Raw genomic sequence first — 115,343 nt, forward strand, 5'->3', positions numbered from 1 at the left:
GCATGTGCGGGCGGTCGCGGTCGTTGCCGACCCCCGTGTCCACCACGACCGTGAGCCCGTCAACCTCGATGACCCAGCTCTGGACAGCGATATGCCACTGGTCGGTGCGCGGGTCGAAGAAATCCGGCACCAGCAGGTCGGCGTTGTCGTGCCACCCCGACGGCGGCGTGTCCGGGAAAGTGCGGGTGGGCAGGTCGAAGCGCAGTTCCACCACCCGGGTGACCGTGGCGCGGCCCAGACCGATCCGATCCGTCAAACTCCTCAGCACTCCTCGCTGTGAATGTGCATCGTGCGACGCGCTGTTGGCGTGTCGTGTCGCAGGATTCGCAGTCGGCGAATGGGACTGGCCACGGCGGGTCAGGGTGACTAAGTGTTGGCCCGCAAGTAGCTGTAGACCCCGGCGAAGTTGCGGTTCACTTCCTCTGGAACAGCTACCGGTCCACCCAGAGCCCTTGCCCCCCAAGCAATTTGGGCAGTACGTTCGACCAGGGCAGTGATGTGCAGCACCTTGTCGGGCCGCGGTCCCACGGCCACCAGACCGTGGTTGGCAACCAGCGCAGCCCCACGACCCTCCAGCGCCCTGACCGCGTTGGTGCCGACATCGGGTGTGCCGGAGGCGGCGTAGTCGGCGCAGCGCACGTCGCCGCCGCAGTACACGGCAAACTCGTCAATACAGGCGGGGATCGGCTGATGCGCCACGGCGAACATGGTTGCCCACACCGGATGGCTGTGGATGACGCTGCCGATGTCGTCGAAGGCCTGGAAACATGCCAGATGCAATGCCATCTCGGTGGACGGCATGCGGCCGTCCTTGGCTTGCAGCACAGCACCTTCCGGGTCGACCAGCACCAGGTCGTCGAGGTCCATGTCGGCATAGTCGACCGACGACGGCGTGATTACCAGGTTGCCGTCCGGACGGCGGGCCGAGATGTTGCCGGCCGTGCCTTCGACCAAACCGCGGCGCAACATGTCCTTGGCGGCCGCCAGCACAGCCCGTTCGGCGTTCTCAACAGATTTCATGAGCCCAGCACCTCCGGGTTGACGATATGTGCGGGTGTGGCACCGGACAGTAGCGCCTCCAGATCATCGGCAACCATCTGCGCCTGCCTGGCCTCAGTGTCCCAGGTGGCTCCGCCGATATGCGGGGTCAGTACCACGTTCGGCATGGTCGTCAGCGGATGGTCGGTCGGCAGCCACTCGCCGGCGAAGTGGTCCAGCCCGGCCGCGGCAACCTTGCCGCTGCGCAGGGCGTCAACCAGTGCATCGGTGTCATGCAGCTGGGCGCGTGCGCTGTTGAGGAAGACGACGCCGTCGCGCATCGCGGCGAACTGCGCGGCGCCGATCATCCCGGCGGTGTCGTCGGTGACCGGTGCATGCAGCGAGACCACCTCGGCCTCGGCCAGCAACTCCTCGAGGCTGTGGTTTGCCTCGTCGCTGTACGGGTCATAAGCGATGACCTGTAGCCCCAGCCCCTCCAGCCGCCACCGGGTGGCCCGGCCGACCGCGCCCAGACCCACCAGCCCGGCCGTACGCCCGGCGATCTCCCAGCCGCGGAACCGTTGATAGGGGATGGTGCCGTCACGAAACATGTTGCCGCTGCGTACATCCGCGTCCGCGGTCAACAGGTGCCGGGTGGCGGCCAGCAGCAACGCCACCGTCATCTCGGCGACCGCGTCGGCGTTGCGGGCGGGAGCGTTGAGCACCGGAATGCCGGCCGCGGTGGCGCCGGAGATGTCGACATTGTTGGGATCGCCGCGGGTGGAAGCGATTGCGCGCAGACCCAGGCGCAACACCGGACCTTCCACCGAATCACTCTCCACCACAACGACGTCAGCCGCTTCGGCCGTGATCCGCTCGGCCAGCTGCTCGGCGCTGTAGATCCGCAGCGGGGTTGCCTCGATCCAGGGGTCGTACACCACGTCGGCAAGTTGACGGAGTTTGTCGAACCCAGGTCCGCGCAGTGGGGCGGTCACCAAGGCACGTGGTCGAGAGGTCACGTCTGCCTATGCTGGCGTACCGTGGCGCCCGTGTCACGCTTCGATGCGCAGGGCCTCACGATCGGCATCGACATCGGCACGACGGCGGCCAAGGCGGTCGCGGTCGGCGAGAGTGGACGCGTGCACGCTCGGGCGCGCATTCCGCATCGGTTGCGGGTGCCCTCGCCCGATCAGTTCGAACACGATGCCGAGGAGGCATGGCGGCGGGGTCCGGTCGCAGCCCTCGAGCAGCTCAATACTCCGGACGCGAAGGCGGTGGCCGTTTCGTCGATGGTGCCGTCGATGACCGCCGTCGACGCCGTCGGCCGACCGATCACGCCGGGGCTGCTTTACGGCGACAGCCGGGGCCGGGTGCCGGGTGCCGCCGAGCCGCCCTTGCCGGCGTTGGGTGAGGCGGCGGAGTTTCTGCGCTGGACGGCCGCGCAGGCACCCGACGCGGCCGGGTACTGGCCTGCGCCGGCGGTCGCCAACCACGCGCTGGCCGGTGAAGCGGTGATCGACTTCGCAACCGCCGTCACCAGCCTGCCGCTGTTCGACGGCGCCGGATGGAATGCGGCGGCGTGCGCCGAGCGTGGCGCCAGGGTCGATCAGATGCCCAGGGTCGAAACGTTTGGCACCGCCGCCGGGGAGGTGCGCGGAAGCTCCGGGGTGCTGGCGGTGGGTGCCATCGACGCCCTGTGCGAACAGATCGTGGCCGGCGCCGACCACGATGGCGACGTGCTGGTGTTGTGCGGCACCACCCTGATCGTGTGGACCACCGTCTCCGAGGCGCGACAGGTGCCCGGATTGTGGACCATTCCGCACACCACCGCCGGCAAGAGTCAGATAGGTGGCGCCAGCAATGCCGGTGGATTATTTCTCAACTGGGTGGATCGTGTTGTGGCACAAGCCGATCCGGATGCCGCCGATCCGCGGCTGGTGCCAGTGTGGCTGCCCTACATCCGCGGCGAGCGCACCCCGTTCCACGATCCGGACCGCCGCGCCAAGCTCGACGGCGTAGACCTCACCCACGATGCGGCGGCGCTGCGGCGCGCGGCCTACGAAGCGTCCGGCTTCGCGGTACGGCAGATCCTGGAACTAGGTGGTGCGCCGGTGCGCCGCATCATCGCCACGGGTGGCGGTACCCGGGTAGCGCCCTGGATGCAGGCCATCGCCGACGCGACCGGGCGGCCGGTCGAGGTGTCGGCGGCGGCTGAGGGGGCGGCGCTGGGTGCGGCGTTCCTGGCCCGGATGGCGGTCGGGCTGGAATCGGTGATCACCGATGCGTCCCGGTGGGCCGCCGTGGAGCGGGTGGTGGAGCCCCGCCCGGAATGGCTGGCGCCAACCAGGGATCGGTATCGCCGGTTCCTGGAACTCAGCGGATCGAAACTCTGCTAGCGGAATGGGGGATCGGTCCCGGATTGGTGGCGCGCGCGGCGGCACCTCGTTCTAGTCTTATGCAATGACCGACCACGACCAGACCGCCGCCCGTCGAGAGATCGCAGATGCCCTACTTGCCGCATTGGAACGGCGGCACGAGGTCGCCGATGCCATCGTCGAGGCCAAGAACAAGGCCGCGGCGGTCGAGTCGATCGTCACGCTGCTGGGCACCTCGCACCTGGCAGCGGACGCCGTGATGAGCATGTCATTCGAACAGCTCACCCAAGACGCGCGCGCGAAGATTCTGGCCGAGCTCGAAGACTTGAACAAGCAGCTCAGCTTCGCTATGCAAGATCGGCCGGCCAGCTTGGGTGAGACGCTCGAGCTGCGCGCGTTCTCGGCGGCCGAGGACCGCGATATCTTCACCGCGCGCACCGACGAGATCAAGGCCGCAGGTGACGGGTCCGGTCTGCCCGCCGGTGCCATCGACGACGAGATCAAGTCGGCACTGAAGCGGCTGCGCGACGAAGAGGCCGCCTGGTTCGTGGCGGTGGATTCCGGCGAAAAGGTCGGCATGGTGTTCGGCGAACTGCACCAGGGTGAGGTCAACGTCCGCATCTGGATCCACCCCGAGCACCGCAAGAAAGGCTACGGCACCGCGGCGCTGCGCAAGTCTCGCTCGGAAATGGCCTGGGCCTTCCCGGCGGTGCCCATGGTGGTCCGCGCGCCGGCGGCTAAACCCGAGTAGCGCAACGCAATTCGCGGCTAATTGCGGGTTGCGGCGACGGTGACGATGTTGCGCAACTGGGCCAGTTCGGATTCCTCGGGAAAGCTGCGTCCGTATTCTCCGAACAGCTCGCGTCGTGGCCGGGTGTTTACCTGCCAGCCCAGCCCGGTGAGGTAGTCGACCACGTTGTTGCGCTCGCCGTCGTAGAACAGTCCGGACAAGTCGATGTCGCAGCCGAAATTAGCCCACCGCTGACTGAACTGCTGAGCGCGCTCGGACATCGCCACCCCGGAGTCCGGGTGGAATTCGGTGGCAAGTCTGCTACCCGGTCCGCTGAGCGTGGTGACGTTGTCGAAAAGCAGGTCCTGCGCTTCAGGCGGTAGGTACATCAGCAACCCTTCGGCGATCCACGCCGTGGCCCGTGACGGGTCGAATCCGCTGTGGCGCAGCGCAGCCGGCCAATCGTCGCGCAGATCGATGCTCACCGATTTGCGGTGCGCCGAGGGGCTGGCTCCCAGTGCCGACAGGGTGGCGTTTTTGAACTCGATGACCTTGGGCTGGTCGATCTCGTACACCACAGTCCCGCGCGGCCACGACAATCGGTAGCCGCGGGCGTCCAAGCCCGACGCCAGGATCACAGCCTGCCGGATCCCGGAACGGGCGGCGTCGAGGAGAAACTCGTCGAAGAAGCGGGTGCGGACCGCTATCGAGTCGATCTCGAGCTGGAAGTCGTGCTCTGTGTGCCCGCCCGGGAGGTTGCCATCGGCCAGCCGGGTAAAGAAGTCCAGGCCGACGGCGCGCACCAAGGGCTCCGCGAACGGGTCGTCGATGATGGGGTTGTCCTGCTTGGTGGCGACGGCGCGGGCGGCGGCCACCATCGTGGCTGTGGCTCCCACACTGGTCGCCAAGTCCCAGCTGTCACCTGCGGACCGCTGCAGCTCCGGGGAGGCCATCTCAGCAGCGCTCCGCGCTCAGGAAGGCCACTTCGCCGAATGGGGCGTCGTCGGCATCGGCAGGTGGCAAACCGTGTGCGGAGAACAAGTCGGCGTTGCCCACGCTGGTGGTATGCCAGCCGTGCGCGGCCAGATAGACGCCCGCGTCTGTGCGGTCGTCGAAATAGACCAGGGCGGCCATGTCGAAATCGAGTCCGTGCCGGCTCCAACGCTCGTTCTGACGCTTCATGCGGCGGCGGAGTTCCTCCTCGTTGAGCGGATTAATGTCGAGCAGTCCTTCGGTGGCGAAGCGGCTGCCCCGAACGCTCTGCGCCGTGATCTGGTCGAGCAGGCGGTCCTGGGCCTCGGCCGGCAGATAACCCAACAAACCCTCGGCTATCCACGCGGTGGGCTGCGTCGGGTCGAAGCCGGCGGCACGCAACGCGGTCGGCCAATCGTCTCGCAGGTCGACCGCCACCGTGCGGCGCTGCGCCGTCGGCTGCGACCCCAGACCGGCCAGCGTCGTGGTCTTGAATTCGATCACCGCGGGCTGGTCGACCTCGAAGACGGTGGTACCCGCAGGCCAGGGCAGACGATAGGCCCGCGAGTCCAGACCGGCAGCCAGGATCACGGCCTGCCGGATTCCGACCGCGGTTGCGTCGGCGAAGAAGTCGTCGAAGAACCTGGTGCGGACCGCCATCGCGTTGGCGAACTGCGCTGCGCCGCGTGCCGTCTCTTCGTCGAGTTCTGCCGCGCTTAACTCACCGCTGGCCAGCCGGGCAAAGAAGTCGACGCCCACAGCCCGTACCAAAGGCTCCGCGAATTGATCGGTTGCTACCGCGCCGGCGCCGGCGGTGTCCCTGGCGGCCACCGCGCGCGCCGCTGCGACCATGGTGGCTGTCAGGCCCACACTGGACGCCAGGTCCCATGTGTCACCCTCGAACCGAGCGCTGGGCGTCTGGGTCATTCATACGCTCCCGAAAGTCAGATCTGTTATTTAGCAAATATAACGAGCTATCCCGACTGTACGCCGTCCTCGGCACCGGGTCGTCGCGGACGGAGAGACGGCCCTGGCAGGGCCAGCTCACATCAGCTGTTAGTCTCGTACACGGTTTGACGCGCCCTGGCCTGCTGGTATCGGGCAGGTGTACGCGGCATAACCCCAGGAATGATCAGGAAAAGGACCCAGCCGGCCAACCCCCGGTTGACATGCCGCACCAGAGTTCGGCTGCGCAGGAGGAAGAGTGCTTTCGGCTTTCATCTCATCGCTGCGAACAGTCGACCTGAGACGGAAGATTCTCTTCACGCTGGGCATCGTCATCCTGTACCGCGTCGGCGCCACACTGCCGTCGCCTGGGGTCAACTTCCACAACGTGCAGCAGTGCATCAAAGAAGCCAGCGGCGGCCAGGCCGGACAGATCTACTCGCTGATCAACCTGTTCTCCGGCGGAGCGTTGCTGAAGCTGACGGTGTTCGCGGTCGGCGTGATGCCCTACATCACCGCGAGCATCATCGTTCAGCTGCTCACCGTGGTCATCCCGCGCTTCGAAGAGCTGCGCAAGGAAGGGCAAGCTGGGCAGGCGAAGATGACGCAGTACACGCGTTATCTCGCGATCGCGTTGGCCATTCTGCAGGCCACCAGCATCGTCGCGCTGGCGGCCAATGGCGGGCTGCTGCAAGGTTGTTCGCTGGACATCCTGTCCAACCAGACCATCTTCTCCGAGATCGTGATCGTGCTCGTGATGACCGCTGGCGCTGCCCTGGTGATGTGGATGGGCGAGCTGATCACCGAACGGGGTATCGGCAATGGCATGTCGCTGCTGATCTTCGTCGGCATCGCCGCCCGTATTCCTGCCGAAGGCAACCAAATTCTGGAGAGCCGCGGCGGAATGATCTTCGCCGCGGTCTGCGGCGCGGCGCTGTTGATCATCGTCGGCGTGGTGTTCGTCGAACAGGGCCAACGACGAATTCCGGTGCAGTACGCCAAGCGCATGGTGGGGCGGCGGATGTACGGCGGTACCTCGACATATCTGCCGCTCAAGGTGAACCAGGCCGGCGTCATCCCGGTGATCTTCGCGTCCTCGCTGATCTACATCCCGAACCTGATCACCCAACTGGTGAACAGCGGTGGTGGCGGTGGCCGCGGCTGGTGGAGCAAATTCGTCAGCAAATATCTGTCCGATCCGAGCAACCCGGTTTATATCGGCATCTATTTCGGGCTGATCATCTTCTTCACGTACTTCTACGTCTCAATCACGTTCAATCCCGACGAACGCGCCGACGAGATGAAGAAGTTCGGCGGCTTCATCCCAGGTATTCGTCCCGGCCGTCCGACCGCCGACTATCTGCGCTACGTGCTGAGCCGGATCACTCTGCCGGGCTCGATCTACCTCGGTGTGATCTCCGTGCTGCCCAACGTTTTCCTGCAGATGGGCAACAGCGGCGGGATCCAGAATCTACCGTTCGGGGGTACCGCGGTGCTGATCATGATCGGTGTCGGGTTGGATACGGTCAAGCAAATCGAGAGTCAGCTCATGCAGCGCAACTATGAAGGGTTCCTCAAGTGAGAGTCGTACTGCTTGGCCCGCCGGGCGCGGGCAAGGGAACGCAAGCGCAGAAGCTGGCCGAAAAGCTGGGCATACCGCAGATCTCGACCGGCGAACTTTTCCGCAAGAACATTCAGGAGGGCACCAAGCTCGGGCTAGAGGCCAAGCGTTACCTCGACGCCGGCGACCTGGTGCCGTCCTCACTGACCAACGAACTTGTCGACGACCGACTCAACGATCCGGATGCCTCGAACGGCTTCATCCTGGACGGGTATCCGCGCTCGGTCGAGCAAGCCAAGGCGCTGCACGAGATGCTGGAACGCCGCGGCACCGACATCGATGCGGTGGTGGAGTTCCGGGTGTCGGAAGACGAACTGCTGACCCGCCTCAAGGGCCGCGGTCGCGAAGACGACACCGAGGACGTCATCCTGAACCGGATGAAGGTCTACCGCGACGAGACCGCGCCGCTGCTCGACTATTACCGCGACGAACTCAAGACAGTCGACGCGGTCGGCACCCTGGATGAGGTGTTCGCCCGCGCGCTGCAGGCGTTGGGTAAGTAACCCGATGGGTGCCCTGGCGCGGCTTCGGGGACGCCGGGTCGTGCCGCAGCGCACCGCCGGTGAGCTCGATGCGATGGCCGCGGCGGGCGCCGTCGTCGCCGCCGCGTTGCAGGCGGTGCAAGCCGCTGCGCGCGCGGGCGTGTCCACCTTGGGACTGGACGAAATTGCCGAATCGGTGATCCGCGAGGCCGGCGCGATCCCGTCGTTTCTGGGGTACCATGGCTACCCGGCATCGATCTGCTCGTCGGTGAACAGCCGTGTGGTGCACGGCATTCCGTCGGCCGCCGAGATCCTCGCGCCCGGTGACCTGGTGTCCATCGACTGCGGCGCAATCCTGGACGGGTGGCACGGTGACGCCGCCGTCACCTTCGGTATCGACAATCTCATTCCAGCCGACGAGGCTTTGTCCCAAGCGACTAAGGAGTCGCTGGAAGCTGGAATCGCGGCGATGGTCATCGGAAATCGGTTGACCGACGTCTCGCATGCCATCGAAACCGGAACCCGGGCCGCCTCGGCACGTTACGACCGCGCATTCGGCATCGTCGAGGGATACGGCGGCCACGGGATCGGGCGGCAAATGCACCTGGATCCGTTCCTGCCCAACGAAGGTGCCCCCGGCCGGGGGCCGTTGCTGGTGGCCGGATCGGTGCTGGCCATCGAACCGATGTTGACGCTGGGCAGCGGCAAGACGACTGTCTTGGACGACAAATGGACGGTGACCACTGTCGACGGGTCCCGCGCTGCGCATTGGGAACACACCGTGGCAGTCACCGAGGCGGGTCCGCGCGTCCTCACACTTTGAACGTGCCGTTGAACCAGCCACCCGCTCGACTCGTGTCGTAGGCGGGAGGTGATCGAGTGGCTGGTGCGGCCGGGACTAGGGGCGCGTCCGAGGCTGCCGAAGCGGCTTTGATGACGGCGTTGTACAACGAGCACGCCGCGGTGCTCTGGCGCTACGCGCTGCGGTTGACCGGCGATGCCAGCCAAGCCGAGGATGTCGTCCAGGAGACGTTGTTGCGGGCCTGGCAGCACCCGGAAGTCGCCGGAGACTTGGCGCGATCGGTTCGGCCGTGGTTGTTCACAGTGGCCCGCAACATGATCATCGACGACCGCCGCAGTGCCCGGTTCCGCAACGTCATCGGATCGATCGACGAGACCGGCGCGCCTGAGCAGGCCACTCCGGACGAGGTCAACGCGGCCCTGGACAGGCTGCTGATCGGCGACGCGATGGCCCAACTGTCCAGTGAGCATCGGGCCGTGATCGAGCGGTCCTACTACCGCGGCTGGACGACCACCCAAATAGCCGACGACCTGAAGATCGCGGAGGGAACCGTGAAATCGCGCCTGCACTACGCCGTGCGGGCGCTACGGCTCACGCTGCAGGAACTGGGAGTCACACGATGACGCTGGACGTAACGGGAGACGAGGAGACATGACTGAGCCAGGACGGGGGCACGCGCCGCCCGACGACCACCCCTTCGCGATGTGGGATGCGGCCTACGTGCTGGGGTCACTGTCGCCGGCCGACCGCCTCGAGTTCGAAGCGCACCTGCCCGACTGCACGCGGTGCCGCGATTCCGTCGCCGAACTGTCCGGGGTGCCGGCGCTCCTCGGCCGCCTGCGCCGCGATGAGGTCGCCGCGATCGACGACGCCGCCTCGACGGCGCGGGATCTGCCGGCCGCTTTGCTGCCGTCGTTGTTGGCGACGGTGCGTCGGCGGCGGCGCCGCACCCGGGTGCTGACCTGGGCGGCGTCGGCCGCCGCGGCGGTAGTGCTGGGTGTCGGCGTGCTGATCGGCGGGCACGGGTTCGTCGGAGGTTTCGGACATCATTCGGCGACCACCGCTTCCACGCAGACGATGCAGCAGGTCGGCACCAAGCTGCTGACCTCGACGATTTCGCTGAGCAGCCACAATTGGGGGACCTTCATAAACCTGGAGTGCTACTGCCTGGCCCCCCCGGACGCCAAGCACGACACCCTGGCCATGGTGGTGGTGGGCCGCGACGGCAGCCAGACCCGGCTGGCGACCTGGGTGGCCGAACCAGGCCACACTGCCAGCCCAGCTGGCAGCGTTTCCACGCCGCTGGACCAGATTGCCTCGGTGCGGGTCGTCTCGGCTGACACCGGCCAGGTGCTGCTGGAGCGCGCTTTCTGACCTACCCGGTCTCCCCCCGAGAAGGGGACGGGGGAAGCCGGGTGCGGTAAAAAGGTGCGTGGCCGATTCCGCGAAGCGTGATCCCATCGCCGCCGCGCGGGCCAATTGGGAACGGGCTGGGTGGGGGGACGTCTCGTCCGGCATGGTTGCGGTCACCTCGGTCATGCGGGCGCATCAGATCCTGCTGGCGCGTGTCGAGGCGGCCCTGAGGCCTTACGACCTGAGCTTCTCCCGGTACGAACTGCTTCGCCTGCTGGCATTCAGCCGCAGCGGTGCTCTGCCGATCACCAAGGCGTCGGACCGGCTGCAGGTGCACGTCACCAGCGTCACGCACGCGATCCGTCGCTTGGAAGCCGACGGCCTGGTGCGGCGGGTACCCCATCCCACCGACGGCCGAACCACGCTGGTCGAGATCACCGAGTTGGGTCGATCGACGGTCGAGGACGCCACGGTGACGCTCAACGAGCAGGTATTCGCCGACATCGGGATGGCCGCGGCTGAGTCGGAAGCATTGGTGTCGTCGATTGAAACGTTGCGACGCAACGCTGGTGACTTCTCCGATTAACTGTCGCGCAAGGTTTCGATGATCGCGCTGAAGTCCTCATCGGGGTGCTCGACGGCGAACTCGGCGTAGATCTGGGCGGCGTGGCTGCCCAGCGGCGCGGTCGATCCGGTCGACTTCACCGCGTCCATCGCCAAGCCCAGGTCTTTGTTCATCAGTGCCGCGGCGAAGCCGGGTTTGAAGTCGTGATTCGCCGGTGACGTCGGGACCGGGCCTGGCACAGGGCAATTGGTGTGAACCGCCCAGCAGTTGCCGGTCGCGCCGGTGATCACGTCGAACAGTGACTGCGCTTCTAGCCCGAGCTTCTCGGCGAGCACGAAAGCCTCGCCGATTGCGATCTGCTGCACCGCCAGCACCATGTTGTTGCACACCTTGGCAGCCTGTCCCGCGCCCGGGCCGCCGCAGTGAACGATCTTGCCCGCCATGGGTTTCAACGCCCATCGGGCACGTTCTACCGCTTGGTCGTCGCCGCCGACCATGAATGCCAGCGTGCCGGCCACGGCGCCTTTGACACCGCCGGACACCGGCGCGTCGACCTGGGACATGCCGTGAGATTCGGCCAGCGCGTGGGCCTCTCGCGCGTCATCGACCGAGATGGTGGAGCTGTCGATAAACAGGGCGCCCACTCGTGCGGCCGGCAAAATTTCTGCATAGCAGCGTTTGACCACATCGCCGCTTGGCAGCATGGTGATCACCACGTCCGCGTCGGCAACCGCCTGCACCGGGCTGTCGAATACCACCGCGCCCTGGCCGGCTGCGGCCGCGGCGGCTGCGGGTGCCGGGTCGAATCCGCGCACCGCGTGGCCCGCTTTGACCAGGTTTGCTGACATGGGCCCACCCATGTTTCCCAGACCGAGGAAGGCGATCGTCAGGAACTCGGTCATGGTTGTCCTTCTAGCACTGGTTCATCCGGCGGCTTTGAAGCGAGCGGCCTCGGCTCGGCCGACGACCACCCGCATGATTTCGTTGGTCCCTTCCAGGATCCGATGCACCCGCAGGTCGCGAACGATCTTTTCCAGACCATACTCCCGCAGGTAACCGTAGCCGCCGTGCAGCTGCAGCGCCTTATCGGCGACGTCGTAGCACGTGTCGGTGACGTAACGCTTGGCCATCGCGCACAACTCGACCTTATCGGCGCTGTCCTCATCGAGCGCATTCGCCGCCCGCCACAACATCATTCGCGACGTCTCCAGTCCGGTGGCCATGTCGGCCAGGGTGAACCGGATGGTGGGCTCGTCGATCAGCGTTTTGCCGAATGCCTGGCGCTCGCGCACGTAAGCGCCCGCCTTGTCGAAGGCGGACGCGGCGCCGCCCAGTGAGCACGCCGCGATGTTCAGCCGGCCACCGTTGAGGCCGTTCATCGCGATTCCGAAGCCGGTACCGTCACCGTCGGTGCCGCCCAGCATCGCGTCGCCGGGTACGCGGACGCCTTCGAGGATGACCTGCGCGGTGGGCTGGGCGTTCCAGCCCATCTTCTGTTCCATCGCACCGAAACTCAGCCCTGGAGTATCCTTTTCGACGACGAAGGCCGAAATGCCCCGGGGGCCTTCGGGCCCGGTTCGAGCCATCACCACATACACGTCGGAGGCGCCGGCGCCGGAGATAAACTGCTTGACACCGTCGAGCACATAGTCGCCGCCTTGCTTGACCGCGCGGGTGCTAAGGGCGCTCGCGTCCGAACCGGCGCCCGGCTCGGTCAGGCAGTAACTGGCGATGATATCCATCGTGGCCAGCCGCGGCACCCAGGACTTGCGCTGCTCCTCGGTGCCGTATCGGTCGATCATCCACGAGCACATATTGTGGATGGACAGAAACGCGGCGGTGACCGGGTCGGCGCTGGCCAACTGCTCGAAGATGCGCACACCGTCCAGGCGCCGCAGCCCGCTGCCGCCGACGTCGTCGCGACAGTAGATCGCCGCCATGCCGAGCTCGGCGGCCTCACGTAGCACATCGGTCGGAAAGTGCTTGCTGGCATCCCATTCCAGGGCGAACGGGGCGATGCGCTTTTCAGCGAAGGCAGCCGCCGTCTCGGTGATGACCCGTTCTTCGTCGTTGAGGGTGAACACGTTGCTAATCCATTGTCGGGATGGAGAATTCGGCACCATCCTTGATGCCTGACGGCCAGCGCGAGGTGACGGTCTTGACTTTGGTGTAGAACTGGATCGACGCCGGGCCGTGCTGGTTGAGATCGCCGAAGCCGGAGCGCTTCCAACCACCAAAGGTGTGGTAGGCCACTGGAACCGGGATCGGCACGTTGACGCCGACCATGCCGACCTCAACTCTGGAGGTGAAGTCGCGGGCGGTGTCGCCGTCCCGGGTGAAGATGGCCACCCCGTTGCCGTATTCATGTTCGGTGGGCAGTCGTAACGCTTCTTCGTAGTCGTGTGCGCGCACGATGCAAAGCACCGGGCCAAAGATCTCGTCGGTGTAGATGGACATGTCGGGGGTGACCCGGTCGAACAGGGTGGGGCCGATGAAATAGCCTCCCTCCAGGTTGGCATCGCCGAAAGTCAAGTCATCGCTGGCCCTTTCACGACCGTCGATGACCAATTCGGCGCCGGCGTCCACACCCTGGCCGATGTAGTCGCGCACCCGCGTCAACGCAGCCTCGGTGACCAGGGGACCGTAGTCGGCCTTGGGGTCAAGGCTGTGGCCGACGCGCAGGTTGTTGATCCGCTCGATCAGCCTGGCGCGCAACCGGTCTGCGGTCTGTTCGCCGACCGGGACGGCAACGCTTATCGCCATGCATCGCTCGCCGGCGCTGCCGTAGCCGGCGCCGATCAGTGCGTCCACCGCCTGATCGAGGTCTGCGTCCGGCATTACGATCATGTGGTTCTTGGCGCCGCCGAAGCACTGTGAACGCTTCCCCGTGGCCGCGGCATTGGCGTAGATGTACTGGGCGATATCGGAACTGCCGACGAAGCCGACCGCTTTGATGTCGGGGTGCTGCAGGATTGCGTCGACGGCTTCCTTGTCGCCGTGGACTACCTGAAAGACCCCGGGGGGCAGGCCCGCCTCGGTGAATAGCTCGGCCAGGCGTAGCGGGACCGAGGGATCGCGCTCACTTGGCTTGAGTACGAAGGCATTTCCGCATGCCAGGGCGGGGCCCGCCTTCCACAGCGGGATCATGGCAGGGAAGTTGAACGGGGTGATCCCCGCGACCACCCCGAGGGGTTGGCGCAGCGAATACACGTCGATGGACGGCCCGGCACCCTCGGTGTATTCGCCCTTGAGCAGGTGGGGGATGCCGATGCAGAACTCGATGACTTCGATGCCGCGCTGGATGTCGCCCTTGGCGTCGGCGACCGTCTTGCCGTGTTCGAGGGACAGCAGCTCGGCCAGCTCGTCGCTGTTCTGGTTGACCAGTTCGATGAACCTCATCAACACTCGGGCGCGGCGCTGCGGATTGAAAGCGGCCCAGGCTTTTTGGGCTTCTTTGGCGGATGCGACGGCCGAATCGATATCGGCCTGGTTAGCCATCGGCACGGTGGCCTGGACCTCGCCGGTGCTTGGGTTGAGAACGTCGGCGGTGCGAGTGGACTGGCCGGTGGTGCGATGTCCGTCGATGAAGTGCGGAACCTGTGCGGTCATGGTTGTCCCAGAGAGGTTAGGAGGGGAATCGAGGTGATACTTGCATATCCTAGTAATTGTCGGCTGCGTTAGCAAGGCGGCCAGGGGTCTGCTCGCGCCGAGACTCAGTTGGGTCGACGGGGTTGCAGGGTTGCGATAGTATCGCACGTATGTGCGAATCGGTTGACTTAGCTGCACTCCCGGACGGCGCCGGTGAGGCAGAGTTGATCGCACGGATCGCCCAGTTGGAGCGGGTCAAATGCGCTGCGGTGGCGGGGCAGGCTCGGGCAGCTGCGGCGCTGGATGCTGCGGGACGGGCCGCCGAAGCGGCCGGCGGGTTGCCCGCCAAGAAGCGGGGCCGCGGGGTGTCCAGCGAGGTCGCGTTGGCCCGCCACGATTCCCCGGCCCGCGGCGGTCGGCTTCTCGGTTTCGCGAAAGCACTGGTCCGCAACGCCGCGGCGGTTGTTGCGAGCCCTGCCAACGGCGCCCTGGTCGCCATGGAATCGCGGTCCCGCACGTTTCCGCGCGGCTTGGCCGACTTCATTGACCTGCGCGATCAGACCTGCCGTACGCCTTATTGCGACGCACCCATCCGTCACCGCGACCACGCCGAACCCTGGAAGCGCGGCGGACCCACTACCGCCGCCAACGGCTTCGGTTGCTGTGAATACTGAATTACGTGAAGGAGTCAGCTGGCTGGACCGTCATCACCCACGACGAAAACGGCACGCACACAGCCCAATACACAACTCCCACCGGCGCTCGCTACCAATCCACCGCACCGCCGATCTACCCGAGATATGACATCAGCGACATCGAAACGGCACTCAGCATCACGCTGACCCACCGCCATGCTGCGTAACTCCCTAAGTTGTCGACACCCGGTTGCGGTACCGGTGATCCGGTAGGTGCTGCCGTCTTTGCCGAGTATGGTCGGTGGCGCCGCCTGTTGCACAGGTGCCTATTAACGGCCGTTTGACAAGCCTTTGATGAATGCCTGCGTCTCTTCCCAGGCGGGCAGCAGGCCGGAGTCGCGCACTTCGGCGAAGCTGGGGGCCGCGGCGTCACGTTCGGACAGGCTCGGGGCGGCACCGCCCACCAGCGGCCACTCGACGGCCAGCGTTGGATCCGTCGCGCAGATGGTGTGCTCGCGCTGCGGGTTGTATTCTGCCGAACACAGATACATCACTGTCGAATCATCCTGCAGCGCAAGGAAACCATGCGCCAAACCTTCTGAGATGTAGACGGTCCGGCGGTCTTTGTCATCCAACAGCACCGAGTCCCACTTGCCGAAGGTAGGCGAGCCAACCCGGATATCGACGATGACGTCGAACACCGCACCGCGCACACAGGTGACGTACTTGGCCTGGCTCGGCGGCAGCTGGGCGAAATGCAGGCCGCGCAGCACTCCGGCCGACGACACCGAACAGTTGGCCTGCCGGACGTCCAGGCTGTGGTCGGCAAAGCCGCGGAAACCTTTGTCGGTCAACCATTCGAAGAACATGCCCCGTGCATCACCGTGGATGGTCGGAGTTATCTCCCAGGCGCCTGCAATGTCGAGTTCGCGTACCTTCATCTCACTGGCCACGCTCGGCGTAGCGCGCCTCGGCGGCGTCTTTTAATGGGCGCCACCATGATTCGTTGTCCCGGTACCAGTCGATGGTGGCCCGTAGACCCTCTTCGAAGTCAGTGTGCTTTGGCGCCCAACATAATTCGTTGTTCAGCAGCGACGGGTCGATGGCGTACCGCAGGTCGTGGCCGACGCGGTCGGTCACTTGATCGAAATCGTCGGGGTCGCGATCCATCATGCGCAGCACCGTGCGCAGCACGCTCAGGTTGTCCCGCTCGCCCTCCGAGCTGATCAGGTAGGTCTGTCCGATCTGCCCCATTTCCAGGATCCGGCGCACCGCGTTGTTGTGGTCTTCGACGTGAATCCAGTCGCGCACGTTCGCCCCGGTCCCATAAAGCTTGCACCGCCGACCGGTCAGCACATTTGTGATCTGGCGCGGAATGAACTTCTCGATGTGCTGGTACGGGCCGTAATTGTTGGAACAGTTGGACAGTGTGGCTCGCACGCCATACGACCGCACCCAGGCCCGCACCAGCATGTCGCTGCCGGCCTTGGTCGCGGAGTAAGGACTCGACGGGTTGTACGGTGTTGCCTCGGTGAACCGCTGCGAGTCGCCGAGTTCCAGGTCGCCGTAGACCTCGTCAGTGGAGATGTGGTGCAACCGGACCCCATGGCGCCGAACGGCTTCCAGAATGGTGAACGTTCCCACCACGTTGGTGTGCAGGAACGGCTCCGGATTGTCCAGGGCGTTGTCCACATGGGATTCGGCGGCGAAATGCACGACGGCGTCGGACTCGGCCACCAGCCGGACGACAAGTTCGGAGTCGCAGATGTCGCCTTCGACGAACCTGATCGAGTCTTCGACGTCGGCCAGCGATTCCCGTCGTCCGGCGTAGGTGAGCGAGTCGATCACCGTCACCGAGTCTTCGGGGTGTTCGCGCACGGTGCTGTGCACGAAGTTCGCGCCGATGAAGCCCGCCCCGCCAGTGACCAGCAGTCGCATGGGCACAACCCTAACGGCTGAGGCCCAATGGTCCTCCCAGTTCGCGAAGTACCGATAACAGCTTCTCGGGATCAGAGGCACCCAACACCTGGATAGCCACGTGATCGGCCCCCGCATCGACGTGCTCGTTGAGTCGGCGCGCAATGTCCTCGGGGGTGCCGTAGGCGACCAGGGCGTCGATCAGCCGATCGCTGCCCGGCTTGCGTACGTCGTCCTCGGTGAATCCGAGCCGTAGCCAATTGTTCACGTAGTTACTCAGGCCCAGATAGAAGTCGACGAATTTGCGGCCGACCGCGCGTGCCTCCTCGGCATCGGTGGTGAGCACCACCTTGTGTTCGGGAGCCAGGAACACCGTGTTGCCCAGCAGGTGGCGGGCCTTTCCCGTGTGTGCCGGCGTGGTCAGATACGGGTGGGCCCCCGCACTGCGCTGCGCGGCCAGCTCCAACACCCGGGGCCCAAGCGCGGCCAGCACCCGCCGGCTGGTCGGCACCAGCGCCTGGTCCAGCTCATCGAGATAAGACACCAGTGCGTCGTAGGGCTTCTGGTATTGGTCGGTGTGCTCCGGGTGACCCACCCCGACGCCTAGCAGAAACCGCCCCGGGTAGGCCCCTTCGATCCGTTGATATGACGCCGCGACTTCGTCGGCCGGCGCTGTCCAGACGTTCACGATCCCGGTCGCCAGCTGCAACGAATCAGTCCGCGCCAGTGCGGGTTCGACCCACGCCAGCTCGGCGTCCGGCGATGCGCCGATCCATACCGCGCCATAGCCCAGCGTTTCGATCTCGGTGGCCAACTCCGGGGCCAGCGAACGGGTGCCCAACCACACGCCGAACCGCCCCACGTCAGGTTTGAGTGAAACCAATTCCGTCATCTCGCCCCCAATACCCGTTACTGCCCGAGCGCAGTGGCCAACTCAGCCAGCGCCGGCACCAGGTTCTCACTTCGGGTCAGCACCTGGACCGGAACGTGGTCGGCGCCGGCTTCGAGGTGCTCGCGCAGGCGCGTGGCGACGGTGTCGGCCGTGCCGTAGGCGACTACGGCGTCGACCAGGCGGTCACTGCCCGGTTTGGCGACGTCGTCGTCGGTGAAGCCGAGGCGCTTCCAGTTGTTGAGGTAGTTGGCGAGATTGAGGTAGATATCGAGAGCTTTGCGGCCCACGGCGCGGGCCTGCTCGGCCCCTTCTTTGTCCGAGGTGGTCAGCACGACCTTGTGCTCGGGTGCCAGAAAGGCCTCTGGGCCGATCAGCTCGCGTGCCCATGCCGTGTGCTCGGGTGTCGTCAGGTACGGGTGGGCCCCGGCGCTGCGCCGGGCCGACAACTTGAGAACCTGCGGGCCAAGGGCCGCCACCACCCGCCGGTTCTTGGGCACACCGAATTCGTCGAGTTGGTCCAGGTACTCCACCAGCGCTTCGTACGGCTTGCGGTATTCGGTGTGTGCCTCGGGGTGGCCGACGCCGATGCCCAGTAGGAAACGTCCGGGGTAGGCCTTCTCGATCCGGTGGAACGACTCGGCGACTGGCCTCGCCGCCGCCGTCCAGATGTTGACAATCCCGGTGGCCACCCGCAATGTGTCGGTCGCCGCCAGGATCGGCTCTACCCAGTCCAACTCGGCGGGTGGGGAGCCGCCCACCCAGACCGCGCCGTAGCCGAGGGCTTCGATTTCCTTTGCTTGCTGGGGTGTGACACCGCGTCCGAATGATCCGAACCGGCCAAGATCTGGTTTTCCTGCAGCAGAATCGGTCATGGTTCGTCCAACCCCCGAGGTGACCTGGCCTATTCCGGGTTCGGGACGGGTTGCGGCGTTTTGCGTCGGGGGTGGCGAAGCGGGTATCGTTGCGCGACGGTGCGGCGTTCGTGCCGGCTCTTGGCGTGCCCAGTCCTGAAATCTGCGGAGCACTTCGCGGAATTTCCATCACCGGCTCACGTTTTGTAGTCAGGACGCTTGCTGCGCCGAGCCAGGTGCACGGAAACGAAAAGCAGAGGATCGTCGAAAAAGTAATGGCTAAGAAGGACGGCGCCATCGAGGTTGAGGGCCGGGTGGTCGAGCCCCTGCCCAATGCGATGTTTCGCATTGAGCTGGAGAACGGCCATAAGGTACTTGCCCACATCAGCGGCAAGATGCGGCAGCACTACATCCGCATCCTGCCCGAGGACCGCGTCGTGGTGGAGTTGTCTCCCTACGACCTGTCCCGCGGCCGCATTGTGTACCGGTACAAGTAGCTCCCAGCAGGACTGCAAACACCCAGAGAAAGAACAGGACCGAGACTGCCGTGAAGGTGAACCCGAGCGTCAAGCCGATCTGTGACAAGTGCAGGGTGATCCGTCGGCACGGACGGGTCATGGTGATCTGCCAGGATCCCCGGCACAAGCAGCGGCAGGGCTAATCAACACCCGGGCCCGCCTCAACACCAGGGCCCACCCCCAAAACACAACTGAATGCTGACCTCCCAGCACCACTGAGCGGATACGCCGCGCAGACACGCCCGGACGGAGGCCGGGCCCCACCGCCCCACACGGGGCAGGGAACGGACTGGGAAAAGACCTCCGCCAAGAAAGAGGAAACGCCACCTATGGCTCGACTAGTAGGCGTCGATCTGCCGCGCGACAAGCGGATGGAGATCGCGCTGACCTATATTTTCGGCATCGGCCGTACCCGCTCGAACGAGATTCTTGCGGCCACCGGCATCGACAAGGACCTGCGCACCAAGGACCTCACCGATGACCAGCTGACCCATCTGCGTGACTACATCGAAGCGAACCTGAAGGTCGAGGGTGACCTGCGCCGCGAGGTGCAGGCCGACATTCGTCGCAAGATCGAGATCGGCTGCTACCAGGGTCTGCGGCACCGCCGCGGCCTGCCGGTGCGCGGCCAGCGAACCAAGACCAACGCGCGGACCCGTAAAGGCCCCAAGCGCACCATCGCAGGCAAGAAGAAGGCCAGGTAACGATGCCACCAGCGAAAAAGGGCCAAGCAGGCTCCGCCAAGAAGGGTCAGAAGACCCGTCGCCGGGAAAAGAAGAACGTCCCGCACGGCGCCGCCCACATCAAGAGCACCTTCAACAACACGATCGTGACCATCACCGACCCCCAGGGCAACGTCATCGCCTGGGCGTCCTCGGGTCACGTCGGCTTCAAGGGTTCGCGGAAGTCCACCCCGTTCGCCGCACAGCTGGCCGCGGAGAACGCCGCGCGCAAGGCCCAGGAGCACGGGGTGCGCAAGGTCGACGTGTTCGTCAAGGGTCCGGGCTCGGGCCGCGAGACCGCGATCCGTTCGCTGCAGGCCGCTGGCCTGGAGGTCGGCGCGATCTCCGACGTCACACCGCAGCCGCACAACGGTGTCCGCCCGCCCAAGCGTCGGCGCGTCTAGGTCTAGGAGGACATACCAATGGCTCGTTACACCGGACCCGTCACTCGCAAGTCGCGCCGCCTGGGCACCGACCTCGTCGGCGGCGACCAATCGTTCGAGAAGCGTCCCTACCCACCCGGTCAGCACGGCCGCGCCCGGGTCAAGGAGAGTGAATACCGGCAGCAGCTGCAGGAGAAGCAGAAGGCACGCTTCACCTACGGCGTGATGGAGAAGCAGTTCCGCCGCTACTACGAAGAGGCCGTGCGGCACTCCGGCAAGACCGGTGAGGAATTGCTGCGCATCCTCGAGAGTCGCCTGGACAACGTCGTCTACCGTGCCGGGCTGGCCCGGACCCGGCGGATGGCGCGTCAGCTGGTCACCCACGGTCACTTCACCGTCAACGGCGTGCGCGTCGACGTCCCCAGCTACCGGGTGTCGCAGTACGACATCATCGACGTACGGGACCAGTCGCTGAACACGGTGCCTTTCCAGATCGCGCGGGAGACCGCGGGTGACCGCCCGATTCCGAGCTGGTTGCAGGTGGTGGGGGAGCGGCAGCGCATCCTGATTCACCAGCTGCCCGAGCGCGCACAGATCGACGTCCCGCTCACCGAGCAGCTGATCGTCGAGTACTACTCGAAGTAAAGATGGAACGTCTGTTCCGGTGTCCCGCCGGGATGGAACCTAACGGCATCAAATAGCGGGTGCCGAGAAGGAGAAGAAGAAACACATGCTGATCTCTCAGCGCCCCACACTGTCCGAGGACATCCTCACCGACAACCGGTCTCAGTTCGTCATCGAACCGCTCGAGCCTGGATTCGGTTACACCCTTGGCAATTCCCTGCGCCGCACGCTGCTGTCGTCGATTCCCGGCGCGGCCGTCACCAGCATCCGCATCGACGGCGTGCTGCACGAGTTCACCACCGTGCCCGGGGTCAAGGAAGACGTCACCGACATCATCCTCAACCTCAAGGGCCTGGTCGTGTCCTCCGAGGAGGACGAGCCGGTCACCATGTACCTGCGTAAGCAGGGACCCGGTGAGGTCACCGCGGGCGACATTGTTCCGCCGGCCGGTGTCACGGTGCACAACCCCTCGATGCACATCGCCACGCTGAACGACAAGGGCAAGCTCGAGGTCGAGCTCGTCGTCGAGCGCGGCCGTGGCTACGTCCCGGCAGTGCAGAACCGGGCCTCGGGTGCCGAAATCGGCCGCATCCCAGTCGATTCCATCTACTCGCCGGTTCTCAAGGTGACCTACAAAGTGGACGCCACCCGTGTCGAGCAGCGCACCGACTTCGACAAGCTGATCCTCGACGTCGAGACCAAGAGTTCGATCACACCCCGCGACGCGCTGGCTTCGGCCGGTAAAACGCTGGTCGAATTGTTCGGTCTGGCACGGGAACTCAACGTCGAAGCCGAGGGCATCGAGATCGGGCCGTCGCCGGCCGAGGCAGACCACATCGCCTCGTTCGCGCTGCCGATCGACGACCTGGACCTGACCGTGCGGTCCTACAACTGCCTCAAGCGCGAGGGCGTGCACACCGTCGGCGAACTGGTCTCGCGTACCGAGTCCGACCTGCTCGACATCCGCAACTTCGGTCAGAAGTCCATCGACGAGGTAAAGGTTAAGCTGCACCAGCTGGGCCTGTCGCTCAAGGACAGCCCGCCCAGCTTCGATCCGTCCGAGGTCGCCGGCTACGACGTCGCCACCGGCACCTGGTCCACCGAGGGCGCTTACGACGACCAGGACTACGCCGAAACCGAACAGCTGTAAAGCCTTTCCGTCCCGGTCCTACCTGATACGGGGGCCGGCCCCACATAGGAGAAGTCGCAATGCCCAAGCCCACCAAGGGTCCTCGCCTCGGCGGGTCGTCTTCGCACCAGAAGGCGATTTTGGCCAACCTGGCCACGTCGTTGTTCGAGCACGGCCGGATCAAGACCACCGAGCCCAAGGCGCGGGCGTTGCGGCCCTACGCGGAGAAGCTGATCACTCACGCCAAGAAGGGCACGCTGCACAACCGGCGTGAGGTGCTCAAGAAGATCCGCGACAAGGATGTGGTGCACACCCTGTTCGCCGAGATCGGGCCTTTCTTCTCCGATCGCGACGGTGGCTACACCCGCATCATCAAGGTTGAGCCGCGTAAGGGCGACAACGCCCCGATGGCGGTGATCGAGCTGGTGCGGGAGAAGACGGTGACCGCCGAGGCTGACCGGGCCCGCCGGGTTGCCGCGCAGCAGGCGAAGAACAAGACGGACGCCCCGGCGGCGGCCACCGAAGCGGCCGCCGCGGCGCCGCAGGCTGCGGTCGAGCCGGAGGCCGTCGACGAATCGGCCGCCGCCGACCAAACCGGCGAACAGGCCGCCCCAGAGGCGGCCGCGGCAGCACCGCAGGCGAGTGACGACGAGGCGCAAGAGGCCCCCGAGAAATAGTTCCGTGCCCGGCCCTGTGGTCCGTCTGCGGCTCGACATCGCCTACGACGGAACAGATTTCGCGGGCTGGGCGGCGCAAGCAGAACAGCGCACGGTCGCCGGCGTCCTCGACGAGGCGCTGGCGACCGTGTTCCGCTGTCCGGTGCAGGTGCGGGCGGCGGGACGCACCGACGCCGGCGTGCATGCCACCGGGCAGGTGGCCCATGTCGACGTGCCCGTCGACGCCGTACCCAACGCCTACTCGCGAAATGCACGCCCGGAGGACCCGGAATTTCTGTCTCTTGTCCGCCGGCTCGCAAAATTCCTGCCCGCCGATGTCAGGGTGCTCGACATTGCCCGTGCGCCGGCGGGTTTCGACGCACGGTTCTCGGCGCTACGCCGCCACTATGCTTACCGGCTATCAACGGCGCCCCACGGTGTGCTGCCCCAACAGGCGCGTTTCGTCACCGCTTGGCCGCGCGCGCTAGACCTCGACGCGATGACCGCCGCATCGCAACCGATGTTGGGATTGCACGACTTCGCGGCGTTCTGCCGCCATCGCGAAGGCGCCACCACCATCCGCGAGCTGCAGCGACTGGATTGGTCGCGGGACGAGGACCTGATCACCGCACAGGTCAGCGCCGACGCGTTCTGCTGGTCGATGGTGCGTTCGCTGGTGGGGGCGCTGCTGGCCGTCGGCGAGCACCGGCGCACGCCCGAGTGGTGTGTTGAATTACTTTCCGCGACAAGCAGATCCAGTGATTTCGCGGCCGCTCCACCGCAGGGGCTGACGCTGGTGGCGGTGGATTACCCGCCGGACGACCAGCTGACCGCCCGCAACCTGATCACCCGCGACATCCGGTCAAGGGGCTAGGGCTTTAGAGCTTGCCCGCCACGAAGCTGGCGGCCTGATCCACCAGGCCGGAACCGATGTACGACGGCTGCAGATGCGATGGCCAGTTTGTGCCCTTGCCGCAGATGGGGTCGCCCTGTGCGCATTGGTCGATCGTCTTGCCCGCGAAGGCTGGGGCCACTCCCCGGGTGCCGTTGCCGAACAACGCCACCGCCGCGACGTGCTGATCCGCCCCTGCGGGAATGCGGCCCCACGTCGCCAGGTCGGCCACCTCGGCGCCCAGGGAGTAACCGCCGAGCACCTGACGGGTGGTCGGGCAGCTTTTCGCCATGGACTGGACGTGCTGGCTCATGTCGTTGGCACCGCTGTCGACGCTGATGTTGGCCGGATAATTAACCCCGTATACCCCGATCGACAGACTCGTCTTGCCTCGCAGCGAACTCACCAGAGCGTCCCCGACAGCACCGACCCCCGGAGGTTCCTCCCGCCCGCGGGCGAACACCACCTCGACTCCCGGGCACGACACTGCCACTGAGGGCGCCGCGGCGATCACCGAGGCGAACGAGAGCAACGGGAAGGCCGCAAAGGCGATCAATCGAGCAAACGAATCGAGCTTCATGATCCGATGTTACGGATCGACGCGGAATTGGCCAGCAGACCTAAACTGCGGGCCTAGACAACGGGCACCGAGGTCGCCGCGACCGGGACACCAGGCGACTGCGGAACCGAACCGGGCGACTGCGGAACCGAACCGGGCGACCCGGGTGCCCCCGGCGTCTGGGGTGTCAGAGGAACCGAGCCCGGTGCCTGCGGGATCTGCGGAGCCTGCGGACTTTCAGGCACCGACCCCGGCAACTGCGGCGAATATCCGGGGATCTGCCCGGGCATGTGCGGCGTCGCGCCGGCCATCAGTTTCTGGGCGACGAACGTTGCCCCGAGCGTGGTGTAGGTGGGGACGTAGCCTTCGGTGTGCCCGCTCCACTCGTTGCCCGAACCGGCGTGGCAGATCGGGTCCATCGGATTGCAGTAGTCGACCGCCTTGGCGCCGAGCAGCGCGCTCTGGGTTGGCAGGGATCCGCCGGCACGGTCGGCGACATCGCCGAACGTGACCACGGCGACGACGTTGTTGGCGTACTGCGGCGGCAACGAAGTGCCCCAGTTGATGCCGCCGATCGGGACACCGGCGACGATGTCCATCACCGACGCGCCCTGCGAGTACCCACCCAGCACGATCTTGGTGTTGGGGCAGGACGACACCGTGGCCTTGACGTGGGAAATTACGTCGTTGGCCCCGTCGCCGCCATGCAACTGCAACTTGCTGGCTGCGTAGTTGACCCCGTAAGTCCCGATGGTCAGGCCGCTGGTTTGCGAGCGGAGTGAGTCGACGAAGGCGTCGCCCACCCGGCCCATGCCCGCCGGTTCGTTGGTGCCGCGAGCGAAAACCACCTCGGCGTCCGGGCAATCGGCGGCTGACGCGACCGGTACAGATGCGTCCGGGCTCAACACGACTGCGCCTGCCAATGCGGCGGCAAAAGCTAAGGTACCGGTGCCGACCCGACCGGCCATCCGGATGAAATGCAGAGACACGTCAAAATTTTACCCGCCGCGGGGCCTGGCAAAACCCCCGTAGCTGTGGATAAACGTTGAATCCCGACCTCGGCGACGCCCTACCGTAGGGGTGGTTCGGTCAATTTTCAGGAGATTCAAGTGCCGCGCCAATCGTCTACCTGGTTACATACCAGCGGCCACCGGTTCCTGCTGCGACGCATTGAGAGCGCATTGCTGGGCGAGGATCCCGGGTTGGTCAGCAGGCCTCCGCGCGCGCACGCGAGAGCGCTGGTACTCGGATGCCTATCGTCGATAGCGTTGCTGCTGGGATGTGTGTCCCTGGCTTTGCTGCGGCCGCAGCCCGACCTCGGGGACGCCCGGCTGTTGCTGGGGCGGCAATCCGGCGCCTTGTACGTGCGGCTCGGCGACACGTGGCATCCAGTGCTGAATCTAGCCTCGGCGCGGCTGATCCTGGCGGATGCGGCCAACCCGGTGCCGGTTCGCGACTCTGAATTGGGGCACACCAAACGTGGTGCGCTGCTGGGGATTCCGGGTGCTCCGCAACTCGTCGCGCCACCGTTGCCAGAGCAGGAGTCAAAGTGGACGATCTGTGACAGTGATCGTGAACCGGGGACCACGGTGATCGTGGGAACCGCGGCTGATGCATCCGTGCGTCGTCTGGACTCAGAACGGGCCGCCTTGGTCACGGCGGGCCCGGGTTCGCCGACTTTCCTGCTCTACCGTGGAATGCGGGCGGTGGTGGATCTTTCCGATCCGGCCATCCGTCATGTCCTAGGGCTGGCGGACCCGGTGCCGCAAGTTATCTCGCGGTCGTTGCTGAATGCCATTCCCGAGGCGCCACCCGTCGCCGCGCCGCGCATCCAGGGTGCGGGGGCACCGGCGCGCTGGCTGCCCGGATGGCGGATCGGCAGTGTGCTGCGAATCACACCGACTTCGGGTGACGAATATTACGTCGTGCTTGGCGGCGGAGTGCAGCGGATCGGCCGCTTCACCGCCGATTTGCTGCGCTTCGTCGACTCGCGCGGTGCCGCTGCGCCGGTTGTCGTCGCGCCCGACGTCATCCGCGCCGTTCCGCTCGTGGACACCTTGCCCGTCGGAGGCCTTCCTGAGCAGGCGCCAAGCGAGTTCTCGACCGATACGACGGTGTGTGCGACCTGGACGTCCCGACAGTCGGAGCCCGCCGACATCGCGTTGCTGACTGGCGTCGGGCCGGGGGCCGGGCAGTTGGTGCGCCTGGCGCAGTCCGACGGCCGCGGTCCCGCCGTCGACGCCGTGCACCTCGCGCCGGGACGGAGCGTCTACGTGACTGCGCACAGCCTCACCGGAGGCCTTGCCCGCGTCGCGACCCGCTTTCTCGTCACCGACACCGGAGTGCGGTTCGCCGTCCACGACGACGAAGCCGCCCGTGCCCTCGGATTGCCGGCCACGGCTACCTCCGCGCCGTGGCCAATGCTGGCCGCATTGCCGTGTGGACCGGAATTGAGTCGGGAGCAGGCCTCAGTCTCCCGCGACACCGTCGTTGCGGGAGTGCGCTGAGCGCTTGCCCCGCAGCGTGGCGGAGCAGACCGCGAGCAGCATCAGCAGGCAGATCGCCGCGCCCCCGAACGCGGTGCCCCCGGACCTCTCGACCGCCGGGTCGCGCCGTCCGGCAGGCGGCGCCGCGATCGCGGCGGATGTGGGCTGCGAATGACTTTCCGGCGCGTTGGCATCCGTGGCGATCGCGGCTAGCGCGTCGACGGTGCCGTGGCCGACCCGCGGATCCCAGCCCCCAGAGGGATGGTGAGCGGTGGCCTCGATGCGCTGCATCACCTCACGCGCGGTCATGGCCGGGAACCGGGCCCGGATGAGCGCGGCCACTCCGCTGACAATCGGTGCGGCGTAACTGGTTCCAGATAGCGGCGCCGAATGCCCGTCGGAATTCACCGTTCCGTCGTTGACGGGACTCAGCGAGGTCACTTCTTCGCCGGTCGCCGCGACGTCCACCCACGGGCCCGCCAACGTGAACGACGAAGGCGCACCACGGGAATTCACCGAACCGACCGTCAGAACGTAGTCGTCGTACCACGGCGGACTGACCACGACCGACACGGTCTCCGGGGTGACGCTGGGTGCCTGGGGCGGGCACTGGGCAGAGCCGCCGGTGTTGCCGGCCGCAGCCACCACGACGATGTTCTTGACGTCGACCGCATAGGCCAAGGCGGCGCCGAGGGGCCGGTCATCGAGATTGTCGGTGACGGCGACGCAGGCGACTGTCGAGATATTGATCACGGTAGCGCCGAGATCGGCCGCGGTACGCACCGCCTTGGCCAGGGTTTGGACGTCGCCGACGCCCCCGCCGGCGCCGGCCCGCCCGTATTTGGCGCTGGATTGCCGGATGCTGATCAACGTGACGTCGGGCGCCACCCCACCGAACTTATCGACGGTGGGATCTGTTGTGGCAGCTATGATTCCGGCTACCAGCGTCCCGTGTGCGTCACAGTCCTGGGCGCCGTCACCGGTGGACACATAGTCGCCACCGGCCACCAGATTCTTCAGCCGCGGGTGTCGCCGCACGCCCGTGTCGATCACCGCGACCCGTTGCCCGGCGCCGCGGGTGAACTGCCAGATCCGCGGCAAGTCGAGGTCGGCGAGTTGTGCCGGCGGCCCGGTGTTGGCCGGGTCGTTTGTGGCCGCGGCGCACACCTCGCGTTGCACGGTGCGCTGCGCGGGTGCCGGCGAGGTGGCAGCGGGCAGCATTCTTTCGTCGACTGGCGGCGGTGTGACCGCGCCTGCCGGCACAGCTGTGCACATAGCCGCCAGACATACCGCCACGGACAGGCGCACCGTTCCAGGCCACGTCACGGCTGTAGATTCAGGTCTCGGATTGCGCTGAACGCCCCGCACGTCCAGCATGCCAGCGGTACCGCAGCAGCCAGCGCGATGCAGCCCACCGCGTCGACGCCACGACGTGCCACGGGTGAGGGCGCCAATGCAGGAGCGACGAAGCCCACGTACATTGCGGCGGCAGCCAGCGCAGCGGTGAGTGCGGCGAACCACGGGCCGTATCGCGGCGCTGCGGACGCGGCGATGGCCAATGTTGTGGTGATGGAAGCTATTCCGATCGCGGAAAACACGATGGCTCTTCTGGCGTCGGTCCGCACGTGCAACAGCAGTATGCCGCCGGTCAGCGCGGCCAGCGGGATGGCGCGATGCGCAGTGAATGCGGAGCCGGCGGCGCTCAGGGCCGCAACCGCCGCGAAGCCGGCGCGCAGGCTGGTCAACCTTTTGTCGGCGCGGCGCGTTCGGGCACTCAGTTCTTCTTCGCGCAGCGCCCGGGTGGGTGACAGGCCGGACAGCAACATCGCCGTCCGCGGCGCCACCTCGATCAGGCCAAGACACGCCAGCGTGGTCATCGACCCCACCACGTAGAGTCGGGCCCCGGTGAGCGCCGCAGCCAGCGCGGCCACCGCTATGACGGTGGCCGCGAGCGCCAATGCAGTCAATGTGATTGCACCGCAATGCGCTACGCGTATCGCCAGCACCGCCGCGGCGGCCGTTGCCGTTGCCGCCAGTAATACGTGGGGCGCATGCGGGACGCCGGGCACCGCGAGCAGACCGGCGACGGCGGCGAACGTCACCGCAACGATCGCGAGTGTCAGCCTGGCTGTTGGACCGCGAAACGCATTGTGCGACAGAGTGGAAGCAGTCAGCGCGGCCGCAGCGACCGCTACTGCGGCGAGGACGGTGGGCGCCGGCTGCGTCCTGACGATGAACGCATTTCGGGCGATGACCAGCGCACCGGTGGCGGCGAATGCGACGGCGGCGAGCGCACCGGGGGTGCTGCGGATTGGCAGGGAAGTAGTGGCCGGTGCAAGGCTGGCCGCTACCACCTGTGCGGCATCGTCGTGACGAGAAGCCGGCGGTTGAGCGTCCTGTTGGGTTAGGACCAGGACAGTGCCGTCGCGGATACCGTTTTGTGCCAGTGTCGTCGAACTCGGCAGCGCGGCGCAACCAACGCGCGATAGCCGGTGGCGCGCCTGCTCTGCACCGCCCAGCAGATCGAGGATCGACGGGATGAGTTCGGCGACGGGCATGGTGGCGGGCAGTGACAGATCGGTGTTGGTGCCCCTGCAGTGAACGGTGACACGACAAGCTGATTCGCTCATCACTGGGATGTTATCCAGGTCGCGGTCGAACGACTTTCGGCTATCCACAGACGACTTGCCGCAAGCCGTGTCGTTACCTAGCGTCGTCGAACTGTGCGTGCGGTGATCGAAATCGCCCCGCCCCCAGAGGTGCCGCGCTCGGGGGCGTCGAACCCGATGGTGTTGCTGCTGCCGTTGGTGATGTCGGCCGCGATGCTCGGCGTGACTATCGCGGCGTTCTGTACCGGGTCACCGATGGCGCACCAGCCCACCTTTCTTGCGTTTCCGGCACTGATGTCGGTGTCGATGGCGGTCACGGCGCTCACCGGACGCGGCCGCCGGCGGGGCGCGGCCCTCAACGCCGATCGCGCGCGCTACTTCAGCTACCTGAGCGAACTGCGTCGTGAGATCACCGAACATGCCATGGAGCAACGTGATTCGATGATGCGTAGGCATCCCGACCCCGACGTCTTGTGGACTCTGGTCGGTAGTACACGCATGTGGGAACAGAGACCGGACGGCCCGGCTAGTTGGGTGGTGCGGATCGGTGTCGGAACCGTGCCACTGGCAACCTCGCTGGTAGCCGCCCAGTGCCCAGCCGGGCAGCGCTGCGATCCGATCGCGGCCGAGGCGCAGCGCCGGTTCCTGGACACCCATTCGTCAACAGAGGCCCCCGTCGTCATCCGATTGGACGCGACGGTGACGATCGACGGTACGGCGCCGCGGGTGCGCGGTCTGCTTCGCGCCATCGTGTGCCAGTTGGCGGTGCTGTATTCGCCGGAGCATCTGGCGATCGGCTGCATCGTCAGCGATTCCCGAAGATCCCACTGGGATTGGTTGAAATGGCTACCTCATCACCGGCATCCGGCCGAGGCCGTGGCTGAGCAACGCACGGTGCTGGTCATCGACACACCCGAATCGAATGTGCCCGTACCCGATGGTGTCACAGTTCTGCGGGTCGGTAACGACGAACCTGTGCTGCGCGTACTGCATTGCGGCGGCATCGACGTGTTGGACGCCCCGGATTGGCTGGACGAGGCCGAGGCGGTGGCCTGCGCCCGCCGGCTGGCTCACACTGGGGAATCGGTGCAGCGGGATGATGCATCCTGGACGCAGCTGATCGGCCTCGGACTCAAAGATATCGGTGACTTCGACCCAAAAGCACTGTGGTGCAACGTGACACAACTACTTGGCGTCCCCATCGGCAACACCGGCGACGGCCGACCGTTGTGCCTGGACATCAGAGAGGCCGCCCAGCACGGGATGGGGCCACACGGGCTGTGTGTCGGCGCTACCGGGTCGGGCAAGTCGGAGCTGCTACGCACCATCGCCCTGGGCATGATGGTGCGCACCTCGCCCGAAGTACTCAACCTGTTGTTGATCGACTTCAAAGGTGGCGCAACGTTCCTCGACTTCGCCGGCTCGGCACACGTAGCCGCCGTGGTCACCAACCTGGCCGACGAGGCGCCACTGGTAGCCCGGATGCGCGAAGCTCTGGCGGGAGAGATGAACCGTCGACAGCAACTGCTGCGTGCGGCAGGTTCGGTAAGCGCGACGGCCTACAACCAGTCGCGCGAGCCGGGTGCGAGAGTCCTTCCAGCTCTACTCGTCATCGTCGACGAGTTCTCCGAACTGCTCAGTCAGCATCCGGATTTCGCGGACACATTCGTCGCGATCGGGCGTCTGGGTCGCTCGCTGGGAATGCACCTGCTGCTCGCCAGTCAGCGGCTCGACGAGGGAAGGCTGCGCGGGCTCGAGGCGCACCTGTCTTACCGGATCTGTCTGAAGACGTTGTCGGCCAGTGAATCACGGACCGCTCTGGGTACTCTCGACGCCTACCAGCTACCCAGCGTCCCGGGTGCGGGCTTTCTGCGGGTCGCCAATGGCGAGCCGCTCCGCTTCCAGGCTGCGTGTGTGTCGGGCCCGGCGCCACGCGCGCGGGCTGTCGTTACCCCCTCGAAGGAGGTGCGGCGGTTCACCGCGTGGTCTCAAGGAGTGGCTACCCGCGAGCTCCGCGGGCCTTCGGTGCTGCACCTGGTCCTAGGCCGGCTGGCGGGCCACGGGCCCCGCGCACACCAGGTCTGGCTGCCGCCGCTGCAAGCGGCACCATCCCTGAGGTCGCTGTTGAGCGCGTGGACGCCGACCCGGTTGGCAGTGCCGATCGGGCTCGTCGACCTGCCCTACGACCAGTCGAGGCTCCCGCTAACGGTTGATTTGTCCGGTGCCGCAGGCAACGTCGTCATTGTCGGCGCGCCGCAGTCCGGCAAGTCGACCGCCCTGCGGACCCTCATCACCGCCCTGGCCGCCACCCACGATCCCCGGCGGGCGCAGTTCTACTGCCTGGATTTCGGTGGCGGCATACTCTCGTCGCTGCGGGAGCTGCCGCACGTAGGAGGGGTTGCAGACCGCGGCCGGCCCGAACTGATCTGGCGGATGATCACCGAGATCGAGACGGTGCTGCACACCCGCGAGGCCACTTGCCGTGGTGATCCGACGGCGCGGGGTGGCTTCGCGGACGTGTTCCTGGTCGCCGACGGATGGGCGAGCCTGCGTCACGAGTTCGAAGCCGTTGAACACGCCGTCACAGCGATTGCAAGTCAAGGACTTTCGTACGGCGTGCACGTGGTATTGACAGCGTCGCGCTGGGCCGAGTTGCGCCCTGCCTTGAAGGATCAGCTCGGCACCCGGATCGAGTTGCGACTGGGCGACCCGGCGGATTCCGAGCTCGACCGCAAACAGGCCCGCTACGTCCCCGGCGACCGCCCTGGGCGTGGCCTTGCCCACGACGGCTCACACATGATGATCGCGCTGCCGACACCGGACGAAATCGAGGTACGCCGAGGGACCACGGTGGCCCCTCCGATAACGCTGCTGCCCGGCGAAGTCGGCTACGAATCGGTGGTCGCCGGGGACCCCGGGGCCATCCTGCTCGGCATCGAAGAGCGCTCGTTAGCGCCTCTTGCAATAGATTTCGACCACGGCCGGCACCTGCTGATCCTTGGCGACAACGGTTGCGGAAAGACCTCCGCCTTACGGACTCTGTGCCGGGAAATACTGCGTACCGCGGACGCGGCGCAGGCCCAACTGTTCGTAGTCGACTTCCGGCGCACGCTGCTCGGCGTCGTGGACGGCGAGCAGCTCGGCGGCTACGCCATGTCGCCGGCGTCGCTGATTGCGATGCTGGCGGTCTTGGTCGACATAATGCAAGCCAGGATGCCCGGGACGGACGTCACCCAGGCGCAGCTGCGGAGCAGGTCGTGGTGGACCGGCCCGGAAATCTACGTCGTCATGGACGACTACGACCTGGTGGTTGGTTCCTCGTCGGGAAGCGAATTGCTGAAGCTGCTCGAATACCTGCCTTACGCAGCCGATCTCGGGTTACACGTCATCACAGCGCGGCGCATCGGCGGCGCATCGCGTGCGCTGTTCGAACCGCTACTCGCCGGGTTGCGCGACCTGGGATGCATGACGATGATGATGAGCGGCCGCCCGGAAGACGGGCCGCTACTCGGGCCGAGACCGCCGGTGCCGCTGCCACCGGGCCGCGGTGTTCTGTCCGCCAGTCCCGGGGTGGAGCAGCGGGTGCAGGTTGCCTGGAGCCCGCCCGGATGACCGCTCATCGTGCCGTGATTGCTGCTGGTCCCGCGACGCTGCGCCGATTATGTTGTGATGCAGCAGAACACAGTGATATCGGCGTGGCAGCGCTGGAGGCGATCGATGACCCCGTCGGGCTTCTCGACGAGCTTCCGGTGGCCGTCGACGTGCTGTGGTCGGCGGCGCTGAGGTCACTGGTTGACGGGCACGGCGACGATGCGATCGTCGTGCATCCCTCCTGGTGGCCTGCGACTCGAGTCAGCGTGATCACCACGGCCGCAGGTACTTTGGGCGGTGTCGTGTCGGTTCGGGCCCGGCCTTGGTTGTTCGCGACGTCGACACGGAGTGAGGCCGAACCGATGGTGTCGGTGGAGATCGCCGATCGGCTGGTGGCGATCATCGGGTCGGATGTCGTCGCGGTGCCGCGCTCTGAACCTCGCGTCGTTGAGCAGGTGGTGGACGCCGTCGTCGCGTTGACGCCAACGGGGCGAGTCCTCATCGATGCGCCGAGCAGGGTCACCGGGGCGACGCAGCTGGCGAAGTCGTTGGCGACCTCCATCGGGGCCGAAAGGGTTGTCGAACTGGATGACACGCGGCTAGCCCGACTAGCCATGGCGGTTGACGCACCCAGAACGCCGACCCCAGCGAGTTCTGCATCGCGGGCTCGGACGAGCACCCGGGTGATCGGCACGGCCGTCGTCGCCACGGGGCTGGCCCTGGCAGTCCCGACGGTGACTACCCAGGGCCCGCGCCGGGTGCCGGTCACGCAGCCTGCGCCGACCACGGTTCTGGTTGAGGGCAGGGTGGCGCTGAGTGTTCCCAGCGCCTGGATCGCGCAGCGGGTGCTCTCGGGTTCCGGGTCGGCGCGAGTGCAGGTCAACTCGCCGGCGGACCCCGAGGTGGCAATTCACCTCACCCAGTCACCCACGCCCGGCGAGACGCTGAGTGGGGCCGCCGACCGCTTGCGACGAGCGATCGACGCCGAGCCGGCCGGGGTTTTCGTCGACTTCGACCGCAGCGCCGTCAGAGCCGGCCGGCCCGCGGTGACCTATCGCGAGGTCCGGGCCACCCATGATGTGCGGTGGACAGTACTGATCGACGGCTCGGTGCGGATCAGCATCGGCTGCCAGAGCCCGACCGGGGACCCGGCCACGGTGCGCGACGCCTGCGAGCAGGCCGTGCGGTCCGCCCATGTACTGGACTGACCCGCCCGCGAAATTGTGTGGAACCACGGCGGCGTTGCTGGCGTCGAACTCAATGAGCGGAAGGAGACACACGTGAGCTCACCAACGGGTACCGATTCGCTGAGCACCGACTTCGACCTGATGCGCTCGGTCGCAGCTACCACCGATGCGCGCAACGAAGAGATCCGGTCGATGCTGCACGCTTTCATCGGACGGGTGGGCAGTGTGCCGCCGTCGATCTGGAGCGGGATGGCCGCCGCGCGGTTCAAACAGGCGGTGGATCGCTGGAACGCCGAGTCGACGCGACTACACAACGTATTGCACGAGATCGCCGAAACCATCCGCTATAACGAGGCTGCGCTGCGCGAGGCCGGCCAAAATCACGCCCACCGCATCGCCACCGCTGGCGGTGCGTTGTGATCTCGTACGACTTCGCCGCCATTGAACACTCGATTCGTCAGGACATTCACACGACCTCGGCCCGTCTCAACGCCGCCGTCGAGGAGCTCAGGTCCCTGGTGGTGCCGCTGCAGCAACTGTGGACCCGCGAAGCGGCGGCCGCGTACCAGGCCGAACAGCTCAGGTGGCAGCAGTCGATTAGCGCGCTCAATCACATCCTGGTGGAGCTGGGAAATGCGGTCCGGGACGGCGCGGCCGAGGTAGCTGACGCTGACCGCCGCGCGGCTGGCAGCTGGGGGCGCTTTTGACCTGCGGGGATGCGCATCGGTAAGCTGCTCCGTTGGCGTGCGGTGCCTACGGGAAATGGGGTCCTCGGGTCAACGTCGGTCGCCGAGACCACCCCCAAACCGCATCCGCCTGACCGGCCCCCGGCTCACGCTGGGATCCACCCCGAGAGAGAAGGTAAGCGCTGTGCCCACATATGCGCCCAAGGCGGGTGACACCACGAGGTCGTGGTACGTCATCGACGCCACGGACGTGGTGCTTGGCCGCCTTGCTGTCGCAGCTGCCAATCTGCTGCGCGGTAAGCACAAGCCGACGTTCGCGCCCAACGTCGATGGCGGCGATTTCGTCATCGTCATCAACGCCGACAAGGTCGCCATCAGCGGTGACAAACTGCAGAGCAAGATGGCCTACAGCCACTCGGGGTATCCCGGCGGTCTGCGCAAGCGCAGCATCGGCGAGCTGATGCAGAAGCACCCTGACCGGGTGGTGGAAAAGGCAATCGTCGGCATGCTGCCGAAGAACAAGCTGAGCCGTCAGGTCCAGAAGAAGCTGCGGGTCTATGCGGGCCCGGAGCATCCGCACACCGCTCAGCAGCCGGTTCCGTACGAGATCAAGCAGGTGGCCCAATGACCGAGACCAGTGTGGAGGCCACCGAAGTGGTGGAAGCCGCGATCGAGGCCGCGCCCATGGCCGAATCGTTCGTCTTCGAGCGCCCCATCCAGACCGTCGGCCGCCGCAAGGAGGCCGTGGTACGGGTTCGCCTGGTGCCCGGCACCGGCAAGTTCGACCTCAACGGGCGCAGCCTGGAGGACTACTTCCCGAACAAGGTGCACCAGCAGCTCATCAAAGCGCCGCTAGTCACTGTCGAGCGGGTGGACAGCTACGACATCTACGCGCTGCTCCACGGCGGCGGGCCGTCGGGCCAGGCCGGAGCGCTGCGGCTCGGCATTGCCCGGGCCTTGATCGTGGCCACGCCGGAGGACCGGCCTGCGCTGAAGAAGGCCGGCTTCCTGACCCGTGACCCGCGTGCCACCGAGCGCAAGAAGTACGGACTGAAGAAGGCCCGCAAGGCACCTCAGTACAGCAAGCGCTGATCCGCCATCACTGTTGCGCTGCGAGCGGGTCTCGCCCGGCGTGTCTGCCGTCCCGCGTGCTCGCTCGCAGCTCACAGTGAGTATGTGCAACAACGCCAACTGTGAGAGGTTTGACCTATGGGTCGACTATTCGGCACCGACGGCGTCCGCGGAGTCGCCAATCGTGAGTTGACCGCCGAACTGGCCCTCGCCCTGGGCGCCGCGGCGGCGCGGCACTTGGCGCGCTCCACCGGACCAGGCCGCCGCGTTGCGGTGATCGGCCGGGATCCGCGTGCCAGTGGCGAAATGCTGGAAGCCGCCGTTATCGCCGGGCTGACCAGCCAGGGTGTCGACGCGCTGCGAGTCGGCGTGCTGCCGACACCCGCGATCGCCTACCTGACCGGCGCCTATGACGCCGACTTCGGCGTGATGATCTCCGCCTCGCACAACCCGATGCCCGACAACGGCATCAAGATCTTCGGCCCCGGCGGCCACAAACTCGACGACGACACTGAGGACCAGATCGAGAACCTGGTCGCGGCCGGGCCCGGGCTACGCCCGGTCGGCGCGGGGATCGGGCGCGTCGTCGACGCGCAGGACGCCGCCGACCGTTACCTGCGCCACATCGGCAAGGCCAGCACCAGCCGTCTCGACGGACTGACGGTGGTCGTCGACTGCGCCCACGGTGCCGCGTCCACGGCGGCGCCCAGCGCCTACCGCGCGGCCGGTGCGCGTGTCATCGCGATCAACGCCGACCCCAACGGACTCAACATCAACGACGGCTGCGGGTCCACGCACCTCCAGTCGCTGCGTGCCGCGGTCACCGCGCATTGCGCCGATCTGGGGCTGGCGCACGACGGCGATGCCGACCGATGCCTGGCTGTCGATGCCAACGGCGAACTCGTCGACGGCGACACCATCATGGTGGTGCTGGCCCTTGCCATGAAGGAAGCCGGCGAACTGGCCTCGGACACATTGGTGGCGACGGTGATGAGCAACCTGGGGCTGCATCTGGCCATGCGCGAGGCCGGCGTAACGGTGCGCACCACCAGTGTCGGAGACCGCTATGTCCTGGAAGAACTGCGGGCCGGGGATTACAGTCTGGGCGGCGAGCAGTCCGGCCACATCGTGATGCCGGCGCTCGGCTCCACCGGTGACGGCATCGTCACCGGCTTGCGGTTGATGACCCGGATGGTGCAGACCGGCTCGTCGTTGGCCACGCTCGCCTCGGCGATGCGGACCTTGCCGCAGGTGTTGATCAACGTTGAGGTCGCCGACAAGGCCACCGCCGCCGCCGCGCCAGCGGTGCAGTCCGCGGTGCGGCAAGCCGAGGCCGAGCTGGGTGACACCGGACGAATCCTGTTGCGGCCCTCCGGGACTGAGCCGCTGATCAGGGTGATGGTCGAGGCGGCCGACAGAGAGATCGCCCAGCGAGTGGCCGCAGGCGTGGTTGACGCGGTCAGCTCCTCCAGCTGAAAAATTTCCCGAAACCGCTTGGAACCTCGCAGCCGTCCGTGCCGTCGAAACAGGTATGGGTCATGAAAGTGTGTTGGGTGGTACCGGCGTTGACGTGGCGGCGGTGCGCGGTGCGGCCGACCGAATCGCCGAAGCCGCCGAGATGGTGGACCGTGCCGTAGCAAACCACCTGTCGCGGTTGGCCTTCAGTGCTTCGCGGGCCGGTCGGGACCATGCGCTACGCGGTGAGGCGCTGCGGGCCCGGCTGGACGGGCTGGCCGCCGAGCTGTCGCAGTGGTCGCGGGCGGCGGCCGAGACGGCGGTGGCGCTGCGGGCCGGTGTCGACCGCTACGCCGATGCGGATCTGTGTGCCGCGGCCCGGATTGCCTGACCGTGGCGCAGCGGTGGGACGTCGCCGGACGGTTGGCGGAGGGCGTACCGGCGGTCGAGCATACCCAGAGCTATGTGCGTGCCAGTCAATGCCTCGGGTACGAACACCCCGATCTGACGGCCCACCCAGGACAGCTGCACGACTGGTACGACAGCGAAGAGGGCCTCGACCTACAGGCTCTCGATGCCGATTGTTCCCAGCTGCGGGCCACGGACACGGTCGTCATCGAGGCGCTGCGGCTGCAACGCGCCCAGCTGGCGGCCTTGGCAATGGCGTGGACTGGCCCGGGAGCCGACGCCGCGATCGCGTTTCTGCAGCGACACTGCGACGCCGCCGCGGCGGTGGCCACCGAGGTCCGCGCGGCCGCGCAGCGGTGCGAGTCGCTGCGCGACAACCTGTGGCAGCTGGTCGACGCAAAGGTGACGACAGTGACACAGATCGACGACAGCACGCTGGCGCAACGCCCGGTGTGGCTGGCGGCGACCGCTGCGGTGACGAGCGGAGCAGGGGAACTCAAAGTGGCGCGCCACGTCGTTACAGAACAGATAAAACCATACGTGGACAACGTCATTCGCAACGAGTGGGTGACAGTCATGCGATCGACGCGACTCGGTGTCGACGCGTGCTACGACATGGTCATCGATCGGATGGCCACCGCGGCGCCGGTAATCTTCGAGGTTCCCGGCGATCTGGGTCCGCCGAGCCCACCGCGGCGGCCAGGTGCACCGGGTGTTTTTGCCGCTGCAGCGCCGTTGATGCCCGCTGAGCTTTCAGGGCCTGACCCCGGATGGATCCCGGCGCCCGGGATCTCCGCGACCCGTGTCCCGTCGGCCGCGGCTGCGCCGGCGGCGCCTGAAGTGCTGTCCGCGCCGAATCCTGCTCTTGCATCAGCGGATTCAGTGGCCCCAGTCGGCGATGCCGCTGGTGTTGCGGGCAGTGCCGGCGGTCTGGGTGGAGCCGGAGAGACCGGTAGGCTCGGCGGGATCGGCGGGGTTGTCAGCCGCATTATCGACGAGATGGGTGGGCTGCTGAGCTCGGGCCTGGGCGAACTCGGCGATGCGTCCGCGCTGAACAGTCCAGCTGACAACGCGGACGCCTTCGACGAAGGCGCCGACCACAAGCACGAACCGGATTCCCCCGAAGAACCCGAAGAAGTCGATGAACCGGAAATGCCGCCCGCGGCCGGGCTATCCGGTCCGACCGGCGCAGCGACCGGGCCGCAGCTGCGCCCGCCCGCAACGCCGACCCAGCAGCCGACGGTCACGCAACCCCCAATTACCCAGGCGCCACTGAACGTGCCGCCGGTGAACGTGCCGCCGGTGGTCGAGCCCGCGCCACTCGGGTCGACACCCTGCGAGATTGCCGCGGACGAACTTCCGCAGGCCGGGCGGTAGAGATGGACGTCTCAGCGTGGAAGCAGTTGCAGCAGTTCTTCGACATAGCGCACCGCCTCGCCGGCCTCCTTTGTAAGCGGCCTGACCAGCAGCGTGGTGACGCCTGCGGCGGCGAACACGGCCAGCCGCTCGGCGATGTAGCCGCGTGGTCCGACCAGCGACATGCCACGGACCAATTCGTCGGGAACCGCTTCGATGGCCTCACGTTTGCGCCCGCTGAGATAGAGCTCCTGGATCCGATCCGCGACCTCGCCGAACCCGTAACGGGTCGCCACATTGTGATAGAAATTCCGGCCCTTGGCGCCCATGCCGCCGATGTACAGCGCCAATTGTGGCTTCGCCCAAGACAATCGGTCATCGACATCGTCGCCGATCGCGAGCGAGGTACCGACCATCACGTCCAACGGGCCCAGCGCAGGATCGCGTCTTGCGGTACCGGCCGCCAACGCGTCGCCCCACACCTGCGCGGCCTTGTCCGGGTAGTAAAACACCGGCTGCCAGCCGTCGGCGATCTCCGCGGTGAGTTCGACGTTCTTGGGTCCGAGCGCCGCGATCGATATCGGAATACGCTCGCGCACTGGGTGATTGATAATTTTCAGAGGTTTCCCCAGCCCCGTTCCGCGATCGGCCGGCAGTGGGATCTGATAGTGCTTGCCGTCATACTGCACCCGCTCTCGGCGCCACACCTGCCGGCAGATCTCGATGATCTCCCGGGTCCGGCCCAGCGGGGAGTCGAACTCGACCCCGTGGAAGCCCTCCATCACCTGTGGGCCGGAGGTGCCGATCCCCAGCTGGAATCGGCCGTCGGAGACGTAATCCAGACCGGCGGCCGTCATCGCCAGCAGCGTGGGGGTGCGGATAAATATCGGCAAGACCCCCGACGCCAGTTCGACGGTATTGGTCCTGGCTGCCAGATAGCCCAGCTGGCTGATGGCGTCGAAGGCATACGCCTCGGCCACCACGACGACACTGACGCCCGCTTTCTCCAGTTCGACGACGCGGTCGACGGACTCGTGAAATCCGCCCGAGTAGTCCAGGGCAATCCCGATTCGCATCAACGACACTTACCACGGCCGACCGTGCGGTCAGATCGCAGGCACGCCCGCGCAGCACCCGGCGAATCGTTGTCCGCCACCCGGGTTTGCCAACCTACTTCAGCAGCGCGACGATCTTCTCTTCCGCAGTCACCGTCGGCGCCTCGGGGTCCACCGGATTGGTATTGGGCAGGGCCACGTCTGGGTCGGCGAAGTCCCGATAGGTCTTGTCGCGGCCCAGGGTGCTGAGCAGATAGCCGGTCAGCAGCGCCCGAACCGCGCGCTGGGTCTTGCGGTCCGAGCCGGCGAGCCCGACGGCCTTGGTCAACCGCCGGCCCTCCACCAGACCGCCGCGCTCTGCCTTCTTGACGATGCGCAGCGTCGCCGATTCCCACGCTTGCGACAACGCTATGGCATTGGAGTTCAGCGTCTTGGGGTCCTCGGGTGCGGTCAGGATCAGACCCGGCACCTTCAGCGTCGCGGCGGGCTGCTCGGCAGGGGGAGAAGTCACGGTCGGAAAGAGCGCGGCCACGGCCTGGATCGGCTCGTGGCTCGCGCCTGCCATACCGGCTGCGGCAAACACCGCTGCCGAGCCGCCGAAACCGTGACCGACCAGGCCGAGCTTGGTGGGGTGCACGCTGATCTTTCCGGGCCCCAATCGCACACCGGCGACGATGTCGAGGGCGACACCGAGGTCGAACGCGAAGTTCATCACCGACGGCGCCAAGCCGCGCTGGGTGTCCGGCGCACCGACCACGATGCCCCACGACGCCAGGTGCTCCAACAGCCCCGCGTATTGGGCGCTGCCGGTGATCCAGTCGTGGCCGAACGCGACGGCGGGCAGGTTCAGCCCGGATTCCGGGGTGTACACCACCCCGGGAAGCCCGGCAAAGGCTAGGTCACCACGCAGAACGTGGTGGGGACCACGGCGGCTGAGGGCGGCGAAGAGCTTGCGGGTGCGGGCCACCCGTCGACGTTAGCGGTGACCCGGGTGACGGGTCCAGTGGGTCCCGTCGCGCTGAGGCTCCGTGCCGGTGATCACAATGTGGCGTGCATCTGCCCAGGTCAGTTGCGCGCTTGGCCGTCGTGTAGGGACACCTGCACTACCCTGGTCAGAATGTGCGGAATCGTCGGCTACGTCGGGCAGCGTCCTGCCTGCGACGTCGTCATGAATGCACTGCGCCGAATGGAGTACCGCGGCTACGACTCGTCGGGCATCGCGCTGGTAGACGGAAAAGGCCAGCTCACCGTTCGCCGACGCGCTGGTCAGCTGGCCAATCTGGAAGCCGCGGTCAACGAGATGTCGCCGTCGGAGCTGGCGGGCACTGCTGGTCTGGGCCATACCCGCTGGGCCACCCACGGCCGCCCCACGGACCGCAATGCGCACCCGCACCGCGACGCCGCCGGCCGCATTGCTGTGGTGCACAACGGCATCATCGAGAACTTCGCCTCGCTGCGCCAGGAGCTGGAAGCAACCGGCGTGGAGTTCGCCAGCGACACCGACACCGAGGTCGCGGTGCACCTGGTGGCGCAGGCCTTCCATCACGGCCCGACGGCCGGCGACTTCGTGGCCTCCGTGCTATCCGTGCTACGGCGGCTGGATGGGCATTTCACCCTGGTCTTCGCCAACGCCGACGACCCCAGCACCATCGTGGCGGCCCGCCGCTCGACCCCGTTAGTGGTCGGAATCGGCGACGGCGAGATGTTCGTCGGGTCGGATGTAGCCGCCTTTATCGAGCACACCCGCCACGCTGTCGAACTCGGCCAGGACCAGGCCGTGGTGATCACCTCCGACGGCTACCGGATCACCGACTTCGACGGCAACGACGACGCAGCCAACGCCCGCGAATTCCACATCGACTGGGACCTGGCTGCCGCCGAAAAGGGCGGCTACGAGTACTTCATGCTCAAGGAGATCGCCGAGCAACCCACCGCGGTGGCCGACACGCTGCTCGGACACTTCGTGGGCAACCGGATCGTGCTCGACGAACAACGGCTGTCCGATCAGGAACTCCGCGAAATCGACAAGGTGTTCGTGGTCGCGTGCGGCACCGCCTACCACTCCGGCCTGCTCGCCAAGTACGCCATCGAGCACTGGACGCGACTGCCCGTCGAAGTGGAGCTGGCCAGCGAATTCCGCTACCGCGATCCGGTTCTGGACCGCAGCACGCTGGTGGTGGCGATCTCCCAGTCCGGGGAGACCGCCGACACGCTCGAAGCCGTGCGCCACGCCAAGGAGCAAAAAGCCAAGGTGCTGGCGGTCTGCAACACCAATGGCTCGCAGATTCCGCGGGAGTGCGACGCGGTGCTCTACACCCGCGCCGGCCCCGAGATCGGCGTCGCCTCGACCAAGACTTTCCTGGCGCAGGTCACCGCCAACTATCTGGTCGGCCTGGCGCTGGCACAGGCCCGCGGCACCAAATACCCCGACGAGGTCGAACGGGAGTACCGCGAGCTCGAGGCGATGCCGGACCTGGTGGCCCGGGTGATCGCGGCCGCCGAACCGGTGGCCGAGCTGGCCTACCGCTTCGCCCAGTCCGCAACGGTGTTGTTCCTGGGCCGCCACGTCGGCTATCCGGTGGCGCTGGAAGGTGCGCTCAAGCTCAAGGAACTGGCCTACATGCACGCCGAGGGCTTCGCGGCCGGCGAACTCAAACACGGCCCGATCGCGCTGATCGAAGACGACCTGCCCGTCATCGTCGTAATGCCCTCACCTAAAGGCTCGGCCACCCTGCACGCCAAGCTGCTATCCAACATCCGCGAGATTCAGGCCCGCGGCGCGGTGACTATCGTGATCGCCGAGGAAGGCGATGACACGGTACGCCCGTACGCCGACCACTTGATCGAAATACCTTCGGTGTCAACACTTCTGCAACCGTTGCTGTCGACGATCCCGTTGCAGGTGTTTGCCGCGTCGGTGGCTCAGGCGCGCGGCTACGACGTCGATAAGCCGCGAAATCTCGCTAAGTCCGTAACCGTCGAATAGACGCGAACAGTCGTCGGGAGGCACCATGAGACGGGGCGTCGTCGGTGTCGCGATTTTCGTCGCGGCATACGCGGGCCTGATCACGCTGTATGCCGTCACCGGCATGGGGCCTCCGCATCCCGTCAACGATGGCCGACAAGCCGGCGACGGCACCACGGTGACGGTCGACATCGAAGGCATCCAGCCGTATCGCAGCGTGCTCGTAGCCAACCTGACGGTCACCCCTGGGCAGGCGTTGCTGGATCCGCAGACCGGCACCCTCAAGGAAGATCTCACCGTGTCCGTCACATCCGCGGCGACACCGGCCACACATTCCTGGCCGAAGGGCACCCAGCCGGGCGTCTTCCCGGTACCGCTGAACATCAACGGCGACGTGTCGGATTGGCCCCTAGACAGCTATCGCTCGGGACCCATCTCGGTCGACCTCTACCGCGGCGGCGCGCGGCCACCCGAACGACAGTCGGTGACCTTCGTCGATCGGCTGCCAGGATGGAAGGTCCAGGTGTCCGACGGACCGGCAACCGGTGTTCCAGCGCCCTACCGGGTGCAGGTCGAGCGTTCGCCGAGCACGGTGGCGCTCGCGGTCGTGCTGCTGGGGGTATTGGTCACGCTCGCTGCCATAGCGCTGTTCGTGGCCGTCCAGACGGCGCGCGGCCGCCGCAAATTCCAGCCACCGATGGCGACCTGGTTCGCGGCGATGCTGTTTGCGGTGATGCCGCTGCGCAATGCGTTGCCCGACTCCCCGCCGTTTGGGGCCTGGATCGACGTCACGATCGTGGTGTGGGTGATCGTGGCGCTGGTGACCGCGATGACGCTTTACATCTCCTGCTGGTGGCGGCACCTGGCACCGGGGTACGACGAGCAGGCAAAACCCGTCGTGGAGCCGCGGTCGGCGGAACGCGAATAGGCTGAACCAGTGGTGAATAAGGCGGTATCGGCGCGGCTGCGCGTCCTGGTGATGGCCGTCTGGCGCTATGTCACCAGCGCGCCGCTGACCTACGGCTGGCTAATCGCGTTGGCGATCACCACGATCGTGCAGAACGTGCTCACCCACCGCCAACTGCACTCGGTCTTGCTGCACCGATTCACCAACATCCACGCCCTGGCAACGGATCCGCTGCAGGTGCTGTTTTCCAGCCTGTTCTGGATCGACGGCAGAAGTCTGGAACCCTACCTGCTGCTGTTCACGCTGTTTCTGGCGCCGGCTGAGCGCTGGTTGGGTCAGCTGCGTTGGCTCACAGTGGGATTGAGTGCGCATATCCTCGCCACCTACATCAGCGAAGGTCTGCTCTACATCGCGATCGAGTTGCACAACGCCTCCGAGCGGTCGGTGCGGGCACACGACATCGGCGTCAGCTACTTCCTGGTCGGTGTGATGGGGGTGCTGACCTATCACATCGCGCGGCCGTGGCGCTGGGGCTATCTGGGGGTGTTGCTGCTCATCTTCGGCTTCCCGGTGCTCATCATGGACCGCATCGAGCTGAGTTTCACCGCCATCGGCCACTTCGCGGCGCTGCTGATCGGCCTGGCCTTCTACCCGATGACCAAGGAGCGCACACGGGCCCCGCTGAGCCCCGAAAAATTGAGGAACAGGTTCCGGCGGCTGCGCTCCGCGGCGTCCGAGTGACCCGTCGAGCGTCCTCAAAACGCCGTCGGTGAGCGCAATTTGCCGCACATAAGAGGGCGCTCGCCGATCGAAGAACGTCAATGGCGACTGTGCACCTCGGCCGTGACACGTAATGTTGGGGAGCGCGGGGCGGGCGAACGACGGGAGCGAACGGGCTGATGCGGCATTACTACTCGGCAGACGCGATCCGCGAGGCCGAAGCGCCGCTACTGGCCAGCCTTCCCGACGGTGCCCTGATGCGCCGAGCCGCCTTCGGTCTGGCGACTGAGATTCTGCGCGAGTTGACCGCCCGCACCGGTGGAGTCGCCGGCCGGCGGGTCTGCGCGGTCGTCGGCTCGGGAGACAACGGCGGCGACGCGCTGTGGGGGGCGACCTTTGCACGCCGGCGCGGCGCAGCCGCTGACGCGGTGTTGCTCAAACCGGAGCACACCCACGCCAAGGCGCTCGCCGCATTCCGCAAGGCGGGTGGTCGAATCGTCGAAAAGATCCATCCGACAACAGATCTTGTTATCGACGGGGTGGTGGGCATCTCCGGAGCGGGTCCGTTGCGGCCGAACGCGGCCGAGGTGTTCGAGGCCGCCCGCGGCATCCCCGTGGTCGCCGTCGATATCCCCAGCGGCATCGATGTCGCCACCGGTGCGATCACCGGACCGGCGGTAGAAGCCGCGCTCACCGTTACCTTCGGTGGGCTCAAACCCGTGCACGCGCTGGCCGATTGCGGCCGCGTCGCCCTCGTCGATATCGGCCTGGACCTGCCCCACACCGACCTACTTGGGTTCGAGGCAGCCGACGTTCTGGCGCGCTGGCCGGTGCCCGGATCCCACGACGATAAATACACCCAGGGTGTCACCGGCGTGCTGGCTGGTTCCTCGACCTACCCGGGGGCGGCGGTGCTCTGCACGGGAGCGGCGGTGGCGACCCACTCGGGAATGGTTCGCTACGCCGGCAGCGCCAAGGACCAGGTTTTGGCGCACTGGCCCGAGGTCATCGCCTCACCCAGTCCGGCGGCGGCCGGGCGGGTGCAGGCCTGGGTGGTGGGCCCGGGTCTGGGCACCGACGACAACGGCGCCGCGGCTTTGTGGTTCGCGCTGGAGACCGATCTGCCGGTGCTGGTCGACGCGGACGGGTTGACCATGCTGGCGGCCCACCCCCACCTGGTCGCCGACCGCACCGCGCCAACGGTGCTGACCCCGCATGCGGGCGAGTTCGCACGACTGGCCGGATCGCCACCCGGAGACGATCGGGTGGCAGCCACTCGCAGACTGGCGGACACCTTCGGGGCCACCGTGCTGCTCAAGGGCAACGTCACCGTCATCGCCGACCCGGGCGGCCCTGTCTATCTGAACCCGGCTGGCCAGTCGTGGGCAGCCACCGCCGGTTCGGGCGACGTTCTGTCCGGCATGATCGGCGCGCTGCTGGCTTCGGGTCTACCGCCCGCCGAGGCCGCCGCGGCCGCCGCGTTTGTGCACGCCCGGGCGGCGGCGCTGTCGGCGGCCGACCCGGGACCCGGCGAAGCACCCACGTCGGCGTCACGCATCCTGCACCACATCCGGGCCGCCCTGGCCTCCCTCTAGCGTCGAAAGGACCCGCCGTGCCCAACAGCCACCCCTCGATGGACACCCATTCACTTGCGCCCGCCTACACCAATCGGCTGTTCACCGCGCCGGTGCCGGCGCTGCGGCTGCCCGACGAGTCGATGGACCCCGAGGCGGCCTACCGGTTCATCCACGACGAGCTGATGCTCGACGGCAGCTCACGGCTGAACCTGGCCACCTTCGTCACCACCTGGATGGACCCTGAAGCCGGCAAGCTGATGGCCGAGACCTTCGACAAGAACATGATCGACAAGGACGAGTACCCCGCGACCGCGGCGATCGAGCAGCGTTGCGTGTGCATGGTGGCAGACCTGTTCCACGCCGAGAATCTCAGCGACTCCGACGCCTCCCGCGCTTGCGGTGTGTCGACGATCGGATCCAGCGAAGCGGTCATGCTCGGCGGCCTGGCCATGAAATGGCGGTGGCGCCAGAAGGTCGGCAAAGACTGGAAAGGCCGCACTCCCAACCTGGTCATGGGCTCCAACGTGCAGGTGGTGTGGGAGAAGTTCTGCCGATACTTCGACGTCGAACCCATCTATCTGCAGATGGAAGAGGGCCGCTACGTCATCACCCCCGAGCAGGTCGTCGATGCCGTCAACGAGGACACCATCGGCGTCGTGGCAATCCTGGGAACCACCTACACCGGTGAACTCGAACCCGTCGCGGAGATCTGCGCCGCCTTGGACAAGCTCGCCGCCGGCGGCGGCGTTGACGTTCCGGTGCACGTCGACGCGGCCAGCGGCGGCTTCGTCGTGCCGTTCCTGCACCCCGAACTCAGCTGGGACTTCCGGCTACCGCGAGTGGTATCCATCAACGTCAGCGGCCACAAGTACGGCCTGACCTACCCCGGCATCGGGTTCGTGGTGTGGCGCAGCTCCGAGTACCTCCCCGAGGATCTGATCTTCCGGGTCAACTACCTGGGTGGCGACATGCCGACCTTCACGCTGAACTTCTCCCGGCCCGGCAATCAGGTGATCGGCCAGTACTACAACTTCCTGCGACTGGGCCGCGAGGGTTACACCCAGGTGATGCAGTCGCTGTCCTCGACGGCGCGCTGGCTGGGGGAGCAGTTGCGGGTCGGCGAGCACTGCGAGTTGATTTCCGACGGGTCGGCGATCCCGGTGGTGAGTTTCCGGCTGGCCAAGGACCGCGGCTACACCGAGTTCGACGTTTCCCACGAGCTGCGCGGGTACGGGTGGCAGGTGCCGGCCTACACCATGCCCGAGAACGCGACGAACGTCTCGGTGCTGCGCATCGTGGTGCGCGAGGGGCTGTCCGCCGACCTGGCCCGGGCCCTGCACGACGACGCGCGGAAGGCGCTGGCGTCGCTGGACAAGGTCAAGCCAGGCGGACACTACGACCAGGAGCACTTCGCGCACTGAGCGGGCTCGCTACCCGCGTCTGGGACAATGGTCGGCGTGTCCGCAACCCTGAGCCCGGGCGTCCTGGGCGAGGCCGTCGTCGACTTGGGCGCCGTCGAACACAACGTGCGCGTGCTGCGCGAGCATGCCGGTAGCGCGCAGGTCATGGCCGTGGTCAAGGCCGACGGTTACGGCCACGGCGCCACCCAGGTCGCGTATGCCGCGCTGGCCGCGGGCGCCAGCGAGTTCGGGGTGGCCACCGTTGATGAGGCGCTGGCGCTGCGCGCCGACGGTTTCGCCGACCCGATCCTGGCCTGGCTGCATCCGCCCGGCTTCGACTTCGGGCCGGCGCTGCAGGGCGATGTCGAAATCGCCGTCTCTGCGGCGCGTCAACTCGACGAGCTGCTCGACGCGGTACACCGGACCGGCATCAGGGCGACCGTGACCGTCAAGGTCGACACCGGGCTGAACCGCAACGGCGTGTCCGCGGCCGAATACCCGGATCTGCTGACCGCGTTGCAAGAGGCTGTCGCCGACCACGCTGTGCGGCTGCGTGGCCTGATGTCGCACATGGTGTTCGCCGACGCCCCCGACGAGGCCATCAACGACCTGCAAGCCCAACGGTTCCGCGACATGCTGGCCTACGCTCGCGACCAGGGTGTGCAGTTCGAGGTAGCGCACCTGTCGAACTCCTCGGCCACCATGGTCCGGCCGGACCTTGCGTTCGACTTGGTGCGTCCGGGCATCGCGGTGTACGGGCTGAGCCCGGTGCCCAGCCGGGGAGACATGGGTCTGGTGCCCGCGATGACAGTGAAATGCCCTGTCGCGCTGGTGAAGTCGGTCAAGGCGGGCGAGGGCGTGTCCTATGGGCACACCTGGATCGCCAACTGCGACACCACCGTGGCGCTGCTGCCCGTCGGGTATGCGGACGGCGTGATCCGGGCGTTGGGCAATCGCCTCGAGGTGTCGATCAACGGTCGGCGTCGATCCGGGGTGGGCCGGATCTGCATGGACCAGTTCGTCGTCGACCTCGGCCCAGGCCGGCCCGACGTGGCCGAGGGCGACGAGGCGATTCTGTTCGGCCCCGGAACCCACGGCGAGCCCACCGCGCAGGACTGGGCCGACTTGGTCGGCACCATCCACTACGAAGTGGTCACCGGCATCCGCGGCCGTATCGCCAAGACCTATCGCGAGGCCCGAGGTTGAGTTCTGAGGAAACCCAGAAGCGGCAGAAGGCTTGGCTGGCGGGTGGCGCCGGGCTGACCGCTGTCGCAACCCTCGTCGGAGCTTCGGCGCGACGCTCGATGGCCGACCGCGCCCACGGCGACGAGGACCCTTACGCAGGCGAGGACTTTGACCGGCTCGACAGCGACCGCAGCCGGGTGGTCACCACCGCCGACGGGGTGCCGCTGGCGGTGCGCGAGTCCGGACCCGAAGATGCGCCGCTGACCTTGGTGTTCGCGCACGGTTTCTGTCTTCGTATGGGCGCGTTCCACTTTCAGCGGATGCGGCTGGGCGAGCAGTGGGGAGCCCGGGTCCGGATGGTGTTCTACGACCAACGCGGCCACGGCCAATCCGGCGAAGCCTCCCCGGAGACCTACAACCTGACCCAGCTCGGCCAGGATCTGGAAGCCGTGGTGCAGGTGACGGCGCCACGCGGGCCGATCGTGCTGGTCGGGCATTCGATGGGTGGCATGACGGTGTTGTCGCACGCCCGGCAGTTTCCGGACCAGTACGGCCGTCGGATCGTGGCCGTGGCGCTGATCTCCACCGCGGCCGAAGGGGTGACCCGATCGCCGCTGGGTGAGGTCCTGACGAATCCGGCGATGAAGGGGGTGCGCTTCGCCGCCCGGTCGGCTCCCCGGCTGTTGCACCGCGGGCGCAAGGTATCTCGGGGGCTGATCGGCCCGATCCTGCGCGCCGCGTCCTACAGCGATCTGGAGGTCAGCCGCACCCTGGACGCGTTTTCCCAGCACATGATGAACAGCACTCCGATCTCGACCATGGTCGGTTTCTTGCGCGCACTCGAGGTGCACGACGAGACCGCCGGGCTGTGGACCCTGTTGAAGATCCCGGTCCTGGTGGCGTGCGGTGACCACGATCTGCTCACCCCGGACGAGTATTCGCGCAAGATCGCGGCCTCGTTGCCGTTGTCGGAGCTGGTGATCGTGGAGGGCGCAAGCCATCTGGCGTTGCTGGACAAGCCCGACGCCATCAACGATGGGCTGGCCCGGTTGGTCGAGCGGGCGTTGCCGGGCAAGATCACCCTGCGATACCGCCGGCTGCGGGAACGGATGCGGCGCCGTGGCTGAATTCGACAGCGGCACAGCCACCTTGGAGCGTCCCGAAGACACTGTCGCGTTGGGAACCCGGCTGGGCCAGGAGCTGCGCGCCGGCGACGTCGTGGTGCTCTCAGGCCCGCTTGGTGCGGGAAAGACGGTGTTGGCCAAGGGAATTGCCGAGGCAATGGACGTCGACGGCCCGATCACTTCCCCGACATACGTGCTGGCGCGGGTGCACCCGGCGCGCGCGGCTGGCCGGCCGGCGATGATCCACGTCGACGTCTACCGACTGCTGGATGCGGGCACAGTGGACCTGCTGGGTGAGATCGATTCGCTGGACCTGGACACCGAACTGCAGGACGCGGTGGTGGTGGTCGAGTGGGGTGAGGGACTGGTGGAACGTCTGGCCGAGCGGCACCTGGATATCCGGCTGGAGCGGATCAGCCATTCCGACGTGCGGATCGCCACCTGGGCTTGGGTGTGCTCGTGATCGTCCTCGCGCTCGACACCGCCACCCCGGCCGTGACGGCCGGGATTGTGCGCGTGGATGGCTTCGCCGTGCTGGCCGAGCGGGTCACTGTCGACGCCCGCGCACATGCCGAGCGGCTGACACCCAATGTGGTTGCAGCACTGGCTGATACGGCCATGACCATGGCTGAGATAGATGCCGTAGTGGTGGGCTGCGGTCCCGGACCGTTCACCGGGCTGCGCGCCGGCATGGCCACCGCCGCGGCCTACGGACACGCGCTGGGCATCCCCGTGCACGGCGTGTGCAGCCTGGATGCCATCGGCGTGCTCACCTCTGGCGAGACGCTGGTGGTTACCGACGCCCGCCGCCGCGAGGTGTATTGGGCGCGCTACCGCGACGGAGTGCGCACGCACGGTCCCGCAGTGGGTGCGGCGGCCCGTGTCGACCCAGGACCGTCGGTGGCGGTTGCTGGTTCGCCCGAGCACGCGGGGTTGTTCGGTTTGCCCGTCGTCGAGCCGGTGTACCCGCCGTCGGCTGGGCTGGTGCGCGCGGTCGGCGACTGGTCCGAAGAGCCGGCGGCACTGGTGCCGCTGTACCTGCGTCGGCCGGATGCCAAGCCGGCGGCGCGCCGATGACTGAGGTCACACTGGGACCCTTGACCCGCGCGGACGCGCGGCGCTGCGCCGAGCTGGAGGCGCTGCTGTTCGACGGCGACGATCCTTGGCCCGCCGTCGCGTTCGAACGGGAGCTCGCCAGCAAGTCCAACCACTACGTCGGCGCACGCACCGGCGAGATGTTGGTCGGCTATGCCGGCATCACCCGGTTGGGCCGGGTACCCCCGTTCGAGTACGAGGTGCACACCATTGGGGTGGATCCGGCGTTCCAGGGGCAGGGGATCGGTCGCCGGCTGCTCGACGAACTGCTGGACTTCGCCGACGGCGGCGTGGTTTATCTGGAAGTCCGCACCGACAACGAGCCCGCCATCGGGTTGTATCGCAGTGTGGGATTCGAACAGGTCGGGCTGCGCAAGCGGTACTACCGGGTCAGTGGCGCCGACGCGTACACCATGCGGAGGGACACCCAATGACGACCATCCTCGCCATCGAAACTTCCTGTGACGAAACAGGAGTCGGTATCGCACGGCTGGGCGAGGACGGCTTTGTGGAGTTGCTGGCCGACGAGGTGGCCTCCAGCGTCGACGAGCATGTGCGGTTTGGCGGGGTGGTCCCCGAGATAGCCTCCCGCGCACACCTGGAGGCGTTGGGTCCCGCGATGCGCCGGGCGTTGGAGACTGCGGGACTGCAACGGCCCGACATTGTGGCGGCGACGATCGGTCCCGGCCTGGCGGGCGCGCTGTTGGTGGGAGTCGCTGCGGCCAAAGCGTATTCGGCGGCTTGGGGGGTGCCGTTCTACGCTGTCAACCACCTGGGTGGGCACCTGGCCGCCGACGTCTACGAACACGGGCCGTTGCCCGAGTCGGTGGCGTTGCTGGTGTCGGGAGGGCACACCCACCTGCTGCACGTCCGCTCCCTGGGCGAACCGATCGTCGAATTGGGCAGCACCGTCGACGACGCCGCCGGCGAAGCCTACGACAAGGTGGCGCGGCTGCTGGGCCTGGGTTATCCGGGCGGACGGGTGCTCGACGAGTTGGCCCGGACGGGCGATCGGGATGCGGTCGTGTTTCCGCGCGGCATGAGCGGACCGCGCGATGACCCGTATGCGTTCAGCTTTTCGGGTCTCAAGACCGCGGTCGCGCGATATGTCGAGTCCAACCCCGACTTTGTGGCCGCCGACGTGGCCGCCGGTTTTCAGGAGGCCGTGGCCGACGTGCTGACCCGAAAGGCCGTCCGGGCGGCCGGTGAGCTCGGTGTGTCGACGTTGCTGATCGCCGGGGGAGTGGCGGCCAACTCTCGGCTTCGGGAACTGGCCGCTGAGCGCTGCGCCGACGCTGGTTTAACACTGCGGATCCCGCGGCCCCGGCTCTGTACCGACAACGGGGCAATGATCGCCTCGTTTGCGGCGCATCTAGTGGCTGCGGGAGCGTCGCCGTCGCCGCTGGATGCGGCCAGCAACCCGGGCTTGCCGGTCATCGAGGGGCAGGTCGGCTGAGGGTGCTGCGGTGCCTTAGGCCAGCGAGCTGACCTTCTGCATGAGCAGTTGCGCGACCGCCGCCGCGCTGGGTACGTGGCGCGCCGAGTTGTCGCGCTCGTCGTACCCGAAGTAGACGATCTTGACCTCAAGGAGGCAGTTGACCCGCACCCCGATGGCTCGTCCCTCGGGCATCGTCATATAGCTACTCACGTCGTCGAGCGGGGCCGACAACACGGAGTCCTTCTTGCGCACTTCCCCGACACGGGTGGTGAAGTTCGGGTCGCCGCCGATCGTCATCGATGCGCCGCCGCACCGATTCCACCGGTCCGCGATCCGCGCGAATTGGACATCGGCGGCGTGGGCGGTAGGCAACGCGACCACCGCTTCCTGGAGAATGACTACCGCTGGGTGCCGACTCGAATACAGCCAGTTGTTGAGCGCGATCCCGCGTACCTCAGACCCTTCGTAAGTGTCCTTGAGCAGCAGGTCGACCACGCCTGCGCAGTCGGGCGGAACCTGGCTGTTGCCTCGCAGCAGTTCGCTGCCACCTGTCGCGTTGGGCTGATTGGGATCGCTGGTAAACGCTTGTTTGAAGGCCCGGGACAATTCCTCGCTGCCGAGCAGGGCTTGGGTGATCGTGCGTCCGGTGAGCGGGCGTGGGACGAGACCTGGCGCGGGATTCGCCGAGCCCCCGGCGACGACGGTGCAACCTGCCGCAAGAATCGCCATGACCAGCATCGACAACGCCCGTGCGCCGGAGCGTCTGGCCGAGATCAAGCTCGGTCCCATACTGGCATGGTCACCACGGAGCCGATCCTCTCATACAGGGCCCGGCGAATATCATTGTGCGTAGCGCGAGACCTGCTGCGGCGCTTGCCAATTAACACGCCCCCGCGGCACTGCTGTTGACGGACTGCTGAAGGACTCGTCTAGCGGGTGCAGTCTGTTGCCGGGCGACGCCTGGAGCGCTTTCGCCAACGGCGAACGCCACGCACCAAAGAAGCACCGACCCGGCCTTGAGTGCTAGCACTCTCATGTATAGAGTGCTAGGTGGCAATCGGACAGCCCCTGTGTCGGCACCCGCGACGACGGCGCAAGGACAACGGACGAATGCCGAATCACCTGGTAATTCGGTCGGTTCGGGCGCTTCCCGGACCGACCGCCAACTCCGGTCGGGGCGTACGCTCCGGACCCGATTCAACTAGTGGAGGGCTCCAATCGTGGCGAAGGTGAACATCAAGCCACTCGAGGACAAGATTCTCGTACAGGCCAACGAGGCCGAGACCACGACCGCTTCTGGTCTGGTCATTCCTGACACCGCCAAGGAGAAGCCCCAGGAGGGCACCGTCGTCGCAGTCGGCCCCGGCCGTTGGGACGAGGACGGCGAAAAGCGGATTCCGCTCGACGTGGCCGAGGGTGACACCGTCATCTACAGCAAGTACGGCGGCACCGAAATCAAGTACGGCGGCGAGGAGTACCTGATCCTGTCGGCGCGCGACGTGCTGGCTGTCGTCAACAAGTAAGACACCGTGTTCCGCCCCGGCGATCCCCGTGCCTCGCGCACGGGTGATTTCCGGGGCGGCATGCGTTGATGGGATTGCCCGGTTCCTTGCCAGGCCGCCATGCCGGCCTGCGGCGTTGCCGGGCTGAAAAGGAGCGTGATGAGCAAGATCATTGAGTACGACGCGACCGCGCGTCGCGCCATGGAGGCGGGCGTGAACAAGCTCGCCGACGCGGTCAAAGTGACGCTGGGCCCTGGCGGCCGGCACGTGGTGCTGGCCAAGGCCTTCGGCGGGCCGCAGGTGACCAACGACGGCGTCACCGTCGCCCGTGAGATCGACTTGGAAGATCCGTTCGAGAACCTGGGCGCCCAGCTGGTGAAGTCGGTGGCCACCAAGACCAACGACGTCGCCGGCGACGGCACCACCACCGCGACGGTGCTGGCCCAGGCGCTGGTCAAGGGCGGCCTGCGGCTGGTCGCCGCCGGCGCCAACCCGATCGCTTTGGGTTCAGGCATCGCCAAAGCCGCCGACGCGGTGTCCGAGGCACTGCTGGCCGCCGCGACTCCGGTGTCGGGCAAGGATGCGATCGCCCAAGTGGCTACCGTGTCGTCGCGCGACGAGCAGATCGGCGAACTCGTCGGCGAGGCGATGACCAAGGTCGGCGCCGACGGCGTGGTCAGTGTCGAGGAATCCTCCACGCTGAACACCGAGCTGGAGTTCACCGAGGGCGTCGGCTTCGACAAGGGTTTCCTGTCGGCGTATTTCGTCACCGACTTCGACGCCCAGGAGGCCGTGCTGGACGACCCGCTGATCCTGCTGCACCAGGACAAGATCAGCTCGTTGCCCGACCTGCTGCCGCTGCTGGAGAAGGTCGCCGAGGCAGGCAAGCCGCTGCTGATCGTCGCCGAGGACGTCGAGGGTGAGGCGCTGGCCACGCTGGTGGTCAACTCCATCCGCAAGACGCTGAAGGCCGTGGCGGTCAAGGCGCCGTTCTTCGGTGACCGGCGCAAGGCGTTCCTGCAGGACCTGGCGATCGTGACAGGCGCCGAGGTGGTCAACCCCGACACCGGGTTGCTGCTGCGTGAGGTCGGTGTCGACGTTCTGGGCACCGCGCGGCGCGTGGTGGTCAGCAAGGACGACACCATCATCGTCGATGGCGGCGGTTCCAAGGACGCGGTCGCCAACCGCGTCAAGCAGCTGCGGGCCGAGATCGAGGCCAGCGACTCTGAGTGGGACCGGGAGAAGCTCAGCGAGCGGTTGGCCAAGCTGGCCGGCGGCGTGGCGGTCGTGAAGGTAGGGGCTGCCACCGAGACCGCGCTCAAGGAGCGCAAGGAAAGCGTTGAGGACGCGGTGGCGGCGGCCAAGGCTGCGGTCGAGGAGGGCATCGTCTCCGGCGGCGGCTCCGCGCTGATCCAGGCCCGGCACGTGCTCAAGTCGCTGCGTGAGGGACTCAACGGCGACGAGCAGCTCGGTGTCGACGTGTTCTCCGATGCGTTGGCGGCACCGCTGTACTGGATTGCCACCAACGCCGGGCTCGACGGCGCGGTCGCGGTCAACAAGGTCAGCGAGCTACCCACGGGGCACGGATTGAACGCCGCCAGCCGTAGCTACGGGGATCTGGCCGCCGACGGGATCGTCGACCCGGTCAAGGTGACCCGTTCGGCGGTGCTCAACGCCTCCTCGGTGGCAAGGATGGTGCTCACCACGGAGACGGCTGTCGTCGACAAGCCAGCCGAGGCCGCGGATGAGCACGGTCATCACCACGGGCACGCGCACTAGGTAGATCCCTCAAAACACCCCCGGTCCGATGGCCCGGGGGTGTTTTGCGTGCGGGACCGGTTGCTAGCCTGGCCTATTCAGCTTCGCGGCCTCTTCCGTGAGGACTCTGCCGCCCACCTCGTCGATCGCTCTGCGGAACGCCTGTATTCCCAGACCGATTGCCAGTGAACGCATTTCGATGGTTTTGTCGGCGACGTTGTGCCACTCGGTATCGGGCAGTCCGGCCTCGACGAACGGCGTCCAGATCTCATCACGGCACAGATCCACCAGTGCTTGCACTGTCGCAACCTGGTGCTCGGCCATGCGGCTGAGAGCCGCCGCTATCTCACTGAGCGGCAGGCCGATCGCGGTCAGCTTCTCGACATAGCCGAACGTGGACGTATCGGTGATAAGGAGCAGATCGTCGTCGACAACTTCGACCAACCCGCAAGCCGATAGTTGGCGCTCTGCGTCGCCGCCGAACCGGTCGGCCAGGTCGACGCGCTTCATCTCCACAGATCCGGTGGGATTAGCTGGGCCGAGAACTTCGGACGCCAGCCGCCGCACCTCGGACGCGGACTCGGCGTGCTGGTCCAGTATGCGGCGGCTGATATCAAGGGGAAACCCCTGGGCCCGAAGTGATTTGATCCGCTCGATACGAGAGATGTGGTCGTCGGTGTAGATCCCGATGCGGCCGCGCCGCTGCGGCGGTGGCAGCAGGCCGTTGGTTTGCCACTCGCGAATGTTGCGGGCGGTCATGTCGACGCGACGGGCCAGCTCGTCGATCGTCATGTCCACCGCCGCCACCTTTCCTTGATTATTACGTAGCAGACCGTTACGGTTCTTTCTGGAATATTACTCGGAGGCCGAGCCGATGACAGCAACTGATGCAGTTCAATTCACCAGGTCAGCGGCGAGGGTGCTCGGTGACTCGCTGCGCGCAAACAGCAAGGGGATGCGTGTCCGCCGGTCTGCGGCGATCGACGCGGCGATCACCAACTATGACCCGCTGGACCCGGCAACCGCGGCGCAGCCCCACGCGGCATACCGTCGGCTGCACGCCGGCAGTCGAGTGCAGTACAACCCGAGACGGTCCGTGTGGATTCTGAGCCGGCTCGACGATGTCCGGGCGGCGCTTCGCGACGATGCGGCCTTGTCGAGTGCGGATGGACCGACCCGGGTCAGGTTTCCGGTGCCGGTGCTGGTCTCAACCGACGGTGACAAGCATGCCCAACTGCGGCGCAAGGTGCTGCCCGCATTCACCAAAGCGGCACTGGAGAGTTGGCGGTCGACAATCGATCAGCTTGCGTCCGAGACGGTCCGCGAGGTCTTGAACAACCCCGGCTGCGATGTGGTGCAACGCTTGGCGATTCCTATTCCGGTGCGACTCATCGCCCAGTTGCTGGGTGTTCCCGACGACGACGTCGAAGACTTTCGACGTTGGTCGGAAGCGTCGGTTCAGATCACCGACATCGCATTGACCAGTGGTGGGGCCCGCAAGTTGGCGACCGCGCTCGCCGGATCCTGGGCGATGCATCGTTACTTCAAGCGCCAGTTCGGTTTTGGCGGTTTGAAAGGCTCGACCTCTATCCTGGGACGACTGCTGGCCGAGAACGAGTCAGGCTCCCTCACTGACGACGAGCTGTTCCAATTCGCGATGCTGCTGCTGTTGGCCGGCAACGAAACCACTACCAATGTGCTCGGCGGAATGTTCGCCACGATGGCCGCCCATCCGGAAGAGTTCGATGCGGTCCGCTCCGATCACGAGCTGATCCCGATGGCGATCGAGGAGAGTCTGCGTTACCTGTCGCCCGCCCAGAACCTGTACCGCACGGCGCTCAGCGATTATCGGGTCGGCGAGGTAGTGATCCCGGCGGGTTCGCGGGTTCTGCTGTGCATTGGTGCCGCCAACCGCGACCCCAGGGTCTTTGATGAACCTGACATGTTCCGGGTACGTCGAAATCCGACCCAGCACATCGCTTTTGGATTCGGGGTGCATCTGTGTATCGGTGCGATGCTCACTCGCATGGAAGCTCAAGCGGTGCTTCGTGAACTCGTGACGCGAGTGCGCCGGATATCGGTGGTCGGTGAACCGACCTGGTCAACCAGCAGTTTGTTGCGGGGGCCGACCCGCCTGCCCGTCCGGCTGGTCCCGACCCCCGACCAGCAATCCGGCTGAGGCGAATTTCAACCCTGCTCGCAACTCGTCCAGACTGATCGGGTCGTCGGATTCGATGTAGCGCAATGTCGTCGCCACGGCCATGTTGAAAAACAACCAGGCCAATGCGCTGGGACTGAGTTCGTCACGGTATTGGCTGCGGTAGTGGTTCATATGCAACGTGGTCATCGCCAGCAGGGTCGCGTTGAGGCCAGAGATGCTTTCGAAGGTGCGGATGTGATCGGGTCGCTCGGCCAGGTAGCGCATAAGCCGGCGATTGGCGATGGTGAAGTCGATGAGGATGTCGATTGCCGAGTCCATTGCCGATTCCGGCCGGTCGAGCGTGATCGCGCGGAGCATGCCCTCGATTGCCGGAGCCTGTTCTGCGGCAAGGTGTTCGATCGCGGCATGGATCATCTGTTCCTTGTCCGCGAAGTACTGATAAATCGATCCTTTGCTTACGGCGGCCTGCTCGGCGATCAGATTGGTGGTGATCTGCTCAGGTGGGTACTTGTGCAGCAGCGATGCCGTCGTGGACACAATTTTTGCGACCATCTCGCGGGAACGGGCCTGCTGTGGCAGTTTACGGTGCTCTGAACTGGATTTTCGTACGCCCACGCGAGTTCCCAATGCGACTTGTATGCGACCTTGCGGTCATATTAGCGTCATCGGCCATGATATCGACGAAGGGTGTCCGATGACCGCCACCACCGATCTCGACGTACAGCGGCACGCGCAAGAGTCCGTCGAACTGGTGCCGCCGGACTCGCTGACCGCTGAGCACACCGGACGGTGGACATTCCTGGTCCTGGAAGGCGCCGCATTCATGATGCAGGCGATGCACCCGGTCATCGCCGAGATCGTCGGCCGATATTCCGCGGCGTTTCACGGTGATCCGGGCGGACGCGCGATCCGTTCGGTCGACTCGGTGCTGCGCTGGACGTACGGCGGCACCGAGGCGACGGCGGAGGGCGACCGCGTTCGCGCCATGCACCAGCCGATCACTATGAAGAGCGCGCAGACGGGCAAGCAGCTCAGCGCGTTGAACCCCGAGGCCTACCAGTGGGTGATCGCCACCGGCTACATCGTCAACGCGCAAGCCGGCCGACTGCTCATCGGCCGTGAGTTCACCGACGCCGAGAAGCGGGAACTGCTGCGCGACAATCGCCGGCTGGCCCGATTGCTCCATGTGCCGATGCGGGGCTACCCCGAGTCGCAGCAGGAGATGGCCGACTATTTCGAGGCGATGATCGACACGCTGCAGGGCACCCCGCAGGCGTTGCAGTTGATGCGGGATCTACGCACCGGCAAAGTTGACCTGCCACCGTCACTGCCGAAGATATTGGCACCGCTGGCAAGGACGGTGATTCGGCCCGCGCTGCGGCTCAATTACCTCTCGATTGTCGGGTTGCTAGATCCACGTCTTCGCGAGAAGCTCGGCGTTACGTGGAGCGCCAAAGAGGAACGGGAGCTGGTGCGCGCGTACACCCTGATTCGTACCGCCTACCGGGTGCTACCCGACCGGCTCACGTATTTTCCACTGGCTTATCACGCGCGCAAGCATCACCAGTGCCTCGAGAAGATGAAGCAACGCCAGCAGAAGTCGTTCGCCTACCACCTTCCGGCGCATTCCGGCTAAGCTGCGGCCCTCGGTGCGGGGAAGACCTAACCACGTGATCGCGGGTCCCGGTGCAGCTGGAACAGCAACTCAAAATCGCGCGGGCTAAGGAGGATCGATGAAGGAGCAGAACCGCCATCGCACCCGAATCGTCGCCATCGACCAGCGTGACGTGTCAGGCAGCTGCCGATGAAGCGTCTCGTTGGCGTGGCAGCCGCGGGGTTGGCCGTGGCGGCGGCGCGGCGCTACGCGCGAACGCGGGAAGCGATGGCCCAGGTCGCGCCCGAACTGCGAAACCCGTTGCTGCCATTCATGCCTAGCATCCGGCATACCTGGCTGCTGCCGCTCTACCGGCGCAGTTCGCGCAGGCCCACACCCGTGGGACCCGGCGTGACGGTGATCGAACGCCGCGTCGGTGAGCCCGCGGTCCGGGTGCTGATCACCACGCCCGTCGAGACCGCCCCGCCCCGCCCCGGCGTGTTGTGGATACACGGCGGCGGCTACGTCGTGGGCTCTCCGGAGATGGAGGTCGCCTTCGCGGCGAGGCTGGCCAGAGAACTCGGGGTCGTCACGGTTTCACCCGACTACCGGCTGGCGCCCGGGCACCCCTTCCCGGCCGCACTCGATGACTGCATGGTCGCGTTGCGGTGGATGCGGGCGCATGCCGACCAGGCGGGTATCGACCCTGAGCGCCTGGCCGTGATGGGCGCCAGTGCCGGCGGAGGCCTGGCCGCCGCGGTTGCGCAGCGCAGCCACGACGAGGGAATCCCGCTGCGAGCGCAGGTGCTGGTGTACCCGATGCTCGACGACCGCAGCACGCTGCGCACCGATCACGGCGGCCGCGGGCGGTTCGTCTGGACGCCGGAATCCAACCGGTTCGGCTGGACCTGCTATCTAGGCCGTGCGCCGCGACTGTCGGACGCGCCGCCGTATTCGGCCCCCGCGCGCCGGGAAGATCTCACCGGACTGCCACCCGCCTGGATCGGAGTCGGTGAACTCGACTTGTTCTACGACGAGGACGTCGACTACGCCAAGAGGCTGACGGCCAGCGGTGTCGCGTGCACGCTTGTCACGGTGCCCGGGATGTATCACGGTGCCGAGCTGTTCAAGCGAAAAGCGTTGGCGCTGGAAGAATTTCACCACGATGCGCAGGCGCATCTGCGCTCCAACTTCTAGCGGCGACCGGCGACTGCCGCCCCGCGCCGGAGTTGACGCTCAATTAGGTTCCGCGACCGCATCCCTTATACGCCCGGCGATGTGTGCATACGCGCCCGCGGTCACATTGGTGGCAGAGGTCATGATGTTGTAACCGTGGTCAACCCCGGCAACTTCGAAGTACTCCACCAAAGCGCCTGATGCGTCCAGCTTTTCAGCGTATCGAAGGCCTTCCTCGCGCAGCCTGTCCTGCTCGGCCGTCACTATCAGCGCTGGCGCTATCCCGGCGATCTCGTCAGCGTTGCCGGCCCAGGCGGGAGAGGCGAGCCGGTCCCTGCGCTCGCCCGGGTCCGGGACGTATGCCGTGTCGAACAGCTCACCCATCCACGGCTTCAGGACGGCCCGGGACCCGATCGACGATGGTTTGTCGCGGGTTGGCGTGACCAGATCCAGCGGAGCGTAGTGCAGCACCTGCAGGGCAATGCGGGGTGTGCCGTGCTCGAGTGCAAGCCGCGCCGCCGCCGCACTGAGGTTACCGCCGGCGCTTTGACCCCCGACGCACAACCGGCTGCCGTCCCAGTCCCGATCGGGCGCGGCGGCCCAGCACACGACATCGTAGATCTGTTGCGGCGCAACCGGGAAACGGTGCTTTGGTGCCAGGAGATAGTCGGGATTGACCACCACGACGCCGACGTTAGCGGCGAGATAACGGCACCAGGGGTCGTCCTGCTCGGGGTGGCCGACCACGAACCCGCCGCCGTGCACATTGACGTAGACCGGCCGGCCTCGTGAACCCTCGGCGGGCCGGTACACCGTCGCAGACACCGGGCCGTACCGGGTCGGGATGCTCATCTTTGCGGTATGTCCGGGAATCTCGGGGAATCGAACGGCCTTCTTGGCCGCGGGGTTGATCGCGACCGCAACTAGCCGCGCCACGGCGTCGGCGACTAGCGGGGTGGACAACACGGACATAGGACTCCTCACGCAGATTGAACCAGGAGCCCGCTCGCCAAATGAACGTAGGCCCGGAGGCGAACCGCACCCCGGGCCTACGTAGCCTACGCAGCAATCAGGCCGAGCGCCGGATACCGCGACCGCGTCCGATGGCGCCCTTGAGCAGCAGCTCGCGCTCGGACTCCGACAGGCCGCCCCACACCCCGTAGGGTTCACCGACATCGAGCGCGTGCGTACGGCACTCGTCGATCACCGGGCAGCGGCGGCACATCTCCTTGGCGCGTTGTTCCCGAAGCATGCGGGCGCGCCCACGCTCCCCATCGGGATGGAAGAACATCGATGAGTCGACACCCCGGCACAACCCCTGCAATTGCCAGTTCCAGATGTCGGCGTTGGGCCCAGGTAGCTGTTCCGGCTGTGGCATTGCTGATTCCCTCTCTGCACGCCCCACCGAAGGGGCAGACCCGTAACAAACGCGAGTTGTGCAACTGAAATGGCAGTGGCGTCACCGATGACTACACCGAACACGGTAGACGCTAGGGCCGCTAACGAATTTCCGTCAATAGGCTCCGGATGTGATAAAAGACTACGTCGTTATAAGAGAATTAACTCGGCGTTCATCTATCCCCGCTTTGACGAAGACTAGGTATGCTAAACGTTCAAGAACATTCCGGTGAAATCCCAGCTCAACGCACCTTTGTGGCGGAGTTGTGATTGGTACAGCAGCCACTGGGATTAATATTCTGGTAACACAGAAAGCACAAACTTTTTACGAGTTCGGCAGCTTCTATCATGGTGAGTGAAACCCATTCCAGTTCCAGGTTCCGGACCGTCTTCGGGTTCTTTCGGGTGGTCCCCGCGCCGATCGCGCGCGACGACGCTGACGCAAAGCGGCCAGCATCAGTTGCGCCGGTGGATCGGGCCGGGGTGAGCTATCTCGGTGACGGAAACCCTTGCGGCGATGGACGCGACGCTGGCCGACGCCGCCTTCGGCACCGCGCCCGGCACCTGGCCGCTGCCGACTGCCACGACACCCGATCAGCTATGGCTGCGCGCTGTCGCCGCCGGCGGACAGGGCCGGTACGGCAGCGCCTATGCCGACTTGGCGCTGCTGCGCCGCGGGGTCGCATCCGGTTCACTGGCATCGCTGGCGCACAGCACGCACGGCTCCTTCCTGCGGCAGCTGGGCTGGCACACCCTGGCGCGTGGCTGGGACGGCCGCGCATTGGCGTTGGCCGGCCGCGATCCCGAAGCTCGGGCCGATGCGTTGGTCGGCCTGGCGGCCGACGCGCTGGGCGTCGGCCGATTCGCCGCCGCCCAGACCTTGCTGGCCCGCGCGGATGAGGCCGTGCACCAGGCCGAGTTGCCGGCACTGACGGCGGACCGCCTGGCCGTTCGCCGCGGTTGGGTCGGGGCGGAGCTGGCGATGGCCTCCGGCGACGGCCGGACCGCCGTGGAGCGCGCCGAGGACGCGCTCGCTCAAGCTTCGACCATGACCGGCCGATCGGCGCGACACCGGATCAAGAGTTCCGTCGTGCTCGCGGCCGCGCTGTGCGCTGCCGGCTGCGTCGAGCGGGCGCGTGACGTCGCGGAACAGGCCCTGCAGGCCGCCGAACAGCTGGGCTTGACACCACTTCGGTGGGCGCTGGCTTGCTTGCTGATGGATACCGGAAGAGTCACGGTTGGGGCACAAGGGCTGCCCGAACTGCTCGAAATTAGAGATATTTGCGCAGGTGAGGTGCAACGCGCCGGTGGCGTCTGGCGTACCGCGTGAAATTCAGTCCTGCCGTAACTACCGACCAGCGAGTTAGCCCGGGATGAGTCCCGTTCGTGACTTTGGAGAAACCACCGTCGATGACAATGCAGGGAGAACGTCTCGACGCCGTGGTCGGTCAGGCCGCCGCAGGGGACCGGAATGCGCTTCGGGAGGTGCTGGAGACCATCCGCCCGATCGTCGTCCGCTACTGCCGGGCGCGCGTCGGCACGGTTGAACGGAGTGGATTGTCAGCAGATGACGTGGCACAGGAGGTGTGCTTGGCCACCATAACGGCGCTGCCGCGCTATCGGGACCGAGGACGCCCGTTCCTGGCCTTCCTGTACGGCATCGCAGCACACAAAGTTGCCGACGCACATCGCGCCGCCGGTCGGGACCTCGCGTACCCCACCGAAGTGGTTCCCGAGCGCCGCTCGCACGACGCCGGCCCCGAACAGATGGCGATCGAGGCCGACTCGGTCACCCGGATGAACGAGTTACTCGAGACGCTGCCGGCTAAGCAGCGCGAGATCCTGATCCTGCGTGTGGTTGTCGGCCTGAGCGCCGAGGAGACGGCCGCGGCGGTCGGCAGTACCACGGGAGCAGTCCGGGTGGCTCAACACCGCGCCCTTCAACGGTTGAAGGACGAAATTGTCGCGGCAGGTGACTATGCGTAATCACAGATCCGATTTCACCCGCGGCGACCAGGCCGCGCTGGACGAGGTCGCCCAGACCGACCTACTGCTGGACGCGCTGGCCGTTCGCGCCGAGGCCGAACTCTCCGCCGTCGCCGACTTCGAAGACCGGGCGCTGGCCGAACTGCTCGGCGACTGGCGCGACGACCTGAGATGGCCACCGGCCAGCGCGCTGGTATCCCAGGAAGACGCCGAAGACGCGCTGCGCCAAGGGATGTCGCAGCCCCGCCGCGGCGGGCGCGGGCTGGCGGCGGTCGGATCGGTGGCCGCGACCCTGCTGGCGCTCAGCGGGTTCGGTGCCGTGGTGGCCGATGCCAAGCCTGGCGACCTGCTCTATGGCCTGCACGCGATGATGTTCAACGAGCCCAGGGTCAGCGACGACCAGATCGTGTTGTCCGCCAAGGCGGATCTGGCGAGGGTCGAACAGATGATCGCTCAGGGCCAGTGGGATCAGGCGCAGAATCAGCTGGCCGAGGTGAGTACCACGTTGCAGGGCGTCAACGATCGCGGACGCAAGCAGGGTCTGCTGGCGGAAGTGAACCAGCTCAACACCAAGCTGGAAAAGCGTGAGCCGAAGGCCACTGCGCCGGCGGCGTCGCCAGACCCGGCGCTAGCCATCCCGAGCGTCCCCGGCGGTCTCCCGGGCAACACGCTCACGCCGCCGCTGGCGCCCGTGCCTGGGACGAATCCGGCCACTCCCACCCCGTCGGCTAGCGCAACCGTCCCAACGGTTCCGTCGGTGACGACGACGAAACCGCCCAGGCTTTCGTCCACGACGCCGTCACCCAGCCAGACCAGTCCAATGCCCTCGTCCCCCTCGACGACACCACCTTCCAAAGGTAAGACAAAACCGGGCAGGTCGACCTCGCCCAATTCGGGGGCGGCGGGGCCGGGTTCACCGGCGCCGACCTCTGGGCCGGTGGGCCCCTCGGGGACGGGGACACCGTTCCCAACCGGCTCCACGCCCTGACCTAGCAGCCGCCCAGCGCGCCGCACGAAATGCGGTGGAGTGCGCCTTCAGTGAATACGAAGAATATTCCCAGGTTCGATTGTAGTTATTTGCACCGCGGCTGACTATCCTTGCCGTTGTCGACTGGGTCAGCGCAATTCGATGGGCCTTTCAGGCCGAACGAACAGCCTTTTCGTTCGGAATCTGCTTGGCGAGGGGTATGGCCTTGAGCAAATTCGTTGTGCACCTTGAGAGAATTGGCCGGCAGTGACCGCTCCGGTCTGGATGGCCGTGCCGCCGGAAGTGCATTCGGCGCTGCTGAGCAGCGGACCAGGCCCTGCCTCGTTGCTTGCTGCGGCACAAGCCTGGAGTTCGCTCAGTGTCGAATACGCGCAGGCGGCCGACGAACTCAGTGGGCTGGTGGGTACGGTCCAGGCCACTGCTTGGGAGGGTCCTAGCGCCACGGCCTATGCCCTGAGCCACGGACCGTTCGTCGCCTGGCTGCTGCAGGCCAGCGCCGATGCCGCCACCCACGCTGCCCAGCAGCAGGTCGCGGCCGCAGCCTATGCCGCGGCGCTGGCCACAATGCCGACTCTGGCCGAACTAGCGGCCAATCATGCTGTTCACGCGGCCTTGGTGGCGACAAATTTCTTCGGGCTCAACACGATCCCGATCGCGCTGAACGAGGCCGACTATGCCCGGATGTGGATCCAGGCAGCTACCACCATGAGCGTCTACCAGGGTGTGTCGGCGGCGTCGGTGGCCGCGTCGCCGCGGACCGAGCCGGCACCCCAGATCATGAAATCCGACCTGAACGGCGGCGGCATGCACGGCAACTCCGGCATGGGCGGTGGCTCAGGCATGGGGAAGATGCCGGGCATGGGTACCACCTTGCCCGCCACCCCCGAGCAGTGGTTGCAGGCAATTTTCCCTCCGCAATTCAATCCGTTTTCGCCGGGTTCATTCCAGATGATGCAGCCGAGTTTGTCGACATTCATTCCCCGGGCTGAAGCGATGCTTTCGCTTTATGCGAACAATCCGGAACAATTAGTGGAAGCCGTATTTCTACTGGGAACCCAGTTTGTGGTGCACCGCACGCTTTATTTGACCTGGATCCTCCTGCAGAACCCCGCTCTGTTGCCCGCGTTCGTCAGCGCTAATCCGATTTACTCGGTCGGTTTGATGACGCCGCTGGCGGCTGTCCCCGCTGCGGGAATCGGCGGTGCGTCTGGGCTGGCCGGCCTGGCCGCGGTCGCGCCGAGTCCCGTCGCGCTGGCTCCCGCGGCGGCACCGCTCAACGTGCCGCCGGGCGGCATCCCGCCCGGTACACCCAGTCCCGCATCACTGTTCGCGCAGGCACCGGGACCGGCACCGGGCCCGGTGCCGGTGGCCTCCGCCTCGGCCATGCCACCCGGTGCGTCGACTCCGCCGCCGATCACCGGCCCGACAGCTGCGGCGGGCGCCCATAGCGGTATCAGCGCATACCTGGTGGGAGACCTAGGCGTGCAATCCAAGCCGCATATCCGCGGCCGGACCGCTGCGCAAGCACCTGAGGCCGCCCCGACGCCGGCTGCACCAGTGGCTGTCGACCGAAAACAGACGTTGCGGCAGGACCGGGCGGTGTCGAGTCGGATCGATCGCGGCTACCGTTATGAATTCCTCGATCCCTGCGCTGAGGGCGACGACACCGGGGCTGCGACCGCGTCATATCCCGCTACGCAGGCAGCGGGACCGATGGGGTTTGCGGGTGCCGCACCAAGGACGGTCCCGCACGCTCAGGGCCTCGTAGAATTGGCCGGTGACGGATTCGGCAGCGGACCGATTATCCCCATGATCCCGGGCGGCTGGCACTCCGACCAGCAGACACCGTGACCGCTTAGAGGTGGCGGCGGAATCCGTCAGCGTCCGACGTCGCCTCATTGAGCGACGCGTCAGCGTATCCGCGGCAGTAATCCCACGTGACGTAGGCGTCCGGCTCGGGGTCGTAGGCCGGCTCGTGTGGGCGGACCGTACCGTCGATGAGTAGTTGAAGCAGGTTGGCGCGCAGCATGTCCCAGTCGTGGTAGTGGTCCTGCTGACATTCGTCGCAGCACACTACGAGTCCGCGGATTCCTTTGTGCGCCAACAACGCTTCGTAAACGGCGAGGTCGGCCAGGTCGGCCTCGACCGCCATCCGCTCCTGCTGATCCAGCGGCTGACCAGGCTCTACGGCATCCAGCGCCGCCGACGGGTCCATCGGATCGTCCGCGAAAGGGTCGGGTGGCAAACCCGGTGGGAGGCGGTCACGCACCCCCATAGCCTACGCAGCCGGGCAACGATAACGCCAGAAATTATCGAGGGGCGCACTCACTCCGCGATTTCCCCGCTCGCCACGCCGAAGCCGTGACTGCGGCAGCCTCGGGAGCCGATAGGATGGGCTTTCCACCCAAGCAGGCATATTGGAGGGCCTCGCCGATGTCCCGTGGCATGTCCGGCCTCGAAGACAGCTCCGACCTGGTCGGCAGCTCCTACGTGCGAGTTGGCGGCCTGTCCGAGGACCCGGTGCCGACAGGCGGTGACGACCCCCACAAGATCGCGATGCTGGGCCTGACCTTCGACGACGTCCTGCTGCTGCCCGCGGCCTCCGATGTGGTGCCCGCCACGGCCGATACGTCCAGTCAGCTCACCAGGAAGATTCGGCTCAAGGTGCCCTTGGTCAGCTCGGCGATGGACACGGTCACCGAGGCCCGAATGGCGATTGCGATGGCGCGCGCCGGCGGCATGGGGGTACTGCACCGCAACCTGCCGGTCGCCGAGCAGGCCGGCCAGGTCGAGATGGTGAAGCGGTCCGAGGCCGGCATGGTCACCGACCCGGTCACCTGCCGTCCCGACAACACATTGGCCCAGGTCGACGCGTTGTGCGCGCGGTTCCGCATTTCCGGACTGCCCGTCGTCGACGACGACGGCGCCCTGGTCGGCATCATCACCAACCGCGACATGCGTTTCGAGGTTGACCAGAACAAGCATGTGGCGGAGGTCATGACCAAGCCTCCGCTGATCACCGCGCAGGAAGGGGTCAGTGCCTCGGCGGCACTGGGCCTGCTGCGCCGCAACAAGATCGAGAAGCTGCCCATCGTGGACGGCAGCGGCAAGCTGACCGGGCTGATCACGGTGAAGGACTTTGTCAAGACCGAGCAGCACCCGCTGGCCACCAAGGACAGCGACGGCCGGCTGCTGGTCGGGGCCGCCGTCGGTGTTGGCGGAGACGCCTGGGTGCGCGCGATGATGCTGGTCGACGCCGGTGTAGACGTGCTGATCGTCGACACCGCGCACGCGCACAACCGACTGGTTCTGGACATGGTCAACAAACTCAAGCTGGAGGTCGGCGACCGGGTCGAGGTTGTTGGCGGCAACGTGGCCACCCGCTCGGCGGCCGCTGCCCTGGTGGATGTCGGCGCTGACGCGGTGAAGGTGGGAGTGGGACCGGGCTCGATCTGCACCACCCGGGTGGTGGCCGGCGTCGGCGCCCCTCAAATCACGGCGATTCTGGAAGCGGTCGCGGTGTGTGCTCCAGCGGGTGTGCCGGTGATCGCCGACGGCGGGTTGCAGTACTCCGGCGACATCGCCAAGGCGCTGGCCGCAGGAGCCTCGACCGCCATGCTCGGCTCGCTGCTGGCCGGTACCGCAGAGGCGCCCGGCGAGTTGATCTTCGTCAACGGCAAGCAGTACAAGAGTTACCGCGGCATGGGATCGCTGGGTGCCATGCAGGGCCGGGGTGGAGCGAAGTCGTATTCCAAGGACCGCTATTTCGCCGACGACGCGCTGTCTGAGGACAAACTGGTCCCCGAGGGCATCGAGGGGCGGGTGCCGTTCCGCGGTCCGTTGGGCTCGGTGATTCACCAGCTCACCGGAGGCCTCCGCGCGGCGATGGGCTACACCGGTGCGGCCACCATCGAGGTGCTGCAGCAGGCACAGTTCGTCCGGATCACGGCCGCGGGTCTGAAGGAAAGCCATCCGCACGACGTCGCCATGACCGTCGAAGCGCCCAACTACTACGCGCGGTGAATAGCGAACTGGCCATGGTCGAGATCGGCATGGGCCGCAATGCCCGTCGCACCTATGAACTCAGTGAGATCAATATCGTGCCCTCGCGGCGTACCCGCTCGTCGCAAGACGTGTCCACCGCGTGGCAGCTCGACGCCTACCGGTTCGAGATCCCGGTGCTGGCCCACCCGACGGATGCCCTGGTGTCGCCGGAGTTCGCCATCGAGCTGGGTCGCCTCGGCGGGCTGGCCGTGCTCAACGGCGAGGGGTTGATCGGCCGGCACGCCGATGTGCGGGCCAAGATCGCTCAGCTGGTCGAGGCCGCGAGCAAGGAGCCCGAGCCGTCGGCGGCGATCCGGCTGTTGCAGGAACTGCACGCCGTCCCGCTGGATCCCGACTTGCTCGGCGCCGCGGTGGCCCGCATTCGCGAGGCCGGCGTCACCACCGCGGTGCGGGTCAGCCCGCAGAACGCGCAGGCGTTGACGCCGGTGCTGGTTCAGGCCGGCATCGACCTGCTGGTGATTCAGGGAACCATTGTCTCGGCCGAACGGGTGGCCCGCGATGGTGAGCCGCTGAACTTGAAGAGCTTCATCTCCGAACTGGACATCCCCGTCGTCGCCGGCGGTGTGCAGGACCACCGCACCGCGCTGCACCTGATGCGTACCGGCGCGGCCGGCGTCATCGTCGGCTACGGTGCCACCAGGGGAGTGACCACCACCGACGAGGTGCTGGGCATCAGCGTGCCGATGGCCACCGCGATTGCCGACGCCGCCGCCGCCCGGCGGGAATATCTCGACGAGACCGGCGGCCGCTATGTACACGTCCTGGCCGACGGTGACATTCATACCTCGGGTGAACTGGCCAAAGCCATCGCCTGCGGCGCGGACGCGGTGATGCTGGGCACGCCGCTGGCCGAGGCTGCCGAGGCCTTGGGCGAGGGCTGGTTCTGGCCGTCGGCCGCCGCACATCCGTCGTTGCCGCGCGGGGCGCTGCTGCAGATCGCCGTCGGCGAGCGCTCGACGTTGGAGCGGGTGCTCAACGGTCCCTCCGACGACCCCTTCGGCACCTTAAACCTGGTCGGTGGACTGCGCCGCGCGATGGCGAAGGCCGGTTACTGTGACCTCAAAGAGTTTCAGAAGGTGGGTCTCACCGTCGGGGCGTGAGTGACCCGGCTCGCCCGGAGCGACTTAGGGGTGGCTCACTGATTGCCGCCTTGTAAAGCGGGTCATACTGCACCGATGAAGCCGGAGTACGACGTCCTGATTATCGGTTCAGGTTTCGGGGGGAGTGTCAGCGCGCTGCGCCTTACCGAAAAGGGTTACCGGGTCGGCGTGCTGGAGGCGGGACGCCGCTACGCCGACGAAGATTTCGCCAAAACCTCATGGAACCTGCGCAAATTCTTGTGGGCGCCCAGGTTGGGCTGTTACGGGATCCAGCGCATCCACCCGCTGAAGAACGTGATGATCCTGGCCGGCGCCGGGGTGGGCGGTGGATCGCTGAACTACGCCAACACCCTCTACATCCCGCCGGAACCTTTCTTCAACGACCAGCAGTGGAAACACATCACCGACTGGCGCGACGAATTGATGCCGCATTACCAGCAGGCGCAACGGATGCTGGGCGTCGTGCAGAACCCGACCTTCACCGACGCCGACCGCATCTTCAAAGAGGTCGCCGACGAGATGGGTTGCGGTGACACTTGGGTGCCCACACCGGTCGGGGTGTTCTTCGGCCCAGACGGGACCAAGGCTCCCGGTGTGACGGTGCCCGACCCGTATTTCGGCGGTGCCGGGCCCGCCCGCACCGGCTGCCTGGAATGCGGGTGCTGCATGACCGGCTGCCGGCACGGCGCCAAGAATACGCTGCTGAAAAACTACCTCGGTCTAGCGGAATCCGCTGGCGCCGAGGTGATTCCGATGACGACGGTGAAAGGGTTCGAACAGCGCGGCGACGGATTGTGGGAGGTCAAGACCGTACGCACCGGCAGTTGGTTGCGCCGCGACAAGCGCACCTACACCGCGGCACATCTGATCCTGGCCGCCGGCACCTGGGGCACTCAGCATTTGTTGTTCAGGATGCGCGACAAGGGCAAGTTGCCGCGCATCTCTGAGCGGCTGGGCGTGCTGACCCGGACCAACTCCGAATCCATCGTCGGTGCGGCGACCCTGGACGTGAATCCGGATCTGGACCTGACCCACGGCGTGGCGATCACCTCGTCGATCCACCCAACACCCGACACTCACGTCGAGCCGGTGCGGTACGGCAAGGGCTCCAACGCGATGGGGTTGCTGCAAACCCTGATGACCGATGGCGCCGGCCCGGAGGGGACTGACGTGCCGCGCTGGCGGCAGCTACTCAACCAGGCCGACGAGGATCCGAAGAGGTTGCTGCGGTTGCTCTATCCCAGGCAGTGGAGTGAGCGCACCGTAATCGCACTGGTGATGCAGCATCTGGATAATTCGATCACCACGTTCACCAAGCGCGGCAAGCTCGGCATACGTTGGTATTCGAGCAAGCAGGGCCACGGCGAGCCGAACCCGACCTGGATTCCGATCGGCAACCAGGTGACACGCCGCATCGCCGAGAAGATCGACGGGGTGGCCGGTGGCACCTGGGGTGAGCTGTTCAATATTCCGCTCACCGCCCACTTCCTGGGCGGCGCGGCGATCGGAGACAGCCCCGCCAACGGCGTGATCGACCCGTATCACCGGGTCTACGGTTACCCCACGCTATTCGTCGTCGACGGGGCTGCGATCTCGGCGAACCTGGGCGTCAACCCGTCGCTATCGATTGCGGCACAGGCCGAGCGGGCCGCGTCGCTCTGGCCGAACAAGGGTCAGAACGACGATCGGCCCCTCCAGGGTGACGACTACCGGCGGTTGGAGCCGGTTGCACCGGAGCATCCGGTGGTGCCCGCGGACGCGCCCGGGGCGTTGCGGTGGCTGCCGATCGATCCGGTCAGCAAGACGGGTTAGCCCACCAGGGCCAGTGGCGCTCCGGTGATCACCCGGCTGTGTTGGCCGTGGACTCCGACGGGTACGTCGCCCATCAGCGTCACCCGGTGCATCAGCCGGTGCTGGTCGTCGTAGTCGGCGACCGCCCGGTGCTGGGTGGCGCGGTTGTCCCAGACGGCTACATCGCCTGGCGTCCAATTCCAGCGAATAGTGTTCTCAGGCAAGGTGATTCGGCGCTGCAGTAGCTCGAACAGGGCCGCCGACTCCTGACTGTCCAGGTCGACGAAATTGCGGACGAAGTCGCCGGCCAGCAAAGTGCGTTCGCCGGTCTCCGGGTGCACCCGCACCACGGGATGCTCGGTCTGGAAGTCGGGCGCTTCGAACACCTGCCGGAACGCCTTCTCGGCCTGCGACTTCGGCTCGGTCTGCACGTAGTCGTACCGGTTGCTGTGCAGCGCCCACAGGTTGTCGGCGAGGCAGCGCAGCGGCTCGGGCAGCGCCCAGTACGCGGTGGCCGTGTTGGCCCACAACGTCGAGCCGCCATAGCTGGGTAGGGTGACCGCGCGCAGGATCGACGCCGCCGGGTAGTTGGCCGCGAAGGTGACGTCGGTGTGCCACCGGTTGGCCTTGCCGTACTCGGAGTTGATCGGGGTGATGATCGGCGAGTCCGCCGCGAAGGCGGTGGCCGCCGGGTGACCGATCGGGGTCCCCAGCAGCGCGGCGAACTCGAGCTGCCGCTGGTCGTCGAGGTGATGCTGATTCCGGAAGAAGATCACCTTGTGGGTGAGCAGCGCGGTGCGAATGTCGTCGATGGTGGCCTGGGGGAGGTCGCCGGTCAGCCGCACGCCGCTGATCTCGGCGCCGATCCGGCTGCTGAGTTTGTGCACTGCGAGGGTGTCGGTCATTGAAGGGTCCTTCTGCGCGAACGTGTGTAGTCAGTCGACTACGGGACCTAGTGTAGTCGATTGACTACATCGCGGCAACCAGGGCGGCGCTGGGCGCGCTACGGTAAGCGGGTGGTTACCGAATCGGCACGCGTTTCGCGCGGCAGGATTCCGAAGGGACGGCAGGAAGTGGCGGCTGCGGTGCTGGCCGCCGCCGCCGACTTATTTGCCGAGCGCGGCCCGGCGGCGACGTCTATCCGCGACATCGCCGCGCGGTCGAAGGTCAACCACGGCTTGGTTTTCCGCCACTTCGGCACCAAGGAACAACTGGTCGGTGCCGTGCTCGACTACATGGCCAGCGACCTGACCGAACTACTGCAGTCCGATGCCGCACCGGCAGCGGTCGATCGTGCCATGGATCGACAGATGCGGGTATGGGCCCGCGCGTTGCTCGACGGTTACCCGACCGAGAAGCTGCAGAGTTCGTTCCCCAATGTCGCCCAGATGCTCGAGCAGGTGCTCGCCCGCTACGAAGATGAGACCACCGCTCGACTGGCTCTCGCGAATGCACTTGCACTGCAAATGGGTTGGCGGTTATTCGAACCGATGCTGCGGTCGGCGACCGGGTTGGAGGATCTCGGCGACGCCGAACTGCGAGAGGCAATCCTCGCCGAGGCCGGACGGTTGATGGAGCCGGACTGATCGCTACGTGATCCGGGTCAGCGCCCGCCGGTGCAGCGGCTCCCGGCCCGGTGGCTGCGGCGGCGGAGGCAGCAAGGCCTCGCGTGGGCGTACCGCGAACGTCGACTCCTCTTCGGTGCTGATCGTGACCTCTTCACCGGCATGCTGGATGACCAACTCGCCGCCGGGACCGTCGCGCAACGTGTAGGTGACGTTTTCGTGGTCGGCATCGACAGTCAGTCGAAAACCTTTCCAGCGCAACCGGAATCGAAGACGAGAAATGCCGTCGGGCAGTTGGGGATCCAAGGACAGGACGCCCTCGTCGTCGCGCAACCCGCCAAACCCGTCCACCAGGGCCATCCAGGCGCCGGCCAGCGAGGCCATGTGCAGGCCGTCGCGGGTGTTGTGGTGCAGATCGCGCAGGTCGATTAGCGCTGCCTCGTAGGCGTAGTCGTGGGCCAGTTCGAGGTGCCCGACCTCGGCGCACATCACCGCCTGGGTGCAGGCCGACAGCGACGAGTCGCGCACCGTTCGGCGCTCGTAGTAGTCGACGTTGCGGGCTTTCTGCTCGGGAGTGAACTCGTGACTCTGCCATTGCATGGCCAGGACCAGGTCGGCTTGCTTGATGACCTGTGCGGGGTACAGGCGCACGTAAGCCTCGTGCAGCAGCAGCGGGTACGTGGTGTTGTCCTCGAAGTCCCACTCGGCGAATTTAGTGAACCCTTCGCACTGTTGGTGGACGCCGATCTCCTCGTCGTAGGGAATGTTGACGGCATCGGCCGCGTGCCGCCAGGTGGCCATCTCCTCGGTGCTGACGCCCAGTCCAGCCGCTTTGTCAGGATGGCGCTTGGCGGCGTCGGCGGCGATGCGCAGGTTCTGCGCGGCCACCAGGTTGGTGAACACGTTGTCGCGCACGATCGCGGTGTACTCGTCGGGCCCGGTGACCCCGTCGAGATGCCACACGCCGTTGCGGTCGTGATGCCCCAACGACATCCACAGCCGGGCGGTCTCGATTAGCACGGGCAGCCCGCACTCCTCTTCCAGCGAGTCGTCGCCGGTGACGATGCGATACCGCTCAAACGCCAACGCGATGTCGGCGTTGATGTGCCAGGCCGCCGTGCCGGCCGGCCAGTAGGCCGAACATTCCTGGCCGCGGATGGTCCGCCACGGAAACGCCGCCCCGTCCAAGCCGAGTTCGGCTGCTCGCTCCTTGGCCAGGTCCAGCGTCGAAGCCCGCCAGCGCAGAGCGTCGGCGACTGCGTGCGGGACGGTGTAGGTGAGCACCGGCAGCACGAAAGCCTCAGTGTCCCAGAAGGCGTGGCCGTCGTAGCCGGTTCCGGTCAGGCCCTTGCTGGGGATGGCGCGGCGCTCGGCGCGGGCGCTGGCCTGCAACAGGTGAAACAACCCAAATCGCACGGCTTGTTGGCTCTCCGGGTCGCCCTCGACCTCCACGTCGGCCGCATCCCAGAACAGGTCGAGGTAGGCGCGTTGCCCGTCGACCAGGCCCTGCCAACCGCTGTAGCGGGCGCTGGTCAACGCCGCGGCGGCCTGATCGCGCAGCGCCGGACGCGACCGCAGGCTCGACCAGCCATAAGCCAGGTACTTGACGATGCGTAGCTGCTGGCCCGGCCGCAGGCCGCAGATCACCGTGGTGCGGGCCAGGTCGGCGCGCGCATCTGTGCTGATCTCGAAGCGCCCCTCGACCTCGACCTCGTGATCCATCGCGGCGGCCATCATCAGCGCACTGCTGCGAGTGCGGTGCATGAGAAGTGCTCTGCCCTCGGTGATTTCGTGGTCGACGGCTTCCAGTGGGTTCTCCAGGATGGCCGAGACCCGAGGATCGTCGGAGGTCTGCGGCTGGTCCTCGTTGGTGACCAGCTCGGATTGCACGGTGACCCTGGCGAAGTCGTCGATTGCCTCGACGATGTACTCGATGGCGGCGACACTGCGGTGCACCAGCGACACTAACCGCGTCGAGGTCACCTTGACCTGCTTGCCGGTCGGGGAACGCCACACCGCGCAACGAGTCAGCGTGCCGGCCCGCAGATCGAGAATCCGTTCGTGGTCTAGCAATTCGCCGTAGCGAACGTCGAACGGCTCGTCGTCGACCATCAACCGGATGATCTTGCCGTTGGTGACGTCGACGACCGTCTGGCCGGCTTCGGGATAGCCGTATCCGGCCTCGGCATACGGCAGCGGCCGGATCTCGTAGAAGGAGTTGAGATAGGTGCCCGGCAGACCGTAGGGCTCACCCTCGTCGAGATTGCCGCGCAGCCCGATGTGTCCGTTGGACAACGCGAAAATCGACTCGGATTGGGCCAGCAGGTTCAGGTTGAGCTGAGTCTCGCGGATCTGCCATGGCTCGACCGGGAAGGATTCCTGGGAGATCATTTGGCATCCTGCCCGTCCGCAGCGCCGTCGAGAAGTTCGGCTAGGTCGGTCACTACGATATCGGCGCCATTGTCACGCAGATCCTGCGCCTGTCCCACCCGATCGACCCCCACCACGATGCCGAAGTTACCGGCTCGCCCGGCCTGTACGCCGGAGATCGCGTCTTCGAACACCGCCGCGGCGACGGGTTCGACGTCGAGCAGCTGCGCCCCACGCAGATATGGGTCCGGTGCCGGCTTGCCGGCGATGTTTTCCTCGCGCAACGTCACCCCGTCCACCCGCTTCTGCACGAACCGGTCCAGGCCGGTGATCTCCAAGACGTCGCGGGTGTTGGCACTCGAGGACACCACCGCGATGGCCAGACCCGCCTGGGCGGCCGCCTCCAGGTAGCGCCGTGAGCCCTCGAAGACTTCCACGCCGTCTTGGTGCAGCACCTTCTGGAACATGTCGTTCTTGCGAGTGCCCAGGCCGTACACCGTGTCGGCATCGGTGGGATCGTCGGGATCGCCGTCGGGCAGCTCGATGCCCCGGCTGTCCAGAAAGGACCGGACCCCGTCCTCACGCTTCTTGCCGTCCACGTACTTGCGGTAGTCGGTGACCGGGTCGAACGGGACGAACTTTTTCCCGGTGCGCTTGGACCGCTCGGACAAGAAAGCGTCGAACATCTGCTTCCAGGCCTTAGTGTGCACGCCGGCGGTGTCGGTGAGCACCCCGTCCAGATCGAACAGACAGGCGTGCACCTTCTCGGGCAGACCCAGCACAGGAACCTCACTTTCGCAGGAGCTTGCGGCTACCAGTTCACATCCTGCGATGGAATTCCGGTAGGTGTTTGGCGGTCTCGGGTACGCGGGGTGCCTACCCAACGCCCCTCGAAATCATGCCTGCGGGTGCGGTTGCTGGCCAGACACTAAACTCGGTGCCCGTGGAATCAGCCTCGCCGCGACCCGTGTTGGTAGTCGACTTCGGCGCACAGTATGCCCAGTTGATCGCGCGCCGGATTCGCGAGGCGCGGGTGTTCTCCGAGGTGATCCCGCATACGGCGGCCATCGAAGAGATCCGGGCCCGCAACCCGCTGGCGGTGGTGCTCTCCGGCGGGCCGTCCAGTGTCTATGCCGAGGGCGCGCCGCAACTGGATCCGGCGTTGTTCGACTTGGGCCTGCCGGTGTTCGGCATCTGCTACGGGTTTCAGGCCATGGCTCAGGCGCTGGGCGGGACCGTCGCGCCGACCGGCACCAGTGAGTTCGGTCGCACTGAGCTGAAAGTCTTTGGCGGCAAATTACATTCGGATCTTCCCCCGATCCAGCCGGTTTGGATGAGTCACGGCGACGCGGTCACCGCTGCTCCGGAGGGATTCGAGGTGGTGGCCAGCAGTGCGGGCGCGGCGGTGGCGGCTTTCGAGTCCGTCGAGCGCCGGCTCGCTGGTGTGCAGTACCACCCCGAGGTCCTGCACACCCCGCACGGCCAGCAGATACTGAGCCGATTCCTGCACGAAATCGCGGGGCTTGCGGCGGAGTGGACGCCGGCCAACATCGCCAATGCACTGGTCGAGGAGGTGCGCGCGCAGATCGGAGACGGCCACGCGATCTGCGGCCTGTCCGGCGGTGTGGACTCCGCGGTGGCCGCCGCCCTAGTGCAGCGCGCCATCGGCGACCGGCTGACTTGCGTATTCGTCGACCACGGGTTGCTGCGAGCCGGGGAGCGCGCTCAGGTGGAGCGTGATTTCGTTGCCGCCACCGGGGCCAACCTGGTCACCGTCGACGCCGCGCAGACCTTCCTCGACGCGCTCGCGGGGGTGAGCAACCCGGAAGGAAAGCGCAAGATCATCGGCCGCCAGTTCATCCGGGCATTCGAGGGCGCGGTGCGAGATGTGTTGGGCGACAACCCGGTTGATTTCCTGGTTCAAGGCACGCTGTATCCGGACGTGGTGGAGTCCGGTGGCGGCACCGGCACCGCGAATATCAAAAGCCACCACAACGTCGGCGGTCTGCCCGGCGATCTGAAGTTTATCCTGGTGGAGCCGTTGCGGCTGCTGTTCAAAGACGAGGTGCGCGCGGTCGGCCGAGAGCTGGGCTTGCCGGAGGAAATTGTTGCGCGGCAACCGTTTCCGGGGCCGGGATTGGGCATCCGGATTGTCGGTGAGGTCACTGCGCAGCGGTTGGACACGCTGCGGCGTGCCGACTCCATCGTGCGGGAGGAGCTGACCGCGGCGGGCCTGGACCAGCAGATCTGGCAGTGCCCGGTGGTGCTGCTGGGCGACGTCCGCTCGGTGGGGGTCCAGGGCGACGGACGTACCTACGGGCATCCGATCGTGCTGCGCCCGGTGTCCAGCGAGGACGCCATGACCGCTGACTGGACCCGGGTGCCCTATGAGGTGCTAGAGCGCATCTCGACCCGGATCACCAACGAGGTCCGCGAGGTCAATCGGGTGGTGCTGGACGTCACCAGCAAGCCGCCCGGAACGATCGAGTGGGAGTAGATTTCTCCTGTGTTGAAGCGGCCTCCGGCCGTACCACGCTGGGCTACGATGTCGCGATGATCGGTACGGTTTTGGCTGCTCAGGCGGAGTGCCGCGACTTCTGGGGCGGGCTGTGTCCGGATATGTCGATCGAGGGTGAGGCGATTGCCCGCCCGGCGGCGGTCGGCGAGACCGACGAGCTGTTTCTCGAACTCAAGCGCGAGGGCTACGTCCAGGTCCCCAATGCCCTGCCGGAATCCACCATCGCACCGATCCGCTATGCCGTCTCGACGCTGTTTCAGCGTGGGATTCCGGTGGCGTTCGCGTTCGTCTACGACGAGTTGTGGCTGGCGTATCAAAGTTTTTCGAGGTTCCTGACGGCCGTGCTCGGCGAGGGTTATTGGGCGCTTCCCGACTTTTGGGTTTGGTACGTCAGCCCCAGCGAGAATGCGTCGGGTTGGGGGCCGCACCGCGACCGGGTGATCCCGACGGTCGATGACGACAATTCTCCGCAGACGCTGAGTGTGTGGCTGCCCTTCACCGATGCCGTTCCCCTCAACGGTTGTATGTATGTGCTGCCCGCTCACCTCGACGACCGCTTCCAGGAACGCCGGTGGGACGGGGAGGGCAACAACGTGGTGCTCAGACCCCAGGACGTCCGGGCGCTGCCGGCCACGGCCGGCTCGCTGCTCGCCTGGAATCAAGCGGTGTTGCACTGGGGTGGGCGGGGGAGCCGGATGGCGACGTCGCCGCGGATCAGCGCTGCGTTCGAGTTCCAACGGTCCGATTGTCGGCCGTTCAACAGCCCGCTGCTGGATCCCACTCGGGTGCCCACGTTCAACGAGCGGCTCGGGTTGATCGGCAAGCAGGTGCTGCAGTATCGCCACATGTATCCGCTGTCGGATGAGGTGGCCGATGTCGCCAGCTCGCTTTTCGAGCGGTTCATGCCGGGTGTACCGGTGCCGGACGCGTATCCGGTTCCTACCGGCGTCGCGATCTGACGAGCGGTCATCGGGTTACTCGGCTATTTGCTGGGCTTGACGCCTCAGTCGTGTCATCGCATCCCAGCAGTCCCACCGGTATCAGTTATGAGCACCCGCCGCCTTGACGCTGTCAGGGGGTGGGTGTTTACTCGAAATGTATCGAACATACTTTCGAATTTTGCTCTGCCGGGAGGCTGGTCATGACTGCGGCTTTTGCCTCCGGCCACCGTCAGGAAAATCGTGTTGAGCAGCTTAAACAGCTGCGTCAAAAGATTGCCGCGTTATCCGGTAAGCAGGCTGTGCCTACGGAGGACCCGGTACCGCAAGGGCAGGGACTGGTACCGCGAGGAGCGGTGGCGGTGTTGTCGGGCGCGCGGTCTCTGCTGCTGCGTATGGTCGCCCAGGTGACGGCGGAAGGGGGCAACGCCGCCATCGTCGGTCAGCCCGATATTGGGTTGCTGGCCGCGGTGGAGATGGGGGCGGATCTGAGCCGGCTCGCGGTGATCCCCGATCCCGGTAGCGATCCGGTGGAGGTGGCCGCGGTACTCATCGACGGCATGGATCTGGTGGTCCTCGACCTGGGTGGGCGCCGGGTGACGTGGACCCGGGCGCGGGCGGTAGTGGCCCGCGCCCGCAACCGGGGATGCACCGTGCTTGTTACCGACGGGGAGTGGGAAGGGGCCTCGACCCGACTGGAGGCCCGGATCTGTGGCTACGAGATCACTCCGACTCTCGGGGATGTGCCCGCTCCAGGGTTCGGACGCATCAGCGGGGTGCGGCTGCAGGTGTGCGCCAATGGGCGGACGATCGGTCGATCGCGGACCGGGTGAGTTCGGTGGTTGCTTCTCGTGTGTTGGCGATCTGGTGCATGGACTGGCCCGCGGTCGCGGCCGTCGCGGCCGCGGGGCTGTCCGCGACTGCCCCGGTCGCGGTTACTTTGGCTAACCGGGTGATCGCCTGCTCGGCGACGGCTCGGGCCGCCGGGGTGCGGCGTGGGCTGCGGCGCCGTGAGGCGGCGGCCCGATGTCCGCAACTACACATAGCAGCCGCCGATACGGACCGTGACGCCCGGTTCTTCGAAGGGGTGATCGCCGCGGTGGACGATCTTGTGCCCCGCGCCGAGGTGTTGCGGCCCGGGCTGTTGGTGCTACCGGTGCGTGGGGCCGCCCGGTTCTTCGGGTCCGAGCAGCAGGTGGCCGAGAAGTTGATCGACGCCGTGGCAGCGGCCGGCGCGGAGTGCCAGGTGGGGATCGCCGACGGGTTGTCCACGGCCGTCTTTGCCGCGCGCGCGGGCCGTGTCGTGGACCCGGGAGGAGACGCGCGGTTCTTGGCGGCGTTGTCTATCCAGCAGTTGGCCACCGAGCCGAGCCTGTCCGGTCCCGGACGTGACGAGTTGACGGATCTGTTGTGGCGGATGGGGATTCGCACGGTCGGGCAGTTCGCCGCCTTGTCGCGTACCGATGTCGCGTCCCGGTTCGGGCCAGACGCGGTGATCGCCCACCGGTTTGCTCGCGGCGAGTCCGAACGCGGCCCCTCCGGTCGTGAGCCGGCTGCGGAACTCGACGCTGCGCTGGACTGCGACCCCCCGATCGACCGGGTTGATGCCGCGGCATTCGCCAGCCGCTCACTGGCCGCCACGCTGCATCAGGCGCTGCTTGCCGCCGGGGTGGGATGCACCCGGCTGGCCATTCAGGCCATCACCGCCACCGGCGAGGAGATGGAACGGGTGTGGCGGTGTGCCGAACCGTTGACCGAAGAGGCCACCGCCGACCGGGTGCGGTGGCAGCTGGACGGTTGGTTGAGCCATCGAATCTCGCGGGGCCGCCCTCTTGACGCCCCGGTCACGTCGTTGCGGCTACAGGCCATCGAGGTGGTCTCCGCGGAGGCACTGCAGTTGCCGCTGTGGGGTGGCCTGGGTGAGGAGGATCGGCTTCGGGCCCACCGGGCACTGGTGCGGGTGCAGGGTCTGCTCGGTCCGGAAGCGGTGCGGGTGCCCGTGCTGTCCGGTGGTCGGGGGCCGGCCGAGCGCATAACGTTGACTCCGCTGGGGGACGAGTTGGTGCCTCAAGCCGATCCTCGTCAGCCCTGGCCTGGACAGCTGCCCGAGCCCTCGCCGTCGGTACTGCTGGACGATCCGGTGGAATTGCTTGACGCCCAAAGGAATCCGATCCGGGTGACCAGCCGGGGGATGTTCTCCACTGACCCGGTACGGCTGGTCCTGCGTGGCCAGGACGAGCGGGTGCGCTGGTGGGCCGGGCCGTGGCCGGTCGATGAGCGATGGTGGGACGACCGGCCCGGACAAGGGAGTAGTAGCCGCGTTGCCCGGGCCCAGGTGCTGCTGGAGAGCGAGCGTGCGCTGTTGCTGTGTTACCGGCAAAGGAGGTGGTATTTGGAGGGAATCTACGAGTGACCTGCGCTCCAAGTTCCGCAGTGGACCAGACAGCCAGATCCATCCAAGAGAACCGTTGTAGCGCAGGGGGCTTCGTTAGCGCGCGCTAGTAAACGCAAAATCACCGTAACAGTAGCGTAATAATGAACGAGGGATGAACCGCTATCCGGCGGAGCGCCTCCGACGCTTGTCCAGGAAGGTCGACCAGGACACCACCTCGGGATGCTCCTTGAGCAAGGCTCGGCGCTGCCGCTCGGTCATGCCGCCCCAGATCCCGAACTCGACCTTGTTGTCGAGCGCATCCGCTCCGCACTGCTGCAGAACAGGGCAGTGACGGCAGAAGTTGGCGGCTTTGCGCTGGGCGGCCCCGGTGACGAACAGTTCGTCTGGATCTTTGCTCCTGCACAAGGCTTTCGATACCCAGGCTCGATCCCCGGCGTCCTGGGCACTGCTTGCTGCGACAAGGTTCAGCGGCCGAGCGGCCGGTCGTGGTCCTAACACGAATGGTTCCCCTTGGTATCCAGGCCGCGCGGTGCGACCACCTCCCCGCGATGTAGACCCCTGTGACCAATGCTTCGTTGCCTTGTCGCGTCACCCGTGATCCGCATCTCACCGATTTTCTAAAGGTAGGGGTCAAGTGACAATTACGCAACAGTTCAACACCAAATTCTGGGACGAATGTGCCATCTTTTGGTATGATATCGGGCCTGGCAGCTTAACTATCGGTTTGTTAGCGTTCGGCGATCCCCGGGCCAGGTCAATCCGGGGGGTGCGACACTCGGCAGTCCTTCAGTGGAAGCGTTGGGGTTCATCTAACCGGTACGGTCAACGACCACGGACACCAAGTTGGGGTCGGCCAGAAACCAAGGCCCGGCGGCCTTGGGGGCGGATCCTCGCTGCGGTGACTCCGGGATTCAGCCGAGCCGATGCGCCAACGACGCCAGACGATCGACCAGCCGTTCGAAGAACACCGCCGGATCGACGTCGGTCGCTATCCGCGCGTTGGGTTTCCGGCAACCAGACCAGTCGGCCACTGCCACCCCTCGGCCGGATTCGACATCCACCGTCGCGGGTCGCGTAGATACCAGCGCCGGGTCCAGGGCAACGCCGGCGGCCAGCGGGTCGTGTAGGTACGCCAGGTACCCGTCGCCGCGGTCGCGATGCACCGCGAAGTCGAACCGCAGCGAGTCGTAGATGAACTGCCTCAGAGGCCCGGACCTTGCCGCGCCGAGGAGCCGGGCCAGGAACTCGGGAGTCATCACCATCTGGCGGGTCAGATTCAGCCCGCACACCACCGGGAGTCGCGCCCGCCCCGCAAACGCCGCGAACACCTCGGCCGTCGCCGTAGGATCCACCCGCAAGTTCCACTCCGGTGCCGGCACGTCGCCGAAGTTGCCTCCCATGATCACCAACCGCCGCAGTAACGTCGGCAACTCCGGCTCGGCGCGCAGCGCCAGCGCCAGGTTGGTCAACGGTGCGGTGGCTAAGCCGATCAGCTCGCCCCGATAGGCGCGGGCCGCGCTCACCCATGCCGCCGCGGAATCGTAGTCGGTGACACGGCGGGTACTGGGCGGCAACTTGGCATACCCTAAACCACTGGGGCCGTGGGGAGTTCCACGATCGGGCAGCTCCGTACTCAACGGTCCGTCGGCGCCGCGAGACACCGGAACATCGGCGGCGCCGCACAAATCGAGCAACCCGAGGTTATTCGCGCACACCTGGTCGACCCCGACGTTACCGGCGCTCGATCCGACGCCTACAAGTTCCACATCCCGGCTCGCCAGCAGGTAAATCAGGGCGATCGCATCGTCGATGCCGGTGTCGACATCGGCGAAGACGGGATCCACCGCCGCCAGACTACCGACCGTTACGCTGGCCTGATGCCCGATGAGCTGGAGCCGCATTTCGAAGACGTCCAGGCGCACTACGACCTGTCCGACGACTTCTTCCGGCTGTTCTTGGACCCCACCCAGACCTACAGCTGCGCCTACTTCGAGCGCGAGGACATGACGCTGGAACAGGCGCAGATCGCCAAGATCGATCTCGCGCTGGGCAAGCTCGGCCTTCAACCGGGCATGACGCTGCTCGACGTCGGTTGTGGCTGGGGCGCGACCATGATGCGTGCGGTGGAGCGCTACGACGTCAACGTCGTCGGGCTGACCCTGAGCAAGAACCAGGCCCAGCATGTCGAGCAGCTGTTCGCCAAGTCCGGGAGTTCGCGTTCCAAACGTGTTCTGCTGCAAGGCTGGGAGCAGTTCGACGAACCCGTCGACCGGATCGTGAGCATCGGGGCGTTCGAGCATTTCGGCCACGAGCGCTACGACGCGTTCTTCACGCTCGCACACCGCTTGCTGCCGCGGGACGGAATCATGCTGCTGCACACCATCACCGGGTTGCACCCGATGGAAATGAAGGAACGGGGCATGCCGTTGTCCTTCGAGTTCGCCCGATTCGTCAAATTCATTGTCACGGAGATCTTTCCCGGTGGCCGACTGCCCTCGATCCCGATGGTGGAGCAGCGCGCCACCGCCAACGGATTCACGGTGACCCGGGTTCAATCGCTGCAACCGCATTACGCCAGGACCCTCGACATCTGGGCAGCCGCGCTGGAAGCGCACCGGGATCAGGCCATCGCGCTGCAATCCGAGGAAGTGTACGAGCGGTACATGAAGTACCTGACTGGCTGCGCCAAGATGTTCCGGATCGGCTACATCGACGTCAACCAATTCACCTGCGAGGCTTGATGACGGCGACCCGCCGCCGCGTCGTAGCCGCGATCCCCGCGAGAGTAATCACCAATGCACGCCGGGCAGGAGCCGCACCGCCCGGCGGACCGGCCGCGGTGCGGCCACTGTCCTGAGCGCGCGCACCGGGCGCTTAGGACGGCGTCGCGGCGACGGTGGCGAACTTTGTGCGACAGGGGCTTCGGCTTCGGTCACCCCGCGAGCGGCCGCCGAATCGGGGTAGCCCAGATAAAGCTGATGCAGAATCCTTCGCGAGAGCCGGGGCACGAAGTAGTTGCCCGCCTCGGCCAGGGTGCCCATCGGGGTGTCAATCCGTCCGGGCTTCTCGACCAGCCCGCGTACCACCATGGCGGCCGCGCGCTCGGGGCTGATGGCCGGGACCGGGTTGAGCCGCTTGGACGGCGCAATCATAGGCGTACGCACCAGCGGCATATGGATGTTGGTGAAAGTGATGTGGTCGGACAGCGTCTCGGTGGAGACTACGTCGGCGAATGCGTCCAGGGCCGCCTTGGTGGGCAGATATGAGCTGTACTTGGGATTGCGCGCCTGCACGCCGGCGCTGGAGACGTTGACGACGTGGCCGAACCGTCGCTCCCGCCAGTGCGGCAACAGCGCCAGCACCATCCGTACCGCGCCGAAGTAGTTGACCGCCATCACCCGCTCGTAATCATGTAGGCGCTCAGTGGAGTTGACCACCGAGCGGCGGATCGAGCGTCCGGCGTTGTTCACCAGGTAGTCGACGTGGTCGAACCGGCCCAGGATGTCCTTGATGGTGTGCTCCACCGACGCCGAGTCGGTGACGTCGCAGGTGAAGGCGTAGGCCTGGCCGCCGTCGGCGCGGATGTCGGCCACCAGTTGGTCGAGCGCCTCGGCGTTGCGGGCCAGCGCGAACACCGTTGCGCCACGGGCCGCGACCGCGATGGCCGACGCCCGGCCGATCCCACTGGACGCGCCGGTGATGATGACGTGCCGTCCGACCAGAGCCCCGTTCGGGTCGTCGCGGCGGGCCCGGTCGGGATCGAGGTGCTCGGCCCAGTAACGCCACAGCTTTGGCGCGTAGGCCGCGAACTCGGGAACTGCTATCCCGGTGCCCTGCAACGCTTTTTGCGTCTCGTCGCTGACGAACGTAGGTGCGAGGTCGACCACGTCGAGCACCTCGGCGGGAATGCCGAGTTGGGTGGCCGCCATGTTTCGCACCACCTTGGCGCGCCCGCTGACCTTCAGCACCGAGGTGGCCACCGACCGGGGTAGCGCTCCACGCAAGGGCGGCAGACCGGCCTCGCGTGCGATGCCACGGTAGATGCCGCGCAGGCCGATGGTCTTGGGCGCGGTCAGATGAAATGTGCGCTGGTCGAGACCGTCGGCGTGGATCAGCGCGACCATCGCGTCGGCCACGTAGTCGACCGGGACGATGTTGGTGCGACCGGTGTCGGGCAGCATCAGCGGCGTGAACCGGGGTAGTACCGCGAGCATTCTCAAGACACCGAAGAAGTAATACGGCCCGTCGATTTTGTCCATCTCGCCGGTGCGTGAATCGCCGACTACCACCGCGGGGCGGTAGATGCGGTACCGCAGCCCCGATGCGGTCCTGACCAGGGCCTCGGCCTCGAACTTCGTCTGGTGGTACGGCGTCGGCAGCTGCTGGTCGACGTCGAAGTCGGCCTCGGTGTATTCGCCGCGGAAGTCGCCGGCCACCGCGATCGACGAGACGTGGTGCAGGGTGGCGTCGAGTCGCTGGGCCAGCGCAATAACAGCGCGAGTGCCATCCACGTTCGCCGACCGCTGCTCGGCCAAGCCCGCGGTGATGTCGTAGATCGCCGCGCAGTGCACCAGGTGGTCGACCCGCCCCAGCTCGGCAGTCGTCTGCTCGCTGAGATCCAGCCCGGGCAGTTCGCCGACCAGCGGCTTTACCCGGTCACCCCACGTCAAGGAAAGGCGCTCGAAGCGCCCCAGCGACGCGCGCCGGACCAACACCCATACCTGGGCATCGGGATCGGAGTCCAGCAGACGGGCAACGACTCGGCGACCAATAAACCCGGTACCGCCGGTAACGACATACCGCATGCAGCTCATCGTGGCCGCAGCACGGCGCCCGCGTCAACCCCTATGTAATCAAGTAATCAAAGTCAGCCGAAGCTGCGCACACCGTCCCACTCGACCAGCGTCCACCCGGTGATCGGGTTCCCGCTGACCACCACGCGTCCGACGTTGGGCAACGGATGCGTGCTCAGCAGGGTGGTTTTGGGGTTCTTGACGTTCATCAGCGTCCACACCATGATCGCGTTCCCTTGCGAAAACACCACAGGCTTGTTGTGACCGCTGTCGTAGATCTTGCGGATCGCGCCGGAAAACTGCGAATTGAAGTTGGACCCGTTGATCGAGCCGGGGATGGTGTTCTCCACGTCGCCGTCCACCACCCAGTGAGTGGGCGCCAACATGTAGGTGCTGTTCGACATCGACTCCGGCTTGCCGTTGTACCAGCCGGCGTTGATCGACCGCAGGCCCTGCACGACCTCGGCTTGCCGGCCGATACTGCCGGCCAGCGGGGCCGCGGTCTGCTCGTCGGCGGCCATCGGCGAGGTATAGATGCTGTCGAAGTCGTGGTGACCTTGGTGGGCGAGCTGCTGAGCCTGCCCCTGCCCGTCTGGGGTGAGGCCGGGACCGGGTTCGGCGGTGTCGATGATCCCGTCGGCATTGGCCTGGGACTGCGCATTGCGGATCAAGGTCAACGTGATGCTGCGCGCCTGCGGGCCGCCGCCACCGCACGCGCCGACGAGTAGCGCCGCGACAAGCACGGCTAAAACTTTGGGGCCCGTCCAGAACATGCTGCGCTTCGCCATGGCGATAGCCTGCCCTGCCGATGCCTTCGGTGGGAAGGGTTTGCGAGGCTTAGGTCACACAAATGACGTGATTTGGTGATTTCGGGACCACGAGGAGATCTACATGGCGATTGACCCCAAGGCCGTCGGCGCGACCACCGAACCCCAGGTGTTCGAGTGGAACGACCGCGACACCCTGCTATACGCGCTCGGAGTCGGAGCCGGTGTCGACGAGCTGGCTTTCACCACCGAGAACAGCCACGACATCCCACAGCAGGTGTTGCCGACTTACGCGGTGATCTGTTGTCCCGCATTCGCGGCGGCCGGCAAGGTCGGCTCGTTCAACTGGGCCATGCTGCTGCACGGCTCGCAGACCGTCCGGCTGCATGCGCCGCTGCCGCCGGCCGGAAAGCTGTCGGTAGTGACCGAAGTTGTCGACATTCAGGACAAGGGCGAAGGCAAGAACGCCGTGCTGATGCTGCGCGGCGTTGGCACCGATCCGGACGGCGGCGCGGTGGTCGCCGAGACGCTGACCAACCTGGTAATTCGGGGCGAAGGCGGGTTCGGTGGCGAGAAGGGGGAGCGGGCCGCGGCTCCAGAGTTCCCCAACCGCGAACCGGATGCACGGATCGACCTCCCCACTCGCGAGGACCAGGCGCTGATCTATCGGCTGTCCGGGGATCGCAATCCGTTGCACAGCGACCCCTGGTTCGCCACCAACCTGGCCGGCTTCCCACGCCCGATCCTGCACGGCCTGTGCACTTATGGCGTGTCGGGCCGCGCGCTGGTCTCGGAGTTGGGCAATGGCGTCGCCGCCAACATCACCTCGATCGCCGCCCGGTTCACCAAACCGGTGTTCCCCGGCGAGACGTTGTCCACGTCGATCTGGAAAACCGAGCCGGGTAAGGCCCTGTTCCGCACCGAGGCATCGGGCGCCGAGGGTTTGGGTGCGCGCGTGGTGCTCGACGACGGCGAGGTCGAGTACATCGACGGTTAGCGTGCGCCGGTTCGATTGACGGACCGGTAGTAGCGGACGTAGGCCGCGGCGGGTACCACCACAAAGGTGAGCGCCAGCAACACGATCGAGAAATAGTTCGCGCCGCCTTGCGGCGTGAGTACCAGCGTGCGGTAGTCGAAGGACACCGCCAACGCCACCGAAACCACCACCGCCGCCACCGGTAACACCTTGTCGGTAAACATATTTCGCCTGATTGCTGCTTGGTCTGGTTTACGCGCGAGTTCCATCAACGCGATCGGCACGATGATGAACTGGATGAACCGGGCGATTACGGCCAGCCCGATCAGGCTGTCGTTGTCGAAACGCAGCGCCAGCGGAAACGCCAGCGCCAGCGCAGCGGTAACGCCGAACGCCGCCATCGGTACCCCGAACCGGTTCTTGCGGGAGAGCCGTAAGGGCAGAGTTCCGGTGTCCGACAATGCCGACCACAGCCGCGGCGCGCCGAACGAGGCCGCTACATTGATGCCGAACATCGACACCAAGGCGCCCAGCACGACGATGGTGCGCAAAGGCTCGTTTCCGATTGCGGCCGCCAATTTCACCGTGTCGTGCGATTCGACGATCCGGCGCGAGCCCAGCAGCATGGCCACCGTCACCGCCAGCACGTAGACGACGCCGACGGCGGCGATGGCTAGCGGGATGGCCCGGGGCAGGTTGCGTTCCGGTGCGTCCATCTCCTCGGCGGCGTTGGCGATCGACTCGAAACCGGTGAAAGCATAAAGGGCCGCCACGGTCGCAAGGACCAGACCGCTCAGGGTGCTCTGACCAACTTGGACGAAACCCAGCAAAGCATACGGCGCCGGGCGGTAGACCTCCGGGGAACTGGCGTCCGCGTAGTTGTTGACGTGCAGGGTCGCGACGATCCAGAGGCCGCCGAGGATGAACACCGAGAGCGCGAAAACCTTTCCCAGCGTCGATATTCCATTGGCCCACCGAATCACCCGATTGCCGAACAGGTTGATGGTCAACAACACCGCGACGAAGCCCAGGAAGGTCAGCGTCTTGACGCTAAAAAAATCCGTGTCTTGAGACCAATGCCGTTGTGGAAAAAGAACTTTCAATAATGTGGAGACGAATAGCGACGCCAGTACGCCCCAGGCGATCGAGGCGATCACCGCGTGCGTGACGCCGACATAGATGGCCAGGCGCTGGCCGAACGCGGCATTGGTATAGGCGTAGGAGGCGCCGTTGGTCTTGACGTAACGAGCGGCCGTGGCAAAGACCATCGCCATGGTGGCGGCGAACAACCCGGCCAAGACGTAGGCGAGCGGTGCCAGGGGGCCGGCGAGTTTGATCACCGCACCTGGGGTCAGGAAGATGCCCGCTCCGATGATCGCGTTGATCCCGAGCATGACAACGCTGAAGAAGCCGAGCTTGCGGATCGCACGCCCTCCTTGACCGCGGCCGGCCCAGGGTCAGGGCTGGTCGACTCCGTTCGTACCACGGGTGCCCAGCAGCAGCCCCGCTGAGCCGCCGAGTCCGCCTGTCCCGCCCACGCCAGGGCCGCCGACCCCGTTGCCGGCTGCGCCGCCGTCGCCACCGTTGCCGCCATCGCCGACCAGCTGCGCGTTGCCACCGGCACCGCCGTTTCCGCCGCGGCCGCCGGTGGTGCCGTTCGCGCCGGCTCCGCCAACTCCGCCGTTGCCGCCGTCACCGAACAGGGCGGATGTGCCGCCAGCGCCGCCATTGCCACCATCGCCGCCGGTGCCGCCGCCACTTCCGCCGTTGCCGCCACGTCCGCCATCGCCGATCAGCCCGCGCGCGGAGCCGCCGGATCCGCCGTTGCCGGCGTTGCCGCCCTTGTCGAATGCAGACTGGGGGCCGCCGTCTCCGCCGCCGCCACCCGCTCCGCCATCCCCGGCGACCCAGCCGCCGGCGCCCCCGCCACCGCCGGCGCCCCCCGTACCGGCGTCGCTGAAGTAGCTACCCTTGCCGCCGCTGCCGCCGCCACCGCCGCTACCACCCGCGCCGAACAATCCGGCGTCGCCACCCAATCCGCCAGAGCCGCCGGCGCCGCCTCGACCGTCTTGGAGAGCATCGCCACCGGCCCCGCCGAATCCGCCCGCACCTCCGTTGCCGAGCAGTAGCGCACCCTCGCCGCCGGACCCGCCCGCACCGCCGGCACCCGCCGAACCCGACGCCAGCGCGGTGATCTTGCCACCGGCGCCGCCAGTGCCGCCGCTGCCGCCATTGCCGTAGAGCCAGGCTGCGGACCCGCCGGTGCCGCCGATGCCGCCCGCCCCGCCCCTGCCGAAGCTGCCGTTGTTCACCCCGCCAGCCCCGCCGTTGCCGCCCGCTGCGCCGTTGCCGACAAGCCACCCCGCGGCGCCGCCCGAGCCACCGCTGCCTCCGGCGCCGCCGATGCTTTGTTCGTCATTGATGGTGCCGCCGATCCCGCCGTTGCCCCCATGTCCCGCGGTGCCGAATAGCCAGCCGCTCGCGCCGCCGGCGCCACCGCCGCCGCCCGCCCCGCCGACCTGACCCAAACCGGTGACGTCGCCGCCATTGCCGCCTAGCCCGCCGACGCCGCCGTTGCCGCTCAGCCAGGCCCGGCCACCGGCCCCGCCGGTGCCGCCAACCGAAGTGTCCAGGTTGGTGCTACCGGCGCCGGCGTTGCCGCCGCTACCGCCCGATCCGGCGTTGCCGTGCAGCCAGCCGCCGTCGCCGCCAGCGCCGCCGGCCCCACCGTTGCCGCCGGTGCCCCCACTAGTCCCGTTCCCGTGGCCGCCCGCTCCGCCGTCGGCGCCCGAACCCCACAGGCCAGCACTGCCGCCGGCACCCCCGGCGCCCCCGTTGCCGCCGGGAGCGGTTGCGGTACCACCGCCGCCGCCAAGTCCTCCGTTGCCATAGAGCCAGCCGCCATTGCCCCCGGCGCCCCCGGCCGCGCCCGCCCCGCCGGCGCCGCCCCGCCCCCCGTTGCCGATCAGACCGGCTGAGCCGCCCGCACCGCCCGCCACACCGGAGGTGGTGCTGTCGCCGCCGTTACCGCCGTTGCCGATCAGCAATCCACCGGCCCCGCCGGCCTGTCCGGGCGCACCGTTGGCGCCGTCACCGATCAATGGACGGCCCACCAGCGCCATGGTGCGTGCATTGATATCGTCGAGCAGACTCTGCGCGGTGGTGGCCTCGGCGCTGGCGTAGGCTGCGGCGGCACCGTTGAGGGTCTGCACGAATCGCTCGTGCAGGGCGTTCGCCTGCCGGCTGAGGGTTTGGTAGGTCTGGGCGTACTGCCCGAACAATGCCGAGACTGCAACCGAAATCTCGTCCGCGGCGGCGGCTGCCAGCTGTGCCGTCGGCACCGAGGCTGCCGCATTCGCGGAGCTGATCACCGATCTGATACCGGCCAGATCGGTTGCTGCAGTTGACAATGCTTGCAGGTCGGTGACTACAAAGGACAAGGCTCTACCTCCCGCGGTTACGGCGCGATGGTAGCGGGGCAACCGGTCCTCGGGGGTGGGATTGACGCATTGCGTCGCCGAATTCATAGGAAGTGCGATACGCGGCAGCTATCCGCGGAGCGCGAGGCTGCAGCCCACGCCGCCTCGCTACCTGGGATCGAGTTGGCGTGCCAATCGATCGGTGAACTCGGCGACCGCGGCCGGACTTTCCAAGGTGTACTCGGCGGCTGTGGCACGATCGCCGTCGTCGCTGTGCCGCACCATGATCGGCACCCCGTCTTCGCGGATCGCGTCGAATGCGTCCTCGTCGGTGATATCGTCACCGAGGTAGATCGGCAGCAGGGACTCGCTTCCCGGGCCTAGATGCTCGATGACCCAGCGCAGTGTTTTTCCCTTGTCCCAGTCCAGATCTGGGCGTAGCTCGATGACCTCGCGTCCGGTCGTCACACGTAGTGCGTCGCGGCGGCCCGCGGTGCGCACCGCCGCGGACACCTCGCCCACTCGATCCCGTGCCGCGTTGCGGTAGTGCACCGCGACGCCGAACCGCTTGTGTTCCACCACAACGCCGGGTATGGAGCTGAGCCGTCCACGTAACTCGGCGGCTGCCTGTTCGAGAACCGGTATGGCCGCGGCCGCGTCCTCATTCTGGTGGTGAGTACCGTCCGGCGCCGTGAGCTCGAAGCCGTGACTGCCGGCGTACCAGATACCAGGCAGGCCGACACGTTTGGACACATCGGCGAGGTCGCGCCCGCTGAGGATCGCGACCGGGCACCGCGCCGCTAGCTTTTGGAGCGCCTCCGGCACCCCGTGGGCAGGCCTGGCCGCGTCGGGATCGTTCACGATCTCCGACAGGGTGCCGTCGAAGTCGAAGAAGACTGCAGTTGAACCGGCGATTTGGCTCAGCACGTCCAGGGCATCGGGCAGCTCGGAGATGCGCTTGTCTCCGGTGCGGACGCGGATTTCATCGGTACTGGTGACCACCGCGTCCGCAGCACCAGCGTCGCTCCCGACCCGGATCACCAATGCGAATCCGCCCGCCCGGGCAGCGTCGACACCCGAGTCTTCGGCGGCGACGACGGCGCAACGTTCCGGGCGCACCCCCAACTGCTCGGCCTTCGCGACGGGCGCGCGGCCGTCGGAGATGAAGCTGCCGGTGCCGAGGTGGATGTCGCGTAACCGGTTCTCGACCGTTTCGGTGCAGGCCAACGCCGTGTCAAACAGAACGGCGTCGATACGTCGCGGATCGATGGTGACCGACATGGACCCACCTTCTCACGGGTGGGCAATCGACATCAGGGGCGGCGCGCTCGCAGCGGCGATGGCCGCGACGGCGCAGCACCATTGGGCAGGGCCCGTGGGGAGCGCCTGCGCCGGCGCGCGAAGGGCACGACCGAGTTTTGGGTAAGTGCCGCCAGCCGGGTCATGCCCGCTTCGATGCCCGCGGCCAAGTGCTCGAGCATGGGTGCGCCGTCGTAGTCGGCGGTGAGGCCGAACACCAGCTCGTCGCCGTAACCGAACACCGCGACTCCGGTGCTGAGCTGGGGGGCAGTCGGTGGGATTGGCAGCAACTCCACGATCTGCCGGCCCATCAGCGTCAATGGTCGTCGCGGTCCCGACGCATGGCTGGCCAGCGTCACGACACGGCTGCGCGATGCGCCGGTAAGCACTTGAATTGCCTTGTTGCACAATGCTAATGGTGAATATCCAGTTGGGAGCGCGCCGTTCTGCAGGGCGGCGGTGTGCACCGCCCGCAGTTGCATCACGGGGTCGTCGTGGTGTACCGGCAACGGCGAGAGCACCGATCCCACAGATCTCAGCGAATCGGCCCGTGGTCGCTCGCCGCGGCGGAGCAGCGCGGTCCGGAAGCCCTCGGCGACGGCCGCCAGTGCGACATCGTCGGGACTGACTCCGAACTTTCTGGCCACGTCCTCGGCGGTGGCGCGGGGGACCCGGACCGTGCGGTAATGCCTCAGCGTGTTCTGCGAACCGACCGGAGAGGTCAACGCCGCTATGTTGCCGGCCGCGGCGACAAGGCCGATCGTGGTCCCAGTGACGACCCCCGCCGCGGCCTTGACGACGCCGAATGGCGCCCGCAGCAGGGTATCGGGCCAGCTGAGATGAGCGGAATTGGACGGCGAAACCTGTTTCGGCACAAGCGTGTTGGCGAACATGCCGGCGCCGCCGTCGCAGAGCCGGGCGAACAGTTGAGCGGCCGGCGCCATGCTGTGGTGGGCCTTGATCAAGATCGCCCAGCGATCGTCGGCGACTCGCTCGATGATCCAGCACTCCCACTGCGGACGCGCCGGATCGAGGGGGCGTTCCAGGGCGTGGGCGATGGCGCGGGACAATTCGGCGTCGTCGCCGGGTGGTGGCAGCGACACCCGCTGGATATGGCGTGCGGGGTCGAATTCGGGCTCGATGTGTTCAGCCAGCAAAGCCGTGATGCGGTGGTTGTCCGGAGCCGGCCCCGCCAGAAGGGCCGCGGCTCCCATCGCCATGCTTGGGTAGCGGGCGCGTCCGGGACTGCCGATGGGCCCCGCCTCCAGTGTCGCCAATCGTGCCATGCTCTGCCCCCACCTGTTTTTTCAAGTTGTACCAGTATTGGTGTGGGACGGCTGCTTCGGTAGGCCCGGCAGGTTAACAGTGTGTTGTCCGAATAAAGATAGCTTTAACAGCGCAGATGGCTTGTCGAGGTTTGTTGTTCGCAAATTGTTTCGGTCACGTTCGAAAGCTGTTCCGATGGTATGTCCCCAGGCGGCGCCACAGCCCTCCTTGCTCGAACAAATGTTCGATATATTGCAGGCATGGGTTGGTACCACGGTCCGCCGAGTTGGGCCGAAATGGAGCGAGTTCTGGACAGCAAGCCGCGCCATGCCGGCGAGCCGGTGCCGGCCGGCCCGCCTGATCCGTCCCTGGATGCGCCGCAATCGCACACACGTGGCTCATATAAAGCAAAACCGGACGGGCAACGGGTCCGCTCGTCCGTCGCGTATGCCGAATTGCATGCGCATTCGGCGTACAGCTTCCTCGACGGGGCCAGCACGCCGGAGGAGATGGTCGAGGAGGCCGCCCGGCTGGATCTGCGCGCGCTGGCGCTGACCGACCACGACGGCCTGTACGGGGCGGTGCGGTTTGCCGAAGCCGCCACCGAGTTGGGCGTGCGCACGGTGTTCGGCGCCGAACTCTCCTTGAGCTGCCAGGCTCGCACCGAGGAGCCAGACCCGCCAGGTCCGCACCTGTTGGTGTTGGCTCGCGGTCCCGAAGGGTATCGGCGGCTGTCCCGGCAGTTGGCTGCGGCGCACCTTGCCGGGGGCGAGAAGGGCAAGCTGCGCTACGACCTCGACGCACTGGGCGAAGCAGCCGACGGCCACTGGCACATTCTCACCGGATGTCGCAAAGGGTCTGTGCGCCAAGCGCTTTCCAGTGGAGGGCCCGATGCTGCGCGTCGCGCCCTGGCCGACCTGGTGGATCGGTTCGGGGCGCACCGGGTGAGCATCGAACTGACCCACCACGGTCAGCCTCTCGACGACGAGCGCAACGCGATGCTCGCCGGGTTAGCCCCGCATTTCGGGGTCGGTGTGGTGGCCACCACCGGAGCGCACTTCGCCCATCCGTCGCGGCGCCGACTGGCTATGGCGATGGGCGCGATCAGGGCCCGTCAATCCCTGGACGCTGCCTCCGGCTGGCTGGCCCCGCTGGGCGGCTCGCACCTGCGCTCCGGGCAGGAGATGGCGCGGCTGTTCGCCCAGCGGCCGGATGCGGTCACCGCGGCCGCCGAACTCGGGGAGCAGTGCGCGTTCGGCCTGGCGCTCATCGCGCCGCAGCTGCCGCCGTTCGACGTCCCGGCCGGGCATACCGAGGACAGCTGGCTGCGGGCACTGACTATTAGGGGCGCCGCCGATCGCTACGGTCCCGCCGAACGGGCACGCAAGGCGTACGCTCAGATTGAGCACGAACTGAAAGTTATTGCGCAACTGAAATTTCCGGGATATTTCCTGGTGGTGCACGACATCACCCGGTTCTGTCGCGACCACGACATCCTGTGCCAGGGCCGGGGATCGGCGGCCAACTCTGCGGTCTGCTATGCCCTCGGTGTTACCGCCGTAGACCCGATCGCCAACGACTTGTTGTTCGAGCGGTTCCTGTCGCCCGCCCGTGACGGGCCACCCGACATCGACATCGACATCGAGTCCGATCAGCGTGAGAAGGTGATCCAGTACGTTTACGACAAGTACGGCCGTGACTACGCCGCCCAGGTGGCCAACGTCATCACCTACCGCGCCCGCAGCGCGGTGCGCGACATGGCACGTGCCCTGGGTTTCTCGCAGGGACAGCAGGATGCGTGGAGCAAGCAGATCAGCCACTGGTCGGGCCAGCCTTCCGATATCGAAGGCATTCCCGAGCAAGTGGTGGATTTGGCAAACCAAATCCGAAATCTGCCGCGGCACATGGGTATCCATTCCGGAGGTATGGTGATCTGCGACCGTCCGATCGCCGACGTGTGCCCGGTGGAATGGGCCCGCATGGAGAACCGCAGCGTCCTGCAGTGGGACAAAGACGACTGTGCCGCAATCGGTTTGGTGAAGTTCGACCTGCTGGGGCTGGGCATGCTGTCGGCCCTGCACTATGCGCGGGATCTGGTGGCCGAGCACAAGGGCATCGAGGTGGACTTTGCCCGGCTCGACCTGTCCGAACCCGCGGTGTACGAAATGCTGCAGCGGGCCGATTCGGTCGGGGTGTTCCAGGTGGAGTCGCGCGCGCAGATGGCTACCCTGCCGCGACTGCGGCCCCGGGTCTTCTACGACCTGGTGGTGGAGGTCGCGCTGATCCGGCCAGGGCCCATCCAGGGTGGGTCGGTGCACCCTTACATCCGGCGGCGCAACGGACTGGATCCGGTGGTGTATGACCACCCGTCGATGGAGTCGGCACTGCAGAAGACGCTGGGGGTGCCGCTTTTTCAGGAGCAACTGATGCAACTCGCGGTCGACTGCGCGGGCTTCTCCGCCGCCGAAGCCGATCAATTGCGCCGCGCCATGGGATCCAAGCGCTCGACCGAACGCATGCGCGAACTACGCGATCGCTTCTACGACGGCATGCGCCGGTTGCACGGTGCCGATGACGAGGTGATCGAGCGGACTTACGAAAAGCTGGAGGCGTTCGCCAACTTCGGCTTCCCCGAGAGTCACGCGCTGTCGTTCGCGTCGCTGGTGTTCTACTCGTCGTGGTTCAAGCTGCACCATCCGGCGGCGTTCTGCGCCGCTTTGTTGCGCGCCCAGCCGATGGGTTTCTATTCGCCGCAATCACTGGTGGCCGATGCGCGCCGGCACGGGGTGTTGGTGCATGGTCCGTGTGTCAACGCCAGCCTGGCTTCCGCGACGCTGCAGAACGCGGGAACGGAGGTACGCCTCGGCCTGGGTGCAGTGCGCCATATTGGCGACGACCTGGCCGAGAAACTGGTCGACGAACGAAAAGCCAACGGCCCCTTCGTTTCTCTGCTCGACCTGACGACCCGGCTGCAATTGAGCGTGCCGCAGACCGAGGCGTTGGCGACGTCCGGGGCGCTGGGCTGCTTTGAGATGTCGCGCCGGCAGGCGCTGTGGGCGGCCGGGGCGGCGGCCACCCAACGGCCGGACCGGTTACCGGGGGTGGGCTCGTCGTCACACATCCCGGCGCTACCCGGGATGAGCGAGCTGGAGCTGGCCGCCGCCGACGTGTGGGCCACCGGTGTCTCCCCGGACAGCTATCCGACCCAGTTCCTGCGGGCCGACCTCGACGCGCTAGGGGTGATACCGGCGGTGAAGTTGGGGTCGGTGTCCGACGGGGACCGGGTGCTGATCGCCGGGGCGGTGACACACCGGCAGCGGCCCGCCACCGCCCAGGGGGTGACGTTCGTCAACCTCGAAGACGAGACCGGCATGGTCAACGTGCTCTGCACGCCAGGAGTGTGGATGCGGCACCGCAAGCTGGCGCAGACGTCGCCGGCGCTGCTGATCCGCGGTCAGGTACAGAACGCCAGTGGCGCGGTGACCGTGGTCGCCGAACGAATCGGTCGGATCAATCTTGCCGTCGGCTCGAAGTCCCGGGATTTCCGATGACCACAAGTTCGGCAAACCGCGGATCTTTGTGTTTCATCTGCACTTCACTGACCACTTTGCCTTCGCCACCAAGAGTCGCTACCCATGGAAGAGGGGGAGTGCCCATCGAAATCTGCTTAGGACAAACCACTGACCATCGAGACCGACGAGAACCGATCCGCCGCGCGCCAGGACGCCCTGTGGCACTCCCTGACCCCTGAGGAAGTCCATCAGCAGCTCGGCTCGGGCGGTGTGGGGCTCAGTGCGGAGGAGGTTCGGCGGCGGCGGGCCAAATACGGTCTCAACCAATTGACGGCGAGCAAACAGCAGAACGTGTTCGTGCGCTTCATCCGTCAATTCCACAATGTCCTGCTCTACGTCATGACCGCGGCGGCGGTGATCACCGCGCTGCTTCAACACTGGGTGGACTCCGCGGTGCTGCTCGCCGCGGTGTTCGTCAACGCCGTGGTTGCCTTCATCCAGGAGGGCAGGGCCGAGTCGGCGATGAACGCCATCCGCGGGATGCTGTCGCCGCACGCGACGGTGGTTCGCGACGGCCGAACCGTCGATATCGAGGCCATCCACCTGGTGCCCGGCGACATCGTCAAGCTGGTCCCGGGTGATCGGGTGCCCGCGGATTTGCGGTTGATCTCGGTCGACGGACTGCGAGTGGACGAGGCCACCCTCACTGGCGAGTCGCTGCCGGTGGAGAAATCCACCGACCCCGTTCCCGCCAATGTCTCCATCGCCGAACGAGCGGGCATGGCGCATTCGGGCACCTTGGTGGTCCATGGGCAGGCGACCGGCGTCGTGGTCGCCACCGGCAGCGACAGCGAGCTAGGCCGCATCGACCAGATGCTCAAAGACATCTCGCTGAGCAGCACGCCACTATTGCGTCAGATCAACTATTTCGGCCGGATGCTCGCCGCGGTGATCCTGCTGAGCAGCGTGGCGATCTATGCGTTCGGCGTGTTGTGGCACGGGCACAGCCTAAAAGAGATGTTCATGATGGTGGTGGCGCTTGCGGCGTCGGCCATCCCCGAAGGTTTGCCCGCGATCATGACCGTGACGCTGGCCATCGGCGTGCAGCGGATGTCTCGCCGGCACGCGATCATCCGGCGTCTTCCGGCTGTCGAAGCGCTCGGATCGGTGACGGTGATCTGCTCAGACAAGACCGGCACCCTCACCAAAAACGAGATGACCGTGCAGCGCCTGGTCTGCGCCGGAGAGCATTTCGACGTCGACGGCATTGGCTACGTCCCCGACGGCGATATCACCAGCGACGGACGCGCCGTCGACCCGGCCGGGAATGCGGCGCTGCTGGCCATGTTGCGTGCCGCAGTGCTGTGCAACGACGCGGCGCTGTACAACGAGGCCGGTACCTGGACCATCGCGGGCGATCCGACCGAGGCGGCGCTGCTAGTCGTGGGTGCCAAGGCGAAAATCTTCTACGACGCCACCGAGGCCAGATGCCCACGGATCAGCTCGGTGCCCTTCGAGTCCGAGCACCGCATGATGGGAACCTTGCACAACGGGCCCGACGGCAAACACCTGGTGCTGGTGAAGGGGGCACCCGAGCGGGTGCTCAATATCTGCACCGCACAGCTCGACGCCGCGGGCGAGGGCGCCCTCGACAAGCAGTACTGGCAACAAGTCGCGACCCAAACCGCCGACCGTGGGTTGCGCGTGCTGGCGCTCGCCGAGCGTCGCACACCGCCCCGCACGCCCGGGGAACTCGTGCTGGACGACCTGGACGACGGTTTCACGATGCTGGGGCTGGTCGGTCTCATCGACCCGCTGCGGCCCGAGGCGGTCGCTGCGGTGCGCGACTGCCACCGTGCCGGAATCCGCGTCAAGATGATCACCGGCGATCACGCCGGCACCGCACATGAGATCGGGCGTCAGCTCGACATGGGTGACCGCCCGGCCGTCACGGGCGCCGAGCTCGCGGCGCTCACCGAAACCGAGCTGACAACGGTGGCCAGCGACTGCGATGTGTTCGCCCGCGTCGGCCCCGAGCACAAGCTCCGCCTGGTGCAGGCGCTGCAAGCCACTGGCGAGGTGGTCTCGATGACGGGCGACGGCGTCAACGACGCCCCGGCACTGAAGAAGGCCGACATCGGCGTGGCCATGGGGGGTCAGGGCACCGAGGCCGCCAAGGAGGCATCGGACATGGTGCTCGCCGACGACAACTTCGCCACCATCGCCGCGGCGGTCGCCGAAGGCCGGACCGCATACGACAACATCCGCAAATTCATCCTTTTCATGCTCCCCACCAACGGGGGCGAGGCGCTGGTGGTCATCGCCGCGATCATCTGCCAGTTCACCCTGCCGCTTACGCCCGCGCAGGTGTTGTGGATCAACCTGGTCACCTCGTCGACGCTGGGACTTGCGCTGGCCTTCGAGTCCGCGGAATCCGACGTGATGGTGCGAAAACCACGTCCGCGCAGCGAGAAACTGTTGAGTGGTTACTTCGTGTGGCGGGTCTGCCTGGTCTCGGTATTGATGGCTGCAGGGGCACTGAGCATGTTCCTGGGGGAGCTTCATCTTGGCACCAGCGTCGAGACCGCCAGAACCATGGCGGTCAACGCGATCGTGGTGACCGAGATGTTCCATCTGCTCAACAACCGGTTCCTGCTCGCGCCGGTGCTGAACCGAGTGGGCTTGTTCGGCAACAGAATTGCGTTCTTGACCGTCGTCGTCTGCGCCGCGCTGCAACTCGCGTTCACGTATGCGCCCGCCATGAACGCCGTGTTTGGCTCGACACCGCTGGGCTACATCGAATGGATCAAAGCGATGGCTGTCGGTGCGGTGGTCTTCGTCGCGGTCGAAATCGAGAAGGCGATCGTGCGTTGGCGCCGGGCGAATGTCACGCCGTAGGTGTGGTCCAGAACTTAGTCGGGGTGATCCGCAACCGGGTGCTGAAGTTGCCCATCATGTCAGTCAGGCCTTCGGCCTCGGAGTCATCACGGTACTTTGCCCAGTACGGTCCGTCCTCGCGGCAGTCCACACCCTCGGCGTCGATCGCTGCCGTCCCACCGACCACGATGATGCCGCCGCCGTTGCCGTCGGAGTCCAGGTTCAGGCTGACGCGTGGGCGCGCTTTGATGTGCGCCACCTTGCCGGCGCTGGGCATGCTGTAGACGGTCAGGTCGGTGCCGTCGAAGTAGAACCAGACCAGCCGCGGCACGGGCTGTCCAGATTTGGCGACGGTGGTCAACCAGCCGCAGTGGTCGGAGGTGAGTCGGCTGGAAACCTCTTGTGGCAGCTCGATGGTCATAGCAGCCACGGTAGCCTCCAAATGTGACATTGAACTTGACCGTCGACGAAGTTCTGAGCACTACCCGTTCGGTGCGCAAGCGCCTCGATTTCACCAAGCCAGTGCCGCGTGAAGTGCTGATGGAGTGTCTCGATCTTGCTTTGCAGGCACCCACCGGCTCCAATTCGCAAGGCTGGCAATGGGTTTTCGTCGAAGACGCCGAGAAGAAAAGGGCGATCGGCGACGTATACCTGTCCAACGCCCGTGGCTATCTCAGCACCCCGGCGCCCCAGTACGGCGAAGGTGACACCCGCGGCGAGCGAATGGGCAAGGTGCGCGACTCCGCCACCTACCTCGCCGAGCACATGCACGAGTCGCCAGTGCTGCTGATCCCGTGCATCCAGGGCCGGGAAGACAAGTCGCCGCTGGGTGGCGTCTCGTTCTGGGCGTCGCTGTTCCCGGCGGTATGGAGCTTCTGCCTGGCCTTGCGCTCGCGCGGGTTGGGTTCGTGCTGGACCACGCTGCACCTGCTCGGCGACGGCGAGCGCAAGGTGGCCGACATCCTCGGGATCCCCTTCGACGAGTACAGCCAGGGCGGCCTGTTCCCGATCGCCTACACCAAGGGCACTGACTTCCGCCCGGCCAAGCGGTTGCCGGCCGAGCGTCTGACGCACTGGAACAGCTGGTAGCTAGCCGGGGTTGCCCCACGGCCGGCGGCGCCATCGAAAGCGGCCCCGCCGAGGCCGTCACTGCCGAACGGGGGAATGCCCGGCTACGCCGAGTCCGCTTCTGTATTTCCGGTTGCGCTAGATCGCTCCGGAGTAACCCTGTTGCCGCCAGGCCTCGTAAACGGCGACTGCCGCGGCGTTGGCCAGGTTCAATGAGCGCCGGCCGGCCAGCATCGGAATCCGCACCCGCTGGGTGATGTGCGGGTCGGCGAGTGTCGCTGCGTCCAGACCGGTGGGTTCGGGTCCAAACATCAACACGTCGCCAGGCCGGTAGTCGACGTCCGCGAACGCCGATTGGGCCTGGGCGGTGAACGCGAACACCCGTGCCGGTGCCAGCGCCGCCCAAGCGCGCTCGAGCGACGCGTGGACAGTCACCGACGCCAAGTCGTGATAGTCCAGTCCGGCCCGCCGCAACTTCGGTTCGGACAGGTCGAAACCGAGTGGCTCGACAAGGTGTAGCTCGCAGCCCGTGGCGGCCGCGGTCCGGATCGCATTACCGGTATTCGGCGCGATCCGAGGTGAAAAGAACAGCAGCCGGAACATCCGTCGATCATGGCAAAGTTCTTCGGCTCCAGTCGCACAGAAGTGGGTACACAACGGTAGCTGGTCGTCAGGAACCAGGTTTCTAGTCGAAAGGCGGCATGGCATGGCTCCGCACGAGGGTGGCCGGTGGGACGTCGGAACCAAGGACGACGAGGTGTACCTCGGCCGTATGTCCGAGGACGACGAGCGCTTGTTCGAGGATTTGCTGTCGCCGGACGCGGCGCGCGAGTTGGCCGGGTTGCTGACCAAGTATGCGGACAGGGCCGACGACTTCGAGCCGTCCGACGAGAAGAAGGACGACCACAGCGACGACAGCGACGAAGACGGCGACGACGAAGACGACGGCGACGACGACGAAGACGGCGACGAAGACAACTACACGAAGGACAGGGACAAGAAAGAGAAAGACAAATCGGACTAGTCCCGCCAACGCCGGCGCTCCCCGGAGGCTTTTAGAACTCTCCAAGGCCGCTCCCGCAATCTCTCTTCCAAGCAAGTGCGAATGCGAACAGGGGAGCAGAGATGACCGTCGAATCAGTGCAGGTGACGAACACCTACCCGCACGCCGACAGCCGCTATGAGAACGTCGAGGCAACCGTGCACTTCGCCGTCGACCCCGAATACCTGGCCAACGAGGCCATCGCCGACCTGAAGCTCGCTCCGCGCGACGCCGACGGGCTCGTCCGCTTCGACGCCGACCTGCGCCTGACCCGCCCGGTCGACGGCGGCAACGGCAAGCTGCTGTTCGTGGTCCCCAACCGCGGCGTGCCCACCAACGCGCCCTGGCTCAAGGGCGGCTTCCTGCTGGACCGCGGCTGGACCATCGCCTCGTGCGGCTGGCAGTGGGACGTGCAGCGCGGGCCGGCGATCCTGGGTCTCACAGCCCCGCAGGTCGGAGCCGACAAGGTCGAGCCCGGCTTCATGCGGCTGGAGTGGCGTTCGGACTCCGCCCACGCCGAGCACCGGCTCAGCTTCTCGGCTCCCGAAATCGAATCGATCCCCGGCGCCGACGTGCTATTCAACTTCACCGACTACCCGACCGTCGACGTCGACGACCCGCAGGCCGTGCTGACTGTGCGCACCGCACCCGACGCCGAGCCCACTACCATCCCCCGGGACACCTGGCGCTTCACCGACCAGACCCACGTCGCGCTGGACGGCGGCTTCCAACCGTTCCACTGGTATGAGCTGGTGTACCGCACAGCCCTCGCCCCGGTCGCCGGTTGCGGCTTGCTGGCCATCCGCGATGTCGTCTCGCACCTGCGTGGTGACCGCATCGAGCACACCTTCGCCTACGGCGTCTCGCAGGCCGGCCGGTTGCTGCGCCAGTTCCTGTCCGACGGCCTCAACGTCGACGAGTCCGGGATGCGGGTCTTCGACGGCGTATTCAGCGACTTCGCCGGCGCCGCCCGCGGCGAGTTCAACCACCGCTACGCACAACCGTCGGTCGCAGGCGTCACAGGCTTCGCAACGCGCGGCAAGTACGGCAACGCCGACCTGCTGGCCCGGCAGCGCGAACTCGGCGGCGTGCCAAAGACGATCTTCACCAACAGCTCCACCGAGTACTGGCAGGGCGACGGCGCGCTGGTCCACGTCGACCCGCACACCGGCCAGGACCTGCCCGAAGACCCCGACGTGCGTACCTACTTGCTGGCCGGCACCGACCACTTCGGCAGCAGCAAGATCAAGGACGCGCTGCCCGCCGCCAACCCGGTGCATCACCTCGATGTCACCCCAGTCACCCGTGCCCTGCTGATCGCGCTGGAGAACTGGGTCGCCGACGGCATCGAGCCGCCCGCTAGCCGGGTTCCCCGGACCAGCGATGGCACCGCGATCGCCCGCAAAGACGTGCTGTCCACCTTCGCCCACGCGAACACGCCGTCTCCGGCGTGGCTTCCGGTGTCGCGCCGCGTCGACCTCGGACCCGACGCCGACCGCGGCATCGGCAGCTGGCCCGTCCAGCTCGGGGAGTCGCACGTTGACCTGGTGTCGGCTGTCGACGCCGACGGCAACGAGGTGGCCGGCATCCGCCTGCCCGCGGTCGCCGCGCCACTGGCCGCCTACACCGGCTGGAACGCCCGCAGCTACGTCGCCGAGCTGCCAGACGTGATGTACGAGCGCATCGGCAGCAAGCTGGATTTCGCGCCGGGCCGGCCGTCGGTTGCCGAGCGCTACCCGACCCGCGACCACTATGCCGCCGCGGTCCGCGAGGCCGCCGAAGCGCTGGTCGTGGAGCGGTTGTTGCTGGCCGGCGAACTCGAGTCGGTGGTGAAGAAGGCCGTCGCCGAGTACCCGGTCGGCTAAGCGCGGGCCAGCAGTCACCCTCGGCCCGGGTTGGTCGCATAACAGGCGGGTGAATTGCACGAACGAAACCGAATTGTGGGCAAAATTGTGGCTCGGAAACCGTTACATGTTCAGCTTTCGCGGCAGGAGCTGACCAGCGCTAACCAGAGGAGGGAGCCCCGGAGGCTCTTGCGAACTCTATCTACTCAGTAACAATTGAGGAGACCTCGGCTTCTCCCGCGAGGTGACTGTCATACTCGTCGGATTGCCAGGCATTACGTTCGCGGCTATCTGCCGGCGAATAGAGCAGCAGGAAGTTCCATGAGCCTCTCGTTCCATGCGACGCCACGGGAAGGTGCGGCCCCGGCCGCAACGACGTGACCATGTTCTCCCGCCCGGCCAACCCGGCCGCGGCGGTTCCGCCCGAGTTTGCACCAGCCGCCGCCGCCCCGAAGGCAAAGCGGCCGCCGTCCTGGTCCTTGGGCAACTGGCCGGTCCGATGGAAAGTTTTCGCCATCGCCCTGGTTCCGCTGGTGTTGGCGACGGTCTTCGGGGCGCTGCGTATTCACGGAGAACTGGCCAATTCCAGCACCCTGCGACTAGCCGCCGCACGTGCCAGTGTGATCCCGGCAATCAGCAAGTACATGTCGGCGCTGGATGTGGCGCTGCTGGCCACCTCCACCGGACGCGACGTGGACGGCGCGAAGGCGAACTTCGCCGCCCGCAAGTACGAGCTGCAGACCCGGCTGGCTGACACCGACGTGATCTCCGACGTCCGGTCGGGCGGGAACACCCTGCTCAACGGCGGGCAGGCACTGCTGGACAAAGCGCTGGACAACGGGCTGGGCTTGCGTGACCGGATCACCAGCTACGCGCCGCTGCTGCTGACCGCCGAAGACGCGATCGACGCCTCGGTGCGGGTGGACAGCGAGCAGATCCGCTCCCAGGTGCAGGGCTTGAGTCGGGCCGTGGGCGCGCGCGGTCAGATGACGCTGCAGCAGATCCTGGTGAGCCGTGGCGCCGACCTGCCCGAGCCGCAACTGCGAACGTCGATGATCACGCTGGCCGGCACCGAACCCTCGACGCTGTTCGGCATGAGCGCAGTCCTCGGCGTCGGCTCACCGGACGCCAAGAACCTGCAGCAGCAGATGGTCACCCGAATGGCGATCATGTCCGATCCGGACAGCGTGCTCGTCGACAACCCCGATCTGCTGCGCTCGATCCGGACCACCAAGGACATCGCCGAGCAGATCATCGACAACACCACCACCCAGGTGACCAAGTCGGTGCAGGCGCAGGCCAACGACCGGCGCTCGGCCGCCGTTCGCGACACCGTGCTGGTGTTGGCCGCCATCGCGGTCGCGCTGCTGATCGTGTTGCTGACGGCGCGCGCACTGGTCAAGCCGCTGCAGATGCTGCGCGACGGCGCGCTGAAGGTGGCCCACACCGACCTGGAGGGGGAGATCGACCGAGTGCGTGCCGGGGCGGAACCGATCCCCGAGCCGCTGGCCGTCTACACCACCGAGGAGATCGGGCAGGTCGCCCACGCCGTCGACGAACTGCATACCCAGGCGTTGCTGCTGGCCGGCGACGAGGCACGGCTGCGGCTGCTGGTCAACGACATGTTTGAGACGATGTCGCGGCGCAGCCGGTCCCTGGTCGACCAGCAGCTGACTCTCATCGACCGGCTGGAACGCGACGAAGAGGACCCCGAGCGGCTCGACAACCTGTTCCGGCTCGACCACCTTGCCGCGCGGTTGCGTCGCAACAGTGCCAACCTGCTGGTGCTGGCCGACGCGCAGATCGGCCGCGACCAGCGCGATCCGGTGCCGCTGGCGACCGTGATCAACGCCGCCGTATCCGAGGTCGAAGACTACCGCCGGGTGGAAACCGGCGCGATCCCCGACTGCACCGTGATCGGCAGCGCCGCCGGCGGCGTCATCCATCTGCTCGCCGAGCTGATCGACAACGCACTGCGTTACTCACCGCCCAATACCCGGGTGAAGGTCTCGGCGGTGCGGGGCAGTGAGGGCGGAGTGCTGCTGCGTATCGCCGATGCCGGGCTGGGCATGACCGACTCCGATCGGCGCATGGCCAACATGCGGTTGCAACCCGGTGGTGCCCCCGACCCGACCCCGGAAAATGCCCGGCACATGGGCCTATTCGTGGTCGGCCGGCTGGCCGCCCGGCACGGCTTACGGGTGGGACTGCGCGGACCGTCGGCCGGTGAGGCGGGCACCGGCACCACGGCCGAGGTGTATCTGCCGTTAGCGGCACTGGTCGAGGGCCAGCAGCAGCGGGAAGCGCCGCTCCCGCAGCGACAGTTTTTCAAGGTCACCCCGCCGGCGGCGCCCCCCGGCCCGGCCGGACTGGCGGCCGCGCCGGTCCAGAGCAGCGGGTTGTCCGTCACGTCGTTGCCGCGCCGCAGCCCGGGCTCCAGCGGCATCACCGCCCAACCCGTCGAGCCCGTCGAGCCCGAGGCGGAACAGCGCAAACAGAAGCGCCCACTGCCAACACCCTGGTGGGAGAAGGGATCTCAGCCGCAGACAGCGCAGGCGCCACCACAGCAACCCGCCAAGACCGCGTCGGACACGTCGGCCTACTTCGCCCGGCGCCAGCCGCCGCAGGCTCCGAAGCCGCCGCCGGCTCCCAAACCCGCCGAACCGCCGGACCTCAAACCGTCCCAACCCGACGACGATGACGTCATCTACCAGCGGATGCTGTCGGAGATCATGGGCGACCCGCACGACCTGGTGCAAAGTCCAGACCTGGATTGGCAGACCGTTTGGGACCGCGGCTGGACAGCGGCCGCCGAAGCCGAGGAGCAGCCGGTGGAGGCCCGCACCGAACACGGACTGCCGATGCGCACACCCGGAGCGCGGCTGGTGCCGGGCGCAGCCGATGCCGCCGAGAAAGCGGCGAACGGCGGATTCCATCCCGACCCCGACGCGGTCCGGACCTCGATCGGCAGCCATTTCCAGGGTGTGCGTTCCGGGCGATCGCATGCCCGCCACCGCAGCGATCAGGGGGCTGATCAGCAGTGACCGTCCAATCCTCGTACAGTCCGCTGGACTGGCTGGTGTCCAAATTCGTGCGCGAGGTCCCCGGCGTGGCGCATGCGCTGCTGGTGTCGGTCGACGGCCTGCCCGTCGCCGCCAGCGAGCACCTGCCGCGCGAGCGGGCAGACCAGCTGGCCGCGGTGGCCTCTGGCCTGGCCAGCCTGGCCACCGGCGCTGCGCAGCTGTTCGAGGGTGGACAGGTGTTGCAGTCGGTGGTCGAGATGCAGAACGGTTTTCTGCTGCTGATGCGCGTCGGTGACGGCTCACACCTGGCCACGCTGGCGATGCCGTCATGCGACATCGGCCAGATCGGCTACGAGATGGCCATTCTTGTCGAACAGGTGGGCAACGTCGTGCAGTCGTCCCGCCGCGGCGAACCCGAGTCACGATGGACCGACGCGACCCGGGGCTGACGACCCCGAACCTGGTGCGCCCGTACACTTTGACGGCCGGGCGCACCGGCACCGACGTCGACCTTCCGTTGGAGGCGCCGGTGCAGGCGCTGCGGGTTAGGCAGGCCCAGCAGTGGTCGGCCGGGGACATGCGGGGCAGGATCATCGGGCTGTGTGAAAACAGCCCGTCGGTCGCGGAAATATCAGCTCGACTGGAATTGCCGGTCGGTGTTGCGCGCGTCCTGATCGGTGATCTGGTCACGGCCGGTTACCTTCGGGTGCACAGGACCTTGACCGACCGTTCGACCCGCGACGAGCGGTACGAACTCATAGGAAGGACCCTGCGTGGTCTCAGGGCACTCTGAAGTGCGCTCCGACGGGCACGACACCGCGTCGACGAAGATCGTCATCGCGGGCGGGTTCGGCGTCGGGAAGACCACGTTCGTGGGCGCGGTGTCGGAGATCATGCCGCTGCGCACCGAGGCGATGGTCACCGACGCCTCCGCCGGTGTCGACATGATCGAAGCCACGCCCGACAAGCGGACCACCACCGTCGCGATGGATTTCGGTCGCATCACCCTGGCCGATGACCTAGTGCTCTACCTGTTCGGCACGCCGGGTCAGCGCAGGTTCTGGTTCATGTGGGACGACCTGGTGCGCGGTGCGATCGGCGCGATTGTGCTCGTCGATCTGCGGCGGTTGCAGGACAGCTTCGCCGCTGTGGACTTCTTCGAGCACCGCCAGCTGCCGTTCCTGGTCGCGGTCAACGAATTCGAGGGCGCGCCAAGGTATCCCGTCGACGAGGTGCGTAAGGCGCTGAGGCTGCCCGACTACATTCCGGTGATCAGCGTCGATGCCCGCGACCGCCGCTCGGCCACCGACGCGCTGATTGCGGTGAGTGAGTACGCGCTGGCCGGCCTGAGTAGCTGAGTTGCCGGAATGGGCTGACCGGGAATTCACCGGCGAGGACTTCCGCGACTGCGATCTGAGCCGGCTGCAGACCGAACGCGTGGTGTTCACCGAGTGCGATTTCAGCGGTGTCGACATGGCCGAATCGCAGCACCGCGGATCGGCGTTCCGCAACTGCAGCTTTACCCGAACCACGTTGTGGCACAGCATGTTTGCTTCATGCAGCATGCTAGGCTCGGTGTTCTCGCAATGTCGGCTGCGCCCAGTGGTCTTCGACGAGGTGGACTTCACGCTGGCCGTGCTCGGCGGCAACGACCTGCGCGGGGTGGACCTCAGCGGGTGCCGGCTGCGGGAGGCCGGCCTGGTGGAGACCGACCTGCGCAAGGCGGTGTTGCGGGGCGCGGATCTGCGCGGCGCCCGGACGGTCGGCACCCGGCTGGACGAGGCCGATCTGCGCGGGGCCAATGCCGACCCGTCGCTGTGGACGACGGCGTCGCTGAGTGGAGCGCGGGTCGACATACCGCAGGCGATGGCGTTCGCGCTGGCGCACGGGTTGCGGTTAGACACCGGCTAGCGACGCGCCTCACCGCTTGAGCCGGATCCGCCACCATACGATCACCGAATACACCACCGAAAGCGTCGCCAGCATCGCCATGTCGAACAGCCAGGTGCCGGGTGAGTGTGTCCAATGGCGGTCCTCCGGGCTCACCGAACCGGGAACCAGCTCGCGCAGGTTGACCGTGGCCGCCGAGGCCGCGTAACCCCACCGCGCCGGCATCAGCCAGGACAACTGGTCCAGGAACATCCGGTTGGTCACCGGCACCACACCGCCGGCCAGCACCAGCTGCAGCATCAGTGACACCACCAGCAGCGGCATGATCTGCTCACTGGACCGCGCCACCGCTGAAAGCAACAGACCCAGAACCGCCGAGGCCACACACGTCGCGGCAATGCTGACGAAAAGCTCGAAGCTCGCATTGCCCAGCAGCAGCGGTGGTTGAGTCGGCGCACCCTTGCCCAGCAGCACGATCCCGGTCGCTATCGCCGCCTGCACGATCGCGAACCCGGAGAAGACCGTGAGCTTGGCGGCCAGGTAGGCCGGGGTAGACAGCCCGACGGCCTGCTCACGCCGGAAGATCGGACGCTCGCCGATCAAGTCGCGGATGGTCAACGCGCTGCCCATGAACACCGCGGCGATCGACAGCAGGTTCAGGATCTGCGCAGCCTCGTCGGGAGTGTTGCTGAGCGCCTCGGCCATGCCGAATCCGACGTTGCCGGGCACCGTCAGCGACAGGGCGCCCATGACGAACGGCAAAACCGCCAGGAATACAAAATAGGCGCGGTCGGCGACGACCAGGCGGATCTGGCGCCGGGCGACAGTAGAGAACTGGCGGCGCCGGCTGGTGTGTGCCGGCACCCCCAAATCGCCGGGCGCCGCGGGCTGGGCAGCCGATACCAGCTTCTTCTGCGCATCACGGTGCGCTAAAAAGCGCCGGTTGGCCTCCTCGGGATCGGCACCGACCTTGGCGAAGATATGCGCCCAGTTGGTGGTGTCGAACGCCGCGCCGATCTGGTCCGGCGGACCCAGAAACGCGGTCTTGCCGCCGGGCGCCATCAGCAGCACCTGGTCGCACACGTCGAGGTAGGTCAGCGAATGCGTCACCACCAACACCACCCGACCCGCATCGGCAAGCTCCCGCAGCATCGTCATGACCTGCAGGTCCAGCGCCGGGTCCAGACCCGAGGTGGGCTCGTCCAGGATCAGTAGCGAAGGTCCGGTCAACAGCTCGAGAGCCACCGATGCGCGTTTGCGCTGGCCGCCGGAGAGTTGGTCGACGCGGGTGTCGGCGTGCGCGGTGAGGCCAAGCTCCTCGAGCACTTGGGCGATGACCTGAGCCCGATCTTCTTTGGTGGTGTCCGGCGGCAGCCGCAGCTCGGCGGCGTAGCCCAGCGCCTGGTTGACGGTCAGCTGCCGGTGCACCACGTCGTCCTGCGGAACCATCCCGATCCGGCTGCGCAGCGACGCGTACTGGGTGTGAATGTTGTGACCCTCGAAGGTCACCTGACCGCCGTCCGGGCCGCCATCGGGGCGGGCATAGCCGGCGATCAGCCTGGCCAGCGTGGATTTTCCGGCGCCGGAACCGCCGATGATGGCGGTCAGGGTGCCGGGCCGCGCAGTCATCGCGACCTTGTCCAGCAGAACCTTGCCGGCGACGCTGAAGCTGACGGCGTTGACTTCCAAGCCACCGGTGCGGGTGTCGACGGCGGCGCGCGGAACGAGGGTGGCGCCGGTGAAGAGCAGGTCGACGTTGCCGATCGTGACGACATCGCCCTCGGACAGGATCGCCGAGCCGACCCGGATGCCGTTGACGAATGTCCCGTTGATGCTGTTGTTGTCGCGGATCTCGATGCCGATGGGCGTCGGAGCCAGGTAGGCGTGCCGGCGCGATACCAGCACGTCGCGGGCGACGACATCGCATTCCTCGGCGCGGCCGATCCAGATGGTCTTGCCGATCGGCGCCGGGAGATGGGGGTCGGCGCCCAGCACGTTGACGCCCCGCGTGGGGAACTGCGAAAGCGTGCTCACCACACCCAGCCGGGTGGTGGTCACCGCGTCCAGGACCGGCTCGGGTACGGCGGTGCCCGCCGGCGGGACCAGCGGGATCGCGGTGGTGCGGCCCGCGTCGGCGGCGGGCGGCGGCTGCCCCGGCGGCGGCTGTCCTGGCGGAGGCTGGCCGGCTCCGCGCGGCTGGTTGCGGGGACCCCCGTGGCGCGACGGCCGGTGCAGGCGCGGCGGCCGGCTCGGCGTGGGAGTCCCTTCGGGTAGCGCGCCTTTCGCCGGGACCGCCGGAATCCGGTCGGTCTCGGTCACGTGGCCGACGATGCCTTGGTGTGGTCCGACCTCGAACGAGAGGTGTGGTCCGTTGGGCCGGCCCAGTGCGACCGTGATGCCGTCGCGGATGTTGACCCGGGGCACCCGCGCGCCGTCGACGAAAATCCCGTTCGCCGACTGGTTGTCGACGCCGACCCAGCCGTCCTGCTCGAATCGCAGCAGCAGGTGCGCGGGGGCGACGACCGGATGCGCGACCCGAAGGTCGGCGCGCGCGTCGTTTCCCACGATCACGTCACGACCGGCGGCGAACGTGCGTTGGGCCAAGCCGACCCGCACGGTGAGTACGGGTGGGGCTGCGGTCATTCCTTCACAGTAGGCACAGTGGGCGCGCCTAACGACGCTTGAGCCGGATTCTCCACCACACGATGAAGCTGTAGACAATGCACAACACCGCCAGCATCCCCATGTCGAACAGCCACGCGCTCGCGGTGTGGTTCCAGTGCTGATCCTTGGGGTCGGTCGGTCCGGGCGTTAGGCGGTGGGTATCGATGGTCGACGAGGCTGCCGCATAACCCCACCGCGCGGGGGTGGCCCAGGACAGTTGGTCGAGGCCGGTGCGGTTGGTCACCCAGATCATGCCGCCGGAGAACACCAGCTGCGACATGATCGCAGTCACCAGCAGCGGCATGATCTGATCCTGGGACTTGGCGATCGCCGAGAGTGCCATGCCGAGAATCGCCGACGTCACACAGGTCGCGGCGACGGTCACGAACAGCTCGAAGCGCACATCGCCCAGCAGCACCGCGTCCGAGAGCGGTTTGCCCCAGCCGACCACCGCGATGGTGGTGGCGATGGCGGCCTGCATTGTCGCGAACGCGCAGAACACCACAATTTTGGCGGCCAGGTACGCGCCGGTGGAGAGGCCGACCGCTTGCTCGCGTCTGAAGATGGGACGTTCGCCGACCAGGTCGCGAATTGTCAGCGCGGTCCCCATGAAAACCGCACCGACGTTGAGCATGACCAGGATCTGGCCGGGCTGGTTGGGCGCACTGCTGACTGGATCGGCCATACCGAAGCCGGTCTTGCCACGCACGGTCAGGGTCAGCACGCCGATCAGGAACGGCAGCAGCGCCAGGAACACCGTGTAGCCGCGGTCGGAGATGACCAGCCGCACCTGGCGGCGCGCGATGGTGGAGAACTGGCGGAACCCGCTGTTGTGCACCGGTTCGCCCAAGTCCGCGGCCGGACTGGTTTCCGAGGGGCGCTCCGGCTGCCGGTTACCTTCCCGGAAGCGGCGGTTGGCCTCGTCCGGGTCGGCGCCTACCTTGGTGAAGATGTCGGCCCAGTTGGTGGTGCCCATCGCCGCGCCGATCTGGTCGGGCGGGCCCAGGAACGCGGTCTTGCCGCCGGGCGCGAGAAGCAGGATCTGGTCGCACACGTCCAGGTAGGAAACCGAGTGAGTGACCACTAGCACCACGCGGCCAGCGTCGGCGAGCTGGCGCAGCATCATCATCACCTGCCGGTCCAGGGCCGGGTCCAGACCGGAGGTCGGCTCGTCGAGGATCAGCAGCGACGGCCCGGTCAGTAGCTCCAAAGCAACCGAGGCGCGCTTGCGCTGGCCGCCGGACAGTTTGTCCACGCGGGTGTCGGCATGCTTGGTCAGCTCGAGTTCCTCGAGGACCTGCGCCACCACCTGCGCTCGGTCGGCCTTGCTGGTGTCGGGAGGCAACCGCAGTTCGGCGGCATAGCCCAGCGCCTGGTTAACGGTCAGCTGGCGGTGCACGACGTCGTCCTGCGGCACCATGCCGACCCGGCTGCGCAACGAGGCGTACTCGGCGTGGATGTCGTGGCCCTCGAAGGTCACATTGCCGGTGCTGGGGCTGGTGTATCCGGCGATCAGCCTCGACAGCGTGGACTTGCCGGCACCCGACCCGCCGATGATCGCGGTCAGGGTGCCGGGACGGGCGGTCAGCGAGATGTGGTCGAGCAGCTGCTTTCCACCCTCGACAGTGAACGTGACGGAGTTGACTTCAAGGCCGCCGGTGCGGGAGGCCACTGCGGTTCGGCGCACCAGAGTGCCGGCGCTGAACACCAGGTCGACGTTGCCGATGGTGACCACGTCCCCTTCGGACAGGATCGCCGATCCCACCCGGACGCCGTTGACGAAGGTGCCGTTGACGCTGTTGTTATCGCGGATCTCCGCGCCCAGCGGCGTCAACTTCAGCGAGGCGTGGTGGCGCGAGGCCAGTACGTCCTGGATGACGATGTCGTTGTCGGTGGACCGGCCGAGGGTGACCGAACCGACCGGGATCTCCTGCGAACCCGTTCGCGTCAGCAGCGCCTGGAACATTTTGGTGGCGATGTTGCCGCCTTCGGGCGGCTTGGCGCCGACCGGTGGCCCCGGTCGCGGCGGCGCCGGACGCGGGGGTGGCGGCGCCTGCGGATAGTTCGCTCCCGACGGCGGCGGCGCGCTCACCGGGTAGCCGGGCGGTGCCCAGCCCGGCGCTGCACTGCTGGGGTACATGGGTTGTCCCGCCGGCGCGGCTGGTGGGCCGGGAACCGGTCGAGCCGACGGTGGGCCCGCGTGGCGGGACTGCCGCCCGCTCGGCGGCGGTCCAAGCGGTCCGGACGGTCCCGCTGGACCTACTGGCCCAGACGGTCCGGGTGCAGGTCCAGACGGTCCAGATGGTCCGGGTGGTGCGGGCGCCGGCCAGGCGCCCGCGGGTCCCGACGGCCCCGAGACCGCGGCCAGGCGCATCGCCTCGGTCTGCGGCGGGCGCCCGGCCCTGCCCTGATGGCGGCCGATCTCGAAGGTCAGCAGCGGGCCGTCGGGATTTCCGATGTTCACGCTCTGGCCGTCGTGGAGGTCGACGACCGGGACCCGCCGCCCGTTGGCGTAGGTGCCGTTCAGGGAGTTGTTGTCGATCGCCAGCCAGCGTCCCTGCTCGAAACGCAGCAGCAAGTGGGCGCGCGAAATCAACGGATGAGTGATGCGCATGTCGGCGCGCAGGTCGCGCCCCACCACAACGTCATGGCCCGGCGCGAACGTGCGCTCCGACCCGTCGTAGCGAACGGTCAGCGCAGGCGGCGCGGGTGGAGACATCGCAGACAACTGTAACCGTTGCCCCTGGGATCACCCTTTGTCAGGCGCGCCGGTCACCACGCAGTGGGTACGGCTGTAAATGGTGGGCATGCACTGGTTGCAATGCGTGCATGCCGACCGCACCTGCTTACCTTCGGCTTGGATCCGGTTGACCAGATCCGGCTCGGCCAGCAGCGCCCGGGCCATCGCGACGAACTGGAAACCCTCGGCCATCGCCAGATCCATCGTTTCGCGATTGGTGATCCCGCCCAGCAGGATTAGCGGCAACTTGAGTTCGGCGCGGAACAGCTTTGCTTCGCGCAACAGATACGCCTCGCGATACGGGTATTCGCGCAGAAATTTCTTGCCGGTCATGCGCATACCCCAGCGCAGTGG

At 66.7% G+C, this 115,343-nt stretch carries 106 protein-coding genes and 1 pseudogene (2 of these 107 only partly in view); 67 read left to right on the forward strand and 40 right to left on the reverse strand.

What is annotated here, in order from left to right; all coding sequences use genetic code 11:
* From H0P51_RS05305 to H0P51_RS05315, 3 genes are all read right to left on the reverse strand, one after another.
* Positions 1-256 carry the 5' end (the start) of an MBL fold metallo-hydrolase gene (locus H0P51_RS05305; protein ID WP_180916962.1) on the reverse strand. The gene continues 659 nt to the left of window position 1, outside the view, so only the first 256 of its 915 coding nucleotides appear in the window; the start codon lies at positions 254-256; the stop codon falls past the left edge of the window.
* A 110-nt stretch (positions 257-366) separates the two neighbouring features.
* On the reverse strand, positions 367-1,020 hold the full coding sequence (locus H0P51_RS05310; RefSeq protein WP_180916963.1) for an L-fuculose-phosphate aldolase: 654 nt from the start codon (positions 1,018-1,020) through the stop codon (positions 367-369).
* Positions 1,017-1,997, reverse strand: a complete 981-nt coding sequence (locus H0P51_RS05315; protein WP_180916964.1) for an NAD(P)-dependent oxidoreductase — start codon at positions 1,995-1,997, stop codon at positions 1,017-1,019. The genes H0P51_RS05310 and H0P51_RS05315 overlap by 4 nt, the downstream gene beginning before the upstream one ends.
* Before the next feature lie 30 nt (positions 1,998-2,027).
* Here H0P51_RS05315 and H0P51_RS05320 point away from each other — a divergent pair, with 30 nt between their 5' ends.
* Positions 2,028-3,374 (forward strand): xylulokinase, encoded by a 1,347-nt coding sequence (locus H0P51_RS05320; protein WP_180916965.1) that lies wholly within the window; start codon positions 2,028-2,030, stop codon positions 3,372-3,374.
* A 64-nt stretch (positions 3,375-3,438) separates the two neighbouring features.
* The gene (locus tag H0P51_RS05325; RefSeq protein ID WP_180916966.1) at positions 3,439-4,104 is read left to right on the forward strand and encodes a GNAT family N-acetyltransferase; all 666 of its coding nucleotides are present in this window, start codon (positions 3,439-3,441) and stop codon (positions 4,102-4,104) included.
* Between the two features lie 17 nt (positions 4,105-4,121).
* Here H0P51_RS05325 and H0P51_RS05330 read toward each other — a convergent pair whose 3' ends face one another.
* Together H0P51_RS05330 and H0P51_RS05335 are read right to left on the reverse strand one after the other, a co-directional pair.
* Positions 4,122-5,036 carry a class I SAM-dependent methyltransferase gene (locus H0P51_RS05330; protein ID WP_425488964.1) on the reverse strand — a complete coding sequence of 305 codons (915 nt, stop codon included), beginning with the start codon at positions 5,034-5,036 and terminating at the stop codon, positions 4,122-4,124.
* Between the two features lies 1 nt (position 5,037).
* Positions 5,038-5,982 (reverse strand): class I SAM-dependent methyltransferase, encoded by a 945-nt coding sequence (locus H0P51_RS05335; RefSeq protein ID WP_180916967.1) that lies wholly within the window; start codon positions 5,980-5,982, stop codon positions 5,038-5,040.
* Between the two features lie 277 nt (positions 5,983-6,259).
* Here H0P51_RS05335 and secY point away from each other — a divergent pair, with 277 nt between their 5' ends.
* From secY to H0P51_RS05365, 6 genes are all read left to right on the forward strand, one after another.
* The gene (secY, locus tag H0P51_RS05340) at positions 6,260-7,582 is read left to right on the forward strand and encodes a preprotein translocase subunit SecY (protein WP_180916968.1); all 1,323 of its coding nucleotides are present in this window, start codon (positions 6,260-6,262) and stop codon (positions 7,580-7,582) included.
* A complete protein-coding gene (locus tag H0P51_RS05345) occupies positions 7,579-8,124 on the forward strand; it encodes an adenylate kinase (RefSeq protein WP_180916969.1) in 546 nt (181 codons plus the stop codon). Before secY ends, H0P51_RS05345 begins: the two co-directional genes overlap by 4 nt.
* Positions 8,125-8,128: 4 nt before the next feature.
* Positions 8,129-8,926: a type I methionyl aminopeptidase gene (gene map, locus H0P51_RS05350; protein ID WP_180916970.1), complete on the forward strand. Its 798-nt coding sequence runs from the start codon at positions 8,129-8,131 to the stop codon at positions 8,924-8,926.
* 110 nt (positions 8,927-9,036) lie between these two features.
* Positions 9,037-9,528 carry a sigma-70 family RNA polymerase sigma factor gene (locus tag H0P51_RS05355; protein ID WP_180918758.1) on the forward strand — a complete coding sequence of 164 codons (492 nt, stop codon included), beginning with the start codon at positions 9,037-9,039 and terminating at the stop codon, positions 9,526-9,528.
* Positions 9,529-9,556: 28 nt separating this feature from the next.
* Positions 9,557-10,279, forward strand: coding sequence for an anti-sigma factor family protein (locus tag H0P51_RS05360; RefSeq protein WP_180916971.1), 723 nt, complete (start codon positions 9,557-9,559; stop codon positions 10,277-10,279).
* A gap of 58 nt (positions 10,280-10,337) precedes the next feature.
* Positions 10,338-10,844, forward strand: a complete 507-nt coding sequence (locus H0P51_RS05365) for a MarR family transcriptional regulator (protein ID WP_180916972.1) — start codon at positions 10,338-10,340, stop codon at positions 10,842-10,844.
* Here the strand turns inward: H0P51_RS05365 and mmsB are convergent.
* From mmsB to H0P51_RS05380, 3 genes are read right to left on the reverse strand one after another with little or no spacing between them, the layout of a single operon-like run.
* On the reverse strand, positions 10,841-11,725 hold the full coding sequence (mmsB, locus tag H0P51_RS05370; RefSeq protein WP_180916973.1) for a 3-hydroxyisobutyrate dehydrogenase: 885 nt from the start codon (positions 11,723-11,725) through the stop codon (positions 10,841-10,843). The two genes, H0P51_RS05365 and mmsB, sit on opposite strands and share 4 nt — an antisense overlap.
* Before the next feature lie 21 nt (positions 11,726-11,746).
* Positions 11,747-12,907 (reverse strand): acyl-CoA dehydrogenase family protein, encoded by a 1,161-nt coding sequence (locus H0P51_RS05375; protein WP_180916974.1) that lies wholly within the window; start codon positions 12,905-12,907, stop codon positions 11,747-11,749.
* 4 nt (positions 12,908-12,911) lie between these two features.
* Entirely contained in the window at positions 12,912-14,432 is a 1,521-nt protein-coding gene (locus H0P51_RS05380; protein WP_180916975.1) for a CoA-acylating methylmalonate-semialdehyde dehydrogenase, read from the reverse strand.
* A gap of 149 nt (positions 14,433-14,581) precedes the next feature.
* Here H0P51_RS05380 and H0P51_RS05385 point away from each other — a divergent pair.
* Positions 14,582-15,273 (forward strand): annotated as a pseudogene (locus H0P51_RS05385) (hypothetical protein).
* A gap of 102 nt (positions 15,274-15,375) precedes the next feature.
* Here H0P51_RS05385 and rfbC read toward each other — a convergent pair.
* From rfbC to H0P51_RS05405, 4 genes are read right to left on the reverse strand one after another with little or no spacing between them, the layout of a single operon-like run.
* Positions 15,376-15,987, reverse strand: coding sequence for a dTDP-4-dehydrorhamnose 3,5-epimerase (gene rfbC, locus H0P51_RS05390; RefSeq protein WP_180918759.1), 612 nt, complete (start codon positions 15,985-15,987; stop codon positions 15,376-15,378).
* A 1-nt stretch (position 15,988) separates the two neighbouring features.
* Positions 15,989-16,984: a dTDP-glucose 4,6-dehydratase gene (gene rfbB / locus H0P51_RS05395; RefSeq protein ID WP_180916976.1), complete on the reverse strand. Its 996-nt coding sequence runs from the start codon at positions 16,982-16,984 to the stop codon at positions 15,989-15,991.
* 10 nt (positions 16,985-16,994) lie between these two features.
* A complete protein-coding gene (locus tag H0P51_RS05400; protein WP_180916977.1) occupies positions 16,995-17,855 on the reverse strand; it encodes an LLM class F420-dependent oxidoreductase in 861 nt (286 codons plus the stop codon).
* A 17-nt stretch (positions 17,856-17,872) separates the two neighbouring features.
* Complete coding sequence (locus H0P51_RS05405; protein ID WP_180916978.1) at positions 17,873-18,727, reverse strand: LLM class F420-dependent oxidoreductase; 855 nt, start codon at positions 18,725-18,727, stop codon at positions 17,873-17,875.
* A gap of 254 nt (positions 18,728-18,981) precedes the next feature.
* Here H0P51_RS05405 and infA point away from each other — a divergent pair, with 254 nt between their 5' ends.
* From infA to truA, 8 genes are all read left to right on the forward strand, one after another.
* Positions 18,982-19,203: a translation initiation factor IF-1 gene (infA, locus tag H0P51_RS05410; protein ID WP_003418601.1), complete on the forward strand. Its 222-nt coding sequence runs from the start codon at positions 18,982-18,984 to the stop codon at positions 19,201-19,203.
* Between the two features lie 50 nt (positions 19,204-19,253).
* Positions 19,254-19,367, forward strand: a complete 114-nt coding sequence (gene rpmJ, locus H0P51_RS05415) for a 50S ribosomal protein L36 (protein WP_003886927.1) — start codon at positions 19,254-19,256, stop codon at positions 19,365-19,367.
* A gap of 186 nt (positions 19,368-19,553) precedes the next feature.
* The gene (gene rpsM, locus H0P51_RS05420; RefSeq protein WP_036352829.1) at positions 19,554-19,928 is read left to right on the forward strand and encodes a 30S ribosomal protein S13; all 375 of its coding nucleotides are present in this window, start codon (positions 19,554-19,556) and stop codon (positions 19,926-19,928) included.
* Positions 19,929-19,930: 2 nt separating this feature from the next.
* A complete protein-coding gene (rpsK, locus tag H0P51_RS05425) occupies positions 19,931-20,350 on the forward strand; it encodes a 30S ribosomal protein S11 (protein WP_065143524.1) in 420 nt (139 codons plus the stop codon).
* An 18-nt stretch (positions 20,351-20,368) separates the two neighbouring features.
* Positions 20,369-20,974, forward strand: a complete 606-nt coding sequence (gene rpsD / locus H0P51_RS05430; RefSeq protein ID WP_180916979.1) for a 30S ribosomal protein S4 — start codon at positions 20,369-20,371, stop codon at positions 20,972-20,974.
* A gap of 85 nt (positions 20,975-21,059) precedes the next feature.
* On the forward strand, positions 21,060-22,103 hold the full coding sequence (locus tag H0P51_RS05435; RefSeq protein WP_085672391.1) for a DNA-directed RNA polymerase subunit alpha: 1,044 nt from the start codon (positions 21,060-21,062) through the stop codon (positions 22,101-22,103).
* Positions 22,104-22,162: 59 nt separating this feature from the next.
* Complete coding sequence (gene rplQ / locus H0P51_RS05440; protein WP_180916980.1) at positions 22,163-22,759, forward strand: 50S ribosomal protein L17; 597 nt, start codon at positions 22,163-22,165, stop codon at positions 22,757-22,759.
* Complete coding sequence (gene truA, locus H0P51_RS05445; RefSeq protein WP_180916981.1) at positions 22,725-23,612, forward strand: tRNA pseudouridine(38-40) synthase TruA; 888 nt, start codon at positions 22,725-22,727, stop codon at positions 23,610-23,612. The genes rplQ and truA overlap by 35 nt, the downstream gene beginning before the upstream one ends.
* Positions 23,613-23,616: 4 nt before the next feature.
* Here truA and H0P51_RS05450 read toward each other — a convergent pair whose 3' ends face one another.
* Positions 23,617-24,210 (reverse strand): cutinase family protein, encoded by a 594-nt coding sequence (locus tag H0P51_RS05450; protein ID WP_180916982.1) that lies wholly within the window; start codon positions 24,208-24,210, stop codon positions 23,617-23,619.
* Between the two features lie 53 nt (positions 24,211-24,263).
* Positions 24,264-25,157, reverse strand: coding sequence for a cutinase family protein (locus tag H0P51_RS05455; RefSeq protein WP_180918760.1), 894 nt, complete (start codon positions 25,155-25,157; stop codon positions 24,264-24,266).
* A gap of 141 nt (positions 25,158-25,298) precedes the next feature.
* Here H0P51_RS05455 and eccB point away from each other — a divergent pair, with 141 nt between their 5' ends.
* Positions 25,299-26,696, forward strand: a complete 1,398-nt coding sequence (gene eccB, locus H0P51_RS05460) for a type VII secretion protein EccB (protein WP_180916983.1) — start codon at positions 25,299-25,301, stop codon at positions 26,694-26,696.
* Here eccB and mycP read toward each other — a convergent pair.
* Positions 26,658-27,950 (reverse strand): type VII secretion-associated serine protease mycosin, encoded by a 1,293-nt coding sequence (gene mycP, locus H0P51_RS05465; RefSeq protein ID WP_180916984.1) that lies wholly within the window; start codon positions 27,948-27,950, stop codon positions 26,658-26,660. The two genes, eccB and mycP, sit on opposite strands and share 39 nt — an antisense overlap.
* A 47-nt stretch (positions 27,951-27,997) precedes the next feature.
* A complete protein-coding gene (eccD, locus tag H0P51_RS05470; RefSeq protein ID WP_180916985.1) occupies positions 27,998-29,305 on the reverse strand; it encodes a type VII secretion integral membrane protein EccD in 1,308 nt (435 codons plus the stop codon).
* A 93-nt stretch (positions 29,306-29,398) separates the two neighbouring features.
* Here eccD and eccCb point away from each other — a divergent pair, with 93 nt between their 5' ends.
* The 9 genes from eccCb (at position 29,399) to H0P51_RS05515 (ending at position 39,059) form a co-directional block, all read left to right on the forward strand.
* A complete protein-coding gene (gene eccCb, locus H0P51_RS05475; RefSeq protein WP_246398410.1) occupies positions 29,399-32,896 on the forward strand; it encodes a type VII secretion protein EccCb in 3,498 nt (1,165 codons plus the stop codon).
* Complete coding sequence (locus tag H0P51_RS05480) at positions 32,893-34,083, forward strand: type VII secretion-associated protein (RefSeq protein WP_180916986.1); 1,191 nt, start codon at positions 32,893-32,895, stop codon at positions 34,081-34,083. Before eccCb ends, H0P51_RS05480 begins: the two co-directional genes overlap by 4 nt.
* 120 nt (positions 34,084-34,203) lie before the next feature.
* Positions 34,204-34,482 carry a WXG100 family type VII secretion target gene (locus H0P51_RS05485; RefSeq protein ID WP_425489012.1) on the forward strand — a complete coding sequence of 93 codons (279 nt, stop codon included), beginning with the start codon at positions 34,204-34,206 and terminating at the stop codon, positions 34,480-34,482.
* Positions 34,479-34,769 carry a WXG100 family type VII secretion target gene (locus H0P51_RS05490; RefSeq protein ID WP_180916988.1) on the forward strand — a complete coding sequence of 97 codons (291 nt, stop codon included), beginning with the start codon at positions 34,479-34,481 and terminating at the stop codon, positions 34,767-34,769. Before H0P51_RS05485 ends, H0P51_RS05490 begins: the two co-directional genes overlap by 4 nt.
* 163 nt (positions 34,770-34,932) lie before the next feature.
* The gene (rplM, locus tag H0P51_RS05495) at positions 34,933-35,376 is read left to right on the forward strand and encodes a 50S ribosomal protein L13 (protein ID WP_180916989.1); all 444 of its coding nucleotides are present in this window, start codon (positions 34,933-34,935) and stop codon (positions 35,374-35,376) included.
* Positions 35,373-35,840, forward strand: coding sequence for a 30S ribosomal protein S9 (gene rpsI, locus H0P51_RS05500; RefSeq protein WP_425488965.1), 468 nt, complete (start codon positions 35,373-35,375; stop codon positions 35,838-35,840). The genes rplM and rpsI overlap by 4 nt, the downstream gene beginning before the upstream one ends.
* A 117-nt stretch (positions 35,841-35,957) precedes the next feature.
* The gene (gene glmM / locus H0P51_RS05505) at positions 35,958-37,295 is read left to right on the forward strand and encodes a phosphoglucosamine mutase (RefSeq protein WP_180916990.1); all 1,338 of its coding nucleotides are present in this window, start codon (positions 35,958-35,960) and stop codon (positions 37,293-37,295) included.
* Between the two features lie 55 nt (positions 37,296-37,350).
* The gene (locus H0P51_RS05510) at positions 37,351-37,665 is read left to right on the forward strand and encodes a DUF7162 family protein (protein ID WP_180916991.1); all 315 of its coding nucleotides are present in this window, start codon (positions 37,351-37,353) and stop codon (positions 37,663-37,665) included.
* 2 nt (positions 37,666-37,667) lie between these two features.
* The gene (locus tag H0P51_RS05515) at positions 37,668-39,059 is read left to right on the forward strand and encodes a hypothetical protein (RefSeq protein ID WP_180916992.1); all 1,392 of its coding nucleotides are present in this window, start codon (positions 37,668-37,670) and stop codon (positions 39,057-39,059) included.
* 11 nt (positions 39,060-39,070) lie between these two features.
* Here H0P51_RS05515 and H0P51_RS05520 read toward each other — a convergent pair whose 3' ends face one another.
* Together H0P51_RS05520 and H0P51_RS05525 are read right to left on the reverse strand one after the other, a co-directional pair.
* Positions 39,071-40,114: an LLM class F420-dependent oxidoreductase gene (locus tag H0P51_RS05520; protein WP_180916993.1), complete on the reverse strand. Its 1,044-nt coding sequence runs from the start codon at positions 40,112-40,114 to the stop codon at positions 39,071-39,073.
* A 94-nt stretch (positions 40,115-40,208) separates the two neighbouring features.
* A complete protein-coding gene (locus H0P51_RS05525) occupies positions 40,209-41,060 on the reverse strand; it encodes a dienelactone hydrolase family protein (RefSeq protein WP_180916994.1) in 852 nt (283 codons plus the stop codon).
* Positions 41,061-41,210: 150 nt separating this feature from the next.
* On the opposite strand from H0P51_RS05525, the gene glmS reads away from it, so the two are divergent.
* The 11 genes from glmS (at position 41,211) to tsaD (ending at position 52,522) form a co-directional block, all read left to right on the forward strand.
* A complete protein-coding gene (gene glmS, locus H0P51_RS05530; RefSeq protein ID WP_180916995.1) occupies positions 41,211-43,079 on the forward strand; it encodes a glutamine--fructose-6-phosphate transaminase (isomerizing) in 1,869 nt (622 codons plus the stop codon).
* 25 nt (positions 43,080-43,104) lie between these two features.
* A complete protein-coding gene (locus tag H0P51_RS05535) occupies positions 43,105-43,986 on the forward strand; it encodes a DUF4436 domain-containing protein (protein WP_180916996.1) in 882 nt (293 codons plus the stop codon).
* 51 nt (positions 43,987-44,037) lie between these two features.
* Positions 44,038-44,706: a rhomboid-like protein gene (locus H0P51_RS05540; RefSeq protein ID WP_425489013.1), complete on the forward strand. Its 669-nt coding sequence runs from the start codon at positions 44,038-44,040 to the stop codon at positions 44,704-44,706.
* Between the two features lie 158 nt (positions 44,707-44,864).
* On the forward strand, positions 44,865-46,280 hold the full coding sequence (locus H0P51_RS05545) for an NAD(P)H-hydrate dehydratase (RefSeq protein ID WP_180916997.1): 1,416 nt from the start codon (positions 44,865-44,867) through the stop codon (positions 46,278-46,280).
* A gap of 17 nt (positions 46,281-46,297) precedes the next feature.
* The gene (gene gad, locus H0P51_RS05550; RefSeq protein WP_180916998.1) at positions 46,298-47,683 is read left to right on the forward strand and encodes a glutamate decarboxylase; all 1,386 of its coding nucleotides are present in this window, start codon (positions 46,298-46,300) and stop codon (positions 47,681-47,683) included.
* A gap of 27 nt (positions 47,684-47,710) precedes the next feature.
* Entirely contained in the window at positions 47,711-48,868 is a 1,158-nt protein-coding gene (gene alr, locus H0P51_RS05555; RefSeq protein WP_180916999.1) for an alanine racemase, read from the forward strand.
* 53 nt (positions 48,869-48,921) lie between these two features.
* Entirely contained in the window at positions 48,922-49,974 is a 1,053-nt protein-coding gene (locus H0P51_RS05560) for an alpha/beta fold hydrolase (protein WP_180918764.1), read from the forward strand.
* Complete coding sequence (gene tsaE / locus H0P51_RS05565; RefSeq protein ID WP_246398414.1) at positions 49,967-50,434, forward strand: tRNA (adenosine(37)-N6)-threonylcarbamoyltransferase complex ATPase subunit type 1 TsaE; 468 nt, start codon at positions 49,967-49,969, stop codon at positions 50,432-50,434. Before H0P51_RS05560 ends, tsaE begins: the two co-directional genes overlap by 8 nt.
* Positions 50,425-51,048 (forward strand): tRNA (adenosine(37)-N6)-threonylcarbamoyltransferase complex dimerization subunit type 1 TsaB, encoded by a 624-nt coding sequence (tsaB, locus tag H0P51_RS05570; protein WP_180917001.1) that lies wholly within the window; start codon positions 50,425-50,427, stop codon positions 51,046-51,048. The genes tsaE and tsaB overlap by 10 nt, the downstream gene beginning before the upstream one ends.
* Entirely contained in the window at positions 51,045-51,500 is a 456-nt protein-coding gene (rimI, locus tag H0P51_RS05575; protein ID WP_180917002.1) for a ribosomal protein S18-alanine N-acetyltransferase, read from the forward strand. The genes tsaB and rimI overlap by 4 nt, the downstream gene beginning before the upstream one ends.
* Entirely contained in the window at positions 51,497-52,522 is a 1,026-nt protein-coding gene (gene tsaD / locus H0P51_RS05580; RefSeq protein ID WP_180917003.1) for a tRNA (adenosine(37)-N6)-threonylcarbamoyltransferase complex transferase subunit TsaD, read from the forward strand. The genes rimI and tsaD overlap by 4 nt, the downstream gene beginning before the upstream one ends.
* A 15-nt stretch (positions 52,523-52,537) precedes the next feature.
* Here the strand turns inward: tsaD and H0P51_RS05585 are convergent, their stop codons facing one another.
* Entirely contained in the window at positions 52,538-53,293 is a 756-nt protein-coding gene (locus tag H0P51_RS05585) for a sensor domain-containing protein (RefSeq protein ID WP_180917004.1), read from the reverse strand.
* Positions 53,294-53,724: 431 nt separating this feature from the next.
* On the opposite strand from H0P51_RS05585, the gene groES reads away from it, so the two are divergent.
* Both groES and groL read left to right on the forward strand, forming a co-directional pair.
* Positions 53,725-54,027, forward strand: coding sequence for a co-chaperone GroES (gene groES / locus H0P51_RS05590; RefSeq protein WP_065156784.1), 303 nt, complete (start codon positions 53,725-53,727; stop codon positions 54,025-54,027).
* A gap of 138 nt (positions 54,028-54,165) precedes the next feature.
* Positions 54,166-55,785, forward strand: a complete 1,620-nt coding sequence (groL, locus tag H0P51_RS05595) for a chaperonin GroEL (protein WP_180917005.1) — start codon at positions 54,166-54,168, stop codon at positions 55,783-55,785.
* Positions 55,786-55,848: 63 nt separating this feature from the next.
* Here the strand turns inward: groL and H0P51_RS05600 are convergent, their stop codons facing one another.
* A complete protein-coding gene (locus tag H0P51_RS05600) occupies positions 55,849-56,556 on the reverse strand; it encodes a MerR family transcriptional regulator (protein ID WP_180917006.1) in 708 nt (235 codons plus the stop codon).
* 82 nt (positions 56,557-56,638) lie between these two features.
* Between H0P51_RS05600 and H0P51_RS05605 the strand changes: the two genes are divergently transcribed.
* Positions 56,639-57,943: a cytochrome P450 gene (locus H0P51_RS05605; RefSeq protein ID WP_180917007.1), complete on the forward strand. Its 1,305-nt coding sequence runs from the start codon at positions 56,639-56,641 to the stop codon at positions 57,941-57,943.
* Here H0P51_RS05605 and H0P51_RS05610 read toward each other — a convergent pair.
* The gene (locus H0P51_RS05610; RefSeq protein WP_180917008.1) at positions 57,866-58,477 is read right to left on the reverse strand and encodes a TetR/AcrR family transcriptional regulator; all 612 of its coding nucleotides are present in this window, start codon (positions 58,475-58,477) and stop codon (positions 57,866-57,868) included. The two genes, H0P51_RS05605 and H0P51_RS05610, sit on opposite strands and share 78 nt — an antisense overlap.
* Before the next feature lie 142 nt (positions 58,478-58,619).
* Here H0P51_RS05610 and H0P51_RS05615 point away from each other — a divergent pair, with 142 nt between their 5' ends.
* A complete protein-coding gene (locus H0P51_RS05615) occupies positions 58,620-59,561 on the forward strand; it encodes an oxygenase MpaB family protein (RefSeq protein ID WP_180917009.1) in 942 nt (313 codons plus the stop codon).
* A gap of 168 nt (positions 59,562-59,729) precedes the next feature.
* On the forward strand, positions 59,730-60,716 hold the full coding sequence (locus tag H0P51_RS05620) for an alpha/beta hydrolase (protein WP_180917010.1): 987 nt from the start codon (positions 59,730-59,732) through the stop codon (positions 60,714-60,716).
* A gap of 39 nt (positions 60,717-60,755) precedes the next feature.
* On the opposite strand, the gene H0P51_RS05625 is transcribed toward H0P51_RS05620, so the two are convergent.
* Positions 60,756-61,667 (reverse strand): alpha/beta hydrolase, encoded by a 912-nt coding sequence (locus tag H0P51_RS05625; protein ID WP_180917011.1) that lies wholly within the window; start codon positions 61,665-61,667, stop codon positions 60,756-60,758.
* A gap of 97 nt (positions 61,668-61,764) precedes the next feature.
* Entirely contained in the window at positions 61,765-62,073 is a 309-nt protein-coding gene (locus H0P51_RS05630) for a WhiB family transcriptional regulator (protein ID WP_180917012.1), read from the reverse strand.
* Between the two features lie 537 nt (positions 62,074-62,610).
* Here H0P51_RS05630 and H0P51_RS05635 point away from each other — a divergent pair.
* The 4 genes from H0P51_RS05635 (at position 62,611) to H0P51_RS05650 (ending at position 66,918) form a co-directional block, all read left to right on the forward strand.
* Positions 62,611-63,423, forward strand: coding sequence for a hypothetical protein (locus H0P51_RS05635; RefSeq protein WP_180918766.1), 813 nt, complete (start codon positions 62,611-62,613; stop codon positions 63,421-63,423).
* Positions 63,424-63,503: 80 nt separating this feature from the next.
* Positions 63,504-64,079 (forward strand): ECF RNA polymerase sigma factor SigD, encoded by a 576-nt coding sequence (gene sigD / locus H0P51_RS05640; protein ID WP_180918765.1) that lies wholly within the window; start codon positions 63,504-63,506, stop codon positions 64,077-64,079.
* Positions 64,072-65,067 carry an anti-sigma-D factor RsdA gene (locus H0P51_RS05645; RefSeq protein WP_180917013.1) on the forward strand — a complete coding sequence of 332 codons (996 nt, stop codon included), beginning with the start codon at positions 64,072-64,074 and terminating at the stop codon, positions 65,065-65,067. The genes sigD and H0P51_RS05645 overlap by 8 nt, the downstream gene beginning before the upstream one ends.
* Positions 65,068-65,313: 246 nt before the next feature.
* Positions 65,314-66,918: a PPE family protein gene (locus tag H0P51_RS05650; protein ID WP_180917014.1), complete on the forward strand. Its 1,605-nt coding sequence runs from the start codon at positions 65,314-65,316 to the stop codon at positions 66,916-66,918.
* A 4-nt stretch (positions 66,919-66,922) separates the two neighbouring features.
* On the opposite strand, the gene H0P51_RS05655 is transcribed toward H0P51_RS05650, so the two are convergent.
* The gene (locus H0P51_RS05655; RefSeq protein WP_180917015.1) at positions 66,923-67,336 is read right to left on the reverse strand and encodes a DUF5319 domain-containing protein; all 414 of its coding nucleotides are present in this window, start codon (positions 67,334-67,336) and stop codon (positions 66,923-66,925) included.
* Positions 67,337-67,500: 164 nt separating this feature from the next.
* On the opposite strand from H0P51_RS05655, the gene guaB reads away from it, so the two are divergent.
* From guaB to H0P51_RS05670, 3 genes are all read left to right on the forward strand, one after another.
* The gene (gene guaB, locus H0P51_RS05660; protein WP_180918767.1) at positions 67,501-69,090 is read left to right on the forward strand and encodes an IMP dehydrogenase; all 1,590 of its coding nucleotides are present in this window, start codon (positions 67,501-67,503) and stop codon (positions 69,088-69,090) included.
* 14 nt (positions 69,091-69,104) lie between these two features.
* Positions 69,105-70,232 (forward strand): GuaB3 family IMP dehydrogenase-related protein, encoded by a 1,128-nt coding sequence (locus H0P51_RS05665; protein WP_180918768.1) that lies wholly within the window; start codon positions 69,105-69,107, stop codon positions 70,230-70,232.
* 75 nt (positions 70,233-70,307) lie between these two features.
* Positions 70,308-72,044: a GMC oxidoreductase gene (locus H0P51_RS05670; protein WP_180917016.1), complete on the forward strand. Its 1,737-nt coding sequence runs from the start codon at positions 70,308-70,310 to the stop codon at positions 72,042-72,044.
* On the opposite strand, the gene H0P51_RS05675 is transcribed toward H0P51_RS05670, so the two are convergent.
* Positions 72,041-72,928 carry a TauD/TfdA dioxygenase family protein gene (locus H0P51_RS05675; protein WP_180917017.1) on the reverse strand — a complete coding sequence of 296 codons (888 nt, stop codon included), beginning with the start codon at positions 72,926-72,928 and terminating at the stop codon, positions 72,041-72,043. The genes H0P51_RS05670 and H0P51_RS05675 overlap by 4 nt on opposite strands.
* Positions 72,929-73,039: 111 nt before the next feature.
* Between H0P51_RS05675 and H0P51_RS05680 the strand changes: the two genes are divergently transcribed.
* On the forward strand, positions 73,040-73,609 hold the full coding sequence (locus H0P51_RS05680; RefSeq protein WP_246398416.1) for a TetR/AcrR family transcriptional regulator: 570 nt from the start codon (positions 73,040-73,042) through the stop codon (positions 73,607-73,609).
* Between the two features lie 3 nt (positions 73,610-73,612).
* On the opposite strand, the gene H0P51_RS05685 is transcribed toward H0P51_RS05680, so the two are convergent.
* Both H0P51_RS05685 and H0P51_RS05690 read right to left on the reverse strand, forming a co-directional pair.
* Positions 73,613-75,979 (reverse strand): glycoside hydrolase family 65 protein, encoded by a 2,367-nt coding sequence (locus H0P51_RS05685; RefSeq protein WP_180917018.1) that lies wholly within the window; start codon positions 75,977-75,979, stop codon positions 73,613-73,615.
* Positions 75,976-76,776, reverse strand: a complete 801-nt coding sequence (locus tag H0P51_RS05690) for a beta-phosphoglucomutase family hydrolase (RefSeq protein WP_246398715.1) — start codon at positions 76,774-76,776, stop codon at positions 75,976-75,978. Before H0P51_RS05690 ends, H0P51_RS05685 begins: the two co-directional genes overlap by 4 nt.
* An 80-nt stretch (positions 76,777-76,856) precedes the next feature.
* On the opposite strand from H0P51_RS05690, the gene guaA reads away from it, so the two are divergent.
* From guaA to H0P51_RS05710, 4 genes are all read left to right on the forward strand, one after another.
* Complete coding sequence (guaA, locus tag H0P51_RS05695) at positions 76,857-78,455, forward strand: glutamine-hydrolyzing GMP synthase (protein ID WP_425488966.1); 1,599 nt, start codon at positions 76,857-76,859, stop codon at positions 78,453-78,455.
* Between the two features lie 56 nt (positions 78,456-78,511).
* Positions 78,512-79,435 (forward strand): phytanoyl-CoA dioxygenase family protein, encoded by a 924-nt coding sequence (locus H0P51_RS05700; RefSeq protein ID WP_180917021.1) that lies wholly within the window; start codon positions 78,512-78,514, stop codon positions 79,433-79,435.
* A 182-nt stretch (positions 79,436-79,617) separates the two neighbouring features.
* Positions 79,618-80,247 (forward strand): P-loop NTPase family protein, encoded by a 630-nt coding sequence (locus H0P51_RS05705; RefSeq protein ID WP_180917022.1) that lies wholly within the window; start codon positions 79,618-79,620, stop codon positions 80,245-80,247.
* A 38-nt stretch (positions 80,248-80,285) separates the two neighbouring features.
* The gene (locus tag H0P51_RS05710; protein WP_180918770.1) at positions 80,286-81,827 is read left to right on the forward strand and encodes a Y-family DNA polymerase; all 1,542 of its coding nucleotides are present in this window, start codon (positions 80,286-80,288) and stop codon (positions 81,825-81,827) included.
* A gap of 141 nt (positions 81,828-81,968) precedes the next feature.
* On the opposite strand, the gene H0P51_RS05715 is transcribed toward H0P51_RS05710, so the two are convergent.
* Positions 81,969-82,277, reverse strand: coding sequence for a WhiB family transcriptional regulator (locus H0P51_RS05715; protein ID WP_425489014.1), 309 nt, complete (start codon positions 82,275-82,277; stop codon positions 81,969-81,971).
* A gap of 443 nt (positions 82,278-82,720) precedes the next feature.
* Positions 82,721-83,653: a nucleoside hydrolase gene (locus H0P51_RS05720; RefSeq protein WP_180917024.1), complete on the reverse strand. Its 933-nt coding sequence runs from the start codon at positions 83,651-83,653 to the stop codon at positions 82,721-82,723.
* A 33-nt stretch (positions 83,654-83,686) separates the two neighbouring features.
* Here H0P51_RS05720 and cmaA1 point away from each other — a divergent pair, with 33 nt between their 5' ends.
* Positions 83,687-84,550: a cyclopropane mycolic acid synthase CmaA1 gene (cmaA1, locus tag H0P51_RS05725; RefSeq protein WP_180917025.1), complete on the forward strand. Its 864-nt coding sequence runs from the start codon at positions 83,687-83,689 to the stop codon at positions 84,548-84,550.
* A 48-nt stretch (positions 84,551-84,598) separates the two neighbouring features.
* Here the strand turns inward: cmaA1 and H0P51_RS05730 are convergent, their stop codons facing one another.
* Together H0P51_RS05730 and H0P51_RS05735 are read right to left on the reverse strand one after the other, a co-directional pair.
* Complete coding sequence (locus H0P51_RS05730; RefSeq protein ID WP_180917026.1) at positions 84,599-86,614, reverse strand: SDR family oxidoreductase; 2,016 nt, start codon at positions 86,612-86,614, stop codon at positions 84,599-84,601.
* Between the two features lie 62 nt (positions 86,615-86,676).
* Positions 86,677-87,390, reverse strand: a complete 714-nt coding sequence (locus H0P51_RS05735; protein WP_180917027.1) for a histidine phosphatase family protein — start codon at positions 87,388-87,390, stop codon at positions 86,677-86,679.
* A gap of 103 nt (positions 87,391-87,493) precedes the next feature.
* On the opposite strand from H0P51_RS05735, the gene H0P51_RS05740 reads away from it, so the two are divergent.
* On the forward strand, positions 87,494-88,366 hold the full coding sequence (locus H0P51_RS05740; protein ID WP_180917028.1) for a MaoC/PaaZ C-terminal domain-containing protein: 873 nt from the start codon (positions 87,494-87,496) through the stop codon (positions 88,364-88,366).
* Here H0P51_RS05740 and H0P51_RS05745 read toward each other — a convergent pair.
* From H0P51_RS05745 to H0P51_RS05760, 4 genes are all read right to left on the reverse strand, one after another.
* A complete protein-coding gene (locus H0P51_RS05745; RefSeq protein ID WP_180917029.1) occupies positions 88,363-89,739 on the reverse strand; it encodes an APC family permease in 1,377 nt (458 codons plus the stop codon). The genes H0P51_RS05740 and H0P51_RS05745 overlap by 4 nt on opposite strands.
* 63 nt (positions 89,740-89,802) lie before the next feature.
* The gene (locus tag H0P51_RS05750) at positions 89,803-91,785 is read right to left on the reverse strand and encodes a PE family protein (protein ID WP_246398418.1); all 1,983 of its coding nucleotides are present in this window, start codon (positions 91,783-91,785) and stop codon (positions 89,803-89,805) included.
* Positions 91,786-91,932: 147 nt separating this feature from the next.
* Positions 91,933-93,045, reverse strand: a complete 1,113-nt coding sequence (otsB, locus tag H0P51_RS05755; RefSeq protein WP_180917031.1) for a trehalose-phosphatase — start codon at positions 93,043-93,045, stop codon at positions 91,933-91,935.
* 32 nt (positions 93,046-93,077) lie between these two features.
* Complete coding sequence (locus tag H0P51_RS05760; protein ID WP_180917032.1) at positions 93,078-94,349, reverse strand: wax ester/triacylglycerol synthase domain-containing protein; 1,272 nt, start codon at positions 94,347-94,349, stop codon at positions 93,078-93,080.
* A 240-nt stretch (positions 94,350-94,589) separates the two neighbouring features.
* On the opposite strand from H0P51_RS05760, the gene H0P51_RS05765 reads away from it, so the two are divergent.
* Positions 94,590-97,880, forward strand: a complete 3,291-nt coding sequence (locus H0P51_RS05765) for an error-prone DNA polymerase (RefSeq protein WP_180917033.1) — start codon at positions 94,590-94,592, stop codon at positions 97,878-97,880.
* Between the two features lie 189 nt (positions 97,881-98,069).
* Positions 98,070-100,739 (forward strand): cation-transporting P-type ATPase, encoded by a 2,670-nt coding sequence (locus tag H0P51_RS05770; protein ID WP_180918771.1) that lies wholly within the window; start codon positions 98,070-98,072, stop codon positions 100,737-100,739.
* On the opposite strand, the gene H0P51_RS05775 is transcribed toward H0P51_RS05770, so the two are convergent.
* On the reverse strand, positions 100,729-101,139 hold the full coding sequence (locus H0P51_RS05775) for a TIGR03667 family PPOX class F420-dependent oxidoreductase (protein ID WP_180917034.1): 411 nt from the start codon (positions 101,137-101,139) through the stop codon (positions 100,729-100,731). The two genes, H0P51_RS05770 and H0P51_RS05775, sit on opposite strands and share 11 nt — an antisense overlap.
* A 23-nt stretch (positions 101,140-101,162) precedes the next feature.
* Between H0P51_RS05775 and H0P51_RS05780 the strand changes: the two genes are divergently transcribed.
* On the forward strand, positions 101,163-101,807 hold the full coding sequence (locus H0P51_RS05780) for a nitroreductase family protein (protein WP_180917035.1): 645 nt from the start codon (positions 101,163-101,165) through the stop codon (positions 101,805-101,807).
* 117 nt (positions 101,808-101,924) lie between these two features.
* On the opposite strand, the gene H0P51_RS05785 is transcribed toward H0P51_RS05780, so the two are convergent.
* Positions 101,925-102,389: a tRNA (cytidine(34)-2'-O)-methyltransferase gene (locus H0P51_RS05785; protein ID WP_180917036.1), complete on the reverse strand. Its 465-nt coding sequence runs from the start codon at positions 102,387-102,389 to the stop codon at positions 101,925-101,927.
* 103 nt (positions 102,390-102,492) lie between these two features.
* On the opposite strand from H0P51_RS05785, the gene H0P51_RS05790 reads away from it, so the two are divergent.
* The 7 genes from H0P51_RS05790 (at position 102,493) to H0P51_RS05820 (ending at position 109,606) form a co-directional block, all read left to right on the forward strand.
* Positions 102,493-102,810, forward strand: coding sequence for a hypothetical protein (locus H0P51_RS05790; protein ID WP_180917037.1), 318 nt, complete (start codon positions 102,493-102,495; stop codon positions 102,808-102,810).
* Positions 102,811-102,911: 101 nt separating this feature from the next.
* Positions 102,912-104,693 (forward strand): alpha/beta hydrolase domain-containing protein, encoded by a 1,782-nt coding sequence (locus tag H0P51_RS05795; protein WP_180917038.1) that lies wholly within the window; start codon positions 102,912-102,914, stop codon positions 104,691-104,693.
* Between the two features lie 356 nt (positions 104,694-105,049).
* Positions 105,050-107,716 carry a HAMP domain-containing sensor histidine kinase gene (locus H0P51_RS05800; RefSeq protein WP_425488967.1) on the forward strand — a complete coding sequence of 889 codons (2,667 nt, stop codon included), beginning with the start codon at positions 105,050-105,052 and terminating at the stop codon, positions 107,714-107,716.
* The gene (locus tag H0P51_RS05805; protein WP_180917040.1) at positions 107,713-108,144 is read left to right on the forward strand and encodes a roadblock/LC7 domain-containing protein; all 432 of its coding nucleotides are present in this window, start codon (positions 107,713-107,715) and stop codon (positions 108,142-108,144) included. Before H0P51_RS05800 ends, H0P51_RS05805 begins: the two co-directional genes overlap by 4 nt.
* Positions 108,120-108,488 (forward strand): DUF742 domain-containing protein, encoded by a 369-nt coding sequence (locus tag H0P51_RS05810; RefSeq protein WP_180917041.1) that lies wholly within the window; start codon positions 108,120-108,122, stop codon positions 108,486-108,488. The genes H0P51_RS05805 and H0P51_RS05810 overlap by 25 nt, the downstream gene beginning before the upstream one ends.
* 1 nt (position 108,489) lies before the next feature.
* A complete protein-coding gene (locus H0P51_RS05815; protein WP_425489015.1) occupies positions 108,490-109,053 on the forward strand; it encodes a GTP-binding protein in 564 nt (187 codons plus the stop codon).
* Position 109,054: 1 nt separating this feature from the next.
* Positions 109,055-109,606, forward strand: coding sequence for a pentapeptide repeat-containing protein (locus H0P51_RS05820; RefSeq protein WP_180917043.1), 552 nt, complete (start codon positions 109,055-109,057; stop codon positions 109,604-109,606).
* A 9-nt stretch (positions 109,607-109,615) separates the two neighbouring features.
* Here the strand turns inward: H0P51_RS05820 and H0P51_RS05825 are convergent, their stop codons facing one another.
* The 3 genes in view from H0P51_RS05825 to H0P51_RS05835 are tightly spaced (at most 30 nt apart) and all read right to left on the reverse strand, a layout consistent with a single transcriptional unit that may run on beyond the window.
* On the reverse strand, positions 109,616-112,228 hold the full coding sequence (locus H0P51_RS05825; protein WP_180917044.1) for an ATP-binding cassette domain-containing protein: 2,613 nt from the start codon (positions 112,226-112,228) through the stop codon (positions 109,616-109,618).
* A 28-nt stretch (positions 112,229-112,256) separates the two neighbouring features.
* On the reverse strand, positions 112,257-114,968 hold the full coding sequence (locus tag H0P51_RS05830; RefSeq protein WP_180917045.1) for an FHA domain-containing protein: 2,712 nt from the start codon (positions 114,966-114,968) through the stop codon (positions 112,257-112,259).
* A gap of 30 nt (positions 114,969-114,998) precedes the next feature.
* On the reverse strand, positions 114,999-115,343 hold the 3' end of the coding sequence (locus H0P51_RS05835) for an NADH:flavin oxidoreductase (protein WP_180917046.1). The gene runs 864 nt beyond the window's last position; only the last 345 of its 1,209 coding nucleotides appear in the window; the start codon falls outside the window, past its right edge — the gene reads right to left on this strand; it ends in the stop codon at positions 114,999-115,001.

Source organism: Mycobacterium vicinigordonae, from assembly GCF_013466425.1.
Taxonomy (GTDB): domain Bacteria; phylum Actinomycetota; class Actinomycetes; order Mycobacteriales; family Mycobacteriaceae; genus Mycobacterium; species Mycobacterium vicinigordonae.

Excerpts from the sequence above, each read along its gene's own strand:
- H0P51_RS05775 (WP_180917034.1), bottom strand. The coding sequence starts at position 101,139 with ATGACCATCGAGCTGCCACAAGAGGTTTCCAGCCGACTCACCTCCGAC.
- H0P51_RS05540 (WP_425489013.1), top strand. The coding sequence starts at position 44,038 with ATGGCCGTCTGGCGCTATGTCACCAGCGCGCCGCTGACCTACGGCTGG.
- H0P51_RS05355 (WP_180918758.1), top strand. The coding sequence starts at position 9,037 with ATGACGGCGTTGTACAACGAGCACGCCGCGGTGCTCTGGCGCTACGCG.
- guaB (WP_180918767.1), top strand. The coding sequence starts at position 67,501 with ATGTCCCGTGGCATGTCCGGCCTCGAAGACAGCTCCGACCTGGTCGGC.
- H0P51_RS05535 (WP_180916996.1), top strand. The coding sequence starts at position 43,105 with ATGAGACGGGGCGTCGTCGGTGTCGCGATTTTCGTCGCGGCATACGCG.
- H0P51_RS05670 (WP_180917016.1), top strand. The coding sequence starts at position 70,308 with ATGAAGCCGGAGTACGACGTCCTGATTATCGGTTCAGGTTTCGGGGGG.
- H0P51_RS05645 (WP_180917013.1), top strand. The coding sequence starts at position 64,072 with ATGCGTAATCACAGATCCGATTTCACCCGCGGCGACCAGGCCGCGCTG.
- H0P51_RS05435 (WP_085672391.1), top strand. The coding sequence starts at position 21,060 with ATGCTGATCTCTCAGCGCCCCACACTGTCCGAGGACATCCTCACCGAC.
- guaA (WP_425488966.1), top strand. The coding sequence starts at position 76,857 with ATGCCTGCGGGTGCGGTTGCTGGCCAGACACTAAACTCGGTGCCCGTG.
- otsB (WP_180917031.1), bottom strand. The coding sequence starts at position 93,045 with ATGTCGGTCACCATCGATCCGCGACGTATCGACGCCGTTCTGTTTGAC.
- H0P51_RS05740 (WP_180917028.1), top strand. The coding sequence starts at position 87,494 with ATGGCGATTGACCCCAAGGCCGTCGGCGCGACCACCGAACCCCAGGTG.
- rpsM (WP_036352829.1), top strand. The coding sequence starts at position 19,554 with ATGGCTCGACTAGTAGGCGTCGATCTGCCGCGCGACAAGCGGATGGAG.
- rfbB (WP_180916976.1), bottom strand. The coding sequence starts at position 16,984 with ATGCGACTGCTGGTCACTGGCGGGGCGGGCTTCATCGGCGCGAACTTC.
- H0P51_RS05405 (WP_180916978.1), bottom strand. The coding sequence starts at position 18,727 with ATGACCGATTCTGCTGCAGGAAAACCAGATCTTGGCCGGTTCGGATCA.
- H0P51_RS05665 (WP_180918768.1), top strand. The coding sequence starts at position 69,105 with ATGGTCGAGATCGGCATGGGCCGCAATGCCCGTCGCACCTATGAACTC.
- H0P51_RS05330 (WP_425488964.1), bottom strand. The coding sequence starts at position 5,036 with ATGGCCTCCCCGGAGCTGCAGCGGTCCGCAGGTGACAGCTGGGACTTG.
- H0P51_RS05615 (WP_180917009.1), top strand. The coding sequence starts at position 58,620 with ATGACCGCCACCACCGATCTCGACGTACAGCGGCACGCGCAAGAGTCC.
- alr (WP_180916999.1), top strand. The coding sequence starts at position 47,711 with ATGGTCGGCGTGTCCGCAACCCTGAGCCCGGGCGTCCTGGGCGAGGCC.
- H0P51_RS05520 (WP_180916993.1), bottom strand. The coding sequence starts at position 40,114 with ATGCGAATCGGGATTGCCCTGGACTACTCGGGCGGATTTCACGAGTCC.
- H0P51_RS05325 (WP_180916966.1), top strand. The coding sequence starts at position 3,439 with ATGACCGACCACGACCAGACCGCCGCCCGTCGAGAGATCGCAGATGCC.
- groL (WP_180917005.1), top strand. The coding sequence starts at position 54,166 with ATGAGCAAGATCATTGAGTACGACGCGACCGCGCGTCGCGCCATGGAG.
- H0P51_RS05585 (WP_180917004.1), bottom strand. The coding sequence starts at position 53,293 with ATGGGACCGAGCTTGATCTCGGCCAGACGCTCCGGCGCACGGGCGTTG.
- H0P51_RS05485 (WP_425489012.1), top strand. The coding sequence starts at position 34,204 with ATGCGCTCGGTCGCAGCTACCACCGATGCGCGCAACGAAGAGATCCGG.
- H0P51_RS05605 (WP_180917007.1), top strand. The coding sequence starts at position 56,639 with ATGACAGCAACTGATGCAGTTCAATTCACCAGGTCAGCGGCGAGGGTG.
- H0P51_RS05380 (WP_180916975.1), bottom strand. The coding sequence starts at position 14,432 with ATGACCGCACAGGTTCCGCACTTCATCGACGGACATCGCACCACCGGC.
- map (WP_180916970.1), top strand. The coding sequence starts at position 8,129 with ATGGGTGCCCTGGCGCGGCTTCGGGGACGCCGGGTCGTGCCGCAGCGC.
- H0P51_RS05760 (WP_180917032.1), bottom strand. The coding sequence starts at position 94,349 with ATGGCACGATTGGCGACACTGGAGGCGGGGCCCATCGGCAGTCCCGGA.
- H0P51_RS05620 (WP_180917010.1), top strand. The coding sequence starts at position 59,730 with ATGAAGCGTCTCGTTGGCGTGGCAGCCGCGGGGTTGGCCGTGGCGGCG.
- H0P51_RS05310 (WP_180916963.1), bottom strand. The coding sequence starts at position 1,020 with ATGAAATCTGTTGAGAACGCCGAACGGGCTGTGCTGGCGGCCGCCAAG.
- H0P51_RS05825 (WP_180917044.1), bottom strand. The coding sequence starts at position 112,228 with ATGACCGCAGCCCCACCCGTACTCACCGTGCGGGTCGGCTTGGCCCAA.
- H0P51_RS05360 (WP_180916971.1), top strand. The coding sequence starts at position 9,557 with ATGACTGAGCCAGGACGGGGGCACGCGCCGCCCGACGACCACCCCTTC.
- H0P51_RS05335 (WP_180916967.1), bottom strand. The coding sequence starts at position 5,982 with ATGACCCAGACGCCCAGCGCTCGGTTCGAGGGTGACACATGGGACCTG.
- sigD (WP_180918765.1), top strand. The coding sequence starts at position 63,504 with ATGACAATGCAGGGAGAACGTCTCGACGCCGTGGTCGGTCAGGCCGCC.
- H0P51_RS05705 (WP_180917022.1), top strand. The coding sequence starts at position 79,618 with ATGACTGCGGCTTTTGCCTCCGGCCACCGTCAGGAAAATCGTGTTGAG.
- H0P51_RS05700 (WP_180917021.1), top strand. The coding sequence starts at position 78,512 with ATGATCGGTACGGTTTTGGCTGCTCAGGCGGAGTGCCGCGACTTCTGG.
- H0P51_RS05545 (WP_180916997.1), top strand. The coding sequence starts at position 44,865 with ATGCGGCATTACTACTCGGCAGACGCGATCCGCGAGGCCGAAGCGCCG.
- rfbC (WP_180918759.1), bottom strand. The coding sequence starts at position 15,987 with ATGAAGGTACGCGAACTCGACATTGCAGGCGCCTGGGAGATAACTCCG.
- H0P51_RS05830 (WP_180917045.1), bottom strand. The coding sequence starts at position 114,968 with ATGTCTCCACCCGCGCCGCCTGCGCTGACCGTTCGCTACGACGGGTCG.
- infA (WP_003418601.1), top strand. The coding sequence starts at position 18,982 with ATGGCTAAGAAGGACGGCGCCATCGAGGTTGAGGGCCGGGTGGTCGAG.
- H0P51_RS05735 (WP_180917027.1), bottom strand. The coding sequence starts at position 87,390 with ATGGCGAAGCGCAGCATGTTCTGGACGGGCCCCAAAGTTTTAGCCGTG.
- H0P51_RS05785 (WP_180917036.1), bottom strand. The coding sequence starts at position 102,389 with ATGTTCCGGCTGCTGTTCTTTTCACCTCGGATCGCGCCGAATACCGGT.
- rpsK (WP_065143524.1), top strand. The coding sequence starts at position 19,931 with ATGCCACCAGCGAAAAAGGGCCAAGCAGGCTCCGCCAAGAAGGGTCAG.
- H0P51_RS05790 (WP_180917037.1), top strand. The coding sequence starts at position 102,493 with ATGGCTCCGCACGAGGGTGGCCGGTGGGACGTCGGAACCAAGGACGAC.
- rpsI (WP_425488965.1), top strand. The coding sequence starts at position 35,373 with ATGACCGAGACCAGTGTGGAGGCCACCGAAGTGGTGGAAGCCGCGATC.
- rimI (WP_180917002.1), top strand. The coding sequence starts at position 51,045 with ATGACTGAGGTCACACTGGGACCCTTGACCCGCGCGGACGCGCGGCGC.
- glmS (WP_180916995.1), top strand. The coding sequence starts at position 41,211 with ATGTGCGGAATCGTCGGCTACGTCGGGCAGCGTCCTGCCTGCGACGTC.
- H0P51_RS05610 (WP_180917008.1), bottom strand. The coding sequence starts at position 58,477 with ATGGTCGCAAAAATTGTGTCCACGACGGCATCGCTGCTGCACAAGTAC.
- H0P51_RS05630 (WP_180917012.1), bottom strand. The coding sequence starts at position 62,073 with ATGCCACAGCCGGAACAGCTACCTGGGCCCAACGCCGACATCTGGAAC.
- H0P51_RS05685 (WP_180917018.1), bottom strand. The coding sequence starts at position 75,979 with ATGATCTCCCAGGAATCCTTCCCGGTCGAGCCATGGCAGATCCGCGAG.
- H0P51_RS05480 (WP_180916986.1), top strand. The coding sequence starts at position 32,893 with ATGACCGCTCATCGTGCCGTGATTGCTGCTGGTCCCGCGACGCTGCGC.
- H0P51_RS05765 (WP_180917033.1), top strand. The coding sequence starts at position 94,590 with ATGGGTTGGTACCACGGTCCGCCGAGTTGGGCCGAAATGGAGCGAGTT.
- H0P51_RS05635 (WP_180918766.1), top strand. The coding sequence starts at position 62,611 with ATGGACGCGACGCTGGCCGACGCCGCCTTCGGCACCGCGCCCGGCACC.
- H0P51_RS05600 (WP_180917006.1), bottom strand. The coding sequence starts at position 56,556 with ATGACGATCGACGAGCTGGCCCGTCGCGTCGACATGACCGCCCGCAAC.
- H0P51_RS05810 (WP_180917041.1), top strand. The coding sequence starts at position 108,120 with ATGGACCGACGCGACCCGGGGCTGACGACCCCGAACCTGGTGCGCCCG.
- H0P51_RS05730 (WP_180917026.1), bottom strand. The coding sequence starts at position 86,614 with ATGCGGTATGTCGTTACCGGCGGTACCGGGTTTATTGGTCGCCGAGTC.
- H0P51_RS05510 (WP_180916991.1), top strand. The coding sequence starts at position 37,351 with ATGGGTCATGAAAGTGTGTTGGGTGGTACCGGCGTTGACGTGGCGGCG.
- H0P51_RS05400 (WP_180916977.1), bottom strand. The coding sequence starts at position 17,855 with ATGACGGAATTGGTTTCACTCAAACCTGACGTGGGGCGGTTCGGCGTG.
- glmM (WP_180916990.1), top strand. The coding sequence starts at position 35,958 with ATGGGTCGACTATTCGGCACCGACGGCGTCCGCGGAGTCGCCAATCGT.
- H0P51_RS05675 (WP_180917017.1), bottom strand. The coding sequence starts at position 72,928 with ATGACCGACACCCTCGCAGTGCACAAACTCAGCAGCCGGATCGGCGCC.
- H0P51_RS05450 (WP_180916982.1), bottom strand. The coding sequence starts at position 24,210 with ATGAAGCTCGATTCGTTTGCTCGATTGATCGCCTTTGCGGCCTTCCCG.
- tsaD (WP_180917003.1), top strand. The coding sequence starts at position 51,497 with ATGACGACCATCCTCGCCATCGAAACTTCCTGTGACGAAACAGGAGTC.
- H0P51_RS05795 (WP_180917038.1), top strand. The coding sequence starts at position 102,912 with ATGACCGTCGAATCAGTGCAGGTGACGAACACCTACCCGCACGCCGAC.
- cmaA1 (WP_180917025.1), top strand. The coding sequence starts at position 83,687 with ATGCCCGATGAGCTGGAGCCGCATTTCGAAGACGTCCAGGCGCACTAC.
- eccD (WP_180916985.1), bottom strand. The coding sequence starts at position 29,305 with ATGAGCGAATCAGCTTGTCGTGTCACCGTTCACTGCAGGGGCACCAAC.
- rplQ (WP_180916980.1), top strand. The coding sequence starts at position 22,163 with ATGCCCAAGCCCACCAAGGGTCCTCGCCTCGGCGGGTCGTCTTCGCAC.
- H0P51_RS05745 (WP_180917029.1), bottom strand. The coding sequence starts at position 89,739 with ATGCTCGGGATCAACGCGATCATCGGAGCGGGCATCTTCCTGACCCCA.
- H0P51_RS05625 (WP_180917011.1), bottom strand. The coding sequence starts at position 61,667 with ATGTCCGTGTTGTCCACCCCGCTAGTCGCCGACGCCGTGGCGCGGCTA.
- H0P51_RS05710 (WP_180918770.1), top strand. The coding sequence starts at position 80,286 with ATGGACTGGCCCGCGGTCGCGGCCGTCGCGGCCGCGGGGCTGTCCGCG.
- rpsD (WP_180916979.1), top strand. The coding sequence starts at position 20,369 with ATGGCTCGTTACACCGGACCCGTCACTCGCAAGTCGCGCCGCCTGGGC.
- mmsB (WP_180916973.1), bottom strand. The coding sequence starts at position 11,725 with ATGACCGAGTTCCTGACGATCGCCTTCCTCGGTCTGGGAAACATGGGT.
- H0P51_RS05455 (WP_180918760.1), bottom strand. The coding sequence starts at position 25,157 with ATGGCCGGTCGGGTCGGCACCGGTACCTTAGCTTTTGCCGCCGCATTG.
- mycP (WP_180916984.1), bottom strand. The coding sequence starts at position 27,950 with ATGTGCACAGCTGTGCCGGCAGGCGCGGTCACACCGCCGCCAGTCGAC.